The sequence below is a fragment of the Streptomyces sp. NPDC088730 genome, assembly GCF_044751215.1.
Classification (GTDB): Bacteria; Actinomycetota; Actinomycetes; order Streptomycetales; family Streptomycetaceae; genus Streptomyces.
The window spans coordinates 284,304-396,286 of the sequence record NZ_JBIVLK010000007.1; the positions used below are offsets into that span (position 1 = coordinate 284,304).

Sequence of the window (111,983 nt, forward strand, 5' to 3'; positions counted from 1 at the left end):
TGCTCCGGGCGGGTGCCCGCCGAATCCAGGAGCTGGGCGTACGCCCGGAGCTGGAGATCTTCGACACCGGGCAGCTGTGGTTCGCCAAGCAGCTCCTCGCCGAGGGGCTGCTCGACGCCCCGACCGTCTTCCAGCTCTGCATGGGCGTCCCGTGGGGCGCCCCCGCCGATCCCGGCGTGCTCCAGTCGATGGTGAACATGCTGCCCGAGGGCGCGCAGTGGGCGAGCTTCGCGCTGGGCCGGATGCAGATGCCGTGGGTCGCGCAGTCGATCCTCCTCGGCGGCCATGTACGGGTCGGTCTTGAGGACAACCTGTACCTCGGCAAGGGCGTCAAGGCCACCAACGCCCAGCTGGTCGAGCGCGCCGTGCGGATCACCGAGTCGCTGGGCTCCCGGGTCGCCACCCCGGACGAGGCCCGTCAGCGGCTCGGGCTCAAGCCCCGCGGCTGACACCCGTCCCGGCCGCCACCCGCTCCCCCACCCGTTCTGGAGAACCGCACGATGAACGCCGCACAGCCCGCACAGCCCCCGCGAACCACCGGGCCCGCGAACGCTGTTCAGCCCGAACCGGCCACCCCCGCCCCCTGCGCCCCCGAGGACGTACGCCGCGTGGCGTGCGTGGGCGCCGGAGTGATCGGCGGCGGCTGGGTCGCGCACTTCCTGGCCCGTGGCTACGACGTCACCGCCTGGGACCCGGCCCCCGAGGCCGAGGAGAAGCTCCGCCGGCTGGTGGATGCCGCCTGGCCCGCGCTGGAGCAGCTCGGCCTCGCGGAAGGGGCGTCGCCGGACCGGCTCACGGTCGTGCCGACGCTCGAAGAAGCCGTGGCCGAAGCCCAGTTCGTCCAGGAGAGCGCTCCGGAGAAGCTGGAGCTCAAGCGGGACCTGCTGGCCCGCCTCGACGCCGCCGCGCCTCCGGGGGTCGTGATCGCGTCCTCGACGTCCGGCTATCCGATGACCGACATGCAGACCCGGGCCGCGGGCGCTGCCCGGCTGGTCGTGGGGCACCCGTTCAACCCGCCGTATCTGATCCCGCTGGTCGAGGTGGTGGGCGGCGAGCTGACCGCACCGTCCGCGGTCGGCTGGGCGTCCCGGTTCTACGAGGTCGCGGGCAAGTCCGTGATCACGATGGAGCGCGAGGTCCCCGGGTTCATCGCGAACCGCCTCCAGGAGGCGCTGTGGCGCGAGGCGCTGCACATGGTCGCCAACGGCGAGGCGACGGTGGCGGAGATCGACGCCTCCATCACCGAGGGACCCGGACTGCGCTGGGCCTGCATGGGGCCGATGCTGACCTTCGCGCTCGCGGGCGGCGAGGGCGGCATGGCGCACATGCTGGACCACTTCGGCCCCTCCCTCAAGGCCCCGTGGACCCGGCTCGAAGCCCCCGAACTGGACCGGGAGCTGTACGACGCGGTGGTGCGCGGCTGCGACGAAGCGGCGGGCGGCCGCAGCATCGCGGATCTGGTGGCCGAACGCGACCGCGGCGTCATCGCAGTCCTGCGCGCCACCGGCCGGCTCGCCGGGCGGGGCACAGAGGAGGCGGCCGAGTGACCGCGCTGCCGCTGCACCGGGAGACCGTACGCCCGGAGTGGATCGACTACAACGGCCATATGAGCGAGGCGTTCTACGTACTCGTCTTCGGTTTCGCGACCGACCGGATGATGATCGAAACCGGTCTGGACTCCGAGTACCGGGAGAGCACCGGCTGTTCGCTGTACACGGTCGAGTCCCATATCCGCTATCTGCGCGACGTCTCGGAGGGTGACCGGCTCGCCGTCCGGACCCGGGTGCTCGGTGCCGACGCGAAGAAGACCCGGTTCAGCCATGAGCTGTACGTGCTCGGGCCCGACGCACCGGACGACGCCGAACCGGCCCCGGACGCCGAGCCCGTGGCGACGAGCGAACTGCTCGCCCTCCATGTGGACCAGCGGGCCGGCCGTACCGCGCCCTTCCCCGACGGGGTGCGCGAGCGCCTCGTCGCCCTCACGGAGGCACCGCCCGGCTGGGCCGGCCGCTCGATCGTGGAGGTCCCCACCGCACGGTGAGCACCGGCCGCGGGCCGCGGTTGTTTCGGTCCGATGAAATCGTGCCCCGCCCCCTGCCCGGACCACCGGCTCCCCCGGTGGTCCGGGCAGTCGGCTGTCCGCCGCGCGCCCGCGCACGTCCGTGCAGGTCCGAGCAGGTCCGGCACTGGACGGGTACGGCACGCCGACGCTCCGGGCCCGCTGCCGCTCACGCCTCGAACAGTGCCCGCGGACGACTCGTCCGGGGTACCGGGCGGTTGACGCGCACCGGGCCCGCTGACACGCTCGCCGCATGCCCGCGCCCCTGCCACTCGTCTCACGTCGCCACGTCGATCTGGGGCGCCTCGCGTCCTCCGTGTGTAGCCGCCGCGCCGCGCTCCGCTGAGCAACCCAACTGCCCGGACGCACCACGGCGTTGATTCCCGCCTCAGGCCCCGCCCCGGCTTCGGCATGTCCACGGCCGGCCGCGGCGGGACCTGACCAAGCCCGCACCGAGAACCGCAGAGGAACACCATGAGCCAGCCCGTAGACTCCGTCACCGCAGGTCACACCCCCGAGGACCAGGACCGTCAGGACCCCGGCGCGGCCTGGTCGTTCGAGACCAAGCAGATCCACTCGGGGGCCGTCCCCGATCCGGCGACCGGCGCCCGTGCCGTGCCGATCTACCAGACGACGTCGTTCGTCTTCCGGGACACCCAGCACGCCGCGGACCTGTTCTCGCTGGCCGAGCCCGGCAACATCTACACCCGGATCCACAACCCGACCCAGGACGTCCTGGAGCAGCGGATCGCCGCGCTGGAAGGCGGAGTCGCCGCGGTGGCCCTCGCTTCCGGGCAGGCCGCCGAGACGCTCGCCCTGCTGACGCTGGCCGGTGCCGGAGACCACATCGTCTCGTCCACCTCGTTGTACGGAGGCACGTACAACCTGCTGCGCCACACGCTCCCCCGGTTCGGCATCGAGGTGTCGTTCGTCGACGACCCGGACGACATCGAGGCGTGGTCGGCGGCGATCCGGCCGAACACCAAGGCGCTGTTCGCGGAGACGCTGGGCAATCCGCGCGGTGACGTCCTCGACATCCGGGCGGTCGCCGACGCCGCGCACGCGGCCGGGGTGCCGCTGGTCGTCGACAACACCGTGCCCACGCCCTTCCTGCTGCGTCCGATCGAGCACGGCGCGGACGTCGTCATCCACTCGGCGACCAAGTTCCTCGGCGGGCACGGAACCACCATCGGAGGCGTGGTGGTGGACGGGGGAACGTTCGACTTCGGGGCGCACGCCGAGCGGTTCCCGGACTTCAGCTCCCCCGACCCGAGCTACCACGGTCTGCGCTACTGGCCGGACCTCGGCCCCAGCGCCTTCGCGGTCAAGCTCCGGGTGCAGCTGCTGCGCGACCTCGGCCCCGCGCTCTCGCCGCACTCCGCCTTCCTGCTGCTGCAGGGCGTGGAGACGCTGAGCCTGCGTTTGGAGCGGCACACCGCGAACGCCCTGGCGCTGGCCGAGTGGCTGGAGCGCCGGGACGAGGTGTCGGCCGTCCACTACGCCGGGCTCGAATCGAGCAAGTGGTACGAAGCGGGCCGCCGGTATCTGCCGCGTGGCGCGGGTGCGGTGCTCGCCTTCGAGCTGCGGGACGGGGTGGAGGCGGGCAAGCGGTTCGTGGACGCGGTCGAACTCTTCAGCCACCTCGCCAACATCGGTGACGTGCGCAGCCTGATCATCCACCCGGCGTCGACCACGCACAGCCAGCTGACCGAGGAGCAGCTGGCCGCCACCGGAGCGACGGCCGGGCTGGTCCGCCTCTCCGTCGGGCTGGAGAACGTGGACGACCTCAAGGCCGATCTGGAGGCCGGGTTCCGGGCCGCGAAGGCGGCGTCCTGAACCGGACGGACCCCCTCACCACGCTCCCCCTCCCGCCGGCCACCGGAGGCCGGCGGGAGGGGGATCCGCCGGGCCGTCGCTCCTGGGTCCGCCTGGACCGGGCGCTGCCGCTGGAGTCGGGCGACGAGCTGCCCGGTGTACAGCTGGCTTACGAGACCTGGGGACGCCGGGCGGCCGACGGTTCCAACGCGGTCCTGGTGCTGCACGCACTGACCGGGGACAGCCATGTGGCCGGTCCCGCGGAGCCCGGCCATCCCTCCGACGGCTGGTGGGACGCTCTGGTCGGCCCCGGCAAGGCGCTGGACACCGAGCGCTGGTTCGTCGTCGCGCCCAATGTGCTGGGCGGCTGCCAGGGCAGCACGGGTCCGTCGTCCATCGGTCCGGGCGGGGCGCGCTGGGGCGGCGGCTTCCCCCGTCTGACGGTCCGTGACCAGGTGGCGGCCGAGGCGGCGCTGGCCGACGCGCTGGGCATCGGCCGGTGGGCGGCGGTGATCGGCGGCTCGATGGGCGGCATGCGGGCGCTCGAATGGGCCGTCGGCAGGCCGGAGCGCACCGGCTCGCTGCTGCTGCTCGCGGCGCCCGCCGCGGCCTCGGCCGAGCAGATCGCCTGGGGCTCCGTGCAGATCTCGGCGATCCGCTCCGACCCCGGCTGGCGCGGCGGCCACTACCACGACGCGGCACCGGGCGAGGGGCCGCACCGGGGCCTCGGCCTGGCCCGCAGGATCGCCCACATCACCTACCGCAGCGAGCCCGAACTCGGCTCCCGGTTCGGTGGCGAGGCGCAGCCGGGTGAGCATCCACGGCACGGCGGGCGGTACCGGGTGGAGTCGTATCTCGACCATCACTCGGCCAGACTGGTGCACCGCTTCGACGCCGGCAGCTACGTCACCCTGACCGAGGCGATGAACGGGCATGACATCGGGCGCGGCCGCGGTGGTACGGCGCGGGCGCTGCGCCGTGCCTCGATGCCCGCGCTGATCGCGGGCATCGACTCCGACCGGCTCTACCCTCCCGCACAGCAGGCTGAGCTGGCCGCGCTGCTGCCCGGCGCCGACCGGGCCCGGATCGTGGAGTCGCCGCACGGCCACGACGGGTTCCTGATCGAGACGGTCCAGGTGGGTGCTCTGGTGCGGGAGTTGCTGCCGGGCCTGCCCGGATCCGGGCCGCCGGCCCCCTCAGCGCTGTATCCGTCCACTCGCCCCGGGAGTTGTCCATGAGATCCGTTCCGCCGTCCGAGGACGCCTACGACGGGATGCGGCTGCGTCAGTGGTCGCGTGGCGCCGCGCGCTCCGCCGGTATCGAACGCCGTGATCTGCTGCGCCTGGTGGCGGCCGCCTCGGCGGCCGCAGGTCTCCCGTCCCCCGCGCAGGCGGCCCCCGGGGCGGCCGGCCCCGCGCCCGGAATCGTGAAGCCGCTGCCGCCCGAGGTGTTCACGGTGCGCGGCACCAACGCCGAGACCAACTTCGCGGCGCTGCGCCCGACCGGGCTGCTCACTCCCGCCGACCGCTTCTTCGTGCGCAACCACACCACCACCCCGCGGATCGACCCGGCCGTCTGGAAGCTGACGGTGTGGGGCGACGGGCTGCGGGGCCCGGCGGTGGAGTTCACCTACGACCAACTGCGGACGCTGCCCACGGCCACCGTCACCTCGTTCGTCGAGTGCGCCGGGAACGCCCGCAGCTACTACACGACGCAGCAGGGCGAGCAGGTCAGCGGCACGGCCTGGACGCTCGGTGCGATCGGTACGGCCCGCTGGCGCGGGGTGCGGCTGGCCGATGTGCTGCGCCGCGCGGGCATCACCCGGAACGCGGTGGATGTGCTGCCGCGCGGACTGGACGACGAGGTGATCAGTGACGGGATCAACCTCGGCCGGGTCCGTCGGCCGCTGCCGGTCGCGAAGGCGCTGGACGACGTGATCCTCGCCCACGAGATGAACGGCGAACCGCTGCCGCCCGACCACGGCAGTCCGGTGCGGCTGATCGTGCCGTCCTGGGTCGGGGTCGCGAACATCAAGTGGGTCGGCGACATCGAGGTGAGCGCGTCGCCGCTGCTCTCCCCGTGGAACACCGGCCTGTACCGGCTGTTCGGCCCCGGCTATCCGCCCGAGGGCAGTGCGCCGCTGACCCGGCAGACGCTGAAGAGCGCCTTCGAGGTGGTGCCGGGCGCGTCGTTCCACGCCCGCCGGCGCCATGTGCTGACGGGCAGGTCCTGGTCGGGCGGGGCACCGGTGCGCACGGTCGAGGTCAGCACCGACGGAGGTTCGCGGTGGCGTCGCGCACGGCTGCGCGACGAGCCGCGGAGCGGAAGCTGGGTCCGCTGGTCGGCCGACTGGGTGCCCAGGGACCGTGGACCGGCCGTCCTGCTGGCGCGGGCGACGGACCGGTCGGGCCGCACCCAGCCGGAGAAGGCCGTCCCCAACACGCAGGGCTACCTCTTCGACGCCGTGGTCCGGCACGAGGTGCGGGTCGTCTGAGATGCGCCGGGGCCGGAGCAGGTCGCTCCGGCCCCGTCCGGGGCTGCCCGGCTCAGCCGCCGTCCTTCTCCGGGGCCCGTCCGGCGTAGTAGGTGGCGATCATGTCCTCGTCACCGTGCCCGGCCGCCTCGGCGCGGGCGAAGCGGGCCGCCGACGCGGCGGTCAGGTCCAGGCGTACGCCGGTCTGCCCGGCGGCGTCCAGGATGAGGCGGGTGTCCTTGAGGGCCGTGCTCAGGGCGAAGCTCGGGGTGAGGTCGCCGGACAGGACAGCGGCTGACTTGCCGTGCAGATAGCCGGAGTCGAGCGGGCCGCCCTTGACGGCGTCGAGGAACAGCTGCGGGTCCACGCCCAGCCCCTCGGCGAGGTTGAGGCACTCCGCCACGCCGCCCACCATGTTGATCACCCAGGTGTTGACCACGAGTTTCAGCCTGGAGGCGGCCCCCGGCTCCTCGGAGACCCAGACCGTGCGCTGTCCGATCGCGTCGAGCACGGGAGCCGCCACACCACGGGCGGCGGACGGGCCGGAGACGAAGACGGTCAGCGCGCCCTGTTCCGCGGGCTGCCTGGTACCGGAGACGGGTGCGTCGAGGAAGACGAGGCCCAGGTCCGCGGCTCGCTGGGCCAGCTCGACCGCGCCGTCCGGTCCGACCGTGGAGCTCTGCAGCAGGACCTGGCCCCGGTGCACCCCGTCGGACGCGGCGGTGAGCGCGGCGGCGACGGAGGTCTGGTCGTTGACCATGGTGAGGACGACATCGGCGCCGCGCACGGCGTCGGCGGCCGTGTCCGTGACGGTGGCGCCGTCAGCGGCGAGCGGCGCCGCCTTGGCCTGCGTACGGTTCCAGGCACGGACCTCAAGACCGGCCCGCAGCAGGCTCCTGGCCATGGCTGAGCCCATGATTCCGGTACCGAGTACGGCGACGACCGGCCGTTCTCCGGTGACGTCGGCTGTTGCTGATCCCATGGGGGCGCTTCCCTTCGTCGGCCGCGCCCGATCGAGGGGCGCGGCGGTTCGGATGCTCAGGATTGCCGCAGCGCGCCTTCGAGTACCGCAGCGTGCACGGCTCTGGCGAGTCGCCCGCCCCAGCGTGAGCGCGGCCCGGCGAACGGCTCGCCCGGCCCGTCGGCGGCTTCGGGCGCCGCGACGCAGACGGAGTCGGTGGGGGTGCCGGAGCAGGAGAGCCCGGCCCCCAGGAGGGCCTGGACCTTGGCCTCCGTGGCGGTCGCGACGGCGTTGACGAGCGCGGCGTCGCAGAGCGGCACGGGCAGGACGACGACGATGTTGACCGTGCCGGGCCCCGGCGGTGCCCCGGTGTCCTTGGCCGGCGCCGCCGCCCAGCCGCGCACCCCGAGGCCGCAGGTGGCGGTGGCCGTCACGTCCCCGTCCACGGCCACCGTGTACGCGGTGACATCGGCGGCCGTCATCAGTCCGGCGCCGGGCCCGGTGAGGTGTCCGGCGGCGGCGATCTCGGCCAGGTGCCGGTCCGGGTCCGTACGGGGATAGCCGCCGGGCACCTGGGCGTTGAGGATCCAGTCACGCGGGCCGATGCCGCCGCCGAGCACGGCGCTGCTGCACACCCGCCAGCCGGGTCCCAGCCGCCACACCAGATGGTGCAGGTCCACACCGTCCTCGTGCCGGGCCAGCAGCTCGGCGCGCTGTTCGGGGAGCCGGACGGGTGCGGAACGGATGGGACACCCCCGGTGGCGCGGCAGGACGGCGGTCGCCGTGTGGACCCGTAGATCATATGCGCCGGGGCGGGCCGCCCCTGAGGGTGCCCCGCCCCGCGCCCGTCCTCAGGCCTCGCCGCGGCCCATCGCGATCAGCCGGTCCAGCACGGCGGCGTCGGCCCTGACCCCGTCGTGCGCGTAGGCGTCGGTGATCCAGGTGCGCAGGCCGCGGACGGCGTCGGCGGTGGCCAGCGCGTGCTCCCGGTCGACGAACATGTCGTCGTGGTAGACGGCGGCGACGACCGGGACCTCATTGGCGGCGAGTCGCTCCAGGTCGTACAGGACCGGCCAGTCGGTGCGGGCGGCGAGCACCTCCGCGGCACCGCGCAGCGGGACGAGTGCCGGGTCCTCCTCGAACTGCCAGGGGTAGACCATCTCGCCGGTGAACCGGAGCGGGCCGCCGGCGGTCGCGTCGAAGGCCGGGAACTCCCGGCGGACCCGGTGTGCGGACCAGTCGGTGGCGCGGCCGCCCTGGGCGTAGATCGGCTCGTGGAGCGCGGCGTACAGGGGGCGTTCGGCGAAGGACACGGCGGCGTCGACACCGCGCAGAAACGTGTCGGTCAGCTCCGGTCCGTCGGCGCCCTCGGTGAAGGCGGTCTCCAGGAGGTAGTGGAGCGATTCGGACTTGGACGCGGTGCCGAACGTGATGCCGAGGGTCTGGAAGCGGCGCACGGTCAGGCGTTCGCCGGTCGGCATCCGCACGTCGTGGCTTTCCAGGTGTGCCGCGACGGCGTCGGCCAGTGCCTGGTCGCCGGGGTAGCGGTCGAAGTAGCGCTCGTTCTCGGTGAGGGTGCGGGCGTAGGCCGCGCGGTACACGTCGTCGGCGTGGCCGGTGAGCGTCGGCAGTCCGCCGGTGATGTAGGCCCGGGTGAGCCCTTCGGGGGCGAGGCTGAGATAGGTGAGGGTGGTGAAGCCGCCGAAGCTCTGGCCGAGCACGCTCCACGGCTGATCGCCCTGGAGCCGGCGGCGCAGGAGTTCGGCGTCGCGCACGATCGAGTCGGCGCGGAAGTGCGCGAGGTACCCGGCGGCCGCCGCGTGGTCCGTACCGAAACGGGCCAGGGTGCGCCGGTCGGCGGGGGTCGAGCGGCCGGTGCCGCGCTGGTCGAGGAGGACGACGCGGTACTCGGTGAGCGCGCGGCGCAGCCAGGCTCCCGCGGCGTTGGGGCGTTCGGCGCGGCCGCCGGGGCCGCCCTGGAGCCAGAGGAGCCGGGGCAGGTCCTCGTGCTCACGTCCCTCCGCGACGACTTCGCGGGCGAAGAGCGCGATGGCGGGGCCCTCGGGGTCGCCGTGGTCGAGCGGCACATCGAGGGTGTGGTCGGTGCAGACCAGGCCGCCGTGGCGGTAGGTGACGGGGGCTGGGGTGGACATGGCGCTCCTCTCACGTCGCGCATCTCGCGTCGTGTCTCTGTCGTCGCGTCTCACGCGTCTCTCGCGCCGCGTGTTCTCGCGTCGCGTCTCACGCGCCGCGTGTCTGGCGTCGCGGAACGGTTTCACGGGTGGCGGACGGGCCCGCACCGGGGGGTGCGGGCCCGTCCGAGGGGGTCAGTAGCCGGCGACGCCCAGGTCGCGGCAGATCGCCACCAGGTCCGGGTGCACGTAGCGCCCGTTCTCCTCGATGGCGACGCCGTCCAGGTAGATGGACGGGCCGAGGACGCTGCCGTCGGTGTGGGCGGCGGCGACCCACGGTTCGCCGCCGATCCAGGCGCCCTTGGTGCCGATGCCGAGTTCGACGCAGCCGAAGACGCGCTCGTCCTCGACGATGCGGCCGGTCGGGGCGAGGACGCCGGGGTTGAAGCCGAGCGACCAGTGGGCGACGCGGAACATGTTCGGGTCGTCGAAGGACTCCATCCAGCGGCGGAAGGTGTCCGCGTCGGCGTCGCCCTCGATCTTGGTGACGACGCCCTTCTCGACGGTGCACCGGACCGGCGAGCGCAGCAGGCCGATCTCGTCCGGCGGCCACAGGGCCCCGTCGAAGACGAGCACGCCGTCCTGGGTCTCCTCCAGGGGGTTCCAGGAGATCTGGCCGGAGAGCATGACCGTCTCGCCGGGCTTCTCCGCGGGCTTGCCGCGCAGGTTGATCGGCCGGTCGCCGTTGCGGCCCACCAGGTCGGTGCCGTTGGCGGAGGTGATCCGGACCTCGTCGGCCGCCTCCAGCAGGGCGACGAGGGCCTTGCCGAGGCGTATGACGCCCTGGAAGTCGGGGCGTCCGACGGTGGCGACCAGCATCTGGACGTCCATCGCGGTGAGGTTGGTGTAGCGGCAGCCGTTCGCCATGGCGGCGCGGAACGCGTCGGAGTGCATCAGGTACGAGACGGCGAACTCGATCCACACGTCGGCGTCGGCGATGGCTCCCGCGACGGGGCGGGGCGGCTCCATCGAGGCGCCGGGCAGCGTCTCGTACCAGACGACGACGGGGTGCGCCCCGGCGGCGGCGACGGCCTGCGCGGTGGCCTCGATGACCCGGCGGTCGCTGCTGGTGTCGCCGGTGAGGACGACGTGCTCGCCGCGCTTGACGAGCATGACCTCCTCGACGAGCTTGCGGGCGGCCAGGGCGAGTTCGAAGCTGAGGTACTCAGGACGCGGTTCGAGCCTGCTGTACATGTCCATGGGGGGTCTCCTTGCCGTGCGGGTGGTGCTGAGTGGTGCGGTGGTACGGGATGTGGTTCGGGGCGGGGCGGCCGGCTCAGGTCTTGAGGATCTGGGCCGAGTCCCCGAGCGAGCTGCCGGCGATCAGTCCGGCGCCCACCAGGTTGAGTTCCTCGTCGGCCGCGGGGCCGCGCAGCTTGCGGTAGCCGACCCGGACGACGAGAGCGCCGAGGACCAGCCAGCAGGCCTGCGGGGTGAGGATGAGCAGGCCGGTGGCGAGCATGACGCCCATCTGCCGGCGGGTGCCGCCGAGCAGCTGGATGGCGGCTCCGGGGATGGCCCAGACGAGCATGGTGCGTACCGCGTCCGGGTCGCTGAGGCCGCTCTTGATGGTGTCGGCGTACACCTTGGCGACGGGCGGGATGAGCCCCTGCCCGAAGTACGAGCGCCAGGCGAGGGCGACGACGGCGAGGGCGACCGCGAAACCGATGAGGGCGGCCAGGAACTGCTGGCGGCGGCCCTCGCGCTCGAAGGGGTCCCAGGGGCGGTGCTCGCGCCGCAGCAGCCAGCCGGCCTTGAGGTCGTAGCCCATGTCCGCGAAGGCCGGGCCGGTGGCGGAGACGTACCCCACCAGGAGGGCGAGCGGCACCGAGGGGATTCCTATGGCGAGGCCGAGGATGAGGAAGATCAGGGTGACGGCGAAGGACGGGAACCAGCCGGACTGCATGGCCGCCAGACCGACGATCAGTTCGTGCACCAGGGCGGCGAAGGCGGCGAACAGCACCCAGCCGACGATGCCGAGCGGACTCATGTCGCCGATCAGCCCGCCGAGCACCGCGAGGATCACGGCGCCCCCGGTGAAGAGCGCGAAGCCGCGGATCAGGGAGAGCCGCAGTGCGCGCTCGTCGACGGTGTAGGCGGTGCTCGGGTCCGCCGGCTCGACGTGCGCGGCGCTCCGGGTCTCCTCGGCGGCGGCCGTCCGCCTGCGCTCGCGACGGCCGATCAGCAGGTGCACGGCCTGGCCGAGTGCCACGATGCCGGCGCCGACCATGACGCCGTGCGGGATGTACCCGGCGCCCAGGTCGGTGTGGAAGAGGTCCATCCCGTACTGGCGCAGCATCAGTCCGATGCCGAACATCATCAGCGCCCAGACGTTGCCCAGGAAGGCGACTCCGGCGGCCGAGAGCGGCAGGCTGAAGAGTGTTCCCGCGAGGCCGACGGCGGTGCCGCCCGCGAGGATCAGGGCCCGGCGCCCTCCCCGGTCGCCGGCCTTGATGGTCTCGGCGGCCGCGGTGCCGGGCGGCCAGGCGGCGTCGGCGGGCAGCAGCCGGGAGCCGAAGGCGCGGTAGAGCACCCAGGCGTCCACGACGAGTCCGATGAACGCGCCCGCGAGCATCGGCCAGACCAGGTCCTTGCGCCCGAAGACGTACGGGATGGCGACGGAGGTCAGCAGGGCGTTCGCGGAGGCGAAGGTGGCGGCGGAGATCGCGCTCTGGGCGAGGTTCTGCCGGTGCACGGACCGCATCCGGCGCAGGAAGCCCAGTGGGATGCGGCCGATGAGCATGGCGACGAGTGCGCCGACGACCGAGGTGTTGGCCGAGATGCCCAGCTTGGAGACCAGGTCGATGCCGATGACGGCTCCCACGGCGGAGAGCACCACCAGGATCACCAGCAGCACGGGTTCCATGGCCCTGGGGTGCGACCGGGGCTCGTCGGGGGCGGAAGGCGGCGGGGCAGGGTGCGGCGCTGAGACGTGGTGCGCCATGGGGCACCCCCTTCGGTTTGCAGGGCTGGGAGGCAGGTGCGGGTCTCCGCGGCAGGGCGGAGCCCGGGGGCACGCGACGGCAGGGGAGGCCGCGGCCGGGCGGTACCGGGGCCGGTTCAGCCGCCGAGGGCGGCGGTGATCTCCGCCGCGCCGGCGCGTACCAGCGTCACGAGGGTGTCGGCGGCCCGGTCCACGCGGTGGGAGGGGCCGATGACGGTGAGGGAGGCGGGGACGCCGTCTCCCTGGAAGACGGGGGCGGAGACCGCGGTGACGGCCTCGTCGTACTCGCCGTGGCTGATGCAGTACCCGTCGGCGCGGACCTGCGCGTAGCAGGTGAGCAGGGCGTCCAGGTCCGTGATGGTGCGGTCGTTGAAGCGCGTCAGTCCGCTGGCGCCGAACATCTGCCGGATCTCGCGCTCGGGGTGGTAGGCGAAGATCGTGTGTCCGGACGCTCCGGCGTGACCGGGCATGACGGCGCCGATGATCGCCGTGTAGCGGACGGGTCCGGTGCCGTCGACGGCGGCTTCGCAGCGGTAGCTGCCCCCGTGCGGGACGTTGAGGACGATGCTCTCGCCGGTCTCGCGCAGCAGCCGGGCGAGTATCGGCCGGGAGATCGAGGACAGCACTCCGCTGTGCTCGCTGACCCTGGCCAGCCGGGACAGCGCGGGTCCCGGCCGGTAGCGGCGGCTGTTGTCGTCGCAGAGCAGGAAGCCCCGCGCGCTCAGGGTGGTGAGCAGCCGCTGGACGACGGCCTTGTCCCAGCCGTGGTGGCGGGCCAGTTCGCTGACGCCCCATTCCGGCCGCTGCTCGGTGAAGGTCAGCAGGACGAGCAGTGCCCGGTCGACGGTCTGCAGCACTCCGGGGGCCTGCTGTCCGTCGCGGGCCGGGGTGGTGGTGTCCGTACCGCGCTCAGCCATGGGCCGGGCCTCCTTCGTCCACTTTCATCCATCTGTCGGTGCGGAAATCGCAACGCCGTTGCGATTTCTGGCGAAAGAATGGTGCCGCGTCCGGCGGGTGTCAAGGGTTTGCCGGAAATTCACCGCGCGGCGGGAACGGCCTGCTCAGCGGCGATCGCGGAGGACCGCGCACCGGTGGCTCGCCGGGCGGGCCGCACCCGACCGGCCGTTCACTCGATTGGCCTAACCGGATCGCGGGGCCCACAGCGGCATCACGCGGGGCCCCGCCCCATCCGTCGGGGGTGGGGCGCCCCGCCCCCACCGGCCGGGAGGTTGCAGCGCCCATCCGGGTGAGGCGCGATGGAATCCGGACGCGCCTCACCTGCTGGACCCACCCACAGGACGCGCCCGGGCTAGGAGGAATCGGTCATGGGAGCCGCTGACGGTTTCACGGATTCCGGAGAGCTCGACGGCCTGACGGTGTACGACACCGCGGGCGAGAAGATCGGCAACGTGGGGCGGGTGTATGTCGACGACAGCACCGGCCGACCGGACTGGATCACGGTGAAGACCGGCCTGTTCGGTATGAAGGAGAGTTTCGTGCCTCTCGCCGGAGCCCGTCGCGTGGGCTCCGACCTGCACATCTCCCATCCGAAGGACCGCGTCAAGGAAGCCCCCCGGGTGGACGCGGACGCTCATCTCTCCGTCTCCGAGGAGGAGGAGCTCTACCGGCACTACGGCCTGACCAGGAACACCGGTGGCAAGCTCGGTGACCGTTCCGGGGCCGCCGGCACGGCCGGTGCGCCGACCACGTCCGGGACCGGAACCATGGGCGCTGCGGGAGCCGGCGCGGCGGCCGGGGCAGGAGCCGGGGCCGGGGCCGGGGCCATGGGTGCGGCCCGTGGCACCGACAGCGCGAAGGCCGCCGGCACCGCGGGCACGGGTACCGGAAAGCACCGGGACACCGACGCCGCCGGCACCGCCCGTCCGCTGGTCGGAACCGGAGCGGGCGCGGAGCGGTCCGCCTCCGCCGACCTGCGCGGCAAGGAGGAACTCATCCGCTCCGAGGAACAGCTGCGCGTCAGCACCGAGGAGTACGAGAGCGGCAAGGCCCGCCTGCACAAGTACGTCGTCACCGAGAACGTCACCAGGACCGTGCCCGTGACGCACGAGGAGGTTCGCGTGGTGCGCGAGCCGCTCCAGCCCGGTGACAAGGCGGCCCGCTCGGACATCAACGAACAGGACGTGGAGGTCACCCTGCACGCCGAACGCGCCACGACGCGGAAGGAGACCGTACCGGTCGAACGGGTGCGGATGGAGACGAAGAAGGTGACCGAACAGAAGGAAGTCTCCGCGGAACTGCGCAAGGAGCAGATCGACTACGCGGACGGCATGACCAAGGACGGCAAGGACGTGGGCGGCAAGGACGCCGGCGGCGAGTTCGGTCAGGGACGGCGCCGCTGACCCCGCGCACCGCGCCGGACCGGCCGAACCGGACAGGAGCGAGGGGCGGACCCGCATCACGGGGGTCCGCCCTCTCGTGCGGCCGGTGGCACGGGGCCGCCCGGCCGGTTCCACAGCTGTCCGGTCAGGGCCGCTGGAGTGCGACCACCGCGTTGTGTCCGCCGAATCCGAAGGAGTGGCTGACGGCACGCCCGACGGACAGCTCCCGCGGCTGCTTGGTCACGCAGTCGATGTCGAACCCGGGCGCGGGCGCGTCCAGGTTGGCGACCGGCGGGACGATTCCGCGCTGGAGCGTGAGGATCGTGAGCCCCGCCTCGATCGCTCCGGCCGCCCCCATGCAGTGGCCGAGCACGCCCTTGGGCGCGGTGACGGGCGGCCGGTGCGGGAAGACCCGGCCGATCAGGGCGGCTTCGGCCGCGTCGTTGCGCGGGGTGGCCGTGCCGTGGGCGTTGATGTGCTCGACGTCCCCGGCCCGCCAGCCCGCGTCGCGCAGCGCCGCCTCGACGGCCGCCTGGGCGATCCGGCCGTCGGAGTGCGGGCTGGTGGGGTGGTGGGCGTCGGTGGTGGCGCCGGTGCCCGCGAGCAGCGCGCGCGGCTCGGCGCCCCTGGCCTCGGCGTCGGCCGCGCGCTCCAGCACCATGACGGCGGCCCCCTCCCCCATGACGAGCCCGGCCCGGTCGGCCGCGAAGGGCCGGCTGAGCCGGGACAGGTCGCCGTCGGCCAGGGCGGCCGCGCCGGATCTGGCGAATCCGGTCATGGCGATCGGGAAGAGGGTCGATTCGGTGGCTCCCGCGATCGCCAGATCGCACTGCCCGGTGACCAGCAGGTCCCGGGCCACGGACAGTGCGGTGACCCCGGACGAGCAGGCCGTGCAGGGCGCCAGGCTGGGGCCCGTGGCGCTCATCTCGATCGCGATCTCGGCCGCGGGCATGTTCGGGATGGTGAGCAGGATCCCGGACGGCGAGGTCGCCTCCGGCCCGCGCCGTTCCAGCACGAGGGCCTGATCGGTGAGACCGGCGGAACCGCCGCTGCTGGTGCCGACGACGACCGCGACCCGGCTGCCGTCCCAGCCGCCCGGGTCGAGTCCCGCGTCGGAGACCGCCTCCCTCGCGGCGAGTACGGCGAATTTCGTGTATCTGCCCATGCGGAAGGCGGTACGCCGGCCGACCGCGGCGTCCAGGTCGATCCCGTCGACCGTGCAGGCGAAGTCGATGGCGCACCCGGCGAGTGCGGGGACGGTGCGGGCCGGGCTGACCCCGGCGCACACCCCGTCCCAGGTGGACTCGGTGTCGTTGCCGACCGGGGTGATCATTCCCAGACCGGTGACAGCGATGGACGGCAGCTTCATCGGGCGGTGCCCACCGGAGCCCCGCCGCCCGCCTTCGCGCGCAGGAACTCCGTCAGTCCGGCGAGGGTGGTGTCCCGGTGCAGCGTGCCCGGGTCCAGTTCGACGCCGACGGCCTCCCTCATGACGACGGCGAACTCGGCTACTGCCAGGGAGTCCATGTCAAGACTGTCCATCGTGGATTCCGGGAGAATCTCGGCCACAGGCACCCTGAAGGTACGGCTGAGTACCTCGGTGATCGTGGGGTGAATCGCGCTCATGGTCTTCCTCTCCATCATGCCCGTCCGGCGGGGGTCCCGGGGTGGTGCCTCTCACGACCCCGACGCCGGAGTAACTGAGCAGCGTCCGGCCGGTTACGCCTTGCGGCGAACCGATTCGCCTCCGGGCCCTTCCGCTCCCGGACACCACCGCGACAGCACGGCCGCGGTCCCCCAGAAGGCCAGGAGCACGAGACCGACGCCGATCCCCTGTACCGCTTCGGCCGCCCGGCGCGCGCCCTGCGGTGCCGCGCGCTCCGGCGCGGGCCTCATCGCTCGCTCCCGGCGGGTACCGGGCGCTCCGCGGTATGCCAGGACGCACCCGGGTCGTCGTACGCCTCGGCATAGCGGGCTCCGGCGATGGGCCAGTCCGCGAGCACTTCCTCCGGCAGCGCGAAGGAGGCGGCGAGCTCCGGCAGGTGGGCCGCGACGGCGGCGACGAGTCGCTCGGTGGTCTCCGTGAGGTCGTCCACCTGACCGGCCGTGAGGTGCCCGGCTACGAGCAGGTCGCCGCTGTGCATCTGGACCCATCGCAGCGCGAACAGCCGGGCCAGGTCGGTCAGCCGATCGCGGGCGGGCCCCTCCGGCAGGCCCTCGACCGCGTCCGCGTACGCTTCGGCCGCCTGCCGGCAGGCGTGCGCCTCGACTCCCCGCAGCGCGGGCCCGGAGCCCGCGTTCCACCGCTGCAGCGGGCCGCCGTGCGGGGCCCGCGCCATCCGTGCGCGGGAGCGGGCGAACTGGATCCGCTCCACGTGGGCCAGGAGCCGGCCGAGGAACCGCAGATCGTCCAGGTCGCCGGTCTGCGGGCCCGCGTCCCGTGCGTCCCACGCGTCCGGTGCGTCGAGCATCGCGGAGATGACCATCTCGGAGGCGGCCTTGGCGTGGATGGCCATGTTGTCGCCCTCCGCGGTGATGGCGCCCTCCACCCCGGTGACGAGTTCGCTCATCCCGTTGTGCTCCAGCAGGCCCTGGGCGCCGCACCGTTCGCGGCATTCGACGATCACCGTGCGGGCCTGCCAGGTGATCCAGCCCTTCGCGACGTCCACCAGCCGGCCGGCCGCCTCGCGCTCCGGCTCGGGGCCGTGGGCCGCCGACTCCCAGCGATCGAGGGCCCGTCGGTGCAGCAGGCTCATCGCGAAGACGGTGGCCATGGCCCCGGCGAGCGGGCCGTGATGGCTGCGGTGGGCGATCACCGGCAGCGGCGGCAGCACACGGCCGCCGGAGACGTACCGGTGTCCCGAGTAGCGGACCGCGACGGCGAGAGTGGCGCGGGCGGAACCGATCGCGCTCGCGCTCATGCAGATGCGGCCCGTGGTGACGCGGGCGATGGAGGCGAGGAACCGGCGTCTGCGCCCCGCGGTGCCGCTGCGGAACACCCCGTCGTCGCCGATCCGTCCCTGCTTGCCGCCGAGCAGTGCCTCGCGCCCCACGAAGACCTGGTCGAAGGAGGTCAGGCAGTGGTCCACGGGGCTGCCCATCCGGGCCGGCAGCCTGCTGATCCGTACCCCTGGCAAGGCCCGCGACGCGTCGGTGAGCGGCACCAGCAGCAGGAAGACCCCGTGGTCGGTGTCCCCGACGAGCAGCCGGGCGGCGACGAGTCCCGACTTGGGGCCGCCCGCCGGGCTGGTGTTGGGCATGAACTTCTGCGCGCCCAGGTGCGGGGTGTGCAGCACGAATCCGTCCCGGTCGGGGTCGTAGGCGGCCGTCGTCTCGACCGCCGCGGCGTCGTTGCCGTGCGCCACCTCCGTACAGAGGAAGGTCCCGATGCGTCGCATCGCGAGGAAATCGGACAGGTCGCGGGTCCGGTCGGCGTCGTGGTCCAGGAGGCTGCCGAGGAAGAGGTTGTAGTGGATTCCCGCGACGGTGGCGAGCGACGGGTCCACCGGGGCGAGCCATTCGTGCAGGGCGGCCAGGGCGCGCGGGTCGGCCGCCAGCCTGGCGCCGCTGTCCAGCGTGTTGTTGAGCGTGCGCAGCCGCGCGTAAGCGAGGGCGAGCCGTTCGTCGGGGGTGGGGCCGGGCGGCGGGACGGTGGGCCTGCGGAACGGGTCCGTGGCGATGAGCCGCTGCCAGAATCCGTGCTCCCGGCGGGCGTCGGAGCCGAGGAGCACCGAAGTGAGCCGGTCCGTCGTCCGCTCCGTGCCGGCCTCGGTCATCACGGGGCTGTCAATCGTTGTGGTCATACGACAGAAACGATCAGGAATCAGCCAGGACACCCGGATTCCGGCATTCGCCTCCCCTTTCCTTCCTGTTCAGCGCGGTGAGGGGGCCCGCTGGAAGGCGAGGGCGACATTGTGACCGCCGAATCCGAAGGAGTGGCTGAGGGCCCGCTCCACGCGCTGCCTGCGGGGTTCCTTGGTCACGCAGTCGAGGCCGGAGTCCGGCGGCGGGGCGTCGAGGTTGGCGATCGGCGGGACCAGGCCGTGTTCCAGGGTCAGTACGGTGGCCACCGCCTCGATCGCGCCGCCCGCCGCGAGCGTGTGCCCGATGACGCCCTTCGGCGCGGTCACCGAGGGCCGGTGCGGGAAGAGCCGGGCGATCAGCGCGCTCTCCATGGCGTCGTTGAGCGGGGTGGAGGTGCCGTGTGCGTTGATGTGGTCCACCTCGGCGGGGGCCCAGCCCGCCCGGTCCAGCGCCGCCTGGACCGCCCGCTCGGCGCCCCGGCCGCCCGGGTCGGGTGCGGTGGGGTGGTGGGCGTCCGTGGCCGCTCCCGCCCCGGCCAGTACCGCCCGTGTCCGCCCGCCGCGGGCCCGGACGTCGCCGGCCCGTTCCAGTACGAGTACGGCGGCGCCCTCGCCCAGGACGAACCCGTCGCGGTCCGCGGCGAACGGCCTGGACGCGGCCGCCGGGTCACCGGTGCGCGCCGAGAGCGCCCCCATGCCCGCGAACGCGCTCACCACCAGCGGGGTCACCACGGACTCCGCGCCACCCGCCACCACCACGTCGCAGCTCCCGCTCGTCAGCAGGTCGCCGGCGAGGGCGATCGCGGTGGCGCCCGACGCACAGGCGGTGGCCGGGGCCAGACTCGGCCCGTGGGCGCGGAGGTCGATGGCGATCTCCCCGGCGGCCGCGTTCGGCATCATCATCGGCACGAGGAGCGGGGAGACCGCGGACGGCCCGTCGGCGTCCAGCCTGCGGACGTTGTCGACGAGTACGGAGACCCCGCCGACACCGACGCCCAGCACGACGCCCACCCGGCCGCCGTCCCACCGGTCCGGGCGCAGCCCGGCGTCCGCCACGGCACGGCGGGCGGCGACCAGGGCCATCTTCACGAACCGCGCCATGCGGAAGACGGCGCGCCCGCCCACCGCCTCGTCCAGGTCGGGCCCGTCGGCCCGGCAGGCGAAGTCGACCGGCAGACCCGCCAGTTCCTCGCATTGCCGGGCTGCTCCGGCACCGGCGCACAGCCCCGTCCAGAAGGTCTGCTCGTCGGCGCCCACCGGGGTCACCAGCCCCAGGCCCGTCACCACAGTCGCTGTCCCGTCCCGCACCATGCCGCGGCTCTCCCCTTGGTCTTCGTCGTTTCACGCCCCGTTGGGCCGAACGGCCGAACCCCCGCGGAGGATGCGGTCACTGCTCCGAACGGGTCAGGAGGAGCTGCTCCCGTCGTCGCCGTACCTGCGCTCGAACTTGGCGACCTGGCCCTCCGAGTCGACCACCCGGGCCTTGCCGGTGAAGAACGGATGGCTCTCCGCGGAGATCTCGACGTCGATGACGGGGTAGCTGTTCCCGTCGTCCCAGCCGATGGTCTGCTCGCTCGACGCGGTGGACCGGGTCAGGAAGGCGTAGCCCGCCGAACGGTCACGGAAGACGACGGGGCGGTAGTCGGGGTGCTTGTCCTGCTGCATGGTCTGCTCCTGGAGGCGTGCGGGTACCGGCTCGGGACACTCCTGGCCAGCCTCGCGAAGAGGGACGTCCCGCGCGATCGGACACGGCCGTACGGGGCATCGGCGCGCGGCGCCGGCCGCCCGGCTACGCCCCGAGCGCGTCGGCCACCAGGGCCAGGAACCGGGCGTGGGCGTGGGCGCTGCACACCGGCTCCGGGTTCCAGGGCACCACCCGGGCGGTGCGTTCGATCGAGGCCCATGCCTCGTTCGTCCGGAGCTCACCGAGAGGGGTGGCGTTGACCCGGATGTCGGCGAGCACGACGGCGGGGCGCAGCGCCCCGGCCTCCGCCCAGTCGACCGTGGACCAGTTCGCGCCGGGCCCGTCGGCCGGTTCCACCAGGTCGATGCCGAGTTCGGCCAGTACCCGCAGTTCGGGCCACATGCGGGGGCGGGCCAGGTGCGCCTGCTGCTGCCCGGCCGGGGACAGGGCGAGGATGCGGGTCCGGTCCGGTCCGGCGGCGAACGCGCGCAGCCGGTCCCGGGCGGCGTCCAGTTCCCGGGCGGCCGAGTCGGGCTCCGCCGCGCCCAGCGAGCGGGCGAGGCGGGCGAACCGGTCGCCGGTCTCCGCGAGTGTGCGCGCCTGGCCCACGTCGATGACGACGACCGGGACGTGCTCCTCAAGGTGTTTGGCCGTCTCCGGGGCGAGGCCGTAGACCTGGCCGCCGCCGTAGCTGACGGCCACCACGAGGTCGGGTCCGGAGCCCAGCAGCGTCTCCACGTCCAGAGCGGGGCCCGCACCGGCGTAGGCGATCTCGGCCAGCGGCAGCGATCCGGTCTTCGCGGTGTCGGGCACGGCCGGGTCGTCGTGGCCGGAGCCGAATATCGCGACCGGCCGTATCCCGTGGTCCCACAGCGTCGCTCCGGCCTGGACGTAGGCGAGCACCCGCGTCGGGCGCCGCTCGGCGGACGACAACTGTCCTCGGTCGTCGGAGAATTGCCATAAGGTCTGCTCGCTCACGTCACACGCCTCTCGCCACCGGTCGCTTCGCCCCGTTTCGGGGTCGTCCACCAGTACCTGCCCAGGGATGCGGGGCGGCACCCCCGCCGCCGCGCCGTTCTACGGGCAGGCCTCCGTGCCGCGCACCAGGTAGCTGACAGGGCCTGGCTCCGGCACCTGGATCTCGGTGAAGCCGAGCCGGTCGTAGAACGCTCTGGCACGGGTGTTGGCGGTGAGCATGGACAGGTGGACCCCGGTGACGCCCTTGGCGCGCAGGGCCGCCAAGAACGTATCCATCAGCTCTCTCCCGTACCCCCTGCGCTGCCAGTCGGGGAGCAGGTCTATGTGCAAGTGGGCCGGGTGATCGGCCAGTTCGGGCAGTACCATCCGCTCCGGGTTGTGCAGGAGGGCGGTCATCTCGTCGGCGGGGCAGCGCGGTTCGCCCCGCGGCCGTGGGTAGCGGTCGTCGACCAGGGGCAGCCAGCGTTCGCGGAACTCCGCCACGAACCGGGGGGTGTCCGCCGTCCCGAGGATGTACCCGACCGCCCGGCCCGTACCGTCGTCGAGCACGAAGGCCAGATCGGGTTCCAGGTACGCGTACGGGGCGGCGAAGATCGACGGCATCAGCTCCGGGTCCGGGTAGAGGTGGCTGGAGTCGCCGCCGTTGTCGGCCGTCCGGACGCAGATGTCCGCAAGGGCCGCACGGTCGTCCGGGTGGTAGGCGCGGGGGCCGGTTCGCGAGGTCATCCCGTCATCCTGCCCGCTTTTGGGAGCGCTCCCAACAGGTTTTGGCCGAATCAGTCGCCGGCCGGTCCCGACCGGCGCGGCCGACCCGGGCTGTCAGCCGTTGACCGCGGTCAGCAGCACCACGGCGTCCTCCAGCGCGAGCAGCCCGTGCCGCTCCTGCGGGATGGGGTGCAGCCGTCCGGGCGCCAGTTCCACATCGCCGGAGGCGGCCGTGAGCCGGACCCTGCCGCGCAGCACCTGGAGGGAGGCGGCGGGCGGGGCGTTGTGCTCGTCGAGCGCGGAGCCCGATGTCAGGGCGATGACGGTCTGCCGCAGGGGCTCCTCGTGCAGCAGGAGGTGCGCGCTGCGGCCGTGCGCGGAGGTTCGGGCCGCGGCCAGGTGCTCGGCGGCCAGGGCGTTCAGATCATTCGCGGCATCCATATGCCCTACTGTGCCGCAGCCCCCGTCCCCCCGCGATCCTGCCCATGGGCCCCGCCGGGCCCATGGGCAGGTGCGTGCCGGGTCCGGAGTCAGGCCCGGAGCCAGACGGCGGTGTCCTGCGGGAGCCTGCCCGCCCCGTCGAGCGGGCCGCTGGCCAGCAGCACCGCAGTGTGGCCGGGCAGCTCGGCCGCCTCCGCCGCCAGGTTGACCACGCACAGGAGTCCGTCGGTGCGGCTGAAGGCGAGCACCCCGGGCGCCGCGTCCAGCCAGGTCAGCTCGGGCGCGCCCGGCTCCCCCGTCGTGGCGAACCCCGGCTCCTCGCGGCGCAGCCTCAGCGCCTCGCGGTACAGCGTGAGCATCGAGTCCGGGTCATCGCTCTGCAGGTCGGCGGCGTACGAGGCCCAGTCGACCGGCTGCGGGAGCCAGGGTTCCGCGTCGGCGCCAAAGCCGGCGTACGGGCCCTGCGCCGACCAGGGCAGCGGCACCCGGCAGCCGTCGCGGCCGGGGTCGGCGCCGCCCTTGCGGAAGTGCATCGGGTCCTGGATGCGGTCCAGCGGGATGTCCACCTCGGGCAGGCCCAACTCCTCGCCCTGGTAGAGGTAGGCGGCGCCGGGCAGGGCCAGCGAGAGGAGGGCGGCGGCGCGGGCACGGCGGGTGCCCAGGGCCAGGTCCGTCGGGGTGCCGAAGGTCTTCGCGTCGAAGTCGAAGCCGGTCTCGGCGCGGCCGTAGCGGGTGACGGTGCGGGTGACGTCGTGGTTGCACAGGACCCAGGTGGCGGGCGCCCCGACCGAGGCGTGCTCGGAGAGCGTGTCGTCGATGGCGGTCCGCAGCAGCCCGGCGTCCCAGGGACAGGCCAGGAAGTTGAAGTTGAAAGCGGTGTGCAGCTCGTCGGGGCGCAGGTAGCGGGCGAACCGTTCGGCGTCCGGCAGCCAGACCTCGCCCACGAAGACGCCGCCGTACTCGTCGCCGATGGCGCGCCAGGCGCGGTAGATGTCGTGCAGTTCGTCGCGGTCGACGAAGGGGTGCGGGTCGCCCTCGGCGAAGTCGGGCAGCGCGGGGTCCTTGGCCAGCAGGGCCGCGGAGTCGATCCGTACGCCGGAGACGCCGCGTTCGAACCAGAAGCGCAGCACCTCCTCGTGCTCCTGGCGGACCGCCGGGTGCGCCCAGTTGAGGTCGGGCTGCTGGGTGGCGAAGAGGTGGAGGTACCACTCGCCGTCGTCCAGCCGGGTCCAGGGGGTGCCGCCGAATTCGGAGACCCAGTCGTTGGGCGGTGTCGCGCCGTCCGGGCCGCGTCCCTTGCGGAAGTGGAAGAGGTCGCGCTCGGGGCTGCCGGAGCCGGCTTCGAGGGCGGCCCTGAACCAGGCGTGCTGGTCGGAGACGTGGTTGGGCACGATGTCGATGATGGTGCGGATGCCGAGCTCGCGGGCCTCCGCGATCAGCTTCTCCGCCTCGGCCAGAGTGCCGAACGCCGGGTCGATGGTGCGGTAGTCGGCCACGTCGTAGCCGCCGTCGGCCAGCGGCGAGAGGTACCAGGGGGTGAACCAGAGTGCGTCCACGCCGAGTTCGACGAGGTAGGGCAGTCTGGCCCGTACTCCCGCGAGGTCGCCGGTGCCGTCACCGTCGCCATCGGCGAAGCTGCGTACGTAGATCTGGTAGATGGCTGCGTCGCGCCACCAGTTAGCGGTGGACTCGGACGGACGGTTGGCTGCCACGTGGCGTTCCTTTCGGGCAGGTGGTACTCCGCCGCCGGCCCGTGAGCGGGGCAGGACGGTCGGGCCGGCGGCGGAGTGCTGAGGGGAAGGCGGCTGTGCGGGGTCCCGGCGCGGGGCGGTGTGGCGGGGGTCAGCCCTTGAGGCCGCCCGCGGTCAGACCGCCCATGATGTTGCGCTGGAAGATCAGGAAGATGAGCAGTGTCGGGATGGAGGCGATGGTGAGCGCGGCGATCAGGATGTTCTCCGGTACGCCGCTGGCCAGCGAGTAGATGCCCACGTTGAGGGTCTGCTTGCTCGGGTCGGGCAGGGTGAGCATCGGCCAGAGGAAGTCCTTCCACACGCCGACGATGGCGAAGATGGAGACGACTCCGAGGATCGGCCGGGAGATCGGCAGGATGATCGAGCGCAGGGTGCGCAGCGGTGTGGCGCCGTCGATGGACGCGGCGTCGAGCAGCTCACGCGGGATCGAGTCGAAGAAGCGCTTCAGCAGGAAGATGTTGAACGCGTTGGTGACCGACGGCAGCCAGATCGCCCAGGGGGTGTTGACCAGGTTCCGCTGGAAGATCGGGACGTCCAGGATGGTCAGGTACTGGGGGACGACCAGCACGGTGGCCGGGATCATCAGGGTGGCCAGCATCATGCCGAGGATCACCTTGCCGAACACCGGGCGCAGCTTGGACAGCGAGTACGCCGCCGCGACGTCGAAGATCAGCTGGAAGGCGAGCGCGCCGAAGGCGTAGTACAGGGTGTTGAACAGCAGCTTGGACAGGTCCATCACGGTCCAGGCGTGGCTGTAGTTCTCGGTGTGGACGGAGCTGGGGAAGGCCGTGGGCGGGCTCTGTACGACTTCCTGGGTGGTCTTGAGGCCACCGGTGACCATCCAGTACAGCGGCCCGAGGAAGGCCACGGTGAAGACGATGACCACCACGGCGAAGGTGATCCAGTAGAACGTCTTGCCGCGACGCCTGCCGAGCTGGGCCGGTGAGATGAGGGTCCGCTGGCGTCCGGGGTCGGCCGCGCGCTCGGCCCTGCGGCGGCCCGCTCTGCGGCTCTCGCTCCCGGGCCGGGAGACTAGCGTGTTCGATGCCATGGTCGTGCTCCCGTCCTAGTCTTCGCTGCTGCGGCTCAGTCGTACGTACACCGCGGAGAATCCCGCGAGCACGACGAGCAGGACGAGGCCGAGTGCCGCCGCGCTGCCGTAGTTGTTGAAGTTGAAGGCGTACTGGTAGATGAGGTAGACGACGGTGGTCGTGGACCCCTCCGGGCCGGCTCCGTTGGTGAGCAGGAACGGCTCGGTGAAGACCTGCATCGTCGCGATGATCTGCATGAGCAGGAGCAGCGAGAGGATGAGCCGGGTCTGCGGGATGGTGACGTGCCAGACCTTGCGGAACAGGCCCGCGCCGTCGAGCTCCGCCGCTTCGTACAGCTCTCCGGGGATGCCCTGGAGCGCGGCCAGGTAGATCAGCGTCGCGCCGCCCATGTTCATCCAGGTCGCCGCGATGACGACGGAGAGCATGGAGGTGTCGGTGTCCTGGAGCCACTGCTGTGCGGGCAGGTGGAAGATCTCCAGGATGCGGTTGAAGAGGCCGTACCCGGGGTCGTAGAAGTACTTGAAGAGGAGCACGGAGGCGACCGGCGGCAGCATGACGGGGAGGTAGACCAGGAGCCGCAGATAGCCCTGTGCGTGCCGGAACTCGTTGAGCACGACGGCGACGACGAACGGGACGACGAAGCCGAGCAGCAGCGCGAGCACGGTGTACTGCAGGGTGTTGCGCCATGCCTGCCAGAAGGCCGGGTCGTTGAAGACGTAAGTCAGGTTGGACCAGCCGGCCCAGGTGGTTTTGCCGTTCTCGGTCTTCTGGAAGGCCAGGATGAACTCCCGGACCATCGGATACCAGGAGAAGAACGAGAAGCAGAGCACCGCTCCGATGAGGAAGCCGTGGGCTGAGATGTTGCGGCGCACGGCGCGCAGGAACTCCTCGCGGGCGGAGGTCCGGCGTGCGGGGCCTGGAAGTCCTGGCCCGGGCCTGGCGGCCTTGCGGGAGGACAGGGTAGGGGCCGACATGGTGTCTCCTAGGTGCCGGTGTACTGAAGCGCAGTAGTCGGACGGGGGCGGAATGCGGGACCGGGTCCGCGTGACCCGGTCCCGCGCGTCCGTTACTGGTTCGCCAGGACCTGGTTGACCTGCTGCTCAGCGGTGGAGAGCAGCTTGTCGATGTCGGCGTCCTTGTTGGTCAGGACACCGGACATGGCGTTGTCGAGGATCTTGTAGACCTCCTGCGCCTTCGGCGGCTCGGCCTTGCCCTGGACGGGGTTGTCCATGAAGGCCTTGAAGTTCTCGACGGGCATCGTCGCGTCCTTGGCCCGTGCGGCGTCGTCCTTGGCCTTGGAGTCGTTGAGGAAGAAGTTCGGCTGCGGCAGCCCGACGGGGAGCTTGTCGGCCTTGGTGCGGGCCCAGTCGAACTGTCCCTTGCCCGGAGTGAGGTTCTTGAAGTTCAGCCAGGCGATGCCGGCCTTGATCTGGTCGGGCGAGCTGCCCTTCTTGATCATGTAGTTGTTGCCGCCGAAGAGAGTGCCCTTGCCGCCCGGGATCGGGCCGAGGCCGAAGGTCTCGTACTTCGCGCCGAGCTGCTGGACCATGTAGGCGATGTCGTCGGGGGCGGCCAGGAACATGCCCAGCTTGTCGCTGGCTATCTGCTTCTGGAGGTCGCCCCACTTCAGCAGCTGGGTCTTGCCCATGCTGTCGTCCTCCCAGCGCATGTCGTGCAGCTGCTGGAGGACCTGCTTGCCGGTGGCGTTGTTGAAGGCCGCCTTCTTGCCGGAGGCGTCCACGACGTCCCCGCCGAGGCCGAACTGGGTGGCCGCGAAGTGCCAGCCGCCGTTGTTGCCGGCGCTGTACTCCCCGTAGCCCGCGATGCCCTTGCCCAGGCCCGCGATCTTCTTCGCGGCCTTGCGGACGTCCTCCCACGTGGACGGCGGGTTGTTCGGGTCCAGACCGGCCTGCTGGAACAGCTTCCGGTTGATCATCAGGCCCATGGTGTAGTTGCTGGTCGGCAGGGCGTAGAGCTTGCCGTCCTTGCGGGCCACATCGATGACCTGGGTCTGGATGTCCTTGAGGGCGGGCACCGACTTGTCGGTGACGTAGGCGGAGATGTCCTCGGCGCCGTCGTTGTCCAGGACCTGCTGGAGGTCGCTGAAGTACGCGTAGAAGACGTCGGGCTGCGACTTGCCCTTCAGCATCGCCGTGAAGCGGGGCGGCTCGTTGCACTGGCCGGGAGTGGACTTCCCGTTGATCGTGACGTTCGGGTACTGCTTGTTGAACGTCTTGATGTCCTCGTTCCACTCACGCAGCTCCGCGGCCTTGGCCGCCGGCGGCATACAGTCGATCGAGATCGTCACCTTCGTCTTCGGGTCGAGCGGCGCCGACGGGTCGGACGATCCCTTGGATCCACTGCCGTTGTCACCGTTGTCGCTGCTGCTGCTCGTGCCGCAGGAGGCGAGAGCGGTCAGGGCGAGTGCGGTGACAAGGGCAGCCGCGGAGGCACGGCTTGTACGGCGTGTGCGGCTGAACCCAGCACTTCTCATCGATGGTCCCCTTCGGGCATGAGCATGGAAGGCCCTCGGCCGGCTCTCTGCCGGGGCGAGGTTCACTCAACCAGCGCCGACATGTGAACGCAATATCTCGCGCAGTTTTCGTAAAAGTTTGACAGTCCGTTGCGCGCCTCTGCGAGGCACGGCAGAGGCGTGCCACCCGGCTCCACACAGCCGAGACAGCACGCCACGGGTGGTTCCGCACGGTTCGTGACCGGCCGGCGGTTCCGCTTCCGCAAACTTCTCACGGGTGGGCGCAAGGAATTTGCGCACCACGGAACGCCGCCCGGCAAGCCGGACGGCGTTCCTGTGTGCGAGGGGTTACGGGTTGATGTTGATCTTCATGGTGGAGGTGGTGTTCTTCACGTCCTGCGCGTTTCCGCTGAGCTTCAGGCCGTTGAAGGTGACCTCACCGACGGCGGGCCCCTGGCCGGCCTCCGGCATCTCGTTGGCCCACAGCCCGAAGCCGGACTTGGCGTCGAAGGCGTCCCCGCTCTTGCGGGCGCCGGTGATGGAGATGTCGGTCAGCACGGTGTCCTTGATCGGGAACTGCGGCTGGCCTCCCACGTAGTTGGTCTGGAACATGATGCCGCTGTACGTCGGGTCGACGATGTCGACGTGGTTGATCCGGATGCCCTGGAACACCTTGGAGGCGGAGAACAGCCAGATCCCGGGGAAGGTCTGCGTCCCCCAGAAATGGCCTCCGGAGCGGATGACGGAGACGTTCTCGATGGTCGTCGGCTCGGTACCGAACCCGTTCATCGGGTAGCCGAAGTCCAGCGAGCTCACCGTGACGCCCGAGTAGACCAGGGTGTCCGCGATCAGGATGTTGCGGAAGGTGTTGTCGTAGCCGCCGTAGACGGCGACACCCGCCGCACGCCAGGTCAGGATCGAGGTGAGGTTCTCGTACACGTTGTTCTTCATGTCCGAGCCACCGGAGTCGATGGCCGAGAACAGGGCGAAGCTGTCGTCGCCCGTGGCGCGGGACTCGTTGTTGACGACGTGGTTGTCCGTCGAGCCGTTGGTCATGTTGATGCCGTCGGCGAACGTGTCGCGGATGCGGGAGTTCTTGATGGTGATGCTGTCCGTGTTCGCGCCCCAGTAGAGGCACACGGTGTGCTCGTTCCAGACATTGTCGATGGTGATGTCCGAGACGTTGGAGAAGTCGAACACCTTGCCGGGTCCGTCGATGCGCGAGGTGTAGTTCCCGAAGTACGCGAAGTTCGCGAACGAGGAGCCCTTCGCACTGGCCTCGGCACGGAATCCGTTGTCGGTGTTCTCCTGGCCGGAGGGCGCGAAGAACCTGGTGTACCAGGGACCGGCGCCGACGACCTTCACGGCCTTGCCGTAGACCTGGAACTTGCTCGCGGTCTGGTAGTCACCGGCCGGCAGGTAGACGCCGACCAGCTTGCCCGTGGTGTCCATCCGGACCTTGTCCAGGGCGTTCTGGACGTCCTGGTGGGTGAATCCGGTGGGCACGGCGTAGGCGGCCGGGTCCGGGTTGGCGATCTGCGTGGCCTGCTCCAGGCTGACGAAGTCGATCGCGTAGGTGGAGGTGTTCGCCGCGTCCTTCTGGAGCCGGATCTTGCTGCCCGCCGGGACGGTCTTGCCCAGCATCACGTTCGCCTCGTCGTAGATGTGCCGCGGCGAACCCGAGCCCGGAGAGTTGCCGGGTCCGGTCTCGGCGCCGTACAGCCACGCGTACTTCGAGGTGAGGTCGATCGCCTTGAGGAAGGTGCCGTCCACGTAGAGGTTCAGCTTGGAGTCGATGCCTCCGCCGCCCGCGGAGTCGGGGATGGAGAACCGGGTCACCAGGGTGTTGGTGCTCGCCCTGGTGGTGAACTCCACGTAGTTGCCGGTGCTGTCGAGGGTGACGGCCTTGCGGCCGGACGCCTCGCCCGCGATGTCACCGACGGTCCGGTTCGGACCGACGACCTTGGCGCCGCCACCGGTGACGCCGTCCTCCGCCTCGTACATGTCGTACGGCATGTTGGCGCCGCGGCCGACGAAGAACGAGCTGCTGGCGGTGTTGTTCCCGCGCTTCACCGGGAGTTCGTTGGCGTCGTCGGCGATCACCGTCCGCACCGTGTACGAGCCGTTGACCGCGGTCCAGCTGCCCAGGCTCACCGGTGCGCTGGTCGCGCCCGCGGCGATGGCCCCGTTGTAGGTGCCGGTGAGGGTCTTCACCGTGGCGCCCTTGGCGTCGAGCAGGCTGAGCGTGACGGCGTGGCCGCCCGCGGCGGACGCCACCGAGCCCTGGTTCTTGATGGCGACGGAGAAGGTGACGTTCTGGCCGTTGGACGGGGCGGACGGGGAGGTGCTCACCCCGGTGGAGACCAGGTCCGAGCTGGCGACCGGCTTGACGACCAGAGCGGTCGTGCTCGTGTAAGTGTTGTCGGTCTCGTTCTGCTCGATGACCTCGTTCGCCGGGTCGGCTACGGCACTGACTTCGTAGCTGCCGGCGTCACGCGCTCCGATCTCCGCACTGACCTGGGTGGAGGCACCCGCGGCCAGCGCGCCCACGGACCCGGTGGCGACCTTGCTGCCGCCGAGCCGGAATTCGACCTTGCTCGCCGGCGCCGCGACGGAGCCGCTGTTGCGCACCGTCGCGGTCAGCGTGACCGGGTCCGACTCGACGGGTGCGGCGGGAGCCGCGGTCACCGAGCTGACCTGGAGGTTCGGGTTGGGTGCCGGGGCGCCCAGCACCTGGAACTCCGCGACCTGACCGGCACCGGAGCCGGTGTTGGAGTTGAACTTCAGCTGGACGTCGGCGACCCGGCCGCTGACCGGAATGGTCACCGCGTTGCCGCTGCCCGGACTGAACGCGTAGTCCTTGGCCGCGACCAGGCTGGTGAAGGCCGAGGCGCTCTGCTCACGGCCGAGTACCTGGATGTTCTGGGTCCTGGCCCCCCAGCTGCTGTCCGGGTTGAGCTTGACGACGACGCTCTCGGTCTCGGCATTGGCGCCCAGCTTGACCGTCAGGGTGTTCGGGTAGCTGCCCCCGGCGCCCTCCCAGTACGTGCTCAGGCTGTTGTCGTTGGCGTTCTCCGCGACGAACGTGTGGACCACGGACGAGGCGGTGATGGGCTTCCCGACCGCGAGGTTGGACGCCGCGCTCGTGCTGCCGTTACGGGTGACGGTGTTGCTGTCGCCCGAGACGTTGCCCGCCGCGTCCCTGGCCCGGACGGTGTAGGAGACCGTGGTGGCGGTGGACTGGGTGTCGGTGTAGGTGGTGACATCGCCGGCCACGCTCTTGCGCAGCACGTTGTTGGCGTAGATGTCGTACCCGGTGACGCCCTTGTTGTCGGTGGACGCCTGCCAGACCAGCTTGATCTGTCCGGCGGTCGCCTCGGTGAAGCTCAGGCCGGCCGGTGCGGTCGGCGCCTGGGTGTCCCCGGTGTCGCCGGTCCGGGTGACGGTGTTGCTGTTGCCCGAGACGTTGCCCGCCGCGTCCTTGGCCCGGACGTAGTACGACACGGTCGAGCCGCTCGGACGGGTGTCGGTGAACGTGGTGACGTTGCCGGCCACGCTGGTCAGCAGCGTGTTGTTGGCGTAGATGTCGTAGCCGGTGACGGCGGTGTCGTCCGTCGCCGCCTTCCAGGTCAGCTTGATCTGCCCGGTGGCCGGCTCGGTGTACGCCAGCTGCGAGGGAGCGGTGGGCGCCTGGGTGTCACCCGAGGCGGGCCCGTAGATCTCCAGCTCGGAGACCTGGGCACCGGGCTGGACGGAGTTGGCGCTGACCAGGACGCGTACGTAGCGGGTGGTCGTGGCGTCGAAGCCGACCGTCGCCGTCTCGCCGGCCGTCGGGCTGAAGGTGTACGCCTTGGACTGCGTCAGGTCGGTGAAGTCCGAGCCGTTGGTGCTGCCCTGGATCTTCAGGGTCTGGGTGCGGGACTCCCAGCCGTCGGGCAGGCGCAGCACCACCCGGTCGACCCGTACCGAGGAGCCGAGGTCGGCCTGGATCCACTGCGGCAGCTCGCCGTTGCGGCTCTCCCAGTAGCTGGCCGCGTTGCCGTCGTTGGCCTGGGCGGGGGTGTAGGTCTGGGTGTAGCTGCTGGCCGTGAGCGTGCGGCCGGCGGCCAGGTTCACCGACGACTCGGCCGCCGCGCGGACCTCCAGCTCGGAGAGCTGGCCGTTCTTCGCGACGGTGTTCGCGGTGATGTCCGCCCGTACGAACCGGGCCCGGGTGGCCGGGAAGCTGATGGTCACCTTGTTGGAGCTGCCCGGTGCGAAGGTGTAGGCGGCCGAGGTCTTCAGCGTGGCGAAGCTGGTCCCGTCGGCGCTGCCCTGGAGGGACAGGGTCTGCCGGCGGGTCTTCCAGTCGGCGGGAAGCTTCAGGGTGACCTGGTCGATGCGGGTGACCTTGCCCAGGTCGCTCTGCACCCACTGGGGCAGGGCGCTGCTCGACCCCTCCCAGTACGTCGACTGCTCGCCGTCGGCGATGTTCGCGGCGACTTTCCCGCTGCCGGCGCTGCTCGCGGCCGCCTTCTGGTCGGCGGCGATGTTCGGCCCGCCGGCCGCGGAGGCGCTGATCGCCGGCCAGCCGACCATCAGCAGGCTGGTGGTGACCGTGGCGGAGAGGACCCGCCATCTCCAGCGTTGCGTTCTCATATGTCCCCGATCTTCGGCCTCGGCGCAGGGCGCGTCCAAGGCGCGGCTCTTTCTGCGTACCTGCTGGGGGCATGGTTTCCTGCGCCCACAGGATGGACTTTTGCGGATTGCGGTCAGAGAGTTGCAGAGAAATGACGGCTAGTCCACCGTCGTGACAGAAATCGCGACGTAAGCGGATTGCCTCGCACCGGCTCAACCACCCTGACAAACAAGGCAATAGATGGCTCATCGGCAATCATCGAGCCGAGGCCGGAGACCCTGCAAACAGGCCGCAATTTACGCAAGAGATTTGCACAGAAGCGAAAGGCGCTGAAAGTGCCAGCTCGAACAGGGAGACGAGCAGGGAAAGGGGTCAAGTTATACAGCTGAAACTGTACAACTCAGCCTGTAGGTTCTACCGTGGAGCGCATGAACGAGAGCCCGCGCACGTCGCCCTCAGCTGTTCAGGCTTCGCGAGAGGTCCGCACGGTCATCGGCCGGCTGCGGCGCCGCATCCTGAACGCCGCCGAGGCGGAGGACATCACCTTCGGACAGGAGTCCGTACTGACCAGGCTGTCCGGGAACCCGGGCATCACGGCCAGCGAGCTCGCCACGGCCGAGGGCGTGCGCCACCAGTCGGTGACGGCGACGCTCGCTTCGCTCACCGCCCTGGGACTCGTGGAGCGGCGCCCCGACCCAGGCGACGGGCGCCGTCTGCTGGTCGCGCTGACCGAGGCGGGGCACCAGCGGGTGGCGGAGGGGCGCCAGGCCCGGCAGGAATGGCTCGCCGGGGAGCTTCAGGAGCGGTGCACCGAAGAGGAACGGCGGGCCGTGATCGCCGCGATGGCCGTACTGGAGCGCCTCACCCATGACTGACCGGACGACGGCGGGGCACAGCGGCACGGCGACGGCGGGCTTCGACCGGCGGCTGCTGCCGCCGATGCTGCTGGGCTCGGTCCTGAACCCGGTCAACTCGACGATCATCGCCGTCACGCTCATACCCATCGGCAGGGCGCTCGGCGCCCCGCCCTCGCAGACCGCGTGGCTGGTCTCGGCCCTCTACCTGGCCACCGCTCTCGGGCAGCCCGTCGTGGGCCGGCTCATCGACATCTTCGGGCCGCGCAGGCTCTTCCTCGTCAGCACCACCCTGGTCGGGGTCGCCGGTGCCATCGGCACCGTGGCGCCGAACCTGGGAGTACTGATCGCCTCACGCGTCCTGCTCGGGTTCGGCACCTGCGCCGGTTACCCCGCCGCGATGGCGCTGCTGCGCAGCGAGGCCGGGCGGACGGGCCGGGACAGCCCCGGCGGGGTGCTGACCGCCCTGGCCGTCGCCAACCAGACCATCGCCGTGATCGGCCCGCTGCTGGGCGGCCTGCTGATCGGACTGGGCGGCTGGCGCACCACGTTCGCGCTGAACGTGCCCCTCGCCGGCGCAGCCGTGCTGCTGGGGCTGGGCCGGCTGCCCAGAGAGGCCGGCACCGGGGAGTCCCCGCAGCGCGGACGTATCGCCGCCCAGCTCGATCTGCCCGGGATGGCGCTGTTCGCCGCGACGCTCGTCTCCCTGCTGCTGTTCCTGATGAACCTCCACCTGCGCGACTGGTACCTGCTGGCGATCGCCGCCGCCGCGAGCGCCGCTTTCGCGGTGCGGGAGCTGCGGGCGCCCACCCCGTTCATCAACCTGCGGGTGCTGGGCGGCAACACGCCACTGCTGGCCACCTACGGGCGCGCGCTCGTCGCCTACGTCGTCTCCTACGCCTTCCTCTACGGGTTCACCCAGTGGACGGAGGAGGGCTTCGGGCTCTCGCCCTTCCACGCCGGGCTCGTCCAGATCCCCATGTTCCTGGTGGCCATCGGGGTCTCGGTCCTCACCGGGCGGCGCAGGGGGGTGCGCGGCAAGCTGATCGTCGGCGGGCTCGGCCAGATCGCCGCCTGCGCGGTGATGCTGACGCTCACCGGAGCGAGCCCGGTGTGGACGCTGGTACTCGTCGCCCTGGTCTTCGGCGTCCCGCAGGGGCTGAACAGCCTGGCCCTGCAGAACTCGGTCTACTTCCAGGCCGATCCCGAACGCACCGCCTCCTCGGCCGGACTGCTGCGCACCTTCGCCTATGCGGGTTCGATGGTCGCCTCCGCCACGGCGGCCGCCTCCTTCGGAGAGCGCGTGGACACCGGCGGTATGCACCACCTCGCCTGGATCATGCTCGGCGCGGCCGTGCTCTATCTCCTGGTGACCGTGGTCGACCGCACTCTCTCCCGTGCGACGGACAAGGCTTCCCCGGCCGCGGCGCCACAAGCGCGCTGACCGCCAGTCCCGCCGCCCCCGGGCGGACCCAGCCCACCCCGACGAAGGGCCCGGACCATGTCCCGCACCGCGCTGCTCTCGATGGACCTCCAGCTCAGCCACCTCGGCCAGATGCCCGCCGACTACCTGTCCCACGCCGTGCGCGCTCTCGGCACGGCACGCGCCGCGGGGGTCCCCGTCATCCACGTGACGCTCCGGCTGCGCCCGGGCCGTGCCGACGCCCATCCCCGTAACAAGACCTTCGGATCGCTGGCCCCCCACCTCTTCACCGCCGACGACCCGGGCGCCGCGATCCACCCGGACGCCGCACCGGCGGAGGGCGAGACCGTCGTCCACAAGAACCGTGTCAGCGCGTTCGCCGGCAACAACCTCCAGCAGATACTCGCCGTCCAGGACATCGGTCATCTCGTCCTGGCCGGCGTCTCCACGGGCGGCGTCGTCCTGTCCACCGCGCTTCAGGCGGCCGACCTCGACTACCGGGTGACCGTCCTGTCCGACGCCTGCGCCGATCCCGATCCCGCACTGCACCACACACTCGTGAACGACCTCCTCGCCCGCCGCTGCGAGACCGCCACCGTCGCGCAATGGGCTCACGCCCTCCAGGCCTCCTGAGCGCACCGGGGCCCGGAGCTCCATAGAATATGAGCGACCGCCCCGCCGTTGACGACCGCTCACGGCACCCGCCCGGCCGAGGGAAGACGCAACGGTGTACCAGCCCGACGAGTTCGCATTCACCGAGACCGGCTGCCGGGCCCCGGCGGCCGCCCGGCGCACCGGTGTTCCCGCGCTGTGGATCGTGGACGCGCAGCGCGAGGGCGAGCGGGCCCAGGCGCTGGCCCCGGGCATCCTGGACGCGCAGGAGCTCGCGCGGGCCGGGAGCCTGGCCGTGGAGGCCGACCGCTTCTGCTACCTCGCCTCGCACGTGGCGCTGCGGATGCTGCTGGGGGCGCGGCTCGGCATCGCTCCCGACGCGGTGCGGCTGACGCGGGAGCCGTGTCCGTCCTGCGGCGGGCCGCACGGCCGTCCCGCGACCGACGGCGGCGGGCACTTCTCCCTGTCGCACACCCGGGGCGTCGCGCTGCTCGCGCTCGCGGACGAGCCGGTGGGGGTGGATGTGGAACGCGCCCCGGAGAACCGGATCGTGTCGGAGATCGGGGACCAGCTGCATCCGGCGGAGCGCCGGGAACTGGCGGCGCTGCCCGCCGAGGAGCGCCCGGCCGCCTTCGTACGGGCCTGGACCCGCAAGGAGGCGTATCTGAAGGGCACCGGGATCGGGCTGGCCGACGGTCTCTCGGGCGACCACATGGGTACCGGACCGGTTCCGCAGCCGGGTCCCGCGGGCTGGACCGTCACCGATGTCGCGGTTCCCCCCGGATACGCTGCGGCGGTCGCCGTCCGCACGGCGGGGCGCCCGCCCGCCCACGAAGACGAGCGGTGAAGATGGCCCGGCGGGCAGATCGCACCGACCGACCGATACGGAGGAGTGGCAGATGCCGCACACACGAGCCGGACAGCAGGCGCGCCCCGAGGACCTGACCGACGTGGCCCGGCTGGTGACGGCGTATTACACGCTGCACCCGGATCCGGCCGAGGCGGGCCAGCGGGTGGCGTTCGGCACCTCGGGGCACCGGGGTTCGTCGACGGCCACCGCGTTCAACGAGGACCACATCGCCGCGACGAGCCAGGCGATCAGCGAGTACCGGGCCGCGCAGGGCACGGACGGGCCGCTCTTCCTCGGGGCCGACACCCACGCGCTCTCAGAGCCCGCGCGGGTCACCGCCCTCGAAGTGTTCGCGGCGAACGAGGTGACCGTCCTCGTCGACTCCGCCGACGGGTACACCCCGACGCCCGCGGTCTCGCACGCCGTCCTCGCCCACAACCGCGGCCGCACCTCGCGTCTCGCCGACGGTGTGGTGGTGACTCCGTCCCACAACCCGCCCGGTGACGGCGGGTTCAAGTACAACCCGCCGAACGGCGGTCCGGCCGGATCCGCGGCGACCGGCTGGATCCAGGAGCGGGCCAACGAGATCATCGCGGGCGGGCTCAAGGACGTCCGCCGGATGCCCTTCGTCCGCGCGCTGGCGGCGCCCTCGACCGGGAGGTACGACTTCCTCGGCAGTTATGTGACGGACCTTCCGTCCGTGCTCGACCTCGACGCGGTGCGCGCCGCCGGGGTACGGATCGGCGCCGACCCGCTGGGCGGGGCGTCGGTCGCGTACTGGGGCCGCATCGCGGAGCAGCACCGGCTCGACCTGACCGTGGTCAATCCGCTCACCGACCCCACCTGGCGGTTCATGACGCTGGACTGGGATGGCAAGATCCGGATGGACTGCTCGTCCCCGTACGCGATGGCCTCGCTGATCGGGCAGCGCGACCGCTACGACATCGCCACCGGCAACGACGCCGACGCGGACCGGCACGGCATCGTCACCCCCGACGCGGGCCTGATGAACCCGAACCACTACCTCGCCGTCGCCATCGACTACCTGTACCGGCACCGGGACCGGTGGCCGGTGGACGCGGGCATCGGCAAGACCCTGGTGTCCTCGGGAATGATCGACCGGGTCGCCGCCGGTCTCGGCCGGCGGCTGGTCGAAGTACCGGTCGGATTCAAGTGGTTCGTGGACGGTCTGGCCGACGGGTCGCTCGGGTTCGGCGGCGAGGAGTCGGCCGGGGCCTCCTTCCTTCGCCATGACGGATCGGTGTGGACGACGGACAAGGACGGCATCCTGCTCGCGCTGCTCGCCTCCGAGATCCTCGCGGTGACGGGCGAATCGCCGTCCGCTCACTACGCCGCGCTGGTCTCCCGGTTCGGTGAGCCGGCGTACGCCCGGATCGACGCCCCGGCGGACCGCGAGCAGAAGGCGGTGCTGGCGCGGCTCTCCCCCGAGCAGGTCGGCGCCGACACCCTCGCGGGCGAACCGGTCACGGCCGTGCTCACCTCGGCGCCGGGCAACGGGGAGGCGATCGGCGGAATCAAGGTGACGACGGAGAACGCCTGGTTCGCCGCCCGGCCCTCGGGCACGGAGGACGTCTACAAGATCTACGCCGAGTCCTTCCTCGGCGCCGAGCACCTCGGCCGGGTCCAGGAGGAGGCCAAGTCCGTGGTCTCGGCCGCCCTGGACAGCTGACCGCCGCACCCCGGCGCGGCAGCGGTCCCGGTTCACCCGTCCGGCCCCGCACGGTGGCGGGCCGGACGGGAGGTGCGCAGGCTTTCCCGAGAGCCGCCGATTCGCCGGGGCGGCGGAGCCTGATGGGGGTGCCACGTGTCGGACGCCGGTGGAGTGGTCCCAGGGACGACCACGGGTGACGTCATGTCGGTGGCGCTCCTGGACGCCTTGTTCAGCCAGTCCGCGGTGGGCCTGCACGTCCTGGACACGGAGCTGCGGGTGGAGCGCGCCAACCCGCTGTCCGACGCGGTCGACGCCGGCCGGATCGTGGGACGGCACTTCACCGAGGCGTACCGGTTCGACGATCCGGTCCGAGCCGAACGACTGCTGCGCGGCGTGCTGGAGAGCGGCATGCCCGTGCTCGGCCAGGTGATCCGGGGCCGGCTGGCGCAGGCGCCCGGCCCCAGCCACAGCCTTCAGGTCACCCTGCACCGGCTGGACGGCCCCACGGGGCGGCCCCTCGGGGTGCTGGCCGCGGTCGTCGACATCAACGAACGGGAGAAGGCCCGCGCCCGCGCGGACTGCCTGACGGCTGTGCGCAGGGAGGTGGGCCACTCCCTCGATGTGGCGGCGACCTGCGAGGGCCTGGTCGCGGCCCTGGTGCCGAGGTTCGCCGGTTTCGCCGTGGTCGAGGTGGTGGACGAGGTCCTGCGGGGCTCGCCCCCGCCGGTCGGTCCGCTGGGGCGCGAAGTCCCGTTGCGCCGCGCGGCGCAGCGGGGAACCGGTGGTGACGGCATGGCCGGGGACATGCGGCGGCTGCCGGAGCGCACACCGTTCGCGCTGGCCGTCACGGACCTGCGGCCCCGGCTGTCCCCGCTCGGCCCGGACACTCCGTGGCTGGCCGCGGATCCGGACACCGCGCGGATGATCGAGGTGTCCGGAGCGCACTCGCTGATCGTGGTGCCGCTGAAGCTGCACGGCGCGGTGCTGGGCCTGGTGAGCCTCTACCGGTTCCGCGGAACCGAGCCGTACGACGAGAACGATGTCGCGCTCGCGCTGACGGCGGCCGCCCACGCCGCGCTGAGCATCGAGAACGCCCGGCGCTACGAGCGCGACCACGTGATCGCGTCCACCGTGCAGCGCAGGCTGCTCCCCCAGCACGACCGTTCCCGGGTCGCCATCGAGACCGCGCACGTCCTGCTGCCGGGGCGCAACAGCGGCTGCTGGTTCGACACCGTCAGGCTGTCGGGTGCGCGTACCGCGCTGATCATCGGCAACGTCGAGGGGCACGGCCTGCAGACGGCCATCACCATGGGGCAGCTGCGCACGGTCATCCACGCGCTGGCCGGTCTCGACCTGGAGCCCGACGAGGTGCTGGCCCGGCTCAACGACACGGCCGACCGGCTGGCGCGCGAGCGCAGGTCGCTGCCGCCCGGCGACTCGCTGCACAACCAGTCCCTGACGGCGACGTGCATGTACGCGGTCTACGACCCGTTCGCCCGGACCTGCACCGTGGCGCGGGCGGGGCATCCGGCGCCGGTGGCCGTCGCGCCCGACGGCAGCCCGCTGGTCCTGGACGTTCCCGAGGGGCCGCCGCTCTTCTCCGACGACAGCGCCCCCTTCGCCACGGCGACGGTCCGGCTCGACGAGGGCAGTGTGCTGGCGTTCCTCACCGGTTCGCTGCTGCCGGACACCCGGTCCGCGGCCCGGGTGCAGGAAGCGCTCGCCTTTCCGGACCGCCCGCTGCGGCAGCTGTGCGACGCCATCGTCTACAGCCTGCCGGCCGACGCCCATCCCGACGGTGCCGCGCTGCTCCTCGCCAGGACCGGCGTCGTCCCGGCCGACCGGGTCGCGACCTGGGAACTGGCCCACGACCGGACCACGCCCGCCATGGCCCGCACGCTCGTCCGGGACCGGCTGGAAGGGTGGAGCCTCGACGAGGAGACGATCGAGGCGACCGAACTCATCGTGAGCGAGCTGATCACCAACGCGGTCCGCTACGGAACCCCGCCGCTGCAGCTGCGTCTTCTGCTGGACCGCACCCTGACCTGCGAGGTACACGACACCAGTCCGATGGGACCGAACCTGCGCCACGCGCGCACCCTGGACGAGGGGGGCCGCGGCCTCTTCATCGTGTCGCAGCTCGCCACCCACTGGGGTACCCGGTACGACGCCGAGGGCAAGACCCTGTGGACCGAACAGGTGATCCCCGCACCGGAGGGCGGCTCCTGACGGCACGCTGTCCGGTCCCGGAGCATCGGGGGCGGCGCACCGCGGCCGGGCGGGCCGTGGTGCGCCGTGGTCAGGAGTCCGCTCAGGGGCGGCCGGCAGCGGTCAGCGGCGGCCGCCGTGGTGGCGGCCACAGGACTTCGAGTCGGCCTTGTGACCGCGGGCGTCCTTGAGCGTCGCCGTGTCGCTGTTGTCCCGGACGTAGCGGCGCAGGTCCTGGTAGACGGTGCTCGGATCGGGTCCGGGAACCTGTAACAGTCTTCGCACGGGCGGATCTGAACGCCCGTTCCGTTACCTCAGGAAAGACGCACGGAGGTTCATTCGAACACGTGATGAACCGAGGTTCACGAACCGGTGGGCACGGCGTCCGGGGCAGGGCGTCTACCGGACCGGCCGAGCAGGACCACCGAGCAGACGGCGGCGAACGCGCACCAGGTCGAGATGAACTCCAGCCGCCACAGCGCGGCGCACACAGCGGCCCCGACCGCGGCCAGTCCGCCGAGCCACGTGAGCCACCGGTCGCCGGACAGCAGCAGCGATCCGACGGTGGCCAGAAGATAGCCCGCGACGAGCAGTACGGGGAACGGCAGGTCGAGCACATAGCCCAGGGTGTGTCCCCGGATCCGGGCCGTCACCGGCCGGACGGCGAGGCCGTGTCCGAGGACGGCGGAGGTCGCGGCACCGGCGGCCAGCGGCACCAGCAGCCGGCGCCGGGCATGCGGCGGCGCGGCGCACAGGACACCCGCCGGCACCCAGAGCGCCAGCACCGGCAGGGCGATGACCGCCCAGGCCACGGTCGCCGGGCCGGTACCGCCCTCCGCGCGCCACACCGCGGACTCGATGATCTGATGGGCGCCCAGCAGCAGCGGGAGCGCGGCGAGCGGGAGGTCCCGGACCCGCCGGGTCCGCAGGACGCAGGCGGCGCCGACCGCCGCGATGGCGGTGCCCGCCACAAGGTCGGCGGTCGCGCTCCAGCACATGGGGTCACCCGGGGGTCTCGTTCGCGTGAACCGGTCCACTCGCCGGTCACGCTACGGGCCCCGCGGCGGGCGCGACAGCTGACGCGGCCGCGCGGTGAGGCTCAGGCCGTCGCGTCCGACCAGGCGTAGGGCGGCGGAACCGGCCCGTCCGGGTGCCCCGCGCCGGCCTCTCCGAGCTCCCGGTCGGCCACGCTCATCAGCTGGGCCGCGACATCGCGCATCGCACGGCTCGCCGCGAGCTCGTCACCGATGGTGGGCACATCCGGGTCCTGCGGGCTGCAGCGGGCGACCCCGTGACCGGTGAGTCTCGCCGTGCCGGTGTCCAGCACCGCCTCCGCCTTCGTCGCGCCGTCCTGCTCGGACAGATCAACGTGGACCGTCCACTCCATCGTCCGGCTCATCGCGCACCTCCCGGCCCGCGCCGGCCACCGTGCGACGCCGCCACGCGGGTTCCCTCCCAGCATCCACCCAACCGGCGCGCCCCGCGCGCTCCCGCCGCCGGGGGCGGCTCGGACTGCGCGGATCACCGCGCCGAAATACGATGAGCGGAGCCTCGCCCGGAACAGCCGGCGCGCGGCCCCGTACCGGATCCGAAGCGTTGACTCCCGGATCGTCCGCCACGACAGACCCTGTGGTGCGGCTCGCCACCACACGCACTGGGGAGCGGCCCATGAACCGGCGTCGTCCTCCCCGCTCGGCCAGTGCCGAGGAGCTGCTGACCACGCTCCACCAGCTCACCTCGCGGGCACGCCGCGAGGTGGAGCTGCACCAGGCGCGGGTGGAGCTGGCGGAGGCACTCCAGCGGGAGATGCTGCCCTCGTCCCTGCCCGACCTGCCGGGGCTCCAGACCGCCGCCCGGTACACGCCCGCGCGCAGCGGTCTGGACATCGGGGGCGACTGGTACGACGGCTTCCGGCTCCCGGACGGTTCGCTGGCCTTCGCCATCGGGGACGTGCAGGGGCACGACGTCGAGGCGGCGGCCTTCATGGGCCAGATCCGGATCGCGATGCGCGCGCTCGCCGTCACCGCGGCCGACCCGGGCGAAGTGGTGCGGCGGACCAATGACCTGCTGCTGTCCGTGGACTCCGGCCTCCTCGCCACCTGCACCTTCATCCGGATAGACCCGTTCACCCAGGTGCTCCAGAGCGCCCGCGCGGGGCATGTCGCCGCGGTGTGGGCCACGGCGGACGGGCGGGCGGGCACCACCGAGGACGAGGGCGGTCTGCCGCTCGGGATCCAGACCGGTGAGGAGTACCCGGTCACCACCCGGCGTCTCACGACCCCCGGGGCCTTCGTGCTGCTGACCGACGGGGTGATCGAGGGGCCCTCCTACTCGATCGACGAGGGGCTGGACGCCGTGGTGCGGCTGGTGAGCTCGCGGGTCGGCGACGACGCGGACGAGCTGGCCGACGCGATCCTGGGAGCGGCCGAGCGCACCGGTCACGAGGACGACGCCGCCGTGCTCGTCGTGCGCCACGACGCGTTCCCCGTCCCTCCCTGATGACGCGGTGATCAGGGTGGGGCGTGTCACGCCACCGCCTCCGGCCGGGTCCGGTGTCTGATGAGATCTGATGAGAACCGTGATCCGCAGCGAGGAAAACCGGCGCAGGGCCGTGGCACTGCTGCGCATTCTGGCGGTCGCCGCCGCCTACTACGTGGGCGGTGGCCTGGGCCTGCTGAGGCAGGTGACGGTCCACGGCGCGATCGTGACGCCGCTCTGGCCGCCGACCGGCATCGCCCTGGGCTGCCTGCTCATCATGGGACTGCGCATCTGGCCCGGGATCGCCATCGGCTCGCTGGTCGTCATCGCCACGCTCAGCGGCAATGTGACGCCGTCGACGGCGGCCGTCGTGGCGGGCAACACGCTCGCGCCCGTCTGCGCCTGCCTGATGCTGCGCCGGTTCGGCTTCCGGGCGGAGCTGGACCGGCTGCGCGACGGAGTCCTGCTGGTCTTCCTCGGCGCGCTGGGCGGGATGGCCGTCAGCGCGACCATCGGCAGCGCCATGCTCGCGGTGGACGGCAAACTGCCCGCCAGCGGGTTCTGGACGGTCTGGGTGGCGTGGTGGGCCGGGGACGCCATGGGGGTGCTCGTGGTCACCCCGCTGGTGCTCGTGGTGCTGCGCAAGGCGCGGATGCCCCGGATGTCCGACCGGTGGATCGAGGCCGGTGCGCTGCTGGTGGTCACGGTCGCGGGTGCGCTGGTGGCCACCCGGGGGCCGCTGTCGATGCTCTATCTGGTGTTCCCGATCCTCATCTGGGCGGCTCTGCGGTTCCAGCTGGCGGGCAGCGCGCCGTGCGCGCTGCTGGTGTCCGTGCTGGCGGTGGTGGCGGGCACGGAGCAGGTGGGGCCGTTCGCCGGACACAGCATGCTGGAGGTGATGATCAACCTCACGGTCCTCAACGGGGCGGTGGCACTGACCTCGCTACTGCTGGCCTCCGTCGTGGCGGAGCAGCAGAACATCCGCCGCCGGATCGAGCGCGCCTGCGAGGAGCTGGCCGATGTGGTGGACCACCTCGCGCCGGGCCGCTCCGCGGCCGCCTGGCCGTCCAGGGCGAGGGACGAGCGGGAGACCCGCTGACGGCTGCCGCGCCTGGCGTCAGCCCGGGAAGTGCCGGCCCAGGAAGCCGTTGCGGAAGGTGCCGTGCGGGTCGTACCGGGCCATCAGCTTCTCGAAGTCGGCGTACCGCCCGTACAGGGTGCGCAGGACGTCGGGGGCGGTGGTGAACACCTTGCCCCAGTGCGGCCGCGCGCCGAACGGGGCCAGCGCCTCCTCGATCTCCCCGAGCACCGGTGTCACGGCGGCGGTGTCCGGTATCCAGGTGAAGTGGAAGGCCACCGAGTCCCGGCCGGACGCCGGGCTCAGCCACAGCTCGTCTCCCGCGACGCTGCGGATCTCGGAGATCTGGAGCAGCGGGGCGATCCGGTCCCGGAGCCCGCCCAGCGCCCGGTAGGCGGCCGCGGCGTCCTCGCGGGCCACGAAGTACTCCGACTGCAGCTCGTCCCCGTTGCTCGGGGTGAACTCCAGCCGGAAGTGCGGCAGCCGGTGATGCCAGGCGCCGGCCGCACCCTGCTGCCGGGTGCAGTTGCCGGCCGGCACCCCGGGGATCGGGTGGCGCGGGCCGTCCGCGAGCCGTGCGCCCAGCCACTCGGCCGGTGCCTGCCCCGCTCCCCCGCTGCCGACCCGCTGCTTGAGCCACACCTGGCCGACCGGCCCCGGACGCCAGTCGGTGAAGACGCTGACGCTGTACGCGGCCGACATGACCTCGTCGAAGCCGCCGGTCAGCCGGGACTCCGGCAGGTCCTCGTACACCCACTGCTGTACGTCGAAGGCGGGGACCACGTCCAGCGTCAGCCGGGTCACCACGCCCAGCGCACCCATGGCGACCACCGCTCCGGGGAAGTCCGGGTCACCGCGTCGCAGCGAGACGGTCCCGCCGTCCGCCGTGACCATGTCGAGTGCCCGGACGGCTCCGGCGAGCGAACGGTTCCCGGTGCCGGAGCCATGGGTTCCGGTCGCACAGGCGCCGGCCACCGAGATGTGCGGGAGCGAACCCAGGTTGTGCAGGGCGAAGCCGCCCTCGTGCAGTTCCCCGGCGAACTCACCGAAGCGCAGCCCCGCGCTCACCGTCACCGCTCCCGCGCCCGGGTCGATCTCGACCACCCGCGGCAGGCCCGCCACCGAGACCAGGTCCCCGGTGGTGTCGGCGACCGTGTTGAACGAGTGCCGGGTGCCCAGGGCGCGCACCGCGGTGGAAGCGGCCACCGTCTCCCGCAGCTCGGCCTCCGAGCGGGGGACGCGCAGCCGCCTCGCCCCGAACGTGACATTGCCGGCCCAGTTCTTCTCCGCGGGAGTCACCGTGCGTCCTCTTTCGCTCGTGGCCGGGCGCAGTCCCCCGGCGGTGCATTCTCCCAGAAGGCGCCGCGGGGCCCTCGACCGAGGCGGCAGCGCAGACCAACCGACCGACCACGTACAGTAGTTGGCGGAGCGCCGGTACATATCCGCACACCGCCCGGTTCCGGTGTGTCCCAAATACCAACAGCCCCGCACAGAACCTGTGATCCGGCCCGGATCGGGACGAGTTCCGGCTCACACCGCATGTCTGAACTTCACTGGAACTCCAGCGAAATGGCACGTGTGTGGATATCGTGCACCGAGCGAGGGCGCATCCGTCAGTCCCCAGGATCGGCGGATGCGCCCCGTTTGTGGAGATGCAACTGTGACTGGGGGGTTCATGGGGCATGTCGAGCTACCCGAAACCGGAATGTCAGGACCCGTGGGACTGGCGGGGGCGCCACTGCCACGGACCGCTTCGAACCGGCCCCGCAGCCAGGAGTTCGACCGGCTGCCACAGGGCCCGACCGTACAGCGCGAGCGTTCCGCCCGGCCAGGGCCGAAGAGAGGGCCTGGCCGGTACCTGCCGCTGGTCGTCTGCTTCGACCTGCTGGGCCTCGGCGTTCCCGGCTGGCTCGTGCTGCGCGCCGACGGCGAGTCCCGGGCCCTGGCCGGCGCGGTCGCGGCGGCGCTGGCCTGGTCGTGCGTACGGGCGGCGCGCGGCCGGTACTCGCTCCGGGCACCCGGCCGGCCTCCCGGGGCGCTGACCGCGGCCGGGGACTGGCTGCTGCTCATCGGCGTGCTGGCGGTGCTCTGGACCGTCACCGACCCGGCCATCGATCCGTCGTCGGCGGTGGTGGCGCTGATTCCCGGCCTGCTGGCCACGACGGCCGTGTCCGGAGTCCGCCGGCTGCCCGCGCGGGGGAAGCGGCGGACGGCCCGCCGGGTGCTGGTGGTCGGGGCGGCCGCAGGAGTGGACCGGGCGGTGCGGCTGCTGGATTCCCGTGCGGACCACGGCTACCTCGTGGTGGCCGCCGTGCCCGTGGGGACGGCCGCGCTGAGCTGCGACGCACCGGTCCCGGGCCGGCTCGCGCCCGCGCCGGCCGACGACGACGCCTCGACGGTGCTGGGAGCGGCCTTCGCGCACGAGGCGGACCTGGCGCTGGTGATACCGGGGCCGGAGCTCACGGAGGAGCGATTACGGCAGTTGTCCTGGGGGCTCCACGACGGCGGACTGGAGCTGTCCGTGCTCTCGCACCTCTCGGAGATCGCGGCGGGCCGGGTCCGGCCGGCGTCGGCGGCCGGGCTGACCCTGCTGCACATCGTGCCGCCGCTGCGGCGGGGGCCGCAGGCCGCGCTCAAGGCCGCGGTGGACCGGGGCGGCGCCGCCCTCGGCCTGCTCGCGCTGGCCCCCCTGCTGCTGGTGGTCGCGGCGGCGGTCCGGTTCTCCTCCTGCGGACCGGTCTTCCACCGGCAGATCCGCCACGGGCAGCACAACCGGCCGTTCACCATGTGGAAGTTCCGCACGATGGTGGCGGACGCCGAACGACACCGCGAGCGGCTGGCCACGTCGAACGAGACCGACGGCCCGATGTTCAAGATCCGCCGTGACCCCCGCGTCACCCGGGTGGGCCGGCTGCTGCGCCGCTCGTCCCTGGACGAGCTGCCCCAGCTCCTCAACGTCCTCAGAGGTGACATGTCCCTGGTCGGTCCACGCCCGCCGCTCCCGGACGAGGTGTCCCGCTACGACGAGCGCGAGCTGAGACGGCTCTCGGTCAAACCGGGGCTGACCGGCCTGTGGCAGGTCAGCGGGCGCTCCGACCTGTCCTGGCAGGAGACCGTGTCGCTCGACCTCTGGTACGTGGACAACTGGTCGGTGGCCACGGACATGGGACTGATGGCCCGCACGCTGCGCGCCGTCACCGACGGCCGCGGGGCGTACTGAGTGCGGCGGCGGATGCGGAATGCCGGAGGGGGCCGGGCGGGCGGCGGGGTGACGCCGTCCCCCCGCCCGGCCGGCCGCGGGTCAGACCTGGGCGACCTGCTCCTGGAGCCACCAGGCGTAGGTCGCGGCGATTCCCTCACGCAGCGCGATCCGCGGCGTGAAGCCGAGGGAGGCCAGCCGGGAGACGTCCAGCAGCTTGCGCGGAGTGCCGTCCGGCTTGCCGCTGTCCCATTCGATCTGCCCCTGATATCCCGTCACATCAGCTACTGTCGAAGCGAGTTCACGGATGGTCAGATCCTCGCCGGAGCCGATGTTGACGGGCTCCTCGCCGTCGTAGCGTTCCAGCAGCAGCACGCAGGCGGCGGCCAGATCGTCGACGTGCAGGAATTCCCGCCGGGGGCTGCCGGAGCCCCAGAGGGTGACGGTCGGCGCTCCGCTCTGCCGTGCCTCGTGGAAGCGGCGGATCAGCGCGGGCAGGACGTGCGAGGTCTCCAGGTCGAAGTTGTCGCCGGGCCCGTAGAGATTGGTGGGCATGGCGCTGATGTAGGAGGCGCCGTACTGCCGCCGGTAGGACTGGGTCTGCACGATCCCGGCGATCTTCGCGAGCGCGTACGCCTCGTTGGTCGGCTCCAGCGGGCCGGTCAGCAGGGCGCTCTCGGGAATGGGCTGCGGGGCGCGCTTGGGGTAGATGCAGGACGAGCCGAGAAAGAGCAGCCGCTCGACGCCCGCCGCGTGGGCCCCGGCGATCACACTCAGCTGGATCCGCAGATTCTCCTCCAGGAACTGCACCGGATAGGTGCTGTTGGCCATGATCCCGCCGACCTTGGCGGCGGCCAGCACCACGGCGTCCGGCCGGACGTCACGCAGAAAGGCGGCGGTGCGCCCGGCGTCGCACAGGTCCAGGCGGTCGCGGCCGCGGGTGACCGCCTCGTGGCCTTCGGCGGTGAGTCGGCGCACCACCGCGGAGCCCACCAGACCTCGGTGGCCGGCGACGAACACCCGGGCGGCGGGCCGTAGCAGGGACGGGACGGATTCCTGGGAAGGGCCGGGGAGATCAGTCGTCATGGCTCGGATTGTGCCAGCAGCTCCATGCCGCGGTGACGTTTTGCCGCAGATCGCCTCAAACTCTGAAATTTCGACGGCCAACAGCCTCTCGGGCGACCACAGAAGGGGGAGACGTGGCGAAGACCGCGCTCATCACCGGCGTGACCGGACAGGACGGTTCGTACCTGTCCGAGCTGCTGCTCCACAAGGGATACACGGTCCATGGACTCATCCGCCGTTCGTCGAGCTTCAACACCGAGCGGATCGACCACATCTACCAGGGCCCGGAGGAGGCGGACCGCTCCTTCGTCCTGCATCACGCCGATCTCGCCGACGGGGTCGCCCTGGTGAACCTGCTGCGTGACATCCGGCCCGACGAGGTCTACAACCTCGGCGCGCAGTCGCACGTCCGGGTCTCCTTCGACGCGCCGCTGTACACGGGGGACATCACCGGGCTCGGCACCACCCGGCTCCTGGAAGCGGTGCGCGCCAGCGGCATCGACACCCGGGTCTACCAGGCGTCCTCCTCGGAGATGTTCGGCGCCAGTCCGCCGCCGCAGCACGAGCGGACGCCGTTCCACCCGCGCAGTCCGTACAGCGTCGCGAAGGTCTACTCGTACTGGTCGACGGTCAACTACCGTGAGGCATATGGGATGTTCGCGGTCAACGGGATCCTCTTCAACCACGAGTCCCCGCGCCGCGGTGAGACCTTCGTGACCCGGAAGATCACTCGCGGGGTGGCCCGGATCAAGGCGGGGCTCCAGACCCAGCTGCACCTGGGGAACCTGGACGCGGTCCGCGACTGGGGCTACGCCCCCGAGTACGTGGACGCCATGTGGCGGATGCTCCAGTGCGATACCCCGGACGACTACGTGGTGGCCACCGGCGAGGGCGTCAGCGTCCGGCAGTTCCTGGAGTACGCCTTCGAGCACGCCGGTCTGGACTGGCGCGAGCACGTCCGGTACGACGCGAAGTACGAGCGCCCCAGCGAGGTCGACGCGCTGATCGGGGACGCGTCGAAGGCGGCGGAGCTGCTCGGCTGGAAGCCCGCCGTGAAGTCGCGGGAGCTGGCCCGGATCATGGTCGACGCCGATGTCAGGCAGCTGGCCGACCAGCTCACCGGGGCCGCGGTGCGGGTGGACCGGTGAGCGGCCCCGGATGCCCGGGGCTCACCCGGGGCGGGGTGGTCGCCGCCGCCCTCGCGCTCACCGGCGTGCGCCCGGCCGGCGCCGCCGCGTTCGACGCCGGGAACACCGCGGTCTCCCTGACGCCGCCAGAGGGCACGTACGTCAACAGCGTCGCCGCGAACACCACGTGCAACGACAACCAGCTCGCCTCGCGAGGCGCCACGCCCCATCCGGGCCGCCTCCGTTTCCAGCTGCCCGCCGCGTCGGCCGGGCAGCGGCCCGGGAACGCCCGGCTCGGCCTCCGTACCTCGTCGGACCCCACCGCGGGCCCGGCCGGCAGCCACCTTCCCGTGCCGGTCACCGGCGCGGGGGCCGGGTCCGCGGGCACCTACGACTCCCGGCCGTCGCTCGCCCCGACGGTGCCGGGCACCATCTCCGGCGCGTCCCGCTCCACCGGCCACTCGGTGGAGCGGGACGCGCCGGACCCGGGCGGGGCCCTGGGCCCCGCCTACTCGTCCGCCCCGGCCGGCGACGGAGCGGATTCGCTCCGCATCCGGCCGGGCGACGTCGCAACCGCGGCCCACGGGCCGCAGCTCGTTCTCACCTTCGGAGCTGAATGATGAACGCAAGTACGGGGCGCAGATCCCGTGGCCACGGCCGGGTACGGGCCGCGGCCGCCGCGCTCTGCCTGCTCGCCGGTGCCCTGGGCGCCGCTGCCGGGGGCTCTCCGGCAGCGGCGCTCACCCCGCCGGTCTCGCTCACCGCGGACGACCTCTCCACCTGGCAGACCAACGGAATCGTCTGGTCGCTGGCCGCGACGGACGACGGGGTCGTCTACGCGGGCGGCACGTTCTCCACCGTACGGCCGCCGGACGCAGCGGCCGGGACGTCGGAGCAGCCGGCGGTGAACTTCGCCGCGTTCGACGCCGCGACCGGTGCGCCGACCGGTTGCAAACTGTCGTTCACGCAGTCCTCGGGCACCGCGACCGTGCGGGCCCTGACCCTCTCCCCCGACGGCGAAACCCTTTACGTCGGGGGCCAGTTCGCCTCGGTGAACGGCGTCGGTGTGAGCAACATCGCGGCGATCGACACGGCGAGCTGCACTCCGCGCTCGGACTTCAAGCTCGCCGTCTCCGCGACGGTACGGGCGCTGGCCGTCACCGACGATACGGTGTATCTCGGCGGTGACTTCAACAGTGTCGCGGGGCAGACCCGGAACAAGTTCGCCGCGGTCACCACGGCCGCCGCACTGAAGCCGTGGAAGGCCAACACGGATGAGGTCGGCCGGGCCGTCCAGGTCACTCCCGACGGCCAGCACGTCATGATCGGGGGCGACTTCTTCACCGTCAACGGCACCACGTCGCACGCGCTCGCGGTGGTGAACGCGACGACGGGCGCCCTGGACAAGAGTTATCCGGGCTTCATCCCGAACACCTCCACGGTGCAGGACCTCACCGCGGACGCAACCAAGTTCTACACCGCGAACGAGGGCACCGGAGGCGGTGTCTTCGACGGCCGGATCGCGGTGGACCTGGCCACCTTCCAGCAGGTCTGGCGCGACACCTGCCTCGGCGCCACCCAGGCCGTCCTGGTGCACAGCGGGGTTCTCTACAGCGGCAGTCACGCACACGACTGCTCCTCGATGGGCGAGTTCCCCGACCAGCCGCGCAAGCATCTGCTGGCCCAGTCGGTGGACGATCCCAAGCTGCTGCCGTGGTTCCCGGACACCAACGACGGCATCGGGGAACCGGTCGGCCCCCGGGCGATGACCCAGACCGACAAGGGCGGCCACCACTACCTCTGGGTGGGCGGCGAGTTCACCACCGTCAACAGCTCACCTCAGCAGGGGCTGACCCGGTTCGCCGACGGGCCCGACACCGGGGCGCCCTGGGTGCCCAACGTCAGCGTGTCCACGGTCGCCGCGGGCAAGCTGGACGTGAACTGGCAGACGAGCTTCGACACGGACGACGGTGAGCTGACCTACCGGATCTACAAGGACGGCGCGAGCACCCCCGTGTACACCACGACGGGCTCCTCGGTGTTCTGGGACCGGCCGCAGCTGCGGTGGACCGACACCGCGGCCGAACCGGGCGAGACGCACACCTACCGGATCAGTGCGAGCGACGGCACCAACACCAGCGCCAAATCGCCCGCGGTGACCGCGACCGTGGCGACGAAGGCCGAGGGCTACCCGGCCAGGGTGCTGTCCGACGGGGCGAGCCTGTACTGGCGCTACGACGAGGGCACGTCCACCTTCGCCGCCGACACCAGCGCGGGCAAGGACAACGGCTTCCTGCGCAACACACCCTCCTACCGGCAGACCCCGGCGGCCGTGTCCGGTCCCTCGACCGCCATCGGGTTCAACGGGTCCACCCAGTACGCGTACAGCAACCGGACCCACAACCAGACCGCGAAGTTCTCCGTGGAGACCTGGATCAAGACGACGACCACGCGGGGAGGGAAGATCATCGGCTACGGCTCCAACACCATGGAACTCAGCGGTAAGTACGACAAGCATGTGTACATGCTCAACAACGGGCGCCTCACCTTCGGCACCCACAACACCGGCGGCCAGACCGTCAGCACGACCGGGGCCTACAACGACGGCGCCTGGCACCACGTCGTCGCCACCCAGGGGTCCGGCGGCATGGCCCTGTACGTGGACGGAAAGCTCCGCGCCTCGAACGCGCTGTACACCAAGAGCGAGACCTATCCCGGCTACTGGCGGGTGGGCGGGGACAATCTGGCGACCTGGCCGAACCGTCCGACGAGCAACTTCTTCGCGGGACAGATCGACGAGACCGCCGTGTACCCGACCGCGCTGACCGCCGCCCAGGTCAGTGCCCACTACGCCCTGAGGACAGGTGGATGAGACATCCGTTCCTGGCCGGTGCCGCCGCCGTGATCACGGCGGCGGCGCTGGCCGCCTGCGGCTCCTCCTCCGGTGGCGGCGGCGAGAAGACGGCCGGCGCCGGGCCCGCGGCCTCCGCGGGGCCGGTGGCCGGCGCGCCCGCGGCGCCGGACGGCTCCGCACCGGCCGGTCCGCGGGCCTCGCGCTCCGGCGAGCCGCCCAAGACCCCGACCGACGAACTCACCCCGGCCACCGGCACGTTCACCAAGGAGCAGAAGCAGTACCTGGTCGACCGGGTGCCCAAGGGCATGGACCCGGCGGCGGTGCTCCAGACCGGACAGGCGACCTGCGACCGGCTGACGTATCTGGTCAAGGTCGACCGGGACATCGCGATCGGAGCCGTGGCCACGGGCGAGATCGCTGATGCCGAGCCCGCCGCCGGGCAGTTGTGCACCCAGCACAGAGAGCTCGTGGCGCAGGCCTCGAAGGCGTACCCCGACGGCCGTTACGAGGGGGCGCGGCTGCGGCCGGGCCGCTACCGCGATGTCTCACCGACGAAGAACTGCGGCTGGGAGATCACCGGGGCGAACGGCAAGGTCCTGGCCTCGGGCTCGTCCGACGACGGGAAGCGCAGCCGCATCACGATCCCGGCGGCGGCCACCGCCTTCACCTCCACAGGCTGCTACGCCTGGCTCCCCGAAGGAGGCAACGGATGAACCGACTGCCGATAGCCGTGGCCATCCCCACGAAGAACGAGGGACTCAACATCGCGGAGGCGGTGAAGTCGGTCCTCGGCCACTTCGAGGCGGTCGTCGTGGTCGACTCGCACAGTACGGACGACACGGCGAAGATCGCCGCGGAGTGCGGGGCCGAGGTCGTCATGTACACCTGGGACGGCGGACATCCGCGGAAGAAGCAGTGGTGCCTGGACCATGTCCGCACGGACCTGGACTGGATCCTGCTGCTCGACGGCGACGAGCGGCTGAGCCCCGGTCTGCTGGCCGAACTGCGGCAGATCTTCGCGGATCCGGATGCGCCGAAACCCGCGGCGTACGACATTCCGCTGGGGTACTGGTTCTCCGGGAAGCGGCTGCGGCACGGCTACACCATCCGCAAGCGGTCACTGACCGACCGCACCCGCAGCCGGTACCCGGAGGTCGGGGATCTCGACGCCCCCGGCATCGGTGAGGTCGAGGGCCATTACCAGCCGGTCGCTCAGAGCGCCGGCACCCTCCGCAACCCGATCGAGCACCAGGATCTCGACCCGGTGACCGCCTGGTTCGAACGGCACAACCGGTACTCGGACTGGGAGGCGTGGCTGGAGCACCACCCCGAGGTCAAGGAACAGGTGCGCAGGGTCAAGTCCCGTCAGGGGCAGCTGTTCCACAAGGCACCGTTCAAGCCGCTGGTCTCGTTCGCGTACATGTACGTGTACCGGCGGGGCTTCCTGGACGGGCGGGCCGGCCTGGACTTCGCCCTGGCGATGAGCTTCTACCGGTGGCAGATCGCCCTGAAGTCCCGCGAGGCGCCCGCTCCTTGAGTCAACGGCGCTTCCGGCGGACCACGTCCTCGTAGGTCCGCCGGAGCGTCCGGGTCACGACGTCGATGGTGAAGTCCTCACCGACCAGCTCCCAGGCCGCCTGCCCCGCCTCTGCGTTGGCCTTGGGCTCCAGCAGTTCCAGGACCGCCCGCGCGACCTTGTGCGCGTTGGCCCCGTCCTCGCCCACCCGGCTGTCGATCACCCGGCCCGCACCGGCCCGCGCGACATCGGGCCCGAGGCCGCAGGTGCGGGTGATGACCACGGGGGTGCCGACGGACATCGCCTCCAGGACCGAGACGCCGAGGGGTTCCTCGATGGACGGCAGGACGTACACATCGGCCCGCCGCCCCGCCGCCAGCACCTCTTCGTGGCCGAGCGGCCCCACGTGGTCGAGCGAGTCCAGCACGCCCAGCTCGCGGGCCAGCCGCAGGGTGCCGGGCAGCGCCCCGGTGTCAGGGCCCGCCAGTACGAACCTGGCGTCCGGGTGCTCGGCCAGCACGGCGGGCATCGCGGCGACGAAGTCCTGCGGGCGCTTTCGCTCCTGTATCCGGGCGAGGAAGAGCACCATCGGCGGCCGCCCGGGGTCACGGGCCGGCTTGCGCTCCTGCGGCTGAACGCCGTTGACCAGGCGTACGGTCCGGCTGAGCGGTACCGGCGCCGCGACGGCGTTCACATCGACGCGCTCGGCCTCCGTGAGGTGCAGCACGGCGTCCGCCCGGCGCAGGACCCTGCGCACGCCCAGCAGGTCGGTCAGCTGCGCGACGCGGTTCTCCGTCGGGTCCACCATGCCGTGCGTCTGGACGACCAGCGGGGTCCCCGACGCCAGTGCGAGCAGGGCGGCGGGCAGTGTCACCAGATCGCGCATCAGGTGCACGTGGACGACGTCGGCACCGCGCATCATCCGGCGTGCGGCCAGCAGCAGCGGTCCCGAGGTGATGCCGCTGACCTCGAACCGGGGCAGCAGGTGGCGGGCCCGGTAGAGGTGGGCGGGCACCCCTTCCACGAGGGACGGCAGCGGGCCCTCGAAGCCGTCGCCGAGCGCCATGATCCGGGCGTCGTCCCCCGCGGCGCGCTGGACCCCGGAGAGATTCAGGGCCACCCGGGTCGGACCGCCGAAGGCGTGGTCCGGGGTGTGCAGTGTGACGACGTGCAGGATCTTCACCAGGGTTCCCCTCGACCTCGGCAGCTGTGCACAGACTAGTCATCGCATCACCCCAAGTGGGCTGATTCGTTAGAGTGTTCACACGCTCACGGAACGGGGAACAGATGACGTCCGTGCATGGGGCGGCGCCGCCCGGTCCCGTCCTGGGGGGCCGGCCGCCGAGTCCGGTGGAGCCGCCCGCCAAGCCCATGTCATGGGCGATGCTGTCGCGTGCGATGGCCGTACCGCTGATCCTCGGTCTGGTCTGCTTCCTGCCGGCGCTGATCGCCGCGCAGCCCGGGAGCGGGACCCGGGACACCGGGTACTGGCTGCAGCTGGTGCTGACGTGCTATTCGGGGGCGCGGCTGGCGACCATGATCCTGTCCACCCGGCGGCGGCTGCTGCAGGGCGTCTTCTGGATGTTCGTGTACATCGCGATGGGGGTGGCCCCGTTCGCCCAGGCGGTGATCGGGCAGACCCCGACCCCGATGGTCGGGCCGCGCTCCGATCTGGTGACCGCGATCGCCCTCGTGCTGGTGGGGTGCGCGGCGTTCGACCTGGGGGCGCTGCTGGCGTCCCGGCGCCCGCTGCGCAGGCGTACGGCCGCCCGCGGGGGCGGTGGCCGGGCCACCGCGCACCCGGTCCGGCTGCGGCTGCTGGTGCTGCTGGCGTTCGCCGCGAGCGGCTACTACGTGCTGAAGCTCGGCGGGCCCGCTGTCTTCTTCTCCAGCAGGCAGGAGATCAGCGCCTCGGTCGCGGAGAGCGGAGTGGTGTCCGGCGGGTCCAATGTGGGCTCCGCGTTCCTCAAGGGGTTCGGGACGGTTCCGGCGCTGCTCGCGCTGCTCTTCTTCACCCGGCGGCTGGTGACCTCGCGCCGGGCCCGTCGCACACCGTCGACCGTACTGGTCTGGTGCGCGCTGCTGATCGTGAACCTGGTCGTGAACAATCCGGTGTCCAACGCCCGTTACTGGTTCCTGACCGTGCTGGTCTCCTTCCTGTTCACCGCGTTCCCGAGCAGCGCGGCGATGTACCGCTCGGTGCTGGCGACGGGGGTGATCGGGGCGCTGGTGCTGTTCCCGTACGCCGACCGGTTCCGCTACGACGACTCCGGGTACCGGCCGGTCGAGTCGTCCTCGGTCTTCGAGCCGCTGGCCACCAAGGACTACGACCAGACCGTCATGTTCGCCAACACCATCTCCTGGGTCGGCACCCGGGGCCACACCTACGGCCGTCAACTGGCGGGCTCCGCCTTCTTCTTCGTGCCCCGGGCGGCCTGGAGCGGCAAGCCGGAGGACACCGGGGTCCGGGTCGGGCAGTGGATGGGGATGAACATGACCAACCTCTCGGCGCCGCTCTGGACCGAACTGTGGGTCGACTTCGCCGCTCCTGGCCTGATCGGCGGCTTCGCACTGATCGGGTACGCGGCCGCGCGCACCGACCGCCGGTACGCGCGGGCGGTCTCCCGGGACGGACCGGGGCCCGGCAGCGTCCTGGCCGTCGCGGCTCCGCTGATCGCCGGGTACACCTTCATCCTGCTGCGCGGCCCGCTGCTTCAGGCGGCGGGGAAGCTGGCCATCGCCGCCCTGTGCCTGGCGCTGGTCACGAGTTTCAGGGACGGGAACGGACAGCGGTCGCGCTGACCGTGGCCCGCTCCGCGGCACCGCGACGGTTCAGCCGGGCCACCCGGGTCCAGGTGGCGACCGCCTTGCAGACGGAGCCCAGGCAGAGGCCCCAGGCGGCGCCCGGCACCCCGCCGAGCCAGTATCCGCCCGCCAGGAAGCCCACCGCGGCGAGCGAGAAGACCACCTGGATGGAGAGCGTGGTGCGCGGATCGAGCAGTCTCAGCGCCAGCAGCCCGCAGGTGCCGACGGCCATCGCCGCGTACTGGCTGCCGGTCGCGGGAAGCAGCGCCGCCGCCGTGGGCCAGGTGTCGCCCAGCAGATGGCGGCCCGCGGAGCCGGGCAGCAGCGCCAGGACGGTGGCCCAGCCGGCGGCGGTCGCCGCCAGTACGGCGGCCAGGGCGGCGGCGGCCCGCACCCGCAGCCGGTCGGTGGCGAGCCGTCCGAGGAGCGGCGGGCCGAAGCCGGTGGCGGAGGTGAACAGCACGTTCAGCGGGCCGAAGAGGGTGGTCGCGCCGCGCAGCGCGCCGACCACGAGGGGGTTGCCGGCCATGCCCAGACCGAGCACGGAGAGCTGACTGGTGGCGTTGCCGACCCCGAACTCGACGACGAACCGCCGGCCCAGGTGTCCGCGCCGCAGCAGCGGCGCCAGCCGCACGGGCGTTCCCGCGGTCCGCCGGTGCAGCAGGGTGACGGACAGCAGGAGGGCGGGCAGCGCGGACAGGCCCCAGACGGTGACGAGCCGGGCGGCCGGAGCGCCGTGCGGCTGCACGGTCAGCGCGCCGAGCACGCAGGCCAGCCGGAGCGTGTCGGCGCCCAGGGCCAGGTGCTGGGCCTGGAGCGTGGCGAAGGCGTAGCGGGCCGTGTCCTGCGCGAGGACGACGGGCAGCACCAGCCCCAGCGCCATCAGGGCCCGCGCGGTGTCCCCCGCGAGCACCGCGCACACCCCGGCGAGCGTGCCGCCGAGGAGGGCCGAGACGAGCAGGGTGAAAGCGACGGCGGAGCGGCAGGCCCCACGGGTCTCCTCGCCCGTGCCCCGGCGCAGCACGAGCGGCTGCCCGGTGTAGGCGCCGAAGACGCCGAGCAGCACGGTGAAGACCAGGTACACGCCGGAGAACCGGGCGAAGTCGGAGACGGTGGAGAGCCGGGCCGCCACCACCAGGACCAGGATGTTGGTGAGCGCCGCCACCCCCTGGTCCGCGACCGAGCAGACGACCGCGGTGCGTGCCTTCACCGCTGTCCTGCGGAACTGCTGTGGTCGCTGCCGCCGGTGTGGCCGTTTCCGCCGCCGTGCCAGGTGGTGCCGCCGTCCAGGGTGCGCAGGCCGAGCGTCTCCGTGGGGTCGCCGGCGCCGCCGTTGCGGCCGGGCCCGTCCGGCCGCCCGCGGCCGCCCTGTCCTTCGCGCCCCGGCCCCGGTGCCTGCACGTCGCGGGCGCGGCGCTTGGCCGCCTTCCGGCGCGCCCGGCGCTCGATCCGTCCGTGACCGGGGTGCAGCAGGGTGCCGAGCACGGACCCGCCCGCGGCGCCGATGATCTCGCGGATCCGCTCCAGGTCGCTGCGGTGCACCTCGCGCGGGTCGCAGACCACCACGACGCCCTCCACCCGGTCGATGAGCGCGACGGCGTCGGCGTACGAGAGGACGGGTGGGGCGAGCACGATGACGACGGCTCCGGGCCGGCCGCCCTCCGCGAGGATGCGGCCGACGGGCGCGGAGGTCAGGGCGCGCGGCACGTTGTCCATCCGGCGGCCCGCGATCAGGGTGAAGGCCCCGGAGCCGGGCACGTCCACGTTGGTGCGGCTGTCCGAGGGCCAGCCGCGCTCGTCCCGCTCCGCGGACCAGCGGGGCCGTCCGCCCCGGTTCGCGGCGCCGAGCTCCCTGGCCAGGGACGGGGTGCGCAGATCGGCCTCGACCAGCAGGACGTCACGCCCCATCTCCGCGAAGGCGGCCGCCAGGTTGACCGCCGCGGCGGCGGCCATGGCGTTGTCCCCGCGGGGCGCCGTGACCAGCAGCCGTCGCCGCTCGGCGAACGAGGGGTCGTACGCGAGCCGGAAGGCCGCCGCCCGGTACTCCTCCGCCAGCCGGCTGCCGCCGCGTCCGATGGCGAGCAGCCGGCCCGCTCCGGCGCGTTCCCTGGGCAGGGTGCCGAGCAGCGGGGCGCCGAGCGAGCGGACGAGTTCCCTGGTGGAGCGGACCGCCGGGTCGAAGACGAGCCGTACCCAGGACAGCAGCAGGCCCAGCGCGAGTCCGACGACGCCGCCGAGTCCGAGGAGCAGGGGCAGTCCCGCGCCGGTGGGCCGTTCGGGCGCGACGGGCTTCTTGTTCAGATAGCCGGGCGTGGTGTCGAGCGCACGCAGCTCCGAGATCTTCTGGCTCAGTTCGGAGATGGCGACGATGATGTTGGCGCGGGCGCTGGTGACGTCGCTGCCGGCGGCGCCGGTCTCCTGCTCGGCCAGCCGGTCGCGCTGCTCCGTGAGCGGCTTCAGCTGGGCGCGGTAGCCGTCGACCATGTTGTCGATGCTGTTCTCGGTGCGCTCGCGGCGGATCTCCAGGTAGGCCTCGGCGAGCGCCTGGGCGCGCGCCCTGGCCTGTTCGGGGTCGCGGGCGGTGTAGGCGAACCTGAGCACCAGGGTGTTGGGCGGATTGGTGACCTGGAGGCCGGTGAGCAGCTTTCCGACCTCGATCCGGTCGCCGTGCTTGACCAGCGAGCCGACGGCGACGGTCCCCACGGCGTCGCTGACGGCGGTCTGGCGTTCGGAGCCGATGTTGATGCCCTTGTCGGCCGAGGCGCCCGCCGCGAACGGGTCGGAGGCGGCCGAGCGCACCGACACCTCCCCGATGGCGGTGTAGGTGTCCTCACCGCTCAGGGCGAGCCAGCCGCCGCCGAGCAGCCCGAGGACCACGCCCCACGCGAGCAGGACGCGGTAGCGCAGGAGCTGCCTGAACTGATCCCGCAGCAGCGCGGGTTCGTCCTGGTCCTCCAGGGCACGGATCGGCTGGGTCATCGGCGTGGTCTCCCTTGGGCGGCGTCCTGAAGGACCTCGGTGAGCAGTGCGTCGAAGCGGGCGAGGCCGGCCTCCCGGCCGAGGTGCTGTGCCACGTAGCGGGGGCCGTGGGCGCCGAGTTCGTCGGCGGCGGCCGGCTGCTCGACGAGCTTGCGCACGGCCGCCAGGACCGCGGCCGGGTCCTCGGGCGCGACGAGCAGTCCGGCGCCTGAGCGCTGCACCTCCTGGGCGGTGCCCCCCTCGTCCGCCACGGAGGCGACGACGGGGCGGCCGGAGACGAGGTACGAGGTCAGCTTGGAGGGCACGCTCATGTCGAGGACGGACGCACGCTGGGTCACGGCGAGGACGTCGGCGGCGGCCAGCACGTCGGTGAACTCGTCCGCCCCCGCCGCCGGCCGGAACTCGACGTTGGGCAGCCCGGCCGCCCGTGCCAGCAGGGCTTCGCGCTGGTTGCCGTCGCCCATCAGCACGACGCGTATCCCGGGGGCGAGCCGGGCCGCGTCGACCAGGACCTCCAGCCCCTGCTTGAGCCCCATGTTCCCGGAGTGCAGGACCACCGGGGCGCCCTCGGGCCAGCCCAGGCGCGCCCTGGTCACGGAGCGGTCGGCCGAAGGGGGCTTCACATGGGTCCAGTTGGGGACGAGGCGGATGCGTCCGGGATCGACCCCGTAGGCGGTGACCCGGGGGACGAAGCTCTCGTGGATGACGCCGACGAGTGCGGCGGCACCCAGTGCGTACCGCTCGGCCCGGGACGCCACCGCCGCCGCCCTGTCGCCGCCGCGGATGCCGCTCTGTGCGGCGGCGGCGCCCATCAGGTCCTGCACGACGGGTATGTACGGGACGCGGTGGCGCCGGGCCAGCCGCGCGCCGAGGACGCCGCCCGCGAGGCTCGGCATCTGGGAGATCACCGCGTCCGGCCGCACCGGGGGCGGGGAGACCAGACCGTGCGCGAGGACGGATGCCTCGAAGACGGCTCTGCGCAGGGCGCTCTGACGGGGCGGCACATAGTGTCTTCGCCGGTGGACCGTCACCCCGGAGCGCTCCTCCTCCACCCGCCACACACCTCGGTACTCCGGCTCGGTCCGCCAGGACGGATAGTGCGGCATGCCGGTCAGCACATGGGTCTCGGCGCCGGACGCGGCCCAGTGTTCCGCGAGTTGCGCGGCGTACGGGCCGATTCCGGTCAGCTCCGGCGCGTAGTTGGTCGAGACGACCAGCAAGCGGCGGCTCCGGAACTGCTCGTGCTGACCCGCGTACGGCAGCTGATCTGCGTCTGGCATCGGACGGTCGCCTTCCCCCCGGAGCCACCTGTGTTCCCCCCAAGGAACAGCCCCAAAAGTGAGCTTATCCGTTCACGTGATGCGCAAGTGGTCTTCACAGTAAGGTCGTTGCACGATCAACACCGATACCGATATCCCACCGGACCGGGCGCCATGTCCGGAAACCTGCCGGTGGGACACGGACATCGCGTTCACCGTGGGGGGAGAGAACGGATGGTGCACAGGGTCGGCTACGCGCCGGGTGTCTACGACCTGTTCCACGTGGGTCACCTCAACATCCTGCGGCATGCCCGCAGCCAGTGCGACTACCTCGTCGCGGGGGTCGTCTCGGACGAGATGGCCGCACTCGCGAAGGGCCACAGACCGGTCATTCCGCTGCCGGAGCGGCTGGAGATCGTACGGAGCGTCCGGTACGTGGACGCCGCGTTCGTCGAGACCGTGCCCGACAAGGTGGAGACCTGGCAGCAGGTCAGGTTCGACGTCATCTTCAAGGGCGACGACTGGCGGGACACGGAGAAGGGCAAACGGCTCGAACGCGACTTCGCGGAAGTCGGCGTGGAGGTCGTCTACTTCCCGTACACCGTGCACACGTCCAGCACCCAGCTGCGCCGGGCGCTGGACTCGCTGGTCAGCCTGCCCGGAGCGCTTTCAGCTCCCTGAACCACTTGACCAGGAACGCCACCAGGAACAGCGCGTGCACGGCGGCGAGCACGGCATAGCCGATCCGGAAGACCCTCTCGTCACCGAGCAGCAGGAAGACCAGGCAGAACACCCCGTAGTCGGCCGGCAGCAGTGCCGCGGCCCGCAGCCGGGACACCGCCCGCGGTGGCCCGGCGCCGCCGTCCGGCGCCGGGCGGCCGGCGGCGGCCGCCTTCCCCAGCTGTTCCCGCAGCAGCCCCGCGCAGAAGGTCAGCACGGCCACGAACAGGAAGCCGAGCGGCAGCAGCAGCCAGCCCTCTGCCGGCAGGGCGAAGAAGCGGTGGAACGAGATCAGTACGGCGGTGTGGACGAGGATCATCTTGGCGCAGTCGACGACGTGGTCGAGCCATTCGCCGTCGGGGCCTCCCCTGCCGGTGAGCCGGGCGAGCTGCCCGTCGGCCGAGTCGAGCGCGAACCCCACGGCGAGCCCCAGGTAGACCAGCACGGCCAGCGTCCACGTGGGTCTGGCCAGCGCCACGGACGCGACGGCGGCGAAGGTGAACACCGCGCTCACCGCAGTGACTTGATTGGGTGTCATACGAAGCCGGAACGCGGCGGCCGCCAGGATCCGCCCGCCCGGCCGGTTCACGTACCGCGAGTAGAGCGACACCCCTTTGGCCGATTTCTGCGCCCCGCGCAGTTCACGCAGCACCGTTCCCGTGCTTTCCATACGCCCCCCAGCGTGTCGCCGCCGTCCACGGCTCCGGCAGTGCGCAGGCCGCCCGGCCGGAGCCGCATCATGGCACGCCGGACCCGTCGCGCGGGGCGGTTCCGCGGGTTCAGGCGGAAGCCGTGCGGCACTCCGGGTGGCCCCAGCCCTGGTCGTTCTTCGCGATCGTGTCCTTGGCCGCGTACGGCTTGCCGCAGTGGCACCGCCCCGCGTACCTGGCGCGGATGGTGGCACCGGACCGGGCCGTCCCGCCGGTGCTCTTCGCCGCGCTCTTCGTCGCGCCCTGAGCCGCGCTCTTGGCCGTACCGCCGGTGCGGCGCCCTTCGGAGGCGCGGGCGGCGACGGGCACCGGCAGGTCCGCGGATCCCTGGGAGGTGCCTGCCGCGCGCTGTGCCACGGCCACCTCGCTGGCCGCCTGGTCGGCCAGGGCGTTCAGCGGGTCGCCGTCCACCTGGTGGGCGGGCACGTAGACGAAGTCCACGGCCCGGCCGGTCAGCAGGGCGTCGATGCGGGCCACCAGATCGCGGTTGGCGACGGGTTTGCCGGCCGAGGTCTTCCAGCCGTTGCGCTTCCAGCCCCGGAGCCACTTGGTGACGGCGTTCATCGCGTACTGCGAATCCATCCGGACCTCCAGCGCCACACCCGGGTCGACGGATTCCAGCAGTTCCTGGAGCGCGGTGAGCTCGGCGACGTTGTTGGTGGCGGTGCCCAGCGGCCCCGCCTCCCAGCGGAACGGCCTGCCGTCCGCGTCGGCCACCACATATGCCCAGGCCGCGGGCCCCGGATTCCCCTTCGATGCCCCGTCACACGCGGCGATCATGCGCTCGTTCATACCCCTGATCATGCCAGCGTCGCGGACCCGCGGGTCCCGCCGGTGCCATGGCCCGCTCCCCGGAGCCCGTCCCACCTGGCACCTTCACGGTACGTAACGCTTCGGGGTGCGATGGTCCGGGAGCGCTGGTTCTCTGAGGGAGCCCGCTCTTCCCTACCGTCCAAGGAGCGACGATGAGCGTTGCAGGAGAACCCGGCCGAGCCGACCAGATGCGCGAGAATGCCAGGCACATGACCGAGGCCGCGGAGCGCACCAACGACCCGGAGCAGCGCCGTCGGCTGCAGGAGAAGGCCCGGAAGCTGCGGGAGCGGAGCGAGCGGCCGGACGGCAGCGACCTCCCCGGGTAGCACCGCCTCACCCGTACCGCCGGTGGACTGCCACTCTTCCATGAGTGGGTGGCAGTCCACCGAGCCGTTCCCGGAGCGTTTCCGGACGGGTCGTTTCCGTAGGACGGAGCGTCCGGACCGTCGCCGTGACGGAGTTCGATCAGCACTCCCTACGATGGTCCCTCGACGAGGACCACCGGGTCCTCGCACGGGAGTACAGGGGCATCCATTCATGAGTCGTCATCCGGTCACCGTGGTCACCGGCGGCAGCCGCGGGATCGGCGCGGCCGTCTGTCTGCGTCTGGCGGCCGACGGCCACGACATCGCGCTGGGCCACCGTTCCGACGTGGCGGCCGCCGAGGCCGTGGCCGAATCCGTACGCAGGACCGGCCGGCGCTGCGTCACGGTACGGATGGACACGGCCGACGAGTCGGGTGTCGACCAGCTCTTCGAGGCGGCGGCCGACGGACTCGGTCCGGTCACCGGACTGGTCAACAACGCGGGCGTCGGCGGCCCGACGGGCCCGCTCGCGGACGCCGACCCGGCCGGGCTCCGGCGCGCCCTGGACGTCAACGTCATCGGGTACCTGCTCTGCGCCCGCCGGGCCGTGCGCGACATGGGCCGCACCGGGGGCGGGGCCATCGTGAACATGTCCTCGGCGGCCGCCACTCTCGGCAGCCCCGGCGAGTACGTCCACTACGCCGCCGCCAAGGCCGCGGTGGACACGATGACCGTCGGGCTGTCCAAGGAGGTCGCCGCGGCCGGTATCCGGGTCAACGCGGTGTCGCCCGGCATCATCCGCACCGAGTTCCACGAGGACCCCGAGCGCCCCGACAAGGCCGCGGCCGGCATCCCGCTGGGCCGGCCCGGACGCCCGGACGAGGTCGCCGGAGCCGTCGCCTGGCTGCTCTCGGACGATGCGTCCTACACGACAGGGGCGATCCTGCGGGTCGCGGGCGGTCGCTGACGTCCGGCGGTACGGTTCGGCGGTGACCGGTTCCGGCGGGCTTCCGCTGCTCTTCCTCGACGTCGACGGCCCGCTCCTGCCGTTCGGCCCGGCGACCGGGCCGGGCGGCGTCCACCCGACGCATCCGGGCGGTCCGTTTCCGCCCGGATCCCGGGCGCACCCGCTGCTCGCCAGGATCGATCCGGGGCTCGGGCCCCGGCTGGCCGCGCTCGGCTGCGAGCTGGTGTGGGCGACGACGTGGACGCACGAGGCGAACGAGATCGTCGCGCCGAGGCTCGGACTGCCGCCGCTCCCCGTGGTGCTGTGGCCGGAACCGTCGGCGCAGGACGAGCGGGACGCGCGTGCGGGTCTGCACTGGAAGACCCGCACGCTCGTCGGCCGGGCCGCCGGGCGGCCCTTCGCGTGGGTCGACGACGAGATCGGTGCGGCGGACCGGAGATGGGTGGCCGCACATCACGACGGGCGGTTCCTGCTCCACCGCGTCGATCCCGGACGCGGGCTCACCGGCACCGATTTCCGGCAGCTCGACGCGTGGCTGCGCACGGTGTGAGGCCGTGGCCGGGCCACTGCCCGGATCACAACGGTGCGACGCCGCGAACAGACCGGCGCCCGGATCACACCGGTGTGACACCGCGAACAGGCCGCCGCCCGGATCACACCGGGGCGGCGCCGCGTACCAGGAGCAGTGCCACGTCGGCCGCCGCCACGACCACTGCGGCGGCGAGCGCGGCCTCGCGCCAGTACCGGCCCAGCACCAGCCCGGCCAGCGCGGCCGGCGCGGCCACCGCCAGGGTCAGCGCTCCCCACCGGCCCAGCGGTCCGGCCGGTCCGAACGCCAGGACCGCGGAGGCCGCCACCAGCGGCACCGGCAGCAGCAGCCGGGTGCCGGCGGCGCCCAGCCGGTGGGGCAGTCCGCACACCCCGTTGCGCAGGTCGTCGTCGATGTCGGGGAGCACATCGCCCAGATGCGCCGCCAGGCCCAGCAGCGCACCGGCCGTGACGGCCCACCAGGCCGGGCCCGGACTGCCGGGCAGGGTCAGGGCGGCCACCGCCGGCAGGGCGGCGAACCCGATCACGTACGGCAGCCAGGACAGTACCGTCGCCTTCACTCCCAGGTTGTACGCCCAGGCCGCCGCCACGGCGGCGAGGTGCACGGTACCGGCGAACGGACCGCAGGCCAGCGAGAGCGGGACGCACAGCAGCGCGGCGGTGAAGGCCGCCGTCCACACCGCCCGGCGGCTCACGGACCCGTCGGCCACCGGCTTGCCGCGGCGGCCGGACGCGGCGTCCCGCCGCGCGTCGAACGCGTCGTTGCACCAGCCCACCGAGAGCTGACCGCTCAGCACCGCTGCGACGAGGAGGGCGCGGCGGGCCCCGTCGAGGCCGACGCCGGCGCCGAGCGCGCCGGCCAGCACACTCACCGCGACCACCGGGCCCGGGTGGCAGGAGCGGGCGAGTGCCGCCGTGCGGCGCGGCGGCCGACCGGTCGCGGCGTACACGCGCGGCGGGTCTGGGGTACCCATCCGGTGATCGTAGGTACTCCGTGCCGGAGGGACATGACAGCCACACGGACCGTTTGCGGCCTTTCGCCTGCCATGCACGAGTCATTTGCGGCGTTTTGTCCGCCGAGTGGGGCAGGGTTGGGCCATGACGCCTCCGCACCAGGACCCTGGATGACCCGGATCGCCGCCGTTCACGGCACCCCGGCTCCGTACCGCCACACCCAGCGGGAGGTCACCGACATGGTGGCCCGCACCTGTCTGCCGCCCGGGGCCGACCGGCGGGTGCTGGACCGACTGCACGAGAACGCCCGGGTGCGCACCCGGAACATGGTGCTGCCCCTGGAGCGGTACGCGGAGCTGGACGGGTTCGGCGGCGCCAACGACGTGTTCATCGGCGCGGCCGTGGACATGGGCGCCGACGCGCTGCGCGGTGCCCTGCGGACGGCCGGGCTGCGGCCCGGCGATGTGGACCTCCTGATGTTCACGTCCGTCACCGGGGTGGCCGCCCCCTCGGTCGATGCCCGGCTGGTGGGACGGCTCGGTCTGCGCCCCGATGTGAAACGGCTGCCGGTCTTCGGGCTCGGCTGCGTGGCCGGGGCCGCCGGGGTGGCCCGGCTCCACGACTACCTCCTCGGCCGTCCCGACGACGTGGCGGTGCTCCTCTCGGTGGAACTGTGCTCCCTGACGTTCCAGCGTCACGACGCGTCGACCGCCAACCTGGTCGCGACCGCGCTGTTCGGTGACGGGGCGGCCGCCTTGGTGGCTCTCGGCGCGGGCCGGGCGTCCGGGGCCGGCCCTGAGGTGGTGGCGACCCGCAGCCGCATGTATCCGGACACCGAGCACGTGATGGGCTGGGACATCCGCAGCTCCGGCTTCAAGGTGCTGCTCGATCCGGCCGTCCCCGACGTCGTGCGCCGCTATCTCGCCGACGATGTGGGCGACTTCCTGGCGGAGCACGGGCTCAAGCCGAAGGACGTGGCGCACTGGGTGTGCCACCCGGGCGGCCCGAAGGTCCTGGAGGCCGTCTCCGAGGTACTCGCGCTCCCCGACGGCGCTCTCGATGTCACCTGGCGCTCGCTGGCCGAGGTGGGGAACCTGTCGTCCTCCTCGGTGCTCCACGTGCTGCGGGACACGCTGGAGCAGCGGCGGCCGGAGCCGGGCTCGCCGGGGCTGCTGATGGCGATGGGACCGGGATTCTGCTGCGAACTGGTGCTGCTGCGCTGGTAGTCCGGAGGACACATGAACTGGTACACGGCGCTGGTGCTGGCCGTGGCGGGCGAACGGCTCGCCGAACTCGTCGTCGCGCTCCGCAACACCCGCTGGGCGCTGGCCCGCGGCGGTGTCGAGACCGGCCGCGCCCATTACCCGGCGATGGTCGCGCTGCACACGACCCTGCTGCTGGGCTGTCTGGTGGAAGTCCGGCTGGCGGACCGGCCGTTCGTACCGCTGTTCGGCTGGGCGATGGTGGCCGTGGTGGTGGCCGCACAGGGGCTGCGCTGGTGGTGCGTCCGCACGCTCGGCCATCGGTGGAACACCCGCGTGATCGTCGTTCCGGGGCTGCCGCTGGTGACCGGCGGGCCGTACCGGCTGCTGCGCCACCCGAACTACGCCGCCGTGGCCGCCGAGGGGCTCGCGCTGCCGCTCGTCCACGGCGCGTGGCTGACCGCGGCGCTCTTCACCGTGCTCAACGCGGCGCTCATGACCGTGCGGGTCCGGTGCGAGGAGGCGGCCCTGACCGCCGCTCCGGCGGACGTGACGGCATGATCGACCTGCTGGTGGCGGGCGGCGGTCCGGCCGGTCTGGCGGCGGCGATCCGGGCGGCCCGGCTGGGCCTGGAGACGGTCGTGGTCGAACCCCGCGCCTCGCCCATCGACAAGGCCTGCGGCGAGGGCATCATGCCCAGCGGGGTCGTCGCGCTGCGCGCCCTCGGCATCGAGGTGTCCGGTCACCGGCTGCGCGGCATCCGGTACCTGGAGGGGACGCGCTGCGCGGAGGCGGCTTTCCGGGGGCGGACGGGGCTCGGCGTGCGGCGGACCGAGCTGCACACGGCCCTGCACGGCCGCGCGATGGAGCTCGGCGTCCGGATCGTGCCGGGCAAGCTCTCCGGCGTCACGCAGAGCGGCGACCGGGTCGGCGCGGGCGGACTGACGGCACGTTGGCTGGTCGCGGCCGACGGGCTGCACTCACCGATCCGCCGCGAACTGGGCCTGGACGGACCGGGCGCGGCGGTACGCAGATACGGGCAGCGCCGGCACTACCGGATCGCCCCGTGGACGGATTTCGTGGAGGTCCACTGGTCCCGGCACGGGGAGGCGTACGTGACGCCGCTCGGGGACGGCCTCGTGGGGGTGGCCGTACTCAGCCGGGAACGGCGCTCCTACGACGAGCATCTGACGGCGTTCCCCCGGCTCGCCGCCTCGCTCGCTGGCCGGGACGCGGGCCCGGTGCGCGGCGCCGGACCGCTGCGCCGGCGGGCGCTGGGCCGGCGGTCCGGCCGGGTCCTGCTGGTCGGCGACGCCGCGGGCTATGTGGACGCGCTGACCGGCGAGGGGGTGGCGCTGGCCCTGGCGACGGCCGAGGCCGCGGTGGACTCACTGGCCGCCGGCCGGCCGCAGGACTACCCGGCCCGGTGGCGCAGTCTGACCAGACGTCATCGTCTGCTCACCGAGACCCTGTTGGCGATAGCACGGCATCCGGCGACCGCCCGCCTGATCGTCCCCGCCGCATACCGCGCACCAGCCGTCTTCGGGGCGGCCGTGCACGCGTTGCAGTAATCCAGGGCAGGCGCGAATACTGTCGTCACGGGGGCCGGTGAGATGGCCCGGGAGAGAGTGGATCGTGATGGATTCAGGTCAGCAGCCCACTGCCGCCGCGTCACTGTTCGACGCCATCGGCGCCGAGTACGAGCAGGCGTTCGCCGGATCGGCCGCGCACCATGCCTCGCTGGAACTGCTGCTGGAGCACCTGGCACCGCACAGCCGGGTACTGGACGTCGGCAGCGGCACCGGACGGCCGACCGCGCAGGCCCTGACCGACGCCGGCCATGAGGTGCTCGGCGTCGATGTCTCGCCGGTCATGGTGGACATCGCGTCCCGGCAGGTGCCACGGGCCGAGTTCCGTTGTGCCGATATCCGCGAACTGCCGCTGGAGGACGGGAGTTTCGACGCCTCCTGCGTGTACTTCTCCCTCTTGCAGATGTCGCGCGCCGACCAGTCTGCGGTGCTGGTCCGGGTCGGTCGGGCGTTGCGGAAGGGCGGCCATCTGGCCGTCGCGACCGTGCCGTTGGACCTGGAGGGCGTGAGCGGTGAGTTCATGGGGCGGCCGGCGCGGGTGACCAGCTTCGGTCCCGCGGAATTCACCGCGCTGGTGACCGGGGCCGGATTCACGGTCCTGTCGGAGAGCGGCAGCGTGTTCACGCCGGCCCATCCGGCGGCCGCGCCCGAGCCCCATTTGTTCCTGCTCGCCCGGCGGAACTGACGGGTCGTTCCCGCTCCCCCGGCGGAACTGACGGGACCGACGGAGCTGCCTGAGCGAGCCTTGATCCTCGTCGAACTTGCTGATTCAGTGGGTCGGCATGACTGACACCCGGCCCCTCACCTGGCCCACCGCCCCGATATAAACCGAGCGGCTCGTCCTGCGCCAGTCCGAGGCTCGGGACCGTGCGGTGACCATCGAGCTGAACGCTTCGCCGGAGGTGACCGCGTACCTCGGTGGCCCTCAGCCGCGCGAGGAGCTCGAACGCACGGTGCCCGAAGTGCCCGGACAGCGCCCCGGCTTCTTCGTCGTCGAGCTCGACGGGGAGGCGATCGGCACGATCCTGCTCGATCCGCACGCGGAGCGACCGGGGCACATCCGCCCGGACATCGGGAAGACCGAGCTCGGTTACCTGTTCCTGCCGCGGGCCTGGGGACACGGGTACGCCGCGGAGGCGTGCGCGGCAGCCCTCGCCTGGCTGGCCGACGAACGTCCGGGCGAAGCGGTGGTGCTCCGCACCCAGACCGCCAACAGGCCCTCGATGCGCCTCGCGGCAAAGCTGGGGTTCACCGAGGTGGAGCGGTATCCGGCCTTCGGCGCCGAGCAGTGGTTCGGCGTCTGGTCCCCAGCGCGATGACCGGGTGCGCCTGAACCGTTCACCCCCTCGCGCCGGGGAAGCAGGTGCCGTACAGCTCCTGAACCCGTAAGCAGGCGGCTCTCCGGCGGCACCTTTCCGTAGGCGGTGCGCTCCAGGCGGCGGCCGTACCCGAAGCGTTCGACGCCCGGGGTGATGAGGATGTCGGCGTCCTCTCCGGGGGCAGCGGCGACGGCCTGCACGACCGCGCGTCGGTGCCGTCCCAACCTCACGTCACCGCTCGGGGCACACCCGGCCCGGTCTCCGGCCGGGGCGTCCGAGCGGCGGCCGTCGTCGATGCCGCCCAGCCCCGTCACGCTCGGGACGCTACGCGGACGGGCTGTCGAAGTAGTGCCCCTTGCCGAGGTCCTCAAGGAGCCCGGGGTGGGTCGGCTGCCACCCGAGCAGCTCGCGGGTCAGGGCGCTCGACGCCGGGCCGTCCAGCCCCAGGAGCCCGCCCAGCCAGCCGAAGTGCTCGCTCGCGTCCTCCGCCGGGACGGCGGCCACGGGGAGGTCGAGACCGCGTCCGATCACTTCGGCGACGTCGCGGATCGGTACCCCCTCGTCAGCGACCGCGTGCAGTACGGATCCGGCGGGAGCCTGCTCCAGTGCCAGCCGGAAGAGGCGTGCGGCATCGAGCCGGGCCACGGCAGGCCAGCGGTTGGAGCCGTCGCCGACATAGCCGGAGACGCCCTTGTCGCGGGCGACGCCGACCACGGACGCGATGAAGCCCTTGTCCCCGTCGCCGTGCACCGTCGGGGGAAGCCGCACCACGGACGGACGGACACCGCGTGAGGCGAGGGAGAGGGTCAGCTGCGCGTTGGCCAGCCGGGCCCCAGCACCCTCGAACGGCACCTCGCCGCCGGAGCTGAGCCCGTCCCGCTCGGTGGCGACACGCCCGGGCGCGAGCCCCATCGTCCCGGACGCGATGACGAAGGGCCGGCCGGAGCCCGCGAGCGCGTCGCCGAACGCCTCGATGGCGGCGCGGTCCGCGTCGGCGGCACCCTGGAAGTCGCCCGAGAAGGCGATGTCGTGCTTGAACGCGAGGTGGACCACGCCGTCCGAGGCCTCGGCCGCGCTCCGCAGACCGTCGAGATCTTCGAGGCTGCCGCGACGCACCTCGGCCCCGGCCGCGTCGAGCGCGGCGGCCGAAGCGTCCGAGCGAGCGAGTCCGACGACCTGATGGCCCGCGCCGATGAGCTCGGGAACGACGGCGGAACCGATCCAGCCTGACGCTCCGGTAACGAAGACACGCATGGGAAACCTCCCGGGTAAGCCGACGGCCCAGGCCGAAAAGCTCGGCGGACAGTCGATGTCAGCAACTGTCATCAACGTACACCTGATGCCAGTCACTGTCATCACATAGAATCGCCGCCATGAGCAGATGGGAGCCGAACGCGCGGGGCAGGCTGGAACAGGCCGCGATGGAGCTTTACAGCGAGCGCGGGTTCGAACAGACCACCGTGACCGAGATCGCCAAGCGGGCGGGGCTCACGGAGCGGACGTTCTTCCGGCACTTCAGCGACAAGCGCGAGGTCCTGTTCGCCGGCTCGTCCACGCTCCAGGCCCTTTTCGTGGACACACTCGCGGGCGTACCCGAGACAGCGGCCCCGTTCGATGCCGTGGCCGCGGCGCTCGACGCGGCCGCGACGGTCTTCCAGGACCGTCACGAACAGGCCCGGCAGCGCCAGACGATCATCAACGCCAACCCGGAGCTGCAGGAGCGCGAGCTGATCAAGCTCGCGAGGCTGTCGGCGGCCATCTCCGACACCCTGCGGCGTCGCGGTGTCCCGGAACCGGCCGCGAGCCTCGCCGCCGAGGTGGGGATAGCCGTCTTCAAGGTGACGTTCGAGCGCTGGATCGGCGGGACCGGCTCCCGGGACATGTCGCAGCTCATCAGAGAGGTGCTCGACGAGCTGAAGGCCGTGACAGCGGGCGCGTAGCCCCTCACCACGGTCCCTGCGGCTCCCCCGCCAGCCCGCCGCACGGATGCCGGGATGCCGAAGTGCGCACTCCGCGCCCGGGCGCTCGGCGGCTCCACTCCGGGGCCCGGCAGAGCGTCTGCCCGTACCACCCGGCCACGGTCTGGGCGACGGCGTGCACATCCGGTTCACGTTCGCCAGCAGCCTCGGGCCGCACTGCCTGGGGGTCAGCGCCCGGCAGGACAGGCCCACCCCCGTGCAGCGAGAGGACGCTGTGCGGCGCGGCGAGCCGTACGGGCGCCCGGGTTCTGTGGCGCGTCCTCGCCGAGACGCCGAAGATCTCCGCCTGCGCCGCCTGGCCTGCCCGGCCGGCCGCTTGCTCAGGCGTGGAAGCCGTTGCACACGACCGGGGTGTAATCCTTCGGGCCGCCGTCGACGCGATAGATCACCACCGTCCAGTCGCCCCGGTCGTCCCCCACCGGGATCGCGTCGAGGGTCTTGGCCACGAAGTGGGCCCGGAAGTCGTCGGGGTACTTGAGTCTGACGGCCCCGCCGGAGGACCAGTGGGAGTAGATGTCGACCGGCTTGCTGGTGAATCCGATGCCCTTGGCCTCGGACCGGAGCGGCCGCCCGGTGGCGCGGTCGGTCTCGTGCGGGGGCCGCACGCCCACCGAGACGTAGTAGGGCGCGGGTCTCTTCCCCTTACCGGCGTCCTCGACCCGCATCGACACCGAGGCGGTGCCGGAACCGGTGGTGTGCGACACGGTGGAGATCAGACCGGGCGGTGGCAAGGTCTCGGGAACCTCGTCCGTATCGCAGCCTCCGCTGCCCAGAGCGGCCTGGTCCGGATCGTCGGACAGGGTCCAGCGGTCCTGCGAGACCCGGTCGTTCACTATGTGGTCCGGCGGGCTCTTCGGCTTGTCCGCGGTTGCCGAACGGCTCGCGGCCGGACGGCCGGACGCGGTGGCACCGGGCTCGGCCGCGGCACCGGTGCCCCCGCCGTCCGTCTCCGGGAGCAGCCAGACCGTCACCGGCACCGCGACCGCCACCGCGCACACGGCGGCCCAGCTCCTCCCCCGCCGCGGGCGCCCGCCCGCCGCTGAGGACGGCCGCAGACCGGCCGTCGAGGGGCCCGCCGCCGGCCGGTCTGCGGGGGCGGGCTCCGCCCGCCGGGTCGGGGCGGCGGTCCCCCGGGCCGGCACCGTGTCCGTCTCCGGCGCCGCGTACGCACGGGACGCCATGGGAGCCGTGGTCGCGTCCCCCGGTACCAGGACGGCTCCGGCGGCGCGGACCAGCGCGCCGTAATGGGCGTCCGACGCCAGCGGCGAGTCCACCCCGCACAGTGCGATCACTACGGCGGGCGCCGGCCGCTCCGCGGGGTCCTTCTCGACGCACATCCGGATCAGCGCGGCCAGGTCCGGCCGCACTCCGGCCAGGTCGATCTCCTCGTGCACGGTCCGGTAGCTGACCGAGGCGGCGTCGCCCGTGCCGAAGGGGGGCCGGCCCGTCGCGGTGTACGCGAGCGTGGCGCCCAGCGCGAAGACGTCCGCCGCCGGGCCCGCCTCGTTGCCCAGCAGTACCTCGGGGGCCGTGTATCCGGGTGTCCCCGAAGCCATCCCCTCCGGAGTGAGGACCGACTGCTCGATGCCCCGTGCGATGCCGAAGTCGATCAGCTGCGGCCCCTGCGGCGAGAGGATGACGTTGTGCGGCTTCAGGTCCCGGTGCGTGACTCCGTGCACGTGGACCGCGGCCAGTCCCTCGGCGAGTGCGGCCAGCAGCCGCAGGGCGCTGTCCGGCGGAAAGGGGCCGCCCGCGCGGACGGCGGCGCGCAGCGTGGGCCCCGGCACGTACTCCGTGGCCAGCCAGTAGGGCGACGAGCCGAGCGAGGCCTCGATCAACTGGGCGGTGTACACGCTGCGTACGGTCTCGACGGTCGCGGCCTCGCGCCGGAACCGGGCCAGTGCCTCCGGGTGATCGCTGATCTCATCGCGGATGACCTTGACGGCGACCAGCCGCCCGCCGGGTGACCGGCCGAGGTACACCTGCCCCATGCCGCCCGCGCCGAGACGGCCGAGCAGCTGGTAGGTGCCGATGCGGGCGGGGTCCTGGGGCCTCAGTGCGTCCACGGCCCGACTGTGCCACATCCGCAGACGCCGGACCACAACTCCCGCCCGCACGACCGGGATCCGTGCACCGGGCGGCGGTCCCGCCGGTTTCCGGGCGGGTGCCGCGGAGCGGGCGGCGGCCGTTCGCGCCGCCGCCCGCTCCGTCACGTTCGGTGCGGCTCTGTCGCCTCGAACCAGGTGGGTCCGTCGTTGAGCGACTGCTTGATGCGCATGAGCGCGAACTCCTCCAGCGGCGGCAGCGCGTCGACACCGAACCAGCCCACCTCCAGCGACTCGTCGTCATTGACGCGGGCCTCGCCGCCGGTGGCCCGGCAGCGGAAGGTGATGTCCAGGAACTGGCACCGGTCGCCGTTGTCGTACTGGATGGCGGGCAGCGCCTGGGTCAGTACGACGCGCTCCGCGACGCAGTGCACGGCCGTCTCCTCGTGCACCTCGCGCTCCGCCGTCGCCGCCGGCTGCTCCCCCGGCTCCGAGATGCCGCCGATGACCGACCACTTTCCGGTGTCCGCGCGCCGTCCGAGCAGCACTCTGCCCTCCTCGTCGAAGACGACGGCGCTGACGCCGGGCAGCAGGAGCAACTGTTGACCCGCCGTGGCGCGGATCTCTCGGATGAAGTCAGGAATTGCCATGAGATGAGCCTACGTCGCGTGCGGAGCCGTTCAGCGGGCGCGGCGGGTGCGGACCGCCCGCGTGGCGACCCAGCCGAGGCCGATGACCGCGAGCAGCGAGAGCACCCCTTCGGGCAGCGGCCCCATCCTGGTCGCGGGGGTCAGTGAGGACCGCAGCGGCACCTCTTCCACCAGTGCGTCCGGGGTGAACATCTTCGTCTTGCGGACGACGGTGCCGTCCGGGCGGATGACCGCGCTGACGCCGCTGGTGACCGGGACGACGACGGACCGGCTGTGTTCCACCGCGCGCACCCGGGACATGGCCAGCTGCTGGTACGTCATCTCGCTGCGGCCGAAGGTGGCGTTGTTGCTGGGCACCGCGATCATCTGGGCGCCGTGCTCGACCGTGTCCCGGACGGCGTCGTCGAACGCGGCCTCGTAGCAGGTGACGAGCCCTGCGTAGGTGCCGGAGAGGTCGAAGACGCCCACCTTCTTGCCCGGCCCGAAGTCGCGCTGCACCCGGTCCACGTCCGAGCTGAAGAGGCGCACGAAGGAACGCATCGGCATGTACTCGCCGAACGGCTGGATGTGGCGCTTGTCGTACGTGGCCACCGGGCCCTTGTCCGGGTCCCACTGGATGAGGGTGTTGCGCAGATTGCCGGTGTCGGGCTCCACGACCGCGCCGACGACGGTCGGCACCCCGATCGCCCTCACCGCGTCGTCGATCACGATCTTCGCGTCGGCGTTGCGGTAGGGGTCGAGGTCGGAGGAGTTCTCCGGCCACAGGACGAAGTCGGGCTGCGGCACCTTGCCCGCCTTCACGTCCCGGGCGAGCTGCTCGGTGCGGTTCGCGTGGTTGTCCAGGACGGCCCGGCGCTGGGAGTTGAAGTCGAGGCCGAGCCGCGGCACGTTGCCCTGGATCGCGGCGACGGTGGCGGTGCCGTCCTCGGCCGAGTCGTCCACCAGCGGCAGCGACGCGAGTGCCGCGGCGACCGGGACGAGGACGGCCGCCGCGGTCACCGCGGCGGCCAGCCGGGGCAGTTCACCGGTGGCGCGGCGGACCCGGAACCGGCGGACCGCCTCGAAGAGCCCGAAGCCGCACAGCACCACGGCGAAGGAGAGCAGCGGTGTGCCGCCGAGCGCGGCGAGCGGCAGGAAGACGCTGTCCGCCTGGCCGAAGGCGATCCGGCCCCAGGGGAAGCCGCCGAACGGCACCCTGGCCCGTACCGCCTCGTTCAGGGCCCAGACCGCGGCCGCCCAGAACGGCCAGCCGGCGAGCCGGGACACGGCGGAGATGCCGATGCAGCCCACCGCGATGAACAGTGCCTCTGCGGCCGCCAGGGCCAGCCACGGCACCGGGCCGACCTCTTCCCCGGTCCAGTGCAGCAACGGCAGCATGAAGCCCAGCCCGGCGAGCAGGCCGAGGCCGAACGCCGCGCGGAGCCTGCGCTCGAACAGCACCCAGCCCAGGAGCGCGAACCCGGGCAGAACCAGCCACCACAGGGGCCGGGGCGGGAAGCTCGCGTACAGCATCAGCCCGGAGAGCACGGCTGCGCAGGGACGGACGAGCCGAGGCAGCAGACGCCTGGCTCGATGGACGGAGGCGGGCTGCTGCGGGTCGCCGACCGGGGCGATGGTGGTGCTCACCAGGCGGAGTCTACGGTGGCGCGCTGTGCGCCCGGCAGCCCTGTCCCGATGGCGGAATCCGCACTACCGGTCGTTTCTCCACATGTTCGGCGCAGATTTCTGCCGGGCGTCCGCCGGGGCCGTTCATCTGTCCGGCGGTCCCCCGCCGACCGGCCGGATCCGGCCGTCGCGCACGGGACCGTCGCAGGCCGGGGGACGGGACGTGATGAGGGCGGACCGGATGCCGTACTGAGGCCGTCCGCTGCCTCGTGCGTCCGGCCCCGGTGGCCGGCGCGGTGTCTCAGGCTCCGGCCGGGGCGCCGGTGGCGGGCAGGTGGAGCCGGTCGCGGATGAACCGGACGCCCGCCTCCGCGTCGTCCACCGTCACGGTGAAGGTCCTGCCGTCACCGAGCCGCAGCACCAGGCCCTCGCCGCGCCGTACGACCACGGCGGTGCCCTGCTCGGGGCGCCAGCGGTAGCCCCAGCCGCCCCACTGGCGCGGGGTGACCCGGGGGGCGAACTCCGCGCCCACCACATGGGTGAGCAGGATCCGGCGGCGCGGCAGCCCCATGTGGCCGCAGCGCACTTCGAGGGCGTCGCCGTCGACCCGGACGGCGACGTTCACGAAGGCAAGGGTGCCGAAGAGCATCAGCAGCCCGGCCGCCATGCAGCCGATCACCGACATCAGCAGCGGTGCGATGCCGGAGGTCCAGGTGGAGCTGACGGCGAGCTGGATGCCGAGTGCCAGGCAGGCGGCGCCCGCCGCGGCCAGCACCCACTGGGTCCGGTTGGTGGCCCGGCCGGTCCAGACCGCCGGGTGGGAGTCGGCTCCGCTGTGCCTCGGTTCTCGGGGGTGGTCCCTCATGCCAAGCAGCGTACTGAAGAAACCGCGCGACGGAACGGGTCCGGCGTCTCCGGCCGGGTCGCCCGAGGTCAGCGGGCGGGGGTCGCCACCATGAGCCGGCGCCCCTCCGGGTAGGCGAGAGCGGCTTCCGGCATCCCGGACACCCGGCCGCCGAGGAGCACCACGAGACCGGCGCCCGGTTCGGCCGACGGAGCGGGTTCGGCCCCGATCCGGCGCAGCGCCTGGGCCGCGACGGCTCCGGCTGAGGGATACAGCGCCACCGTGGGCCGGCCGGGCCGGCGCACGGCCTCGCGGATGCGCTCGGCGACCAGCTCGTAGTGGGTGCAGCCCAGCACGACGGCCCGGACGTCGGGCGGGGTGAGCGCGGCGGCCGCGGCGATGGCCCGGTCGATGCCCTCCTCGTCCGCGTACTGCACGGCGTCGGCGAGGCCGGGGCAGGGGACCTCGGTGACGGCGGCGGAGCCGGCGAAGTCCCTGATCAGTCCTCGCTGGTACGGGCTGCCCGTGGTCGACGGGGTGGCCCAGATCGCGAACGGTCCGCCCGCGGCCGCGGCCGGCTTGATCGCGGGGACGGTGCCGATGACCGGCAGGGCCGGTTCGAGCTCCGCGCGCAGCGCCTGGAGCGCGCGCACCGAGGCGGTGTTGCAGGCGACGATCAGCGCGTCGGGCCGGTGGGCGGCGGCCGCGCGGGCGACGCCGAGAGCGCGCTCCGTCACATACTCGGGAGTACGGGGGCCCCAGGGCATGCTGTCGGGGTCGGAGGAGAGCACCAGATCCGCGTCCGGCCTCAGCCGGCGTACTTCTGCGGCGGCGGCGAGCAGGCCGATTCCGGAGTCCATGAGCGCGATCTTCACCCGGTCACCATAGTCGACCACTCTTGCGGTCCCGGCTCAGTGGGGCAGACTTCGGCCAATGAGCGCCATTGTCTGGATCGCCGTGGGTTCCGTCGCCGCCTGGGTGTGGCTGTTGCTGGGACAGGGATTCTTCTGGCGGACGGACCAGCGGCTGCCGGACAGCGCGGAGCCCGCCGACTGGCCGTCCGTCGCGATCGTCGTCCCCGCGCGGGACGAGGCCGACATGCTCCCGCTGAGCCTGCCGTCGCTGATGGTCCAGGACTATCCGGGACCGGCCGAGATCTTCCTGGTGGACGACTGCAGCAAGGACGGCACCGGGGATCTGGCCCGCGCGCTGGCCGTGCGGCACGGCGGGCTGCCGGTGACCGTGGTGTCGCCCGGGGAGCCGGAGCCGGGCTGGACGGGAAAGCTCTGGGCGGTGCGGCACGGGATGGCGCTGGCCCGGGGCAGGGATCCGGAGTACCTGCTGCTCACGGATGCCGATATCGCGCACGAGCCGGACAGCCTGCGGGAGCTGGTGGCGGCCGCCCGATCGGGCGGGTTCGACCTGGTCTCGCAGATGGCGCGGCTGCGGGTCCAGAGCACCTGGGAGCGGCTCGTCGTCCCGGCCTTCGTGTACTTCTTCTCGCAGCTCTACCCCTTCCGGTGGGTGAACCGGGCGGGAGCACGGACCGCGGCGGCCGCGGGCGGCTGCGTACTGCTGCGGACGGAGGCCGCCGTACGGGCGCGGGTGCCGGAGTCGATCCGGCAGGCGGTGATCGACGACGTGTCGCTGGCCCGTGCGGTGCAGGACAGCGGCGGCCGGATCTGGCTGGGGCTCGCGGACCGGGTGGACAGTGTGCGGCCGTACCCGTGCCTGGCCGACCTGTGGCGGATGATCTCCCGGAGCGCGTACGCCCAGCTGCGGCACAGTCCGCTGCTGCTGCTCGGCACGGTGCTGGGGCTCGCGCTCGTCTACCTCTCGCCGCCCGTGACGCTCGTGGCGGGACTGCTGGCGCCCGATTCCGTGGCGGCCTGGACGGGGGGCGTCGCCTGGGTCGTGATGGCCGTGACGTACATGCCGATGCTGGGGTACTACCGGCAGTCCCTGTGGCTGGCGCCGCTGCTGCCGTTCACCGCCCTGCTGTACCTGCTGATGACGGTCGATTCGGCCGTCCAGCACTACCGGGGCCGCGGTGCGGCCTGGAAGGGGCGTACGTACGCGCGTCCCGAGGCCGCACCGGACCGGTGAACCGGCGGGCGGGGGCTCATTTGCGGCCGGGGGTCCAGTTCATGCCCCAGCCATAGGCCTGGTCGATGGTGCGCTGCGGGCTCACCCCGCGCTGCGGCACCAGATAGCGGGCCTCCCGCTGCACGGTGAGATCGCCCCCGTCGTTGCTGATGAGCGCGAGTGCGCAGACCGTGGACGGGACGGTGCACTCGTCGAGCGAGAAGTCGATCGCGGCGCCGTGCTGGGGCTTGAGGGTCACCGTGGCGTGCAGATCGGCGAAGCTCCGGGCCCCTTCGTAGATGGTGACGAAGATCAGGATCCGGCGGATCCTGGACTTCTGGTCGAGGTTGATGGTCAGGTTCTCGCCGGAGGCGACAGCACCCGTCCGGTCGTCGCCGTCGAGATGGATGTAGGGCGCCTGCTGAAGGGCGCCGAAGGCGTTCCCGAGCGCCTGCACCACGCCCTTGCGGCCGTCGGTCAGCTCGTAGAGGGCACAGAGGTCGAGGTCGAGGTCCGCGTGGTTCGCGACGGCCCGGCCGAGCTTGCTCCCCCATCCCTTGAACTGCTTGCGCACCTCCCAGTTGAGGTTGACGCGCATGGATCCTGAGGTACCGCCCTGCTTGGCGAGCGAGACCGACGGCGCCTCCTTGGTCAGCGTCACCTTGGTAAGCCGGACGGGCTGGGTGACGGGCGGAGCCGGAGGAGCGGGCGGGGCCGGGGGCGCCGCCGGGGCGGTGGCCGGCCGGGAATACGGTGACTGAGGGGGCGTCGGCTGCTGCTGCGGTGGCGGCACGGAGTCGACCCGTGTCGCCGGGTTGGGCCGCTGGGGGTGCGCAGGTGCGTGGGGCGGCGAGGCCTTTTGCGGTTGCTGCGGCTCGTCGACGGAGATCCCGAAGTCCGTGGCGAGGCCTTCGAGCCCGCTCCCGTACCCCTGGCCCACGGCACGGAACTTCCAGGCGCCCTGGCGCCGGTAGAGCTCACCGAGGATGAACGCGGTCTCGACGGTGGCGTCGGCGCTGTCGAAGCGGGCCAGTTCCGAGCCGCTCGCCGTGTCCGTGATCCGCACGTACAGCCCGGTCACCCGGCCGAACGTGCCGCCGTCCGCGGAAGCCGCCAGCACGATGCGCTCGACGGCGGGCTCCACCCGTGCCAGATCGACGGCCAGGCTGTCGGTGGCCGCACCGCCGGTGACGCGCTTGCCCTCGTGGCGCACCGCGCCGGACGCGTGGGCCGGCTGGTTGTAGAAAACGAAGTCCTCGTCGCCGCGCACCTTTCCCGAGCCGAGGAGAAGGAGCGCGGAGGCGTCCACGTCCGGCGTCCCGGGGGTGGTGTGCCACCCCAGCTCGACGCGCACGGCCTGTGCCGCCACTGGAACATTGGCTCCCTTGAGCATGGTCATGCTCGCCCCCATCGTGAGTCCGGCTGCCGAAACCTTCCCGGTCAACCTAATGCTTCGCGCGGCGGGGCCTCCAGCTTCGGCCGCGTGAGCCGCGCGGCCGGTGAGCGGAGGGTGCGGGCGGCGTCCAGGGGGTGTCCGGAGTGGTCCGCTCGTGACGGCACCGGCCGCCGGGAGGCCAGCCCCGCTCCCGCGGTCTCTTCGGGGCGATGGCCGGATTCCCGGCGGCGCGCCGCCTCAGCGCTCAACCGCGGTGGTGGTGAAGCGGTCGCCGCACACCCGGAGGCCGTTGGTCCGAAGGGTGAGCGCCTCCTTGGAGCCGGGCGGGTAGACCCTGAGGTAGTCGGGCTCGCGCCAGCAGCCGGAACCCTTGATGCCCCGGTTCAGGGTGTGCAGCGTGACGGTCGCCGTCCCGCCCGCGCCGATCGCGGTCCGCTGCCCCGGAGCGCCCTCACGCTCGGCCGGGACGCCGATCACGCTGCCGTCGCGCCTGATCATCGAGACACCGGGGAATCCGTGCAGGGTGCAGGGGTGCCCGGACTTGTTGGTGAACGTGAGCCGGTAGTAGATCTGGCCCGCCCCCGCGTCGGCGGTGCCGAGGCTCATCGCCAGGGCCTCGGTGGTGCAGCGCGGGGGCCGTGCTCCGGAGGCGGCGGAGTCCGGGCCGGCCGCGTTCCCGGGTGCGGCCGAGCTTGCGGGGGCGCCCGTGGCCGCTGCCGGTGCCGAGGACGACGGATCGGCGCGGTGACGCGTCGTCGGCGCGCTGGTGGCGGAGCCGCTCGGGGCGGGCTGCCCGGCCGAGGCCGTGGTCCCGCCGCAGCCGGCCGTGACGAGCGCGATCGACGCGGCCGCGACCGGGACGAGAAGCCGCGGGCGGAGCGTACCGGCCCGCCGGGGCGTTCTCCTCTCCCGCGACCGGAGCGACCGCTCGGACGGTGATGGGGTGGTTCGAAGTGAGCCCATACCCCTCGCCTGCTCGATTTCTCGCGGTCTGCACCTGCCGGGAGGAATATTCGGGCCGCACGCCAGGACGGTCGCACCTCACCCGCGCCGCACCACACCCTGTCCGTCGAAGGCCGTCGCGCCCCGCGAGCCGAGGTCCAGCCACAGTTCGGTGAAGCGGTCGAGCAGCCCGGCCGCGGCCGTCACATCGTCCGTCAGCGGCCGGTCGGCCAGCTCCGCGTCGAGCACCGCGTCCGCCAGGGCGAAGGCCCGGCCGACGGGCGGTTCCGGGTCGAGCCGCATGTCGCGCTGGCGCAACGCCCTTACGGCCGCCACGAGTTCGCAGCCCACGACCAGCCGGTACGCCTCACACGCACGCAGCGTCTGACGGGCCGCCAGTGAGGCGAAGCTGGCCTGCTCCTCGACCCCGCGCGAGAGCACCGCGTGGCCGAGCGAGGCGGGCGCGGAGAAGGCGCGCAGATCACCGAGCGCCGCCCCGGCCGCGTACTCAAGGATCATCACGCCCGACGCGGCCGGCGAGCCGTCCGCGAGGAACGGCCGCAGCCGGGTGAAGGCAGGTTCGTTCAGCGTGGACAGGCGCGAGGTCGAAAGCCGCGCCACCTGCGTCACCGCCAGCCTGAAGTGGTCGAGGGCAAGCGCGAGTTGGGCGATGTAGAAGCCGCCGTGGTGGTAGGCCGCCATGTCCTCCGCCGAGATCAGCGGGTTCTCCGCCGCCGCGTTGATCTCGACCGTGAGGACGTCTTCGAGCGCGTCCGCCGCATCGTGCGCGGGCCCGTGGATCTGGGGCACGCAGCGGAAGCCGTACGGGTCCTGGATCCGGCCGAGCGGCGGCGTGGGGCGGTCGGCGGCGCCGAGCAGCAGTCGCATCCGCTCCGCGACCGCGTACGAACCGGCGTGCCGCCGCGCCTCGTGCACGGGCAGCGCGTACGCCTCGTACGAACCGTCGGTCGCCATCAGGGACAGCGCCGCGACCACCTGTGTGGCTTCGATCAGGCCGCGCAGCTCGTGCAGCGCCAGTGCGGACTGGCCGAGGGTGAGGGCGTTGCTGCTGATCAGGGCGAGGGCGTCGTTGTTGTCGAGGGGCTGCGGCACGGGGGCCGCTCCCGGGCCCTGCCAGGGGTGTTCGCCGGCCAGCGCGAGGCCCATCTGCGCGAGCGCGGCGATGTCTCCGGTGCCGACGGAGCCGAATTCGTTGACCTTCGGACAGGCGCCCGTCTCCAGCGCCTCGCAGAGGGCCGTGACGACGGTCGGCCGCAGACCGGCGCCGCCCGCGAGCAGCTGGTTGGCCCGGACGGCGAGCATGGCGCGGACCTGCCGCGCGGGCAGTTCCGCACCGATCGATCCGGCGTGGCTGCGCAAGAGCCGCAGGCCGTGGTCGGCGGCCTCCTCCGTCGGTACGGACTCGTTCCGGTTCGCACCCACACCGGTGGAGCGGCCGTAGACGCGCCCCCATGAGGCGATCTCCCGCGCAGCGTTCCACGAGGTCTCCACACGCTTCATACCATCCGCCCCAGGAACGGGTTTTACGGTGGATTCGGCCATGCGTACGACATCTGCGACCATCAGTCCGCGGCCGTCGAGGGTGACAACCGCCTCGCTTCCGGCAGTCACCCCGTCCGCGATATGAGACGACATCACGTGCAATTCCTCCTCAACCGGAAGCCCTGTCTTGCCCTACGGCCACTTGTCACCAGGGATTTACCCCTGAACGGCGACTGACTATTGACAATCTATTCAGACACCAAGAACTCTGCATGATGATATGCAGCCGGGCAAGGGACTCCACATGATCCAATTCGACACGGTCAACAAGCGCTTCCCGAACGGCACAACCGCGGTGCACGACCTCACGCTTGAGATGCCGGAAGGCGGCGTGACCGTCCTCGTCGGATCTTCCGGTTGCGGCAAGACAACAACGCTCCGCATGATCAACCGGATGGTCGATCCGACCTCCGGAACGATCAGGGTCAACGGCAAGGACGTCCTGGAGCAGGACGCCGCCGCGCTGCGCCGTTCCATCGGCTACGTGATCCAGCAGTCCGGGCTCTTCCCCCACCGCACGGTCCTGGACAACATCGCGACCGTGCCGCTGCTGCTCGGCTGGGGCCGGAAGAAGGCGCGGGCGCGGGCAACGGAACTCCTGGAGACGGTGGGCCTCTCCGCCGGCTCCGGGAAGCGCTACCCGCACCAGCTCTCCGGCGGCCAGCAGCAGCGGGTCGGCGTGGCGCGGGCGCTCGCCGCAGACCCCCCGGTACTCCTGATGGACGAGCCGTTCGGTGCCGTCGACCCCGTGGTGCGCACCCAGCTACAGGATGAACTCCTGCGTCTTCAGAAGGAGTTGAACAAGACCATCGTCTTCGTCACGCACGACATAGACGAGGCCGTCCGGCTCGGGGACCGCATAGCCGTCTTCCGTACCGGCGGCCACCTCGTCCAGTGCGCCGGTCCCGCCGAACTCCTGGCCCGCCCCGCGGACGCGTTCGTCGCGGACTTCCTCGGCGCGGAGCGCGGTCTGAAGCTGCTGTCGCTGACCGCACTGGCGGAGGTGCCCCAAGGGCCCGCTCCCGAGGGCACCCGTTGGCAGCTGACCCTCGACGCCGCCCGCAAGCCGCTGGCCTGGCGCGACACCGAGAGCGAGGCGCGGGCCCCGGTCCGGGCACTGCGCGGCACGGACTCGCTCCTCTCGGCCCTCAACGAATCGATCGCCGCTCCGAGCGGACTCGTCGCCCGGGTCGACGCGGAGGGCATCCTCACGGGTGTGACGTCCCGCGAGGACATCCACGACCACGCGGGACGCGTCCACAGCGCCGCGAGCACGGTGGGCGTGTGAGCATCGACTGGTCGTGGATATCCGACCACTCCGGTGATCTCGCGACCCTCGCCGTCTCCCACCTCCAGGCCGCCCTCACCGCCGTACTCCTGGGCCTGGTCGTATCGCTCCCCCTGGCCGTCCTCGCCCACCGGGTACGCAGACTTCGCGGACTGCTCCTCGGGCTGTCCAACATCCTGTTCACCATTCCGTCCATCGCCGTCTTCGTGCTCCTCCTGCCGGTCAGCGGGCTCACCCGCACCACCACCGTCATCGGTCTGACGATCTACACCCTCGTCGTGCTCCTGCGGAACACCGTCGAGGGCCTGGACTCGGTACCGGCCAGGACCAAGGAAGCCGCGAAGGCCATGGGGACCCGGCCGCTGCGCACCCTGCTCACCGTCGAACTCCCCCTCGCCCTGCCCGTGATCATGGCGGGCGTGCGGATCGCGACGGTCATGGCCATCTCACTGGTCTCCGTGGCCACGTACATCGGGGACGGCGGACTGGGCCAGCTCTTCACGGACGGCTTCCAGCGCGACTTCCCCACCCCCGTCATCGTCGGCGTGGTCCTGACCCTGCTCCTCGCCCTCGTCGCGGACGCGGTTCTCGTCGCCCTCCAGTACGTCCTGACCCCATGGACCCGCCGGCAGAAGCAGGGGGCCTGAGCGCTCATGTACGAACTCTTCAGGAACCTCGGCGCGTGGCTGGTCAGCGGGGAGCAGTGGACCGGGCCCGACGGCATCGGGCACCGCCTCGCGGAACACCTCCAGTACTCACTGCTCGCCACCCTGATCGCCGCCGCCATCGCGCTGCCGGTCGGCCTGCTCATCGGGCACACCGGGCGCGGCGCCTTCCTCGCGATCAACCTCTCCAGCTTCGGACGCGCACTGCCCACGGTCGGGCTCGTCGTGCTGGTCTTCCTCGCCAGCGGCCTCTCGATGTGGCCGGTCTACATCGCCCTCGTGGCGCTCGCCGTGCCCTCCATCGTCACCAACACCTACGCCGGGATGACCGCCGTCGACCCGGAGGTCCGGGACGCCGCACGTGGCCAGGGGATGCGCCGGCACCAGGTCCTCCTCCGGGTGGAGCTGCCCCTCGCGCTCCCGCTGATCATGACCGGGCTCAGGCTCGCCCTCATCCAGGTCGTCGCGACCGCCACCATCGCCGCGTACGTCTCCTTCGGCGGACTCGGCCGGTACGTCTTCGACGGGCTCGCCCAGCGGGACCTCGTACAGGTACTGGGCGGAGCCGTGCTCGTGGCGGTCGTCGCCGTCGTCCTGGACCTCGCGCTCTCCGTCCTGCAGCGCGCCCTCCTCCGCCCCCATCACCTCAGGGGGGCCGGAGATACCCCCTCCCGCCCCGCCAAGTCGTCCCAGGAGCACGCACGATGAACCGCAGAAACCTCCTCGGCGGGCTCCTCGCCGCCGCTTCCGTCCCCGCTCTCGCCTCCTGCAGCGGCGGCGTCACCTCGCTCGACGGGCAGGGGTCCGGCGGCGGGGGCGGGGGCTCCAGCAAGGACGGTGTCACCATCGGCACCGCCAACTTCACCGAGAACCAGGTCCTCGGGTACCTCTACGCCGCCGCGCTCGGAGCGGCCGGCGTGAAGACCAGGGTCCGCCCCAACCTCGGCACCCGCGAGATCCTCATCCCCGCCCTCAAGGGCGGCGACATCGATCTCCTGCCCGAGTACCAGGGCGCCCTGCTGCACTACCTCGACACCGAGTCGAAGGCCGCGGAGGAGGGCGAGATGCAGAACGCCCTCGCCGTGGCCCTCCCCGCCGGACTGCAGATCCTGCCGTACGGGCGCGCCGAGGACTCCGACGCCTTCGTCGTCACCCGGGAGACCGCCGCCGAGTACGGTCTCAAGTCGCTCGCGGACCTCGCCCGGCACAACGGCAAGCTCGTCATCGGCGCGGCGCCCGAGGTCAAGAAGCGCGAGGTCGGCGCGGTCGGCCTCAAGGACGTCTACGGCGTGGAGTTCAAGGAGTTCAAGTCCCTCGACTCCTCGGGGCCACTGGTCAAGGGGGCCCTGAAGAAGGGGGACGTGGACGTCGCGAACCTCTTCACCACCGACACCGACATCGCCGCCGAGCACTGGGTCGTGCTCACCGACCCCAAGAACCTGGTCCCGGGCCAGCACGTCGTCCCGCTCATCGCGGACCGCAAGGCCGACTCGACGGTCCGCAAGGCGCTCGCCCGGCTCGGCAACGCGCTCACGACCGAGGACCTCACCGAGCTGAACCGGCTGGTGGACAAGGACAAGAAGGATCCGGAGGACGTCGCGGGCGACTGGGCGGCACGGCACGGAATCAAGTAGCGCCCACCGCCGGAGCGCGAGGACAGGACACATCAACGAGAGGCCGGGTGACCGAATCATGGCAGCTGAAGACCTGGTGGAGCGGCGCTCCATCGACGTCGTCCCGGACGGCGAACGGCACGGAACCGCGTTCAGTCAGTTCACCCTCTGGCTCGGCGCGAACCTGCAGATCACCGCGGTCGTCACCGGCGCGCTCGCCGTCGTCTTCGGCGGCGACGTGGTGTGGTCGCTGGCCGGCCTCCTGCTGGGCAATCTGCTCGGCGGCGCCGTCATGGCCCTGCACTCCGCGCAGGGACCGAAGCTCGGTCTGCCGCAGATGATCCAGTCCCGCGCCCAGTTCGGGGTGCGCGGCGCGGTCGTACCCCTCCTCCTGGTCGTCCTGATGTACGTGGGTTTCTTCGCGAGCGGCAGCGTCCTCGCCGGACAGGCCACGGCCGAACTCACGCACACGAACGACACCACCGGCATCATCGTCTTCGCGGTGGTCACCGCGGTGGTGGCGGCGGTCGGCTACCGCGTGATCCATGTCCTGGGGCGGGTGGCGAGCGTGGTCTGTGCGCTGGCCTTCATCTACCTGGGTATCCGTCTGCTGGACCGCGTGGACCTGTCGGCGCTGCTCGGCGACGCGCACTTCGGTCTGCCGATGTTCCTGCTCGCGGTGTCGCTCTCGGCGTCCTGGCAGCTCGCCTTCGGGCCGTACGTCGCGGACTACTCGCGCTATCTGCCGCGTGAGACGTCCGGCCGGGCCACCTTCTGGTGGACCCTGTCGGGGTCGGCCGTCGGCTCGCAGTGGTCGATGACGTTCGGGGTGCTCGTGGCGGCGAGCGCGGGGGACGCTTTCCTGTCCAACCAGGTCGGATACGTGGTCGGCCTGGGCGGCGCGGGTCTGATCGCCTCGTTCCTGTACTTCGTGATCGCGTTCGGCAAGCTGACCATCAACGTGCTGAACACCTACGGCGGCTTCATGTCGATGGTGACCGGCGTCAGCGGATTCCGCGGCCAGAAGACGCTCTCGCAGCGCGGCAGGGCCGCGTACATCGCGGTGATCATGGTGGCGGGGACGGCGGTAGCGCTCCTGGGCAAGGACAGCTTCCTGACGTCCTTCAAGGACTTCCTGCTGTTCCTGCTGACGTTCTTCACCCCGTGGTCCGCGATCAACCTGGTCGACTACTACCTGATCTCGCGGGAGCGGTACGACATTCCGGCGCTCTCCGACCCCGGGGGCCGCTACGGCGCCTGGCGCTGGGACGCCCTCACGGTCTACGGGGTGGGCATCCTCGCCCAGCTCCCGTTCCTCGCGACGAACTTCTACACGGGGCCGCTGGTGGATCCGCTGGGCGGCGCGGACATCTCCTGGATCGTGGGCCTGGTGGTCCCGGCGGTCCTGTACTGGCTGCTGGCCCGCCGCGACACGTCACACATCCCCGGGGAGACGCGGTACACCCTGGCGCCTCCCCGGCAGTAGCGGTCCCGTGCCCGTGAGGCGATGACGGTGTCGCACTCCTCGCCGTTCTTGCTGTCGGTGGTGGTCCGCCGGTCCGGACCCCGGACGGGTCAGCGCAGTCCGAGATCGCGGTGCGCAGCCGGGCGGCGGCCAGCCGGAACTCGCGCGGTGCGCCGGTCGCCGGTCTCCTGCGCCATCGCGGCGGTGGCGAGATACCCGGCGTGGAAGAGGCAGTTGGTGGACAGGCACATCATCCGGTCCGTGCCGGGGTGGTCGAGTACGAACGAGGAGGGGTTGTCCGGATCGGCGGGCGGGGCGGGGTAGCCGGCGATGCCGTCCTGGAGGAACGCGGGCCCCTCGAAGAGCCCGTAGCGCTCCTCGTGGTGCTGATCGCGGCCGGCCCGCAGGGTGTTGACGGCGCGCTGGAAGGCATCGGTGAGGAACGCGCGGTCCCCGGTGACCAGGTAGTGGTGCCAGGCCGAGTACGGCGCCCGCCCGGAGCGGCCGCCGCCGTGGAGTCCGTACCCGGGGCCGGGCCCCGGGGCTGCTCAGGGCCGGAGCCGGAGCGGACGAGGCTTCCCGGCCCGCCTCACGACCGCAGGCGGCCCGCCGCCTCGGGGGTGAGGTGCCGGGCGAGCACGTCGAGGGCCTCCCCGACCTCGCGCAGCCGCTCGGGGTCGTCCGTACCGAGCGCGGTGGCCAGCGCGGCGTCGATCCCGGACGCCCGGACCTCGGACACCCGCTCCGACGTGTGGGGGGCCGTGCGGATCAACTGCCTTCTGCCGTCGGCCGGATCGGGCGCGGTCACGATCGAACCCGCGTCCTTCAGCCGGGCCACGGCTCCTGACACCTGGCTCTGGGGCAGACCCGTACGTACCGCGATCGCACTCACCGAGGTGTCCGGGTGGCCGAGGAGGTCGCTCAGCACGACGAGGGCGGCGCGGGTGCCGACCCCGTGGGAGCCGGCACCCGGCGGCAGCGCGGGAAGCGCCTCCTCCCCGATCTTCATGAGGGTCCGGCCGAGGAGGAACAGCTGGACCGGGGTCGTCGAGGAACTCATGGCCCGCACCCTACGCCGACCCCATCACTAACGATGCATCACCAACGATGGGGGCCCTGAACGCGCCGAGTGCGCGGAGACCTGAGCGCGCGGAGGCCGGTGTGCGCGGACCTGTCGGCGTGCACGGATCTGCCGGCGTGCACGGATCTGCCGGCGTGCGCGGACCCGCCGGCGCGGCGGTCAGGGGTGGACAGGGACCGCGTGGAACTCCCTTCGCAGAGGCACGAATCCGCGTTCGGCCCGGTCCGGGTGGACGCGGTTGGTCAGCAGGATCGCGTAGCGCGCCGCCTCCGGGTCGATCCACAGGCTGGTGCCGGTGAATCCGGTGTGCCCGTACGAGGCCGGCCCGAAGGTGTCGCCCACCGGCGACGTGTGCGGGTCCGTCCCCTGCCAGGCCAGGGCGCGGCGCAGGTTCAGGTGGTCGGTGCGGGGTGCGGTCATCAGCGCGAGGGTGTCCGGTGCGAGCAACGGGGGCCCGCCGCCGAGCAGGGAGCACGCGAGCCGTTCCATGTCGGTGAGGGTGGCGAAGAGGCCCGCGTGGCCCGCGACACCGCCGAGCACGACGGCGTTCTCGTCGTGCACCTCACCGGTCACGGTCCGGCCGCGCCAGGGGCAGTCCTCGGTGGCCACCGCACGGGCCCGCTGTTCCGGGCCGGGCCGGAAGCACAGGTCGGCCAGTCCGAGCGGCGTGCTGACGAACTCCGTCACCAGCGCGTCCAGGCTCCGGCCGGTGGCCTGTTCGGCGATGAGGCCGATCAGCATGAACCCCTGGGACGAGTACGCGACGTGCGTGCCGGGTGCGGCGGTGCGCCCCAGCGTCCCCAGCGCGGCGAGCAGCGACGCGCGGGTGGGGTGCTCGCGGTACAGGGGGACGCCGCCGGGCAGTCCCGAGGTGTGGTCGAGGAGTTGGGCGAGGGTGCGGTCGGCGTGCGGGCTGTCGCGGTACCGGTCCAGGTGATGGCCCACGGTGTCGTCGAGGCCGAGTACGCCCCGCTCGACCAGGGCCATGGCGACGAGGCCCACGATCGGTTTGGTCACCGAGGCGAGGTCCCACAGGTCGGTTCCGTCCAGCGGGGCGCCGCCGATGGCCCGGGTCCCGGTCCAGCCCCGGTCGTACGGTCCGTTCGCGTCCCCCAGGGACCAGGCGGCGCCCGAGTACAGGCCGCGCGCCCGCCCCTGTTCGAGGAGGTGCCGGCGTGCGGCGGCGTGGTGGGTACTCATCACTTGCGCCCCGTCCCCCGGTCCGGATCCGCCACCAGGCCGAGCCGTCCTCCCGGTTGTGCGGCCAGGCTCGCGGAGACCGCGGCCGCGGCGGAGCGCACCATCGGCCCGTACAGGCGCGCGGCCGCCTCGTCGAGGGTGAAGGCCAGTCCGGCGAGGACGAGCACGCCCACCGGACGGCCCGCGGCATCGCGGACCGGGGCGGCGAGTGCGCGGCGCTCCCGCCAGGGGTCGGCGCCGTCGAAGGCGTAGCCGTCGCGGGCGGCGGCGGCCAGCGCGGTGCGCGTCGCCCCGTCGACGGGGGCGCCGTCCGGTCCGGTCAGCAGGGTCTCGGTGTCCGCTGCGGGCAGGGCCGCCAGCAGAGCGAGTCCCGGGGCGCCCGCGGTGACGGGCTCACGTGTTCCGGGGCGCAGGTCGAGGGCGGGTCCCTGGGCGGGCGCGTGCACGCACAGGTGGACCAGGGTCCTGTCGTCGCGCACCGCGTACGAGGCGAACAGGCCGGTGCGGAGGCGCAGTTCCTCCAGGACCGGGCCGGCCCGGCGGGTGGCCGCGTCATCGGCGAGGACGCCCGCGGCGAGTCCGAGGAGGCGGGGCCCCGGGCGGTAGCTGCCGCCCGCGGCCGGTTCGGCGTAGCCGCCGGCCGCGAGAGCGCGCAGCAGGCGGTGCACGGTGGGTTTGGCGAGGCCCGTACGGCGGGCGAGGTCCGCGAGGCGGTGCGGTGCCCCGGTTTCCGCGAGGGCGGAGAGCACTTCCATGGCCTTGTCCACCGGGCCTGGCGCGGGTGGAAGGGCTGTCACGGCCGCCTCGTCGAGAGCGGTGGCGGACGTCTGCTGCTGCGAACGACTGTTGACCGGTTTCCCCATGGGGATTACCTTACCCGCACTGCATTCCATTCACCGGAACGAGTGTGTTGTTCAATGGAACGAATACGTGGAGGGCAAAGCGGCCCCCGCGCCGGCTGCTCCCGCCGCTCGGTGCTGCGGGCCGGCGCTCTGGCCGCCCCGGCCCTGGCCGCCCCCGCCCTGCTGACCGGGTGCGGGTCACCGCCGGCGGACGCAGCCGGCAACGTCCTGCGGGTGTCCCAGCCCGGGGATCCCAAGACGATGGACCCGCACAAGCAGGGCGACATGACGTCGATGAACGCCCTGATCAACATCTTCGACACGCTCACCTCCCTGGGCCGCGACAACACCCTGCGGCCACGGCTCGCGCTCTCCTGGAAGGCCGTCGGGGCCAAGGTCTGGCGGTTCGAGCTGCGGCGCGGTGTCACGTTCCACAACGGCGAGCCCTGCGACGCGCAAGCGGTCCGGTTCAGCATCAAGCGGTTGCTCGCCCCCGCGACCAAGTCACCGATCGTGGAGCTGCGTTACGTCGAGGACGTCACCGTCGTCGACCGGTACACGGTGGACCTGCACACCTCGGTGCACGACCCGATCCTGCCGGCGAAGCTGTCCCTGTTCGGCGGTGTGGTGGTGCCCCCTCGCTACCTGGACAAGGTCGGGGACGAGGGCTTCGCCGCACATCCCGTGGGCACCGGCCCCTTCGCGTTCCGCCGCTGGCAGCGCGACCACGAACTGCGGCTGCGCGCCTACGCCGGCCACTGGCAGGGCCGCCCGCACCTGGACGAGCTGGTCTTCGTCCCCGCCCCCAACTCCTCCTCCGCGCTGGCCGCCCTGCAGAGCGGCGGCGTGGACATCGTGGCCGGCATGACCCCGGACGCCGCCGAGCAGCTGGCCGGCTACCCGGGGGTGCGGATCGACCACCACACCGGCGTCCGGACCTCCTACCTGTCGCTCGACACCCTGTCGGACGGGCCGCTGCGCGACCGCCGGGTCCGTCGGGCGATCAACCACGCCGTCGACGTACCACTGCTCATCAAGGCGGTGCTCGGCGGCAACGCCACCGAGGTCCCCGCGATGATCCCGCGCGGGGCGTTCGGCTTCGACGAGACCGTGAAGCCCTACCTCCGCTCGGCCGCCAAGGCCCGCGCGCTGCTCGCCGAGGCCGGGCACCCCGACGGCATCAGCACCTCGCTCACCGCCTCCAACCTCGACGCGAACGTCGCCGAGGCCATCTCCGGGCTGCTCGCCCACGCCGGGGTGCGCGCCAAGGTGGATCTGCTCGACCCGGGCACCTACGCCCAGCGGCTGACCTCGGACAACCACGGCGCACTCGGCCCGATGTACCTGGCCGCGTCCACCGTGTGGACCCTGGACGGCGAGAGCATGCTCCAGTCCAACGTACGCAGCGACCGGCGCCAGAGCCGCTGGCACGACAAGCGCGCCGACAGGCTCGTGGACGCCGAGGAGCTGTCCGTGGATCCCGCCGTGCGGCGCCGCGCCTTCTCCGGTCTCCAGCAACTGATCAAGGACGAGGCGCCCTTCGTGCCCCTTTACCAGATCGACAACATCTACGTGCACAACACCCGGCCCAGCTGGACGCCCGGCGCCGCCGGGATCCTCGACATGGCGAGCGCGAAGGTGGCCGTGTGATGAGCGAGTCCCTGACCCTGCCCGCCAGGTCCGCCGGTCCGGCCGGGACGCCGGGCAGCCGCGTCGTGGCGGTGCTGCGCCCGGCCGCCGCCCGGCTGGGCACCGCGGTCCTGGTGCTGCTGTGCACCGCGACCGTCGCCTTCTTCCTGGTGCGGCTGTCCGGCGACCCGGTGAAGGTGATGCTGCCGCCGGACGCCAGCGCCCAGCAGGAGAGCGTGCTGCGGCACAGCCTGGGCCTGGACAAGTCGCTGTTCAGCCAGTACCTCGACTATCTGTGGGGCCTGCCGCGCTTCGACTTCGGCAACTCCCTCTTCTACAACCAGCCGGTGCGCCAGGTACTGGCCGACCGCATCCCGGCCACCCTGCTGCTCGCGGCGGGCGCCTTCGTCGTGACGCTGCTGATCGCGCTGCCCGCCGGGACGATCGCGGCGATGCGCCGGGGCAAGCCGGCCGACCGGGGCGTCATCACGGCCGTGCTCGTCGGCCAGTCCACCCCGCCCTTCTGGATCGGGATCCTGCTGATCCTGGTGTTCGCCGTCGGCCTGCACGCGCTGCCCGCCTCCGGCTACGGCACGTTCGCGCACCTCGTCCTGCCGGCGGTCACGCTCTCCGTCTACTCGGTCGCCGTCGTCGCCCGGCTGCTGCGCTCCTCCCTCATCGACGTGCTGGGCTCCGACCACATCCGTACGGCCCGCGCCCGCGGTCTCGGTCCGGTGCGCACCGTGCTGCGGCACGGGATGCGCAACGCGTCGCTGCCGGTGGTGACCGTCGTCGGCCTGGAGGTCGGCAGCCTGCTCGGCGGCGCGATCCTCACCGAGCAGGTCTTCTCCTGGCCCGGTGTCGGCCAGCTGACCGTGCAGGCCATCGCCAACCGCGACTTCCCCCTGGTCCAGGGCACGGTGCTGCTCTTCGCCGCCACGTTCGTCGTGGTGAACCTGCTCGTGGACCTGTCCTACGGCCTCCTCGACCCGAGGGTGAGGAACTCCCGATGACCACCACCGCCCCCGCGCCCACCGCCGCCGTCGCCCCGGCCGCCGCGAAGCAGCCGTCCGTATGGCGCTCGCTGCTGCGCAACCGGCTCGCCGCGGTCGCGCTCGTCCTCCTCGCGCTGATCATCGTGTGCGCGCTGTGCGCTCCGCTGATCGCGCCCGCCGACCCGAACGCCCAGAACCTCCTCGGCCGCCTCCAGCCGCCCGCCTGGCAGTCCGGCGGCAGCGGCGCCCATCTGCTCGGCACCGACCAGCTCGGCCGGGACCTGCTCTCCCGCGTCGTGTACGGGACCCGTGTCTCGCTGCTCGTCGGCGCCGGCGCCGCCCTGCTCGCGGGGGTCATCGGCACCGCGGCGGGCCTCGCCACCGGCTACCTCGGCGGCTGGACGGACCGCGTCGTGATGCGCGTCGCCGACGTCCAGCTCGCCTTCCCCGCGATCCTGCTGGCGCTCGCCGTCGTCGGTTTCGTCGGCTCGGGACTGGGTTACGTGATCCTGGTACTCGGCATCACCGGCTGGGTCTCGTACGCCCGCGTGGTGCGTTCGGAGGTGCTGTCGCTGCGTACCCGCGACTTCATCACCGAGGCGCGCGCCATCGGTGTCGACGACCTGACGATCATGCGGCGGCACCTGCTCCCCAACGTCATGGCGCCCCTCGCCACCATCGGCACCCTGCACATCGCGGCCGCCATCGTCGCGGAGGCCTCACTCAGCTATCTGGGCCTCGGTGTGCCGAAGGAGACGGTGACCTGGGGCGGCATGCTCGCCGACGGACAGCTGTACCTCGGCACCTCCTGGTGGATCGCCGTGTTCCCCGGTGTGGCACTGATGCTCACCTCCCTGGCCATCAACATCCTGGGCGACGCGCTGCGCGACGTCGCGGACCCGAAGGCGTACCGCCGATGACCCACTCCCCCGATGCCCCGCCCGTCCTCGAATTCCAGGACCTGCGCGTCGACTTCGAACTCGCCTCCGCCACCGTGCACGCGGTGCGCGGGGTGAACCTTTCCGTCGCCGCCGGTGAGACCCTCGCCGTCGTCGGTGAGTCCGGCAGCGGAAAATCCGCCACCGCCCTGTCCGCGATGCGCCTCAACCCCGAACCGCCGTGCGTGTACGCGGGCGGCCGGGTGCTCCTCGACGGAAGGGACGTACTGGCGCTGCCCGAGCGTGAGTTGCGCAAGGTGCGCGGCGCCGGGATCTCCATGGTGTTCCAGGACCCGATGACCAGCCTCGACCCGCTGCAACGGGTCGGCGCCCAGGTCGCGGAGGCGCTGCGGCTGCACGGCGACCACAGCCGCGCGGAGGCGCGGCTGGCCGCGCTGACGGCGCTCGACGAGGTCGGCGTCCCCGATCCGGAGCACCGCTACCGGCAGTACCCGCACGAACTGTCCGGCGGACTGCGCCAGCGCGTCATGATCGCCTCCGCGCTCGTGGCCCGGCCGCGCGTCCTGATCGCGGACGAGCCGACGACGGCGCTCGACGTGACCGTGCAGCGGCAGATCCTCGAACTGCTCGTCACGCTGCGGCGCCGGCACGGAATGGCCGTCCTGCTCATCACCCACGACCTGGGGGTGGTCGCGGAGACCGCCGACCGCGTGGCGGTCATGCGGCACGGCGAGGTCGTCGAGACCGGGGACGTGGACCATGTCTTCGCCCGCCCCGCCGCGCAGTACACCCGCGACCTGCTGGCCGCCACCCCCCGACTGGAGCCCGCCCCATGACCACCAGCGACCTTCTGGAAATCAGCGGACTGCGCAAGGAGTTCCCCGGCCGGCCGCCGAGCGTCGCCGTAGACGACGTCTCCCTCACGGTCCGCGAGGGCGAGACGTTCGCCCTGGTCGGGGAGTCCGGCTGCGGCAAGACGACGCTGACCCGGCTGCTGCTGCGCCTGCTGGAGCCCACCGCGGGCAGTGTGCGGTTCGACGGTACGGAGCTGCTGTCGCTGACCGGCGCCGAACTGCGGCCGCTGCGGAGGCAGATGCAGGTCGTCCTCCAGGACCCGTACTCCAGCATGAATCCGCGCATGCGCATCGCGGACATCGTCGGAGAGCCGCTCGTCACCCACGAGGAGTGGGCGCGCGGGCGGCGCGGCAGGGCGGCGGTACGCGAGCGGGCCGGCGAACTCCTGGACTCCGTAGGCCTGGACGCGGGCATCCTGGACCGCTATCCGCACGAGTTCTCCGGCGGGCAGCGCCAGCGCGTCTCCATCGCCCGCGCCCTCGCCCTGGAGCCGCGCCTGGTCGTCCTGGACGAGCCGACGAGCGCGCTCGACGTGTCCGTGCAGGCCCGCGTCCTGGACCTGCTCGCGGAGCTCCAGCAACGTCTGGGCCTCACGTACTTCTTCATCTCGCACAACCTGGCCGTCGTCGGGCAGATCGCGGACCGGGTCGCCGTGATGCGCGGGGGCCGCATCGTGGAGAGCGGCGACACCCGGCAGGTCTTCACGGAGCCGCGGGACGCGTACACCCGGCGCCTCCTGGACGCCGTGCCGGTCCCCGACCCCTCGCGGGGCCGCCGCGTCCGGGCGGCACAGGACGACACGGCGCGGGGTAACACGGCACAGGACGACACGGCGCGGGACGACGCGGCATGACCCCGCGACCGCCCGTGGCGCTAGCCTCCCGACAGGACCAGGCCCGCCGCACCGAGCAGCGCGCCCGTGTCGGCCGGCTCGCCGAGCACCACGGTGGGGGCCTCTCCGCCGCCGAGCTCATCGGCGCGCAGCAGGGTCTCGACCAGTTCACGGAACGGTTCGCCGCCGTCGAGCGCCTCGCCGTGCAGCACGAACAGTCCGCAGGCGAAGAGCTGCTGGACGGTGGCGAGGCCGAGCACCAGGTTCTCCGCGTACCGCACGACGAGTTCGCGGGCCGCCGGGTCGGCCGAGGCGAGCAGCGTGCCCGGCGAGACACCTCGGGGGTCCATGCCGAGCGCGGCGGCACGGTCGCGCAGCCAGCGGGTCGTCGCCACGGTCTTCCAGCAGCCGCGCCGGCCGCAGGTACAGACGTCGCCGCTGGCGGTGACCGTCATGTGGGCGCCGCTGCGGCCGCCGACCGGGGCGAGCACCTGACCGTCGTAGAGGATGCCGACGCCGAGCACCTCACCGGTCGCGACGGACGCGAAGGAACGCCGGCCGCGTCCCGCGCCGAACCACCGGTCCCCGAGGACCTGGACGCGGGCCCGGTGCTCGACCCGGACGGGCGCACCGGTCAGCTCCGTCAGCCGGTCCGCGACCGGGTAGCCGCGCAGCGCGGGCGCGTCGTTGACCTCGACGATCCGGCCGGCCGCCGGGTCGATCACCCCGGCGGCGGCCACGCCGACGCCCAGCGGGGCGTGGCCCGCGAACACCGCGGCAGCCTCCCGCAGCGCCTCGTCGACCACGCCCGGGTCGGCGCTGCCCGCGTCGAAGCGGGCCTGCGCGCGTTCCCGTACGACCCCGGTGCGCTCCAGCAGCGCGGACCGCACCAGACCGGGCAGCACCTCGACGGCGCCCAGCACACCGACGCCCCGCCCGGCCGGCTCCTCCGGCCGCGGATCGGGTACCAACCGCAAAGGAATACGTTCATGCGCCATGCGCCGACTCTGTCATGCCACCGAACCGGGGAGACAGCGGCATGACCCACCGGAATCTGACCGAGAGCACCTGGCGCGAGACCCGCGCGGCGGCGGCCGGCTCGATCGCGATCCTGCCGATCGGCTCGCAGGAGCAGCACGCCGAGCACCTGCCGATGGGCACCGACACGATGCTCGCGGACGCGGTGGTCTCCCGTGCCCTGGCCGTCCTGGCGGAGCGGGCCGCCGCCGGTGCTGACGTGCCCGGTACGGTCCGGCTGCCCACGCTGCCGTACGGGCACAGCCCGCACCATCTGTTCGCCGCGGCACTGACCCTGTCGGCCCCGGTGCTCGGCGCCGTCCTGGACGAACTGCTGGACTCGCTGGCCGCCTGCGGCTACCGCCGGGTCCTCGTCGTCAACGGCCACGGCGGCAACGACGAGATCATGCGCCTCGCCGTCAAGCGGTTCGCGCTGCGCGCCGAGGTGACCGCGGCGGCCTGCTCGTACTGGACGCTCACCGACACCGGGGAGCCCGGGGAGGGTCCGGAGGAGGACGGGGACAGCGGGCTGATCCCCGGGCACGCAGGCTGGTTCGAGACCTCGCTGATGCTCGCCGCCCGGCCCGAACTGGTGCGGACCGGGCGGGCCGGACGCGAGCCCGTCGACCCGCCGCCGCTGTTCGACAAGCCGCCCTATCCCGGTCTGACCGTGGAGCGGCACGGCGAGTGGGAGCGGGTGGGCGGCTCCACCGACGACGCGTCCGGAGCCGACGCCGTGAGCGGGGCCCGGCTGCTGGAGCGCCGTGCCCTCGGGCTGGCGCGCGCCGTACTCGCCTTCGACGCCGCCACCCGCCCCACCGCGTGACCCGCCCACGAGCCGCCCCCACCGAGAGGAAACCGCACTCCATGAAGATCACCGAGGTCGACGTCCAGGTCGTCAACCTTCCCCTGGTCAACCCGTTCACCAGCTCGTTCGAGACGAAGACCGGGGAGACGCGCACCGTGGTGCGGATCAGGACCGACTCCGGCGTCGAGGGGTGGGGCGAGACGATGTGGGGCCGGCCGGTCGCCGCGATCGTCCGCGACCTCGCGGCGGACCTGATCGGGACGAGCCCCTTCGCCCTGGAGTCCTTCCACCGCCGCCACCACATGGTGCCGTTCTTCTACGGCTACCTCGGCTACGCGGCGCTCGCCGCGCTCGACGTCGCCTGCTGGGACGCCATGGGCAAGGCCACCGGCCAGTCGGTCACCGACCTGCTGGGCGGCCGGGTCCGCGACGAGGTGCCGCTGACCGCGCTGATCACCCGCGCCGACGCGCCCGGCGCCCGCCCCGCGGAGCTGCCGGGGGCGCTGGCGGAGCACACCGTGCGGGTGGTGGCGGAGGGCGGCTTCAGCGCCGTGAAGCTCAAGGGCACCAAGGACGTGGAGGGCGATGTCGCCGTCCTGCGCGCGGTGCGCGAGGCGCTGCCGGACGTGAACCTGCGTGTCGACCCGAACGCGGCCTGGTCGGTGCCGGACTCGGTCCGGGCCGGCATCGCCCTGGAGGAGCTGGACCTGGAGTACCTGGAGGACCCGTGCGTCGGGATCGAGGGCATGAGCCAGGTCCGCCAGAAGGTCCGCATCCCGCTGTGCACCAACATGTGCGTGGTGCGTTTCGAGGACTTCGCGCCGGCGATGCGGCTGAACGCCGTCGACGTGATCCACGGTGACGTGTACAAGTGGGGCGGCATCGCCCCGACCAAGGCGCTGGCCGCGCACTGCGAGACGTTCGGGCTCGGCATGAACCTGCACAGCGGTGGCGAGCTCGGCATCGCGACGGCCGCGCACCTCACGGTGGTGGCCTCCACGCCGGTGCTGTCGCGCGCCATCGACTCCATGTACTACCTGCACGCGGACGACATCATCGAGCCGCTCACCCTGGAGAACGGCCGGCTGCGGGTGCCGGAGGGTCCCGGACTGGGCGTCACCGTCGACGAGGACAAGCTGCGCCACTACGCCGGCGTCAACGAGCGCGAGGGGGACCTGACCCGATGAGCACCCCTCCCCGGCCCGCCGCGGCCCCCGTCAAGCGCGCCGTGCACAGCGACCGCACGCCTCCCCCGGCCGGCGGCTACAGCAAGGCGATCGCCGCCGGGCCGTACCTGTTCACCTCGGGCCTGGGCCCGCAGGACCCGGTCACCGGGGCGGTGGCCGACACCGTCCGGGAACAGACCCGCCAGGTCCTGGCGAACCTCCGCGCCCTGCTCCGGGCGGACGGCCTCGACCTGGACGACGTGGTGAAGTCGACGGTCCACCTCCAGCACCTGCACCGGGACTTCGCGGCGTACGACGAGGTCTACCGGGAGCACTTCAGCGATCCGCGCCCGGTGCGCACCACCGTCGGCTCCGACCTGATGGACATCCTCGTGGAGATCGACGTGGTGGCGCTGCGGCACGACCCGGCCGTCTGACCGGTCGCCGAGGCGGCAAGGGAGTGAGCGGGGCCGTCCACCGCGGCGGCCCCGCTCACTCCCTTTCCTTGAGTGGTTCATGACCATCGGGCCGCCGAACTCCCTTAGCCGGGCGGCCTGCTCGCTAATCCCGATTTGACCAAGTCCTATTCACGTCCTGCGGAACCGCCGACCGAAAAGGCCCCTCTGTTAACGAAGGCTTTAACAATGTTCTGGCAGGTCAGGAGGGCAGAATCAGCGTAAAACGGATAACCCCGAGATTGGGACTCCCCAATCGGCACATCGTGGGCTTAACTTAGGTGGCATGACCTCCCCTCGCTCCACCTACGGTGGTGGCTACTACGCCGCACCGTCGTTCCCCGACACTCCGATCTACGACTCCCTGGTCGCGGAGCGGGGCACCCCTCAGATCGCGCCGATCCGGGTACCGGCCGCCTATGACACCGGCAGCAGCTATCTGCCGGCACTCCCGTCGGCTCTGCCCGCCCTTCCGTCGGCGCCTTCCCAGCCGGCTCCGTCGTACGGCTACCCGCAGCCGGCCGCCCAGCAGGGCTACGCGCCGATGCAGCCGGCCCACCTGCAGCACGCCCCGGCGCCGTACATCCCGCAGCAGCCGGCCGCGAGCCGCGGCGGCTACCAGTCGCCGCCGCAACAGCCTCAGCAGCCGCGGCCCGCGCCGGGTACCGGCTACGAGTCGATGCGTCCGGCGTCGCCGCGTCCGGTTCCCGCGCAGTCGCCGTACGAGGACCCGTACAACCGCCCGTACCAGGGCCGGGGGTACTAGCGGACCCGAGGTACCAGCACCCGGGGGCGTCAGGGACGTCCTGACGGGGTAACGCCGCACCGACGGCGGGCTGTCGGCGGCGGCTGGCAGAATGGACGCATGCGCCCTGCCGTACCCCGTGCCGTCCACAGCCGCCCGTTCGGAGTGCCGGCGGCACCGGCGGCCGGTGAGAGTGCAGTCGAGCCATGGGGACTCGACGGCGGCTCTCGCCGGATGCCCGTGACGAACCGCCCCCCGCTGCCGGGAACTCCCGAAGCGGGCCGGTGCGTTGGGCGGGGTGAGGTTGTTCTCTCCTGGTCGCTCCGGCGCGCGGACCGCACCGTATCGGGTTAAGACGGATACGGAAGGGGGTGCAGGACTGTGCGGGCACTTTCGGGAGTCTGGCGTTGGCGGCACAATCCCCTGCGCCGTGCCACGGACCGGCACGAGGCGTGGGTGGCCCTGGTCGCGTTCGTGCTGCTGGTGCTGGCGGCGCCGGCGTCCGGCTGGTTCTTCGGTTCGCGCGTCGACGGCGCGTTGCAGCAGTCCGTCTGGGCCCAGCAGGCGCGGACCCATCTCACCACCGCCGTCGTGGTGCGCCGCTCCACGGCTTCACGGCACTTCGTCGCCGACCCGGAGGTCTCCACCGACCGCGCGGCCATGACCACGGTGCTGGCCCGCTGGCACGCACCGGACGGCACGGCCCGCAGCGCCACGGTGACGACCTACTCGCGCAACACCGCTCCGGGGGCCCCGGTCAGGATCTGGACCGGCCCTGAGGGGCATCCCGCGCCGCGCCCCATGGACGCGCCGACGGCGCACACCCATGCCGTACTCGCCGGGCTCGGTGCCACCATGCTCACCGCCCTGCTGACCGAGGCCGGGCGCCGGCTGACCGTCTGGCGCATGGTCCGGCAACGCTACGAGCGGCTCGACCGGGCCTGGGCCAAGGCCGGTCCGGACTGGGGCAGGACCGGTACCGGCAGCTGAGCCGGGTCCGGCCCGCCGGGGAGGCTTTGCCCGTCACGGCACCGCGAGGCTGCCGATCAGGTCAACTCCCGCCCTCCACGCGCGCTACGGTGGACCGGCCGCCTCTCACTTCGGCGGGGCGGACTCTGGGTGGTCACTGCCGCGAGGCCGGTGACCAGGGCATCACACACGCACGAGGCGGGGGCACGTCAGCGCCATGGCACAGGGCACGGTCCAGGTGACGCACACCGGCACATCGCGGTGGCGGCGCCGCACTGGCGAATACGCCTCCCTCACCGCGGCGCTGGAAGCGGCGGCGGACGGTGATGTGCTCACCGTCGCGCCGGGCACCTACCGGGAGAACCTCGTCATCGCCCGCGCGGTGACGCTGCGCGGGCCGGAAGGCTCCCTCGGTTCCGTGCGGATCGCCCCCGTCGACGGCGTACCGCTGACGCTGCGCGCCTCCGCCGTCGTCCAGGATCTCCATGTCGAGGGCCAGGACTCGGCGGCCCCCGCCCTGCTGGTCGAGGAAGGCGCGCCGGAACTCGCGGACCTGCGGATCGTGACCCGCTCGGCCGCCGGCCTGGAGGTGCGCGGCTCGGCCCGGCCCACCGTGCGCCGCTGCACCGTCGACAACCCGGCCGGCGTCGGTATCGCCGTACTCGACGGCGCGGGCGGCGTGTTCGAGGAGTGCGAGATCGTCTCGGCCGGTCAGTCCGGCGTCTCGGTGCGCGACGGCGCGCACCCCCGGCTGGAGCGCTGCCGTATCCACCACTCCTCCGGGGCGGGGCTGTCCGTCACGGGCGAGGGCAGCGGCCTTGAGGCGGTCGGCTGCGAGATCTACGAGATCAAGGGCAGCGGAATACAGGTGGCCGCCCGCGCCTCGGCCCACCTCACCGACTGCACCGTGCACCGCACCTCCGCGGACGGGGTCACCCTCGACACCGACGCGGTGCTCACGCTGGCCGACTGCGACATCCACGACATCCCGGAGAACGCGGTGGACCTGCGTTCGCGCTCGGTCCTCACCCTGACCCGCTCCACGGTGCGCCGGTTCGGCCGCAACGGGCTCTCGGTCTGGGACCCGGGCACCCGGGTCGACGCGAACCAGTGCGAGATCCACGACAGCACGGGCGACTACCCGGCGGTCTGGGTCAGCGACGGTGCGACGGTGATACTGGACTCCTGCCGCGTACACGACGTGCCGGACGCCATCTTCGTGCTCGACCGGGGCTCACGCGCCGACGTCGTGGACAGCGATCTCTCCCAGATCCGCAACACGGCGGTGTCGGTGAGCGACGGGGCGACGGCGCAGCTCGACGACTGCCGGATCCGTGAGACGTCCACCGGCGCCTGGTTCCGGGACCACGGGAGCGGCGGCACCCTGAACAACTGCACCATCGATGCCGCCCAGACGGGCGTGATCGTCACCAAGGGCGCCGATCCGACGATCGAGCGCTGCACGGTCACCTCGCCCGCCGAGGCCGGCTTCTACGTGTCGGCCGAGGGCCGCGGCACCTTCCACGGCTGCCGGGTCACCGGCAGCGAGGGCTACGGCTTCTACGTGATGGACGGCTGCCGCACGACGCTGACCCGCTGCCGCACCGAGCGCTGTGCCCGCGGGGGTTACGAGTTCCCGGAGGGCGGTGCCCAGAGCGACGGGTCCGGCACCGGCCCGGTCGTGGAGGACTGCACCAGCGACGAGAGCGCGCTGCGCACCGCCACTCCCCCGCCGCCGGCCGTCCTGACGGCGACCCAGACGACCCCCGGGCTGCTCGGGGCCGTCCCCGCTCCGCGCGCGGTCGAGCCCGTCACGGTGGAGCCGCCGGCCGCGCCGGTGCGCACCTCCGCGGCGGTGCTGGGCGAGCTGGACACGCTGGTCGGGCTCGACAGCGTCAAGCGCGAGGTGCGGGCCCTCACCGACATGATCGAGGTGGGGCGACGACGGCAGCAGGCCGGTCTGAAGGCCGCCTCTGTCCGCCGCCACCTCGTCTTCACCGGCTCCCCCGGTACCGGCAAGACGACGGTGGCCCGGCTGTACGGCGAGATCCTGGCCGCCCTCGGTGTGCTGGAGCGGGGCCATCTGGTCGAGGTGTCCCGGGTCGATCTGGTCGGCGAGCACATCGGCTCGACCGCCATCCGGACCCAGGAGGCGTTCGACCGGGCGCGCGGCGGGGTGCTGTTCGTCGACGAGGCGTACGCGCTGTCCCCCGAGGACTCCGGGCGGGACTTCGGCCGCGAGGCGATCGACACGCTCGTGAAGCTGATGGAGGACCACCGGGACGCGGTGGTCGTCATCGTCGCCGGGTACACCCACGAGATGGAGCGGTTCCTCACCGTCAACCCCGGTGTGGCGTCCCGTTTCTCACGGACGATCACCTTCAGTGACTACGAGCCGCGGGAGCTGCTGCGGATCGTCGAGCAGCAGACGGAGGAACAGGAGTACAGCCTGGCCTCCGGGACCGACGAGGCGTTGCTGAAGTACTTCACCGAGCTCCCCAAGGGTCCCGCGTTCGGCAACGGCCGCACGGCCCGCCAGACCTTCGAGTCGATGGTGGAACGGCATGCGGGCCGGGTCGCCCAGCTCGCGGAGACGAGCACGGACGACCTCACCCTGCTGTACCCGGAGGACCTCCCGGAACTTCCCTGAGCTCCTGGCGGGGCTCGCCGGCCTGCTGGGGCAGGTGCGGGGTCAGCCGTTCCAGGAGCGCGGCCCGTTCCTGGGCGAAGACCGGGTCGGCCTGGTAGTCGGAGTGGCCCAGCACCGGCTCGGGCAGCGGGTGCTCGGGGGTGCGCCCGTAGACCAGCGGGTCCTTCAGCGGGCCCCGGTCCACCTCGGGCCCGGACTCCTCGCCGAGCCGGATCTCGCCGCCGATCGGGTCGGTGGCCCGCCACAGGTTGCGCCAGCAGTGCACCGAGCGGTGCAGACCGTGCAGCTGGACAGGGCCGAAGTAGGCCGGGAACCAGCGACCGTAGAGCCGCTCGATCGGTGATCCGTAGGTCAGCAGGGCGACCCTGCGCCGGGTTCCGGCGGGCAGCTGCCAGACCGCGGACGCGGCCAGGACGCTGCCCTGGGAGTGGCCGGAGATGACGAGCCGGCCCCGGGTCCTCGCCGTCCAGCCGGACATGCGTGAGGCCAGGTCGGGGACGGCGCGCTCCGCGTAGCAGGGCGGTGCGAAGGGGTGTGCGGCGCGCGGCCAGAACGTACCGACGTCCCAGAGGATGCCGATGGTGCGCCGGGCGGAGGCGTCCCGGTAGGCGCGCCGGCCGCAGGCGACGAAGACCAGGAAGCCGAAGCCGATCATCCAGGAACCGGTCGACTGGGCCGCCTCCGCCACCGATTCGACGAAGGGGCTGCTGCCGTCCATCGCGAGTCCTGGCACCTGCCCGCTCGCCCAGGCCCCGCCGACCGCCGCGGCGCCGAGCAGCAGGGTGGCGCCGGAGACCAGGCCGACGATGCCGGGCGCGGAGTCGGTGAGCGCGGCCGTGGCGCGGGTCCGGGCGATCTGCTTGGTACGGGCGGGGTCGGGCCGCCGCTCCTCGTACTCCGCGTCGACCACGGGCTCCAGGCGGCGGGCGACGAGGTAGGTCCGTACGCCGAGGGCGATCCCGGGAAGCAGGAGCAGCACCAGCAGCACGGGGATGACGGAGGCCTGCCAGCTGAGCAGGACCGGCGGCCCCTCTATGACGGCGCTGCGGCCCATGCCGGGGCTGCCGGGACCGTCGAGCCAGTCGGCCACCCGCTGGGCCACCCCGCCGGTCATCACGCCGCCGAGCGCGCAGGCGAGCATCGCGACCGAGGGGCCGCCGAGTCCGCGCATCACGGTGCGCGGCTCGGGGCTGCGCCGGTACAGGCGCCACGCCACCGCGGCCAGCGCGACGACGAAGGCGCCCTGGGCGAGGGTGACGACGCGGAAGGTGACGTCGCCGGGGAGGGTGCCCGCGGAGGCCCAGCCGGGGCGGGACCAGGCGGCGTGCACGGAGGCGAGGACGAGCAGGGTCAGCGCGGCCCCGGGCAGGTAGGTGATGACGGCGCGGTCGAGCCGGTTGTCGAGGCGCCGCTCGCTGCGGCCGCGCCGGCAGACGACCCAGAGCACCACGAGCATGCCCAGCACCAGCAGCGCCTCGATCAGGCGGCCGTACAGGGCGGGGACCGGGCCGTCCGCGACCCGGTCGTGCCGGGCCGCGGCCCCCGCGACCGAGGCGGTGACGGTCAGGAACCCGGCGGCGGTGTGGGCGGCGCGCAGCCGGGCGACGAGCCGGCGCCCGAACCAGAATCCGGGGCGCCCGAGCGCGGGCCGCAGGGGCTCGGCGGGGGCGGTCCCGGCGCCGTCGTCGTCAGGGACGGTGCCGGTCAGCGGGCGCTGGGACTCGTAGGCGCTCCAGGTGCGGTTGGACAGATACCAGAGCAGTCCCACCAGCGCGGTGGGAACCAGGGCCGCGAGGGCGAGCCGGCGGCCGGGCTGGGACCACCAGCCGCCCTGGGCGGCGGACAGGAATCCCAGCCACGAACGCTGGTCCGAGCAGGCAGCCACACCGGCGCACTGCCAGGCGGTCAGGTCGAGCGCGACCTCGCAGGCCGCGGCGGTCAGCAGGACGGTGAGGCTCAGCGCGACCAGCCGGACCAGTGCCCCGTAGAGCCGGACGGTGCGGGGGCGGCCGGTGGCGGCCGGGCGCATCCAGTGAGCGAGGTTGATCACCATGAACGGGAGCAGCAGGAGCCACAGCGCACGGGAGCCGTTGCCGGAGGTGAGGTTGGACCAGCAGTAGGCCTCGGGGATGGGCCGGTCCCGGTACCGCTCGGGGTGCTGCTCCGCGTCGATGTCGGCGGGGCGCCGGTAGATGGCGGCGGTGGCGTCACCGGTGACGCGGACCGTGCGCGGGTCGGCGAGCATCTCCTGGGGCGTGGTTCCGCCCACACCGTGGACCAGCAGTTCCAGCGCTGGCCCGGTGCTCTGCGGGGCCTGGGTGGGAGGGGGCACTGCGGTGACTCGCTCTCGGAGTGGGGGGAAGGCGGCTGATGGCCGGTCACCAGAGTCGCGGCCGGGCGGCGGTGTCCGTGCCGCTCTCACGAAATCTCCCCAGTGCGGCGGCCCGCGACACCGCGTGGCAGGATGAGCCCGTCCGAACGGACTCCTGCACGGCCACAGGGAAGGACCGGACCCGGCGTTGAGCGAGAATCAGAATCTGCTCGCGGAGCAGCGGCGCGCGCTGATCCTCGACGAGGTGCGCAGGCGCGGCGGGGTCAGGGTCAATGAGCTGACCCGCAAACTGAGCGTCTCCGACATGACCGTCCGCCGGGATCTGGACGCGCTGGCCCGGCAGGGGGTCATCGAGAAGGTGCACGGCGGCGCCGTGCCGGTGGTCGAGGCCAGTACGCACGAGCCCGGTTTCGAGGCGAAGTCGACGCTGGAGCTGACCGCCAAGGAGGACATCGCGCGGGCTGCCGCCGCGATGGCCGTGCCCGGCAGTGCGATCGCGCTGTCCGGCGGCACCACGACCTACGCGCTCGCGCAGCACCTGCTGGACGTACCGGACCTGACGGTGGTGACCAACTCGGTGCGGGTCGCCGACGTGTTCCACGCGGCGCAGCGCCCGGGATCACCGGGTGCCCGGCCGGGTGCCGCGACCGTGGTTCTCACGGGCGGGGTGCGGACGCCGTCCGACTCGCTGGTCGGCCCGGTCGCGGACCAGGCGATCGTCTCGCTCCACTTCGATGTGCTCTTCCTCGGTGTGCACGGCATCTCGGTCGAGGCCGGCCTGTCCACGCCGAATCTGGCGGAGGCCGAGACGAACCGGCGTTTCGTCCAGTCGGCGCGGCGTGTGGTGGTGGTCGCGGACCACACCAAGTGGGGCACGGTGGGGCTGAGTTCGTTCGCCACGCTGGAGCAGGTGAACACGTTCGTGACGGACGCGGGCCTGGCGGAGGAGGCCCGCGAGGAGATCGAGGAGCACCTGCCCGGTCTGGTGGTCGCGGGCCGGGACGCCGACGGCGGGCCGGGCCGGGACTGAGCCGGGGTTCGGCCAGGACCACAGCCCCGGATTCCGCTCAGCTCGCGGGAGGCCCGGCACGGCCTAGGATCGGGGGGTGGCCGTCTTCCGGATCGAGCGCTTCACCCCTCTGCCCGCAGCCGAGTCCTGGCGCCGGGTGACGGACTGGGAACGGCACGCCGCGCAGGTCCCGCTGACCACGATCACGGTGCCCGCGGGGACGCCGACCCGGACCGGGACGGTCTTCGTGGCACGCACCGGGGTCGGTCCGCTGGCGTTCGACGATCCGATGGAAGTGGTCCGGTGGTCACCGCCGTCCGGCAGCCGGGCGGGGATGTGCCGTCTGGAGAAGCGCGGCCGGGTGGTGCTGGGCCGGGCCTCGATCGATGTATATCCCACCCATGCCGGCTCCCACGTGGTGTGGGTGGAGGAGCTGAGCGTGCGGCTGCTGCCGAGGTGGGGCGATCCGCTGATCTCCGGGGCGGGGCGGCGGATCTTCGGCCGGGTGCTCGACTCGATGCTCGACCGGCCGGCGCAGGGCCATCAGTGACCGGTGGCCGGATCCGCGCGGTGCCGACGGGTGCCCTGAGCAGGTGATGTGACCGTCACACGATCGAGTCGTTTGTCGGTGTGACGGTTTCCGCCTACGGCTCAGGAAGCATCGAATTCATGCCGATCCACCAACCGCAGCAGCGGTCCTCCGGCAGCAGCGAACGCCCCGGCGTCCCGCAGGCCGAGGCCGCGCTCGTGGAGCACTACCCACGTCTCGTCCGGCTCGCCTATCTGGTCCTGCCGCCCGCCCTCGGCCGGCACCGCAGGGTGCTGGCCGCCCACGCCTCCGTGCAGCGCGCCCTGCCCGGGACGGGTACGGCGCCGGAGGTTCCGGCGCCCGCCCGGGTCCCGGCGCAGACCCGCGGCGCCTCCCCCGGACCCGCTCCGCAGGACGGTGTGAGCTCCGCCTACGCCTGGATGCGGCTACGTGTACTGCGCACCGCGCTGGCCCACGAGCGGCGGCCGCGCTGGTGGCCGGGGCGGCTGCCGGCACCGGCCGCGCTGCGCCCCTCGCTCCCGGCCGTCTGGGGTCTGCGGCTCTTCCCGCGGGCCGGCGGAGCGGCCGAACTGGCGCTGGACCAGGAGCTGTCGACGGTATCGGCGGCCGTCAGGGCGGCGTTCGCGCTGCGGTTGCTGGAGGAGCTCGACGAGCCGGAGGCACAGGCCCTGCTCGCCCGCGCGGACGCGCGGGACCCGGCGAGCGCGGTACGGGCGGCCAGGCGGCTCGGGGCCGGCGACCGTGCGGCGGCCGAGGCGCTCCTGCGTTCCGGGGAGTTCGATCCGTGTGTCCTCCAGACACGGCCGAGCGATCTGCTGCGACGCCGGCACCGGATGCGGGTGGTGGCGGGCGTCGCCGCGCTGTGCGTGGTGGCGGGCGGCGTGGTCGCGCTGGCGGAGGAGGGTTCGGCGGTCCGTCTCCCCGACGCCGGGAGCACGCCCGCTCCCGCCCTCGACCCGGCGGCGCTGCTGCGCACCGCGGCGCAGGAGTGGGCGGACACCTCCCGCGTCGACTTCACCGCGTGGCCGGCCCGCGGCGGCCGCTCCGACGACCGGGCGCTGCTCGGCCGGGCGCTGCGGGCCTGGGGCCGGACCCCGGAGGGCACCGCGGTCTCGACCACCCCGGGGGCGCTCGCGGTGCCCCCGACCCAGCCGCCCCGGCTGCTGTACGCGGGTGAGGTGGACGGCGCCGCCGTGGTGCTGTTCCACGACGGCGGGGTACGGGTGGTGCGCTACGCGGAGCCGCTGTCCGGGACCGGGGCCCCGGCCCTGGACTTCGCCCGGACCGATGACGCGGATGTGACGACGGGTGCGGCCGTGGTCGTCAGCCGCAGCGGGAACCGTGCCCGCTTTCTGCTGGCGCCCTGGATCTCGCAGTCCACGACGCGCGATCTGCTGCGGCCGGACACTCCGGCGCGTGCGCTGAAGGTGGGGGCGGACGGTGTGACGGCCGCCGTCCCGCGTCCGTCACCGGCCGGCGGCTGCGACTCCTGGCCGGTGATGCAGCTGCGGTCCTCGGAGCGCATCGTGGAGAAACACGCCTTCCTCGTCACCGACCTGGGCGATCTCGCCCCGGTCCACCTCACCTTCACGCCGAAACCCGGCGGCGGCGCACCCGCACGGCAGCCCAGGGAGGCGACGGGCGGCCCCGCGCTGCTGAGCTGGGCGCGCACCGCGTGCTCGCTGCGTGCGCTGGGCGGCACCGGGGTGCGGGCGGTCAACAACTGGGACTTCGCCGAGCAGCGTCTTCCGGAGGGCGGCGCCCCGGCCCAGTGGGTCTGCACCCGGGCCGACACCTGGCAGGGGCCCGGACGCGTGCTGGTGCAGTTCCTGGGACCCGATCCGTCGACGGCCGCCCCGGCGACCGTGGTGGGCGACCAGCGCGACACGGCGCTGTGCAGCCGGTTCGGCCAGCACGTGCTGGGCGGCACGCACTGGAAGGCGCCCTCGGGCCGGTGGTACGTGCTGGCCGCGGGAAGCCGCGCGGTCGACCGGATCCAGGCCACCGGGGCGGTCCGCACCTCGGCCTCCGGTACGACGCTCGCGGTGCGGGCGCCGCGCGACGCCCCGGTGGCACTGACGGCCCGGCTCCGGGAGGGCGGTTCACTCACAGCGGTGCGCTGACCGGGCCCGCGCATGAGGGGCCGGGGTCGGCTCAGGTACCGCAGAGGACATCTGACGGAGTGCCAGATATGGTGGCGGCGGTCCGTCCGCCGCCGACCGCACGGGAGGTGCGTTCCATGGCACGCCGACTCCGCTCCGTGGACCTCGACTTCGTCGGGGCCGCTCCGCTGAGACTGGTCTTCGCCGCCGAGGTGGCCGCGCCGCCCGAGGCCGTGTACCGCGCCCTGGCCAATGACGTCGAGGGGTGGCCCGGCTGGTTCACCCAGCTGACGTCGGCGCGGCCGGTCGACGCGGGCGCGGGCCGCGAGGTGAGGCTCCGGGGCGGGATCAGGTTTCGGGAGACCGTCGTCGCCGCCGAGCCCGGCAGCAGGTACGCCTACCGCGTCGACGAATCCAACGCCCCCGGTCTGCACGCCCTGGTGGAGGAGTGGCTGCTGACCCCCGCCGGTACCGGGACCCGGGTGCGGTGGACCTTCGCCGCCGACGGCTCCGCGCTGTTCCGGTTCACGATGCGGCGGGCGCGCCCCGCGGTGGGCAGGTCCTTCCGGGACGCCGTGCGCAACCTCGGCCGGCGGCTCTCCGGACCGGCCGGGGCCTGAGGAGGGCGGCGGCCCGGAGTACGGCGGGCGGGGGCCTGCCGCGGATCAGGCCCTGCCCACCTGCGGGCCGGGCCAGTCGCCGGTGCTCAGGAAGTGGTCGATGGTCCGGGTGTACGGCGCGATGTCCAGGCCCTGCGCGGCCAGCCAGGAGTCGGAGTAGTACTTGTCGAGGTAGCGGTCACCTGGGTCGCAGATCAGGGTGACGATGCTGCCGGTGGCGCCCTGTGCGAGCATCTCCGCGACCAGCTTGAAGGCGCTCCACAGCCCCGTCCCGGTGGAGCCGCCGGCCTTGCGGCCGATGGACCGCTCCAGCGCGCGCACGGCCGCGACCGTGGCCGCGTCCGGGACCTTCATCATCCGGTCGATGGCCCCCGGCACGAAGCTCGGCTCCATCCGGGGTCTGCCGATGCCCTCGATGCGCGATCCGCAGTCGCTGGTGGCGAGCGGGTCGTGGCGGGTCCAGCCGTCGAAGAAACAGGAGTTCTCCGGGTCGGGCACACAGATCCGGGTGTCGTGCTGCATGTAGTGCACGTACCGCGCGATGGTCGCGGAGGTGCCGCCGGTCCCCGCAGTGGCGACGATCCAGGCGGGCTCCGGGTACCGCTCCAGCCGCAGCTGCTGGTAGATCGACTCCGCGATGTTGTTGTTGCCGCGCCAGTCCGTGGCCCGCTCGGCATAGGTGAACTGGTCCATGTAATGGCCGCCGGACTCCGCCGCGAGCCTGGCGGACTCCTCGTACAGCCTGCGCGAGTCGTCCACGAAGTGGCAGCGGCCGCCGTGGAATTCGATGAGCCGGCACTTCTCGGGGCTGGTGGTGCGGGGCATCACGGCGATGAACGGCACCCCGATCAGCTTGGCGAAGTACGCCTCCGAGACGGCGGTCGAACCGCTCGACGCCTCGATCACCGGCCGTCCGGGGCGGATCCAGCCGTTGCAGAGTCCGTAGAGGAAGAGCGAGCGCGCAAGCCGGTGCTTGAGACTGCCGGTGGGGTGCGTCGACTCGTCCTTGAGGTAGAGGTCGATGCCCCAGCTCTCCGGCAGCGGGAAGCGCAGCAGATGCGTGTCGGCCGAGCGGTTGGCATCGGCCTGGACCTTGCGTACGGCTTCCTTGAGCCAGGCCCGGTACGCCAGGTCGGTGCGGTCGATGTCGACGGTCGCCACCGCTTCGCCGTCGTGTCTGTGCTCACTTCTGTGCTCACCCGTGTCCATCAGCGCGCTTCTCCTCGTACGACCGGTCTCGGCGCGCCCCACGATATGCCCCCTACCTGCACAAACATTGACTTTGATACTCCATAGCCCTGCCTTGGTGTTGCGGACGGAGCGCCTGCGAGAGCCGTCGCGGCGCGAATGCGTCATTGCGCCCCGCCCCGCTCTGGTGCAGCCGGTCCCGGTTGTGCACACTTTCATTCGGGGGCGTGACGAAGGGGGCGAAGGGGCCATGTCCGAAACGGAGTTCAGTGAGACAGGCGTACGGATCGACCGGTGGGCGCGCTCGCTCTCACGGGCCGGGCAAGTGACCGTCAAGGACGGCCGGCTGGCGCTGCTGACCAGTTACGGCCGGGAGATCGACAGCGCACCGGTGGGGACGGTGAGCACGGGCAGAGCGTGGTTCTCCGGCGCGGACGCGACGGTGGCACGGGTCAATGGGACGCGGTACCGGCTGACGATGCCGCGCCGCCCGGGGAAGCCCGA

General features: G+C 72.5%; 102 protein-coding genes (2 of these 102 cut by a window edge). 55 read left to right on the top strand and 47 right to left on the bottom strand.

Going from position 1 to position 111,983, the window contains the following annotated elements:
• From ACIP89_RS22745 to ACIP89_RS22775, 7 genes are all read left to right on the top strand, one after another.
• A protein-coding gene (locus ACIP89_RS22745; protein WP_401928179.1) for a 3-keto-5-aminohexanoate cleavage protein crosses the window boundary here: on the top strand, positions 1–449 show its 3' portion. It extends 445 nt beyond the left edge of the window; 449 of the gene's 894 nt are visible here — the last part of the coding sequence; its start codon lies off the left edge, out of view; the stop codon is at positions 447–449.
• A 51-nt stretch (positions 450–500) separates the two neighbouring features.
• Positions 501–1,547 (top strand): 3-hydroxyacyl-CoA dehydrogenase NAD-binding domain-containing protein, encoded by a 1,047-nt coding sequence (locus ACIP89_RS22750; RefSeq protein ID WP_401929229.1) that lies wholly within the window; start codon positions 501–503, stop codon positions 1,545–1,547.
• Positions 1,544–2,041 carry a thioesterase family protein gene (locus ACIP89_RS22755; RefSeq protein WP_402116397.1) on the top strand — a complete coding sequence of 166 codons (498 nt, stop codon included), beginning with the start codon at positions 1,544–1,546 and terminating at the stop codon, positions 2,039–2,041. Before ACIP89_RS22750 ends, ACIP89_RS22755 begins: the two co-directional genes overlap by 4 nt.
• A 271-nt stretch (positions 2,042–2,312) precedes the next feature.
• The gene (locus ACIP89_RS22760) at positions 2,313–2,405 is read left to right on the top strand and encodes a putative leader peptide (RefSeq protein WP_401928172.1); all 93 of its coding nucleotides are present in this window, start codon (positions 2,313–2,315) and stop codon (positions 2,403–2,405) included.
• 128 nt (positions 2,406–2,533) lie between these two features.
• On the top strand, positions 2,534–3,895 hold the full coding sequence (locus ACIP89_RS22765) for a bifunctional o-acetylhomoserine/o-acetylserine sulfhydrylase (RefSeq protein WP_389219135.1): 1,362 nt from the start codon (positions 2,534–2,536) through the stop codon (positions 3,893–3,895).
• Entirely contained in the window at positions 3,892–5,112 is a 1,221-nt protein-coding gene (locus tag ACIP89_RS22770) for a homoserine O-acetyltransferase (RefSeq protein ID WP_402116507.1), read from the top strand. The genes ACIP89_RS22765 and ACIP89_RS22770 overlap by 4 nt, the downstream gene beginning before the upstream one ends.
• Entirely contained in the window at positions 5,109–6,368 is a 1,260-nt protein-coding gene (locus ACIP89_RS22775) for a sulfite oxidase (protein WP_401928169.1), read from the top strand. The genes ACIP89_RS22770 and ACIP89_RS22775 overlap by 4 nt, the downstream gene beginning before the upstream one ends.
• A gap of 52 nt (positions 6,369–6,420) precedes the next feature.
• Here ACIP89_RS22775 and ACIP89_RS22780 read toward each other — a convergent pair whose 3' ends face one another.
• From ACIP89_RS22780 to ACIP89_RS22805, 6 genes are all read right to left on the bottom strand, one after another.
• Complete coding sequence (locus ACIP89_RS22780; protein ID WP_402116398.1) at positions 6,421–7,329, bottom strand: NAD(P)-dependent oxidoreductase; 909 nt, start codon at positions 7,327–7,329, stop codon at positions 6,421–6,423.
• Positions 7,330–7,385: 56 nt separating this feature from the next.
• Entirely contained in the window at positions 7,386–7,988 is a 603-nt protein-coding gene (locus tag ACIP89_RS22785) for an adenosylcobinamide amidohydrolase (RefSeq protein ID WP_401928164.1), read from the bottom strand.
• 171 nt (positions 7,989–8,159) lie between these two features.
• Positions 8,160–9,461 (bottom strand): alpha/beta fold hydrolase, encoded by a 1,302-nt coding sequence (locus ACIP89_RS22790; protein ID WP_402116399.1) that lies wholly within the window; start codon positions 9,459–9,461, stop codon positions 8,160–8,162.
• A gap of 174 nt (positions 9,462–9,635) precedes the next feature.
• On the bottom strand, positions 9,636–10,700 hold the full coding sequence (locus tag ACIP89_RS22795) for a hypothetical protein (RefSeq protein WP_073738000.1): 1,065 nt from the start codon (positions 10,698–10,700) through the stop codon (positions 9,636–9,638).
• Positions 10,701–10,776: 76 nt separating this feature from the next.
• Positions 10,777–12,444 (bottom strand): OPT/YSL family transporter, encoded by a 1,668-nt coding sequence (locus tag ACIP89_RS22800; protein WP_402116401.1) that lies wholly within the window; start codon positions 12,442–12,444, stop codon positions 10,777–10,779.
• A 116-nt stretch (positions 12,445–12,560) separates the two neighbouring features.
• Positions 12,561–13,361, bottom strand: a complete 801-nt coding sequence (locus ACIP89_RS22805) for an IclR family transcriptional regulator (protein ID WP_401928154.1) — start codon at positions 13,359–13,361, stop codon at positions 12,561–12,563.
• Between the two features lie 408 nt (positions 13,362–13,769).
• Between ACIP89_RS22805 and ACIP89_RS22810 the strand changes: the two genes are divergently transcribed.
• Complete coding sequence (locus tag ACIP89_RS22810) at positions 13,770–14,804, top strand: PRC and DUF2382 domain-containing protein (protein WP_401928151.1); 1,035 nt, start codon at positions 13,770–13,772, stop codon at positions 14,802–14,804.
• 124 nt (positions 14,805–14,928) lie between these two features.
• On the opposite strand, the gene ACIP89_RS22815 is transcribed toward ACIP89_RS22810, so the two are convergent.
• The 13 genes from ACIP89_RS22815 to ACIP89_RS22875 form a co-directional block, all read right to left on the bottom strand.
• Positions 14,929–16,152, bottom strand: a complete 1,224-nt coding sequence (locus tag ACIP89_RS22815; RefSeq protein WP_401928150.1) for a beta-ketoacyl-[acyl-carrier-protein] synthase family protein — start codon at positions 16,150–16,152, stop codon at positions 14,929–14,931.
• Entirely contained in the window at positions 16,149–16,409 is a 261-nt protein-coding gene (locus ACIP89_RS22820) for an acyl carrier protein (protein ID WP_401928148.1), read from the bottom strand. Before ACIP89_RS22820 ends, ACIP89_RS22815 begins: the two co-directional genes overlap by 4 nt.
• Positions 16,410–16,675: 266 nt before the next feature.
• A complete protein-coding gene (locus ACIP89_RS22825) occupies positions 16,676–18,586 on the bottom strand; it encodes an acyl-CoA dehydrogenase (RefSeq protein WP_402116403.1) in 1,911 nt (636 codons plus the stop codon).
• 69 nt (positions 18,587–18,655) lie between these two features.
• Entirely contained in the window at positions 18,656–19,897 is a 1,242-nt protein-coding gene (locus ACIP89_RS22830) for a beta-ketoacyl-[acyl-carrier-protein] synthase family protein (protein WP_401928143.1), read from the bottom strand.
• 93 nt (positions 19,898–19,990) lie between these two features.
• Positions 19,991–20,251, bottom strand: a complete 261-nt coding sequence (locus ACIP89_RS22835) for a type B 50S ribosomal protein L31 (RefSeq protein ID WP_401928141.1) — start codon at positions 20,249–20,251, stop codon at positions 19,991–19,993.
• A 124-nt stretch (positions 20,252–20,375) separates the two neighbouring features.
• Positions 20,376–21,248: an ABC transporter substrate-binding protein gene (locus ACIP89_RS22840; RefSeq protein ID WP_402116405.1), complete on the bottom strand. Its 873-nt coding sequence runs from the start codon at positions 21,246–21,248 to the stop codon at positions 20,376–20,378.
• Between the two features lie 99 nt (positions 21,249–21,347).
• Positions 21,348–21,974: a GNAT family N-acetyltransferase gene (locus ACIP89_RS22845; protein WP_402116407.1), complete on the bottom strand. Its 627-nt coding sequence runs from the start codon at positions 21,972–21,974 to the stop codon at positions 21,348–21,350.
• A 93-nt stretch (positions 21,975–22,067) separates the two neighbouring features.
• Positions 22,068–22,394 carry a cupin gene (locus tag ACIP89_RS22850; RefSeq protein ID WP_401928134.1) on the bottom strand — a complete coding sequence of 109 codons (327 nt, stop codon included), beginning with the start codon at positions 22,392–22,394 and terminating at the stop codon, positions 22,068–22,070.
• Positions 22,395–22,483: 89 nt separating this feature from the next.
• Complete coding sequence (locus ACIP89_RS22855) at positions 22,484–24,106, bottom strand: glycoside hydrolase family 13 protein (protein ID WP_402116409.1); 1,623 nt, start codon at positions 24,104–24,106, stop codon at positions 22,484–22,486.
• A gap of 130 nt (positions 24,107–24,236) precedes the next feature.
• The gene (locus tag ACIP89_RS22860) at positions 24,237–25,196 is read right to left on the bottom strand and encodes a carbohydrate ABC transporter permease (RefSeq protein ID WP_401928131.1); all 960 of its coding nucleotides are present in this window, start codon (positions 25,194–25,196) and stop codon (positions 24,237–24,239) included.
• A gap of 15 nt (positions 25,197–25,211) precedes the next feature.
• Entirely contained in the window at positions 25,212–26,171 is a 960-nt protein-coding gene (locus tag ACIP89_RS22865) for a carbohydrate ABC transporter permease (protein ID WP_371774751.1), read from the bottom strand.
• Positions 26,172–26,263: 92 nt separating this feature from the next.
• On the bottom strand, positions 26,264–27,691 hold the full coding sequence (locus ACIP89_RS22870; RefSeq protein WP_401929257.1) for an extracellular solute-binding protein: 1,428 nt from the start codon (positions 27,689–27,691) through the stop codon (positions 26,264–26,266).
• 327 nt (positions 27,692–28,018) lie between these two features.
• Positions 28,019–32,308 (bottom strand): discoidin domain-containing protein, encoded by a 4,290-nt coding sequence (locus ACIP89_RS22875; RefSeq protein ID WP_402116411.1) that lies wholly within the window; start codon positions 32,306–32,308, stop codon positions 28,019–28,021.
• Between the two features lie 408 nt (positions 32,309–32,716).
• On the opposite strand from ACIP89_RS22875, the gene ACIP89_RS22880 reads away from it, so the two are divergent.
• From ACIP89_RS22880 to ACIP89_RS22905, 6 genes are all read left to right on the top strand, one after another.
• The gene (locus tag ACIP89_RS22880) at positions 32,717–33,163 is read left to right on the top strand and encodes a MarR family winged helix-turn-helix transcriptional regulator (RefSeq protein ID WP_401928124.1); all 447 of its coding nucleotides are present in this window, start codon (positions 32,717–32,719) and stop codon (positions 33,161–33,163) included.
• Complete coding sequence (locus ACIP89_RS22885) at positions 33,156–34,586, top strand: MFS transporter (protein WP_402116414.1); 1,431 nt, start codon at positions 33,156–33,158, stop codon at positions 34,584–34,586. Before ACIP89_RS22880 ends, ACIP89_RS22885 begins: the two co-directional genes overlap by 8 nt.
• A gap of 57 nt (positions 34,587–34,643) precedes the next feature.
• Positions 34,644–35,198 carry a cysteine hydrolase family protein gene (locus ACIP89_RS22890; RefSeq protein WP_402116416.1) on the top strand — a complete coding sequence of 185 codons (555 nt, stop codon included), beginning with the start codon at positions 34,644–34,646 and terminating at the stop codon, positions 35,196–35,198.
• A 94-nt stretch (positions 35,199–35,292) separates the two neighbouring features.
• The gene (locus ACIP89_RS22895; RefSeq protein WP_402116418.1) at positions 35,293–36,024 is read left to right on the top strand and encodes a 4'-phosphopantetheinyl transferase family protein; all 732 of its coding nucleotides are present in this window, start codon (positions 35,293–35,295) and stop codon (positions 36,022–36,024) included.
• A gap of 52 nt (positions 36,025–36,076) precedes the next feature.
• On the top strand, positions 36,077–37,717 hold the full coding sequence (pgm, locus tag ACIP89_RS22900) for a phosphoglucomutase (alpha-D-glucose-1,6-bisphosphate-dependent) (protein ID WP_402116420.1): 1,641 nt from the start codon (positions 36,077–36,079) through the stop codon (positions 37,715–37,717).
• Positions 37,718–37,900: 183 nt separating this feature from the next.
• Positions 37,901–39,928, top strand: a complete 2,028-nt coding sequence (locus tag ACIP89_RS22905; protein ID WP_402116422.1) for a SpoIIE family protein phosphatase — start codon at positions 37,901–37,903, stop codon at positions 39,926–39,928.
• A gap of 102 nt (positions 39,929–40,030) precedes the next feature.
• Here the strand turns inward: ACIP89_RS22905 and ACIP89_RS22910 are convergent, their stop codons facing one another.
• The 3 genes from ACIP89_RS22910 to ACIP89_RS22920 form a co-directional block, all read right to left on the bottom strand.
• Positions 40,031–40,192: a hypothetical protein gene (locus tag ACIP89_RS22910; RefSeq protein WP_402116423.1), complete on the bottom strand. Its 162-nt coding sequence runs from the start codon at positions 40,190–40,192 to the stop codon at positions 40,031–40,033.
• A 77-nt stretch (positions 40,193–40,269) separates the two neighbouring features.
• Positions 40,270–40,905, bottom strand: a complete 636-nt coding sequence (locus tag ACIP89_RS22915; RefSeq protein ID WP_401929270.1) for a DUF6629 family protein — start codon at positions 40,903–40,905, stop codon at positions 40,270–40,272.
• Positions 40,906–41,006: 101 nt separating this feature from the next.
• Positions 41,007–41,306, bottom strand: a complete 300-nt coding sequence (locus ACIP89_RS22920) for a DUF1876 domain-containing protein (RefSeq protein ID WP_371774741.1) — start codon at positions 41,304–41,306, stop codon at positions 41,007–41,009.
• A 269-nt stretch (positions 41,307–41,575) separates the two neighbouring features.
• Here ACIP89_RS22920 and ACIP89_RS22925 point away from each other — a divergent pair, with 269 nt between their 5' ends.
• Together ACIP89_RS22925 and ACIP89_RS22930 are read left to right on the top strand one after the other, a co-directional pair.
• Positions 41,576–42,406, top strand: a complete 831-nt coding sequence (locus ACIP89_RS22925) for a PP2C family protein-serine/threonine phosphatase (RefSeq protein ID WP_401928109.1) — start codon at positions 41,576–41,578, stop codon at positions 42,404–42,406.
• Between the two features lie 79 nt (positions 42,407–42,485).
• Positions 42,486–43,484 (top strand): MASE1 domain-containing protein, encoded by a 999-nt coding sequence (locus ACIP89_RS22930; RefSeq protein ID WP_401928551.1) that lies wholly within the window; start codon positions 42,486–42,488, stop codon positions 43,482–43,484.
• An 18-nt stretch (positions 43,485–43,502) separates the two neighbouring features.
• Here the strand turns inward: ACIP89_RS22930 and ACIP89_RS22935 are convergent, their stop codons facing one another.
• A complete protein-coding gene (locus tag ACIP89_RS22935) occupies positions 43,503–44,762 on the bottom strand; it encodes an FAD-binding protein (protein WP_402116425.1) in 1,260 nt (419 codons plus the stop codon).
• Positions 44,763–45,168: 406 nt separating this feature from the next.
• Here ACIP89_RS22935 and ACIP89_RS22940 point away from each other — a divergent pair, with 406 nt between their 5' ends.
• Positions 45,169–46,683, top strand: a complete 1,515-nt coding sequence (locus ACIP89_RS22940) for an exopolysaccharide biosynthesis polyprenyl glycosylphosphotransferase (protein ID WP_401929276.1) — start codon at positions 45,169–45,171, stop codon at positions 46,681–46,683.
• Between the two features lie 81 nt (positions 46,684–46,764).
• Here ACIP89_RS22940 and ACIP89_RS22945 read toward each other — a convergent pair whose 3' ends face one another.
• On the bottom strand, positions 46,765–47,748 hold the full coding sequence (locus ACIP89_RS22945) for a GDP-L-fucose synthase family protein (protein ID WP_402116427.1): 984 nt from the start codon (positions 47,746–47,748) through the stop codon (positions 46,765–46,767).
• Between the two features lie 113 nt (positions 47,749–47,861).
• On the opposite strand from ACIP89_RS22945, the gene gmd reads away from it, so the two are divergent.
• The 5 genes from gmd to ACIP89_RS22970 are packed head-to-tail and all read left to right on the top strand — an operon-like array spanning position 47,862 to position 53,245.
• Positions 47,862–48,875, top strand: coding sequence for a GDP-mannose 4,6-dehydratase (gene gmd / locus ACIP89_RS22950; RefSeq protein WP_401928099.1), 1,014 nt, complete (start codon positions 47,862–47,864; stop codon positions 48,873–48,875).
• The gene (locus ACIP89_RS22955) at positions 48,872–49,474 is read left to right on the top strand and encodes a hypothetical protein (RefSeq protein WP_402116429.1); all 603 of its coding nucleotides are present in this window, start codon (positions 48,872–48,874) and stop codon (positions 49,472–49,474) included. The genes gmd and ACIP89_RS22955 overlap by 4 nt, the downstream gene beginning before the upstream one ends.
• Positions 49,474–51,726: a LamG-like jellyroll fold domain-containing protein gene (locus ACIP89_RS22960; RefSeq protein WP_402116431.1), complete on the top strand. Its 2,253-nt coding sequence runs from the start codon at positions 49,474–49,476 to the stop codon at positions 51,724–51,726. The genes ACIP89_RS22955 and ACIP89_RS22960 overlap by 1 nt, the downstream gene beginning before the upstream one ends.
• The gene (locus ACIP89_RS22965) at positions 51,723–52,421 is read left to right on the top strand and encodes a hypothetical protein (protein ID WP_402116433.1); all 699 of its coding nucleotides are present in this window, start codon (positions 51,723–51,725) and stop codon (positions 52,419–52,421) included. Before ACIP89_RS22960 ends, ACIP89_RS22965 begins: the two co-directional genes overlap by 4 nt.
• Positions 52,418–53,245, top strand: coding sequence for a glycosyltransferase family 2 protein (locus tag ACIP89_RS22970; protein ID WP_401928088.1), 828 nt, complete (start codon positions 52,418–52,420; stop codon positions 53,243–53,245). Before ACIP89_RS22965 ends, ACIP89_RS22970 begins: the two co-directional genes overlap by 4 nt.
• A 1-nt stretch (position 53,246) precedes the next feature.
• On the opposite strand, the gene ACIP89_RS22975 is transcribed toward ACIP89_RS22970, so the two are convergent.
• On the bottom strand, positions 53,247–54,407 hold the full coding sequence (locus ACIP89_RS22975) for a glycosyltransferase (protein WP_402116434.1): 1,161 nt from the start codon (positions 54,405–54,407) through the stop codon (positions 53,247–53,249).
• Between the two features lie 104 nt (positions 54,408–54,511).
• Between ACIP89_RS22975 and ACIP89_RS22980 the strand changes: the two genes are divergently transcribed.
• The gene (locus ACIP89_RS22980; RefSeq protein ID WP_401928083.1) at positions 54,512–56,026 is read left to right on the top strand and encodes a hypothetical protein; all 1,515 of its coding nucleotides are present in this window, start codon (positions 54,512–54,514) and stop codon (positions 56,024–56,026) included.
• Here ACIP89_RS22980 and ACIP89_RS22985 read toward each other — a convergent pair.
• The 3 genes from ACIP89_RS22985 to ACIP89_RS22995 are packed head-to-tail and all read right to left on the bottom strand — an operon-like array spanning position 55,995 to position 60,288.
• Positions 55,995–57,239, bottom strand: coding sequence for a hypothetical protein (locus ACIP89_RS22985; protein ID WP_402116436.1), 1,245 nt, complete (start codon positions 57,237–57,239; stop codon positions 55,995–55,997). The two genes, ACIP89_RS22980 and ACIP89_RS22985, sit on opposite strands and share 32 nt — an antisense overlap.
• Positions 57,236–59,008, bottom strand: a complete 1,773-nt coding sequence (locus ACIP89_RS22990; RefSeq protein ID WP_401928079.1) for a lipopolysaccharide biosynthesis protein — start codon at positions 59,006–59,008, stop codon at positions 57,236–57,238. Before ACIP89_RS22990 ends, ACIP89_RS22985 begins: the two co-directional genes overlap by 4 nt.
• On the bottom strand, positions 59,005–60,288 hold the full coding sequence (locus ACIP89_RS22995; protein WP_401929288.1) for a glycosyltransferase: 1,284 nt from the start codon (positions 60,286–60,288) through the stop codon (positions 59,005–59,007). Before ACIP89_RS22995 ends, ACIP89_RS22990 begins: the two co-directional genes overlap by 4 nt.
• Positions 60,289–60,501: 213 nt before the next feature.
• Between ACIP89_RS22995 and ACIP89_RS23000 the strand changes: the two genes are divergently transcribed.
• Positions 60,502–60,948: an adenylyltransferase/cytidyltransferase family protein gene (locus ACIP89_RS23000; protein ID WP_362958911.1), complete on the top strand. Its 447-nt coding sequence runs from the start codon at positions 60,502–60,504 to the stop codon at positions 60,946–60,948.
• Here the strand turns inward: ACIP89_RS23000 and ACIP89_RS23005 are convergent.
• Together ACIP89_RS23005 and ACIP89_RS23010 are read right to left on the bottom strand one after the other, a co-directional pair.
• Positions 60,917–61,657 carry a CDP-alcohol phosphatidyltransferase family protein gene (locus ACIP89_RS23005; protein ID WP_401928073.1) on the bottom strand — a complete coding sequence of 247 codons (741 nt, stop codon included), beginning with the start codon at positions 61,655–61,657 and terminating at the stop codon, positions 60,917–60,919. The two genes, ACIP89_RS23000 and ACIP89_RS23005, sit on opposite strands and share 32 nt — an antisense overlap.
• A gap of 109 nt (positions 61,658–61,766) precedes the next feature.
• Positions 61,767–62,489, bottom strand: a complete 723-nt coding sequence (locus ACIP89_RS23010) for a ribonuclease H (protein WP_401928072.1) — start codon at positions 62,487–62,489, stop codon at positions 61,767–61,769.
• 173 nt (positions 62,490–62,662) lie between these two features.
• Between ACIP89_RS23010 and ACIP89_RS23015 the strand changes: the two genes are divergently transcribed.
• From ACIP89_RS23015 to ACIP89_RS23025, 3 genes are all read left to right on the top strand, one after another.
• Complete coding sequence (locus ACIP89_RS23015; RefSeq protein ID WP_401928070.1) at positions 62,663–62,836, top strand: DUF6381 family protein; 174 nt, start codon at positions 62,663–62,665, stop codon at positions 62,834–62,836.
• 211 nt (positions 62,837–63,047) lie between these two features.
• Positions 63,048–63,782 carry an SDR family NAD(P)-dependent oxidoreductase gene (locus ACIP89_RS23020; RefSeq protein WP_401928067.1) on the top strand — a complete coding sequence of 245 codons (735 nt, stop codon included), beginning with the start codon at positions 63,048–63,050 and terminating at the stop codon, positions 63,780–63,782.
• A gap of 22 nt (positions 63,783–63,804) precedes the next feature.
• Positions 63,805–64,332 carry an HAD domain-containing protein gene (locus tag ACIP89_RS23025; protein ID WP_402116437.1) on the top strand — a complete coding sequence of 176 codons (528 nt, stop codon included), beginning with the start codon at positions 63,805–63,807 and terminating at the stop codon, positions 64,330–64,332.
• A 103-nt stretch (positions 64,333–64,435) separates the two neighbouring features.
• On the opposite strand, the gene ACIP89_RS23030 is transcribed toward ACIP89_RS23025, so the two are convergent.
• Positions 64,436–65,305, bottom strand: a complete 870-nt coding sequence (locus tag ACIP89_RS23030) for a UbiA family prenyltransferase (RefSeq protein WP_401928063.1) — start codon at positions 65,303–65,305, stop codon at positions 64,436–64,438.
• A 150-nt stretch (positions 65,306–65,455) separates the two neighbouring features.
• On the opposite strand from ACIP89_RS23030, the gene ACIP89_RS23035 reads away from it, so the two are divergent.
• The 5 genes from ACIP89_RS23035 (at position 65,456) to ACIP89_RS23055 (ending at position 69,395) form a co-directional block, all read left to right on the top strand.
• Positions 65,456–66,511, top strand: coding sequence for a type III polyketide synthase (locus ACIP89_RS23035; protein ID WP_402116438.1), 1,056 nt, complete (start codon positions 65,456–65,458; stop codon positions 66,509–66,511).
• A 12-nt stretch (positions 66,512–66,523) separates the two neighbouring features.
• On the top strand, positions 66,524–67,048 hold the full coding sequence (locus ACIP89_RS23040) for an isoprenylcysteine carboxyl methyltransferase family protein (RefSeq protein WP_402116440.1): 525 nt from the start codon (positions 66,524–66,526) through the stop codon (positions 67,046–67,048).
• Positions 67,045–68,058 (top strand): NAD(P)/FAD-dependent oxidoreductase, encoded by a 1,014-nt coding sequence (locus ACIP89_RS23045; protein WP_402116441.1) that lies wholly within the window; start codon positions 67,045–67,047, stop codon positions 68,056–68,058. The genes ACIP89_RS23040 and ACIP89_RS23045 overlap by 4 nt, the downstream gene beginning before the upstream one ends.
• Before the next feature lie 67 nt (positions 68,059–68,125).
• Positions 68,126–68,761, top strand: coding sequence for a class I SAM-dependent methyltransferase (locus ACIP89_RS23050; RefSeq protein WP_401928549.1), 636 nt, complete (start codon positions 68,126–68,128; stop codon positions 68,759–68,761).
• 157 nt (positions 68,762–68,918) lie between these two features.
• Entirely contained in the window at positions 68,919–69,395 is a 477-nt protein-coding gene (locus tag ACIP89_RS23055; protein WP_402116508.1) for a GNAT family N-acetyltransferase, read from the top strand.
• Between the two features lie 324 nt (positions 69,396–69,719).
• Here ACIP89_RS23055 and ACIP89_RS23060 read toward each other — a convergent pair whose 3' ends face one another.
• Positions 69,720–70,649, bottom strand: coding sequence for an SDR family oxidoreductase (locus ACIP89_RS23060; RefSeq protein ID WP_401928050.1), 930 nt, complete (start codon positions 70,647–70,649; stop codon positions 69,720–69,722).
• Between the two features lie 119 nt (positions 70,650–70,768).
• On the opposite strand from ACIP89_RS23060, the gene ACIP89_RS23065 reads away from it, so the two are divergent.
• Positions 70,769–71,335 carry a TetR family transcriptional regulator gene (locus ACIP89_RS23065; protein ID WP_402116443.1) on the top strand — a complete coding sequence of 189 codons (567 nt, stop codon included), beginning with the start codon at positions 70,769–70,771 and terminating at the stop codon, positions 71,333–71,335.
• A 359-nt stretch (positions 71,336–71,694) separates the two neighbouring features.
• Here ACIP89_RS23065 and ACIP89_RS23070 read toward each other — a convergent pair whose 3' ends face one another.
• The 5 genes from ACIP89_RS23070 to ACIP89_RS23090 all read right to left on the bottom strand — a co-directional run bounded on the left by ACIP89_RS23070 (position 71,695) and on the right by ACIP89_RS23090 (position 77,393).
• A complete protein-coding gene (locus tag ACIP89_RS23070) occupies positions 71,695–73,440 on the bottom strand; it encodes a serine/threonine protein kinase (protein ID WP_401928045.1) in 1,746 nt (581 codons plus the stop codon).
• A 143-nt stretch (positions 73,441–73,583) separates the two neighbouring features.
• Positions 73,584–74,069, bottom strand: coding sequence for an NUDIX hydrolase (locus ACIP89_RS23075; protein ID WP_401928043.1), 486 nt, complete (start codon positions 74,067–74,069; stop codon positions 73,584–73,586).
• Between the two features lie 30 nt (positions 74,070–74,099).
• A complete protein-coding gene (gene lnt / locus ACIP89_RS23080; protein WP_402116444.1) occupies positions 74,100–75,695 on the bottom strand; it encodes an apolipoprotein N-acyltransferase in 1,596 nt (531 codons plus the stop codon).
• 280 nt (positions 75,696–75,975) lie between these two features.
• Positions 75,976–76,539, bottom strand: coding sequence for a hypothetical protein (locus ACIP89_RS23085; protein WP_073738060.1), 564 nt, complete (start codon positions 76,537–76,539; stop codon positions 75,976–75,978).
• A gap of 68 nt (positions 76,540–76,607) precedes the next feature.
• Positions 76,608–77,393: a glutamate racemase gene (locus ACIP89_RS23090; RefSeq protein WP_401928038.1), complete on the bottom strand. Its 786-nt coding sequence runs from the start codon at positions 77,391–77,393 to the stop codon at positions 76,608–76,610.
• Between the two features lie 58 nt (positions 77,394–77,451).
• Here ACIP89_RS23090 and ACIP89_RS23095 point away from each other — a divergent pair, with 58 nt between their 5' ends.
• Positions 77,452–78,624, top strand: a complete 1,173-nt coding sequence (locus tag ACIP89_RS23095) for a glycosyltransferase (RefSeq protein WP_402116445.1) — start codon at positions 77,452–77,454, stop codon at positions 78,622–78,624.
• A gap of 16 nt (positions 78,625–78,640) precedes the next feature.
• Here the strand turns inward: ACIP89_RS23095 and ACIP89_RS23100 are convergent, their stop codons facing one another.
• From ACIP89_RS23100 to ACIP89_RS23110, 3 genes are all read right to left on the bottom strand, one after another.
• Positions 78,641–80,014: a TerD family protein gene (locus ACIP89_RS23100; RefSeq protein ID WP_402116509.1), complete on the bottom strand. Its 1,374-nt coding sequence runs from the start codon at positions 80,012–80,014 to the stop codon at positions 78,641–78,643.
• A gap of 222 nt (positions 80,015–80,236) precedes the next feature.
• The gene (locus ACIP89_RS23105; protein WP_402116446.1) at positions 80,237–80,962 is read right to left on the bottom strand and encodes a DUF4232 domain-containing protein; all 726 of its coding nucleotides are present in this window, start codon (positions 80,960–80,962) and stop codon (positions 80,237–80,239) included.
• 78 nt (positions 80,963–81,040) lie between these two features.
• Positions 81,041–82,597 carry an aromatic amino acid ammonia-lyase gene (locus ACIP89_RS23110; protein ID WP_401928031.1) on the bottom strand — a complete coding sequence of 519 codons (1,557 nt, stop codon included), beginning with the start codon at positions 82,595–82,597 and terminating at the stop codon, positions 81,041–81,043.
• A gap of 151 nt (positions 82,598–82,748) precedes the next feature.
• Between ACIP89_RS23110 and ACIP89_RS23115 the strand changes: the two genes are divergently transcribed.
• Genes ACIP89_RS23115 through ACIP89_RS23135 form a run of 5 tightly spaced genes read left to right on the top strand, consistent with a single transcriptional unit; the run spans position 82,749 to position 87,556 of the window.
• Positions 82,749–83,792 carry an ABC transporter ATP-binding protein gene (locus ACIP89_RS23115; RefSeq protein ID WP_402116447.1) on the top strand — a complete coding sequence of 348 codons (1,044 nt, stop codon included), beginning with the start codon at positions 82,749–82,751 and terminating at the stop codon, positions 83,790–83,792.
• Positions 83,789–84,439 (top strand): ABC transporter permease, encoded by a 651-nt coding sequence (locus tag ACIP89_RS23120; RefSeq protein WP_401928028.1) that lies wholly within the window; start codon positions 83,789–83,791, stop codon positions 84,437–84,439. The genes ACIP89_RS23115 and ACIP89_RS23120 overlap by 4 nt, the downstream gene beginning before the upstream one ends.
• A 6-nt stretch (positions 84,440–84,445) precedes the next feature.
• Positions 84,446–85,165, top strand: a complete 720-nt coding sequence (locus ACIP89_RS23125) for an ABC transporter permease (protein ID WP_402116449.1) — start codon at positions 84,446–84,448, stop codon at positions 85,163–85,165.
• Positions 85,162–86,091, top strand: coding sequence for an ABC transporter substrate-binding protein (locus ACIP89_RS23130; protein WP_401928024.1), 930 nt, complete (start codon positions 85,162–85,164; stop codon positions 86,089–86,091). Before ACIP89_RS23125 ends, ACIP89_RS23130 begins: the two co-directional genes overlap by 4 nt.
• Positions 86,092–86,149: 58 nt before the next feature.
• Positions 86,150–87,556, top strand: coding sequence for a purine-cytosine permease family protein (locus ACIP89_RS23135; RefSeq protein WP_402116450.1), 1,407 nt, complete (start codon positions 86,150–86,152; stop codon positions 87,554–87,556).
• A gap of 89 nt (positions 87,557–87,645) precedes the next feature.
• On the opposite strand, the gene ACIP89_RS23140 is transcribed toward ACIP89_RS23135, so the two are convergent.
• The 4 genes from ACIP89_RS23140 to ACIP89_RS23155 all read right to left on the bottom strand — a co-directional run bounded on the left by ACIP89_RS23140 (position 87,646) and on the right by ACIP89_RS23155 (position 90,679).
• Positions 87,646–87,786, bottom strand: coding sequence for a hypothetical protein (locus ACIP89_RS23140; protein ID WP_402116451.1), 141 nt, complete (start codon positions 87,784–87,786; stop codon positions 87,646–87,648).
• A gap of 338 nt (positions 87,787–88,124) precedes the next feature.
• Positions 88,125–88,595 (bottom strand): MarR family winged helix-turn-helix transcriptional regulator, encoded by a 471-nt coding sequence (locus ACIP89_RS23145; RefSeq protein WP_401929322.1) that lies wholly within the window; start codon positions 88,593–88,595, stop codon positions 88,125–88,127.
• Positions 88,596–88,775: 180 nt separating this feature from the next.
• Positions 88,776–89,816: a serine hydrolase domain-containing protein gene (locus ACIP89_RS23150; RefSeq protein WP_402116453.1), complete on the bottom strand. Its 1,041-nt coding sequence runs from the start codon at positions 89,814–89,816 to the stop codon at positions 88,776–88,778.
• A complete protein-coding gene (locus ACIP89_RS23155) occupies positions 89,816–90,679 on the bottom strand; it encodes an IclR family transcriptional regulator (RefSeq protein ID WP_401929326.1) in 864 nt (287 codons plus the stop codon). The genes ACIP89_RS23150 and ACIP89_RS23155 overlap by 1 nt, the downstream gene beginning before the upstream one ends.
• 54 nt (positions 90,680–90,733) lie before the next feature.
• On the opposite strand from ACIP89_RS23155, the gene ACIP89_RS23160 reads away from it, so the two are divergent.
• From ACIP89_RS23160 to ACIP89_RS23180, 5 genes are read left to right on the top strand one after another with little or no spacing between them, the layout of a single operon-like run.
• Positions 90,734–92,308, top strand: coding sequence for an ABC transporter substrate-binding protein (locus ACIP89_RS23160; RefSeq protein ID WP_402116454.1), 1,575 nt, complete (start codon positions 90,734–90,736; stop codon positions 92,306–92,308).
• Positions 92,308–93,300 carry an ABC transporter permease gene (locus ACIP89_RS23165; RefSeq protein WP_402116455.1) on the top strand — a complete coding sequence of 331 codons (993 nt, stop codon included), beginning with the start codon at positions 92,308–92,310 and terminating at the stop codon, positions 93,298–93,300. Before ACIP89_RS23160 ends, ACIP89_RS23165 begins: the two co-directional genes overlap by 1 nt.
• The gene (locus tag ACIP89_RS23170; protein ID WP_402116457.1) at positions 93,297–94,202 is read left to right on the top strand and encodes an ABC transporter permease; all 906 of its coding nucleotides are present in this window, start codon (positions 93,297–93,299) and stop codon (positions 94,200–94,202) included. The genes ACIP89_RS23165 and ACIP89_RS23170 overlap by 4 nt, the downstream gene beginning before the upstream one ends.
• A complete protein-coding gene (locus tag ACIP89_RS23175; RefSeq protein ID WP_402116458.1) occupies positions 94,199–95,017 on the top strand; it encodes an ATP-binding cassette domain-containing protein in 819 nt (272 codons plus the stop codon). The genes ACIP89_RS23170 and ACIP89_RS23175 overlap by 4 nt, the downstream gene beginning before the upstream one ends.
• Positions 95,014–95,889 carry an ATP-binding cassette domain-containing protein gene (locus ACIP89_RS23180; RefSeq protein ID WP_402116459.1) on the top strand — a complete coding sequence of 292 codons (876 nt, stop codon included), beginning with the start codon at positions 95,014–95,016 and terminating at the stop codon, positions 95,887–95,889. Before ACIP89_RS23175 ends, ACIP89_RS23180 begins: the two co-directional genes overlap by 4 nt.
• A 20-nt stretch (positions 95,890–95,909) precedes the next feature.
• Here the strand turns inward: ACIP89_RS23180 and ACIP89_RS23185 are convergent, their stop codons facing one another.
• Entirely contained in the window at positions 95,910–96,839 is a 930-nt protein-coding gene (locus ACIP89_RS23185; protein WP_402116511.1) for an ROK family protein, read from the bottom strand.
• Between the two features lie 68 nt (positions 96,840–96,907).
• On the opposite strand from ACIP89_RS23185, the gene ACIP89_RS23190 reads away from it, so the two are divergent.
• The 6 genes from ACIP89_RS23190 (at position 96,908) to ACIP89_RS23215 (ending at position 103,678) form a co-directional block, all read left to right on the top strand.
• Positions 96,908–97,711, top strand: a complete 804-nt coding sequence (locus ACIP89_RS23190; protein ID WP_402116461.1) for a creatininase family protein — start codon at positions 96,908–96,910, stop codon at positions 97,709–97,711.
• A gap of 41 nt (positions 97,712–97,752) precedes the next feature.
• Positions 97,753–98,880, top strand: coding sequence for a mandelate racemase/muconate lactonizing enzyme family protein (locus ACIP89_RS23195; protein ID WP_402116463.1), 1,128 nt, complete (start codon positions 97,753–97,755; stop codon positions 98,878–98,880).
• The gene (locus tag ACIP89_RS23200; protein WP_402116464.1) at positions 98,877–99,296 is read left to right on the top strand and encodes a RidA family protein; all 420 of its coding nucleotides are present in this window, start codon (positions 98,877–98,879) and stop codon (positions 99,294–99,296) included. Before ACIP89_RS23195 ends, ACIP89_RS23200 begins: the two co-directional genes overlap by 4 nt.
• 304 nt (positions 99,297–99,600) lie before the next feature.
• A complete protein-coding gene (locus ACIP89_RS23205; RefSeq protein WP_401929336.1) occupies positions 99,601–100,080 on the top strand; it encodes a DUF6643 family protein in 480 nt (159 codons plus the stop codon).
• 360 nt (positions 100,081–100,440) lie between these two features.
• A complete protein-coding gene (locus tag ACIP89_RS23210; protein WP_402116466.1) occupies positions 100,441–101,049 on the top strand; it encodes a hypothetical protein in 609 nt (202 codons plus the stop codon).
• A 196-nt stretch (positions 101,050–101,245) separates the two neighbouring features.
• Positions 101,246–103,678, top strand: coding sequence for a right-handed parallel beta-helix repeat-containing protein (locus ACIP89_RS23215; RefSeq protein WP_402116512.1), 2,433 nt, complete (start codon positions 101,246–101,248; stop codon positions 103,676–103,678).
• Here the strand turns inward: ACIP89_RS23215 and ACIP89_RS23220 are convergent.
• Positions 103,638–106,010, bottom strand: a complete 2,373-nt coding sequence (locus ACIP89_RS23220) for a hypothetical protein (RefSeq protein WP_402116514.1) — start codon at positions 106,008–106,010, stop codon at positions 103,638–103,640. The two genes, ACIP89_RS23215 and ACIP89_RS23220, sit on opposite strands and share 41 nt — an antisense overlap.
• A gap of 187 nt (positions 106,011–106,197) precedes the next feature.
• Between ACIP89_RS23220 and ACIP89_RS23225 the strand changes: the two genes are divergently transcribed.
• The 4 genes from ACIP89_RS23225 to ACIP89_RS23240 all read left to right on the top strand — a co-directional run bounded on the left by ACIP89_RS23225 (position 106,198) and on the right by ACIP89_RS23240 (position 110,291).
• Positions 106,198–107,040, top strand: a complete 843-nt coding sequence (locus ACIP89_RS23225) for a DeoR/GlpR family DNA-binding transcription regulator (RefSeq protein ID WP_401927988.1) — start codon at positions 106,198–106,200, stop codon at positions 107,038–107,040.
• Between the two features lie 76 nt (positions 107,041–107,116).
• Entirely contained in the window at positions 107,117–107,569 is a 453-nt protein-coding gene (locus ACIP89_RS23230) for an SRPBCC family protein (protein ID WP_401927986.1), read from the top strand.
• Positions 107,570–107,688: 119 nt separating this feature from the next.
• The gene (locus ACIP89_RS23235) at positions 107,689–109,692 is read left to right on the top strand and encodes a hypothetical protein (protein WP_402116467.1); all 2,004 of its coding nucleotides are present in this window, start codon (positions 107,689–107,691) and stop codon (positions 109,690–109,692) included.
• A gap of 116 nt (positions 109,693–109,808) precedes the next feature.
• The gene (locus tag ACIP89_RS23240) at positions 109,809–110,291 is read left to right on the top strand and encodes an SRPBCC family protein (RefSeq protein WP_402116469.1); all 483 of its coding nucleotides are present in this window, start codon (positions 109,809–109,811) and stop codon (positions 110,289–110,291) included.
• A 45-nt stretch (positions 110,292–110,336) separates the two neighbouring features.
• Here the strand turns inward: ACIP89_RS23240 and ACIP89_RS23245 are convergent, their stop codons facing one another.
• Positions 110,337–111,500: a PLP-dependent cysteine synthase family protein gene (locus tag ACIP89_RS23245; protein ID WP_401927978.1), complete on the bottom strand. Its 1,164-nt coding sequence runs from the start codon at positions 111,498–111,500 to the stop codon at positions 110,337–110,339.
• 229 nt (positions 111,501–111,729) lie between these two features.
• Between ACIP89_RS23245 and ACIP89_RS23250 the strand changes: the two genes are divergently transcribed.
• Positions 111,730–111,983, top strand: partial view of a hypothetical protein gene (locus tag ACIP89_RS23250; protein WP_073738094.1) — the 5' portion only. 64 nt of this gene lie beyond the right edge of the window; only the first 254 of its 318 coding nucleotides appear in the window; its start codon is at positions 111,730–111,732; its stop codon lies off the right edge, out of view.

Bases quoted from the DNA above. Each gene is read 5' to 3' on its own strand.
- ACIP89_RS22940 (WP_401929276.1), top strand. From the start codon at position 45,169: ATGTCAGGACCCGTGGGACTGGCGGGGGCGCCACTGCCACGGACCGCT.
- ACIP89_RS23140 (WP_402116451.1), bottom strand. From the start codon at position 87,786: ATGTGCCTGTCCACCAACTGCCTCTTCCACGCCGGGTATCTCGCCACC.
- ACIP89_RS23115 (WP_402116447.1), top strand. From the start codon at position 82,749: ATGATCCAATTCGACACGGTCAACAAGCGCTTCCCGAACGGCACAACC.
- ACIP89_RS23005 (WP_401928073.1), bottom strand. From the start codon at position 61,657: ATGGAAAGCACGGGAACGGTGCTGCGTGAACTGCGCGGGGCGCAGAAA.
- ACIP89_RS22825 (WP_402116403.1), bottom strand. From the start codon at position 18,586: ATGACCACAACGATTGACAGCCCCGTGATGACCGAGGCCGGCACGGAG.
- ACIP89_RS22905 (WP_402116422.1), top strand. From the start codon at position 37,901: ATGTCGGTGGCGCTCCTGGACGCCTTGTTCAGCCAGTCCGCGGTGGGC.
- ACIP89_RS23045 (WP_402116441.1), top strand. From the start codon at position 67,045: ATGATCGACCTGCTGGTGGCGGGCGGCGGTCCGGCCGGTCTGGCGGCG.
- ACIP89_RS23160 (WP_402116454.1), top strand. From the start codon at position 90,734: ATGGAACGAATACGTGGAGGGCAAAGCGGCCCCCGCGCCGGCTGCTCC.
- ACIP89_RS23035 (WP_402116438.1), top strand. From the start codon at position 65,456: ATGACCCGGATCGCCGCCGTTCACGGCACCCCGGCTCCGTACCGCCAC.
- ACIP89_RS23095 (WP_402116445.1), top strand. From the start codon at position 77,452: ATGAGCGCCATTGTCTGGATCGCCGTGGGTTCCGTCGCCGCCTGGGTG.
- ACIP89_RS22795 (WP_073738000.1), bottom strand. From the start codon at position 10,700: ATGGACATGTACAGCAGGCTCGAACCGCGTCCTGAGTACCTCAGCTTC.
- ACIP89_RS22945 (WP_402116427.1), bottom strand. From the start codon at position 47,748: ATGACGACTGATCTCCCCGGCCCTTCCCAGGAATCCGTCCCGTCCCTG.
- ACIP89_RS23205 (WP_401929336.1), top strand. From the start codon at position 99,601: ATGACCTCCCCTCGCTCCACCTACGGTGGTGGCTACTACGCCGCACCG.
- ACIP89_RS22870 (WP_401929257.1), bottom strand. From the start codon at position 27,691: ATGAGAAGTGCTGGGTTCAGCCGCACACGCCGTACAAGCCGTGCCTCC.
- ACIP89_RS23050 (WP_401928549.1), top strand. From the start codon at position 68,126: ATGGATTCAGGTCAGCAGCCCACTGCCGCCGCGTCACTGTTCGACGCC.
- ACIP89_RS23240 (WP_402116469.1), top strand. From the start codon at position 109,809: ATGGCACGCCGACTCCGCTCCGTGGACCTCGACTTCGTCGGGGCCGCT.
- ACIP89_RS22860 (WP_401928131.1), bottom strand. From the start codon at position 25,196: ATGGCATCGAACACGCTAGTCTCCCGGCCCGGGAGCGAGAGCCGCAGA.
- ACIP89_RS23235 (WP_402116467.1), top strand. From the start codon at position 107,689: ATGCCGATCCACCAACCGCAGCAGCGGTCCTCCGGCAGCAGCGAACGC.
- ACIP89_RS23150 (WP_402116453.1), bottom strand. From the start codon at position 89,816: ATGAGTACCCACCACGCCGCCGCACGCCGGCACCTCCTCGAACAGGGG.
- ACIP89_RS23180 (WP_402116459.1), top strand. From the start codon at position 95,014: ATGACCACCAGCGACCTTCTGGAAATCAGCGGACTGCGCAAGGAGTTC.
- ACIP89_RS22815 (WP_401928150.1), bottom strand. From the start codon at position 16,152: ATGAAGCTGCCGTCCATCGCTGTCACCGGTCTGGGAATGATCACCCCG.
- ACIP89_RS22780 (WP_402116398.1), bottom strand. From the start codon at position 7,329: ATGGGATCAGCAACAGCCGACGTCACCGGAGAACGGCCGGTCGTCGCC.
- ACIP89_RS22850 (WP_401928134.1), bottom strand. From the start codon at position 22,394: ATGGATGCCGCGAATGATCTGAACGCCCTGGCCGCCGAGCACCTGGCC.
- ACIP89_RS22915 (WP_401929270.1), bottom strand. From the start codon at position 40,905: ATGTGCTGGAGCGCGACCGCCGACCTTGTGGCGGGCACCGCCATCGCG.
- ACIP89_RS23000 (WP_362958911.1), top strand. From the start codon at position 60,502: ATGGTGCACAGGGTCGGCTACGCGCCGGGTGTCTACGACCTGTTCCAC.
- ACIP89_RS22980 (WP_401928083.1), top strand. From the start codon at position 54,512: ATGACGTCCGTGCATGGGGCGGCGCCGCCCGGTCCCGTCCTGGGGGGC.
- ACIP89_RS22810 (WP_401928151.1), top strand. From the start codon at position 13,770: ATGGGAGCCGCTGACGGTTTCACGGATTCCGGAGAGCTCGACGGCCTG.
- ACIP89_RS23105 (WP_402116446.1), bottom strand. From the start codon at position 80,962: ATGGGCTCACTTCGAACCACCCCATCACCGTCCGAGCGGTCGCTCCGG.
- ACIP89_RS23030 (WP_401928063.1), bottom strand. From the start codon at position 65,305: ATGGGTACCCCAGACCCGCCGCGCGTGTACGCCGCGACCGGTCGGCCG.
- ACIP89_RS23010 (WP_401928072.1), bottom strand. From the start codon at position 62,489: ATGAACGAGCGCATGATCGCCGCGTGTGACGGGGCATCGAAGGGGAAT.
- ACIP89_RS23065 (WP_402116443.1), top strand. From the start codon at position 70,769: ATGAGCAGATGGGAGCCGAACGCGCGGGGCAGGCTGGAACAGGCCGCG.
- ACIP89_RS22775 (WP_401928169.1), top strand. From the start codon at position 5,109: ATGAGATCCGTTCCGCCGTCCGAGGACGCCTACGACGGGATGCGGCTG.
- ACIP89_RS23040 (WP_402116440.1), top strand. From the start codon at position 66,524: ATGAACTGGTACACGGCGCTGGTGCTGGCCGTGGCGGGCGAACGGCTC.
- ACIP89_RS22760 (WP_401928172.1), top strand. From the start codon at position 2,313: ATGCCCGCGCCCCTGCCACTCGTCTCACGTCGCCACGTCGATCTGGGG.
- ACIP89_RS23075 (WP_401928043.1), bottom strand. From the start codon at position 74,069: ATGGCAATTCCTGACTTCATCCGAGAGATCCGCGCCACGGCGGGTCAA.
- ACIP89_RS22800 (WP_402116401.1), bottom strand. From the start codon at position 12,444: ATGGCGCACCACGTCTCAGCGCCGCACCCTGCCCCGCCGCCTTCCGCC.
- ACIP89_RS23060 (WP_401928050.1), bottom strand. From the start codon at position 70,649: ATGCGTGTCTTCGTTACCGGAGCGTCAGGCTGGATCGGTTCCGCCGTC.
- ACIP89_RS22960 (WP_402116431.1), top strand. From the start codon at position 49,474: ATGAACGCAAGTACGGGGCGCAGATCCCGTGGCCACGGCCGGGTACGG.
- ACIP89_RS22875 (WP_402116411.1), bottom strand. From the start codon at position 32,308: ATGAGAACGCAACGCTGGAGATGGCGGGTCCTCTCCGCCACGGTCACC.
- ACIP89_RS23125 (WP_402116449.1), top strand. From the start codon at position 84,446: ATGTACGAACTCTTCAGGAACCTCGGCGCGTGGCTGGTCAGCGGGGAG.
- ACIP89_RS23145 (WP_401929322.1), bottom strand. From the start codon at position 88,595: ATGAGTTCCTCGACGACCCCGGTCCAGCTGTTCCTCCTCGGCCGGACC.
- ACIP89_RS23015 (WP_401928070.1), top strand. From the start codon at position 62,663: ATGAGCGTTGCAGGAGAACCCGGCCGAGCCGACCAGATGCGCGAGAAT.
- ACIP89_RS23190 (WP_402116461.1), top strand. From the start codon at position 96,908: ATGACCCACCGGAATCTGACCGAGAGCACCTGGCGCGAGACCCGCGCG.
- ACIP89_RS23170 (WP_402116457.1), top strand. From the start codon at position 93,297: ATGACCACCACCGCCCCCGCGCCCACCGCCGCCGTCGCCCCGGCCGCC.
- ACIP89_RS22995 (WP_401929288.1), bottom strand. From the start codon at position 60,288: ATGCCAGACGCAGATCAGCTGCCGTACGCGGGTCAGCACGAGCAGTTC.
- ACIP89_RS23100 (WP_402116509.1), bottom strand. From the start codon at position 80,014: ATGGGGGCGAGCATGACCATGCTCAAGGGAGCCAATGTTCCAGTGGCG.
- ACIP89_RS22890 (WP_402116416.1), top strand. From the start codon at position 34,644: ATGTCCCGCACCGCGCTGCTCTCGATGGACCTCCAGCTCAGCCACCTC.
- ACIP89_RS22920 (WP_371774741.1), bottom strand. From the start codon at position 41,306: ATGAGCCGGACGATGGAGTGGACGGTCCACGTTGATCTGTCCGAGCAG.
- ACIP89_RS23130 (WP_401928024.1), top strand. From the start codon at position 85,162: ATGAACCGCAGAAACCTCCTCGGCGGGCTCCTCGCCGCCGCTTCCGTC.
- ACIP89_RS22820 (WP_401928148.1), bottom strand. From the start codon at position 16,409: ATGAGCGCGATTCACCCCACGATCACCGAGGTACTCAGCCGTACCTTC.
- ACIP89_RS22830 (WP_401928143.1), bottom strand. From the start codon at position 19,897: ATGGTGCGGGACGGGACAGCGACTGTGGTGACGGGCCTGGGGCTGGTG.
- ACIP89_RS23020 (WP_401928067.1), top strand. From the start codon at position 63,048: ATGAGTCGTCATCCGGTCACCGTGGTCACCGGCGGCAGCCGCGGGATC.
- ACIP89_RS22965 (WP_402116433.1), top strand. From the start codon at position 51,723: ATGAGACATCCGTTCCTGGCCGGTGCCGCCGCCGTGATCACGGCGGCG.
- ACIP89_RS22865 (WP_371774751.1), bottom strand. From the start codon at position 26,171: ATGTCGGCCCCTACCCTGTCCTCCCGCAAGGCCGCCAGGCCCGGGCCA.
- ACIP89_RS23245 (WP_401927978.1), bottom strand. From the start codon at position 111,500: ATGGACACGGGTGAGCACAGAAGTGAGCACAGACACGACGGCGAAGCG.
- pgm (WP_402116420.1), top strand. From the start codon at position 36,077: ATGCCGCACACACGAGCCGGACAGCAGGCGCGCCCCGAGGACCTGACC.
- ACIP89_RS23175 (WP_402116458.1), top strand. From the start codon at position 94,199: ATGACCCACTCCCCCGATGCCCCGCCCGTCCTCGAATTCCAGGACCTG.
- ACIP89_RS22845 (WP_402116407.1), bottom strand. From the start codon at position 21,974: ATGACCTCGCGAACCGGCCCCCGCGCCTACCACCCGGACGACCGTGCG.
- ACIP89_RS22790 (WP_402116399.1), bottom strand. From the start codon at position 9,461: ATGTCCACCCCAGCCCCCGTCACCTACCGCCACGGCGGCCTGGTCTGC.
- ACIP89_RS22805 (WP_401928154.1), bottom strand. From the start codon at position 13,361: ATGGCTGAGCGCGGTACGGACACCACCACCCCGGCCCGCGACGGACAG.
- ACIP89_RS22835 (WP_401928141.1), bottom strand. From the start codon at position 20,251: ATGCAGCAGGACAAGCACCCCGACTACCGCCCCGTCGTCTTCCGTGAC.
- ACIP89_RS23110 (WP_401928031.1), bottom strand. From the start codon at position 82,597: ATGTCGTCTCATATCGCGGACGGGGTGACTGCCGGAAGCGAGGCGGTT.
- ACIP89_RS22925 (WP_401928109.1), top strand. From the start codon at position 41,576: ATGAACCGGCGTCGTCCTCCCCGCTCGGCCAGTGCCGAGGAGCTGCTG.
- ACIP89_RS23195 (WP_402116463.1), top strand. From the start codon at position 97,753: ATGAAGATCACCGAGGTCGACGTCCAGGTCGTCAACCTTCCCCTGGTC.
- ACIP89_RS22765 (WP_389219135.1), top strand. From the start codon at position 2,534: ATGAGCCAGCCCGTAGACTCCGTCACCGCAGGTCACACCCCCGAGGAC.
- ACIP89_RS23085 (WP_073738060.1), bottom strand. From the start codon at position 76,539: ATGAGGGACCACCCCCGAGAACCGAGGCACAGCGGAGCCGACTCCCAC.
- ACIP89_RS23215 (WP_402116512.1), top strand. From the start codon at position 101,246: ATGGCACAGGGCACGGTCCAGGTGACGCACACCGGCACATCGCGGTGG.
- ACIP89_RS22970 (WP_401928088.1), top strand. From the start codon at position 52,418: ATGAACCGACTGCCGATAGCCGTGGCCATCCCCACGAAGAACGAGGGA.
- ACIP89_RS23155 (WP_401929326.1), bottom strand. From the start codon at position 90,679: ATGGGGAAACCGGTCAACAGTCGTTCGCAGCAGCAGACGTCCGCCACC.
- ACIP89_RS23165 (WP_402116455.1), top strand. From the start codon at position 92,308: ATGAGCGAGTCCCTGACCCTGCCCGCCAGGTCCGCCGGTCCGGCCGGG.
- ACIP89_RS22750 (WP_401929229.1), top strand. From the start codon at position 501: ATGAACGCCGCACAGCCCGCACAGCCCCCGCGAACCACCGGGCCCGCG.
- ACIP89_RS23135 (WP_402116450.1), top strand. From the start codon at position 86,150: ATGGCAGCTGAAGACCTGGTGGAGCGGCGCTCCATCGACGTCGTCCCG.
- ACIP89_RS22990 (WP_401928079.1), bottom strand. From the start codon at position 59,008: ATGACCCAGCCGATCCGTGCCCTGGAGGACCAGGACGAACCCGCGCTG.
- ACIP89_RS22880 (WP_401928124.1), top strand. From the start codon at position 32,717: ATGAACGAGAGCCCGCGCACGTCGCCCTCAGCTGTTCAGGCTTCGCGA.
- ACIP89_RS22885 (WP_402116414.1), top strand. From the start codon at position 33,156: ATGACTGACCGGACGACGGCGGGGCACAGCGGCACGGCGACGGCGGGC.
- ACIP89_RS23200 (WP_402116464.1), top strand. From the start codon at position 98,877: ATGAGCACCCCTCCCCGGCCCGCCGCGGCCCCCGTCAAGCGCGCCGTG.